General features: G+C 58.9%; 99 protein-coding genes and 1 tRNA gene (2 of these 100 cut by a window edge). 62 read left to right on the forward strand and 38 right to left on the reverse strand.

Annotated elements, in window-relative coordinates; genetic code table 11:
- The 7 genes from ASB66_RS08340 to ASB66_RS08370 form a co-directional block, all read left to right on the forward strand.
- A protein-coding gene (locus ASB66_RS08340) for an ABC transporter ATP-binding protein (protein ID WP_060719197.1) crosses the window boundary here: on the forward strand, positions 1-1,037 show its 3' portion. The gene continues 76 nt to the left of window position 1, outside the view; 1,037 of the gene's 1,113 nt are visible here — the last part of the coding sequence; its start codon lies off the left edge, out of view; the stop codon is at positions 1,035-1,037.
- A 47-nt stretch (positions 1,038-1,084) separates the two neighbouring features.
- On the forward strand, positions 1,085-2,128 hold the full coding sequence (locus ASB66_RS08345) for an ABC transporter substrate-binding protein (protein WP_056825721.1): 1,044 nt from the start codon (positions 1,085-1,087) through the stop codon (positions 2,126-2,128).
- Positions 2,129-2,138: 10 nt separating this feature from the next.
- Entirely contained in the window at positions 2,139-2,966 is an 828-nt protein-coding gene (locus tag ASB66_RS08350) for an ABC transporter permease (protein ID WP_060719196.1), read from the forward strand.
- Complete coding sequence (locus ASB66_RS08355; RefSeq protein ID WP_056824341.1) at positions 2,959-3,777, forward strand: ABC transporter permease; 819 nt, start codon at positions 2,959-2,961, stop codon at positions 3,775-3,777. Before ASB66_RS08350 ends, ASB66_RS08355 begins: the two co-directional genes overlap by 8 nt.
- A gap of 34 nt (positions 3,778-3,811) precedes the next feature.
- A complete protein-coding gene (locus ASB66_RS08360; RefSeq protein WP_056824344.1) occupies positions 3,812-5,236 on the forward strand; it encodes a M24 family metallopeptidase in 1,425 nt (474 codons plus the stop codon).
- Between the two features lies 1 nt (position 5,237).
- Positions 5,238-5,888 carry a flavin reductase family protein gene (locus ASB66_RS08365; protein ID WP_171430976.1) on the forward strand — a complete coding sequence of 217 codons (651 nt, stop codon included), beginning with the start codon at positions 5,238-5,240 and terminating at the stop codon, positions 5,886-5,888.
- A 556-nt stretch (positions 5,889-6,444) separates the two neighbouring features.
- Positions 6,445-11,547 carry a RecQ family ATP-dependent DNA helicase gene (locus tag ASB66_RS08370; RefSeq protein WP_060719279.1) on the forward strand — a complete coding sequence of 1,701 codons (5,103 nt, stop codon included), beginning with the start codon at positions 6,445-6,447 and terminating at the stop codon, positions 11,545-11,547.
- 598 nt (positions 11,548-12,145) lie between these two features.
- Here ASB66_RS08370 and ASB66_RS08375 read toward each other — a convergent pair.
- Together ASB66_RS08375 and darT are read right to left on the reverse strand one after the other, a co-directional pair.
- Positions 12,146-13,618: a macro domain-containing protein gene (locus tag ASB66_RS08375; RefSeq protein WP_060719194.1), complete on the reverse strand. Its 1,473-nt coding sequence runs from the start codon at positions 13,616-13,618 to the stop codon at positions 12,146-12,148.
- A 3-nt stretch (positions 13,619-13,621) separates the two neighbouring features.
- Complete coding sequence (darT, locus tag ASB66_RS08380) at positions 13,622-14,953, reverse strand: type II toxin-antitoxin system toxin DNA ADP-ribosyl transferase DarT (RefSeq protein ID WP_060719193.1); 1,332 nt, start codon at positions 14,951-14,953, stop codon at positions 13,622-13,624.
- 261 nt (positions 14,954-15,214) lie between these two features.
- Between darT and ASB66_RS08385 the strand changes: the two genes are divergently transcribed.
- From ASB66_RS08385 to ASB66_RS08395, 3 genes are all read left to right on the forward strand, one after another.
- A complete protein-coding gene (locus tag ASB66_RS08385) occupies positions 15,215-17,587 on the forward strand; it encodes a DEAD/DEAH box helicase (RefSeq protein WP_234612766.1) in 2,373 nt (790 codons plus the stop codon).
- A gap of 206 nt (positions 17,588-17,793) precedes the next feature.
- Positions 17,794-18,072 carry a hypothetical protein gene (locus tag ASB66_RS26435; RefSeq protein ID WP_171430974.1) on the forward strand — a complete coding sequence of 93 codons (279 nt, stop codon included), beginning with the start codon at positions 17,794-17,796 and terminating at the stop codon, positions 18,070-18,072.
- A 542-nt stretch (positions 18,073-18,614) separates the two neighbouring features.
- Positions 18,615-19,238, forward strand: coding sequence for a HEPN domain-containing protein (locus tag ASB66_RS08395; protein WP_197433265.1), 624 nt, complete (start codon positions 18,615-18,617; stop codon positions 19,236-19,238).
- Here ASB66_RS08395 and ASB66_RS08400 read toward each other — a convergent pair.
- Entirely contained in the window at positions 19,235-19,687 is a 453-nt protein-coding gene (locus tag ASB66_RS08400; RefSeq protein WP_060719190.1) for a very short patch repair endonuclease, read from the reverse strand. The two genes, ASB66_RS08395 and ASB66_RS08400, sit on opposite strands and share 4 nt — an antisense overlap.
- A 61-nt stretch (positions 19,688-19,748) precedes the next feature.
- Here ASB66_RS08400 and ASB66_RS08405 point away from each other — a divergent pair, with 61 nt between their 5' ends.
- Complete coding sequence (locus ASB66_RS08405; RefSeq protein WP_060719189.1) at positions 19,749-20,540, forward strand: HNH endonuclease; 792 nt, start codon at positions 19,749-19,751, stop codon at positions 20,538-20,540.
- Here ASB66_RS08405 and ASB66_RS08410 read toward each other — a convergent pair whose 3' ends face one another.
- The gene (locus tag ASB66_RS08410; protein WP_060719188.1) at positions 20,541-21,512 is read right to left on the reverse strand and encodes a DNA cytosine methyltransferase; all 972 of its coding nucleotides are present in this window, start codon (positions 21,510-21,512) and stop codon (positions 20,541-20,543) included.
- Positions 21,513-21,945: 433 nt separating this feature from the next.
- On the opposite strand from ASB66_RS08410, the gene ASB66_RS08420 reads away from it, so the two are divergent.
- The 7 genes from ASB66_RS08420 (at position 21,946) to ASB66_RS08445 (ending at position 26,701) form a co-directional block, all read left to right on the forward strand.
- Positions 21,946-23,571, forward strand: coding sequence for a protein rep (locus ASB66_RS08420; protein WP_234823922.1), 1,626 nt, complete (start codon positions 21,946-21,948; stop codon positions 23,569-23,571).
- A gap of 247 nt (positions 23,572-23,818) precedes the next feature.
- Positions 23,819-24,073, forward strand: coding sequence for a hypothetical protein (locus ASB66_RS26440; RefSeq protein ID WP_060719186.1), 255 nt, complete (start codon positions 23,819-23,821; stop codon positions 24,071-24,073).
- Positions 24,074-24,216: 143 nt separating this feature from the next.
- Complete coding sequence (locus ASB66_RS26445) at positions 24,217-24,495, forward strand: Ig domain-containing protein (protein ID WP_197433266.1); 279 nt, start codon at positions 24,217-24,219, stop codon at positions 24,493-24,495.
- A gap of 7 nt (positions 24,496-24,502) precedes the next feature.
- Positions 24,503-25,078: a plasmid recombination protein gene (locus ASB66_RS08430; RefSeq protein WP_060719184.1), complete on the forward strand. Its 576-nt coding sequence runs from the start codon at positions 24,503-24,505 to the stop codon at positions 25,076-25,078.
- A gap of 183 nt (positions 25,079-25,261) precedes the next feature.
- Positions 25,262-25,495 (forward strand): MerR family transcriptional regulator, encoded by a 234-nt coding sequence (locus ASB66_RS08435; protein WP_060719183.1) that lies wholly within the window; start codon positions 25,262-25,264, stop codon positions 25,493-25,495.
- Positions 25,492-25,686, forward strand: coding sequence for a hypothetical protein (locus tag ASB66_RS08440; RefSeq protein WP_060719182.1), 195 nt, complete (start codon positions 25,492-25,494; stop codon positions 25,684-25,686). Before ASB66_RS08435 ends, ASB66_RS08440 begins: the two co-directional genes overlap by 4 nt.
- The gene (locus ASB66_RS08445) at positions 25,670-26,701 is read left to right on the forward strand and encodes a site-specific integrase (protein WP_060719181.1); all 1,032 of its coding nucleotides are present in this window, start codon (positions 25,670-25,672) and stop codon (positions 26,699-26,701) included. The genes ASB66_RS08440 and ASB66_RS08445 overlap by 17 nt, the downstream gene beginning before the upstream one ends.
- 59 nt (positions 26,702-26,760) lie before the next feature.
- Here the strand turns inward: ASB66_RS08445 and ASB66_RS08450 are convergent.
- A tRNA-Gln gene (locus ASB66_RS08450) sits at positions 26,761-26,834 on the reverse strand.
- A 308-nt stretch (positions 26,835-27,142) separates the two neighbouring features.
- On the opposite strand from ASB66_RS08450, the gene ASB66_RS08455 reads away from it, so the two are divergent.
- The 3 genes from ASB66_RS08455 (at position 27,143) to ASB66_RS08465 (ending at position 30,213) form a co-directional block, all read left to right on the forward strand.
- Positions 27,143-28,945, forward strand: a complete 1,803-nt coding sequence (locus ASB66_RS08455) for a Ppx/GppA phosphatase family protein (RefSeq protein WP_060719180.1) — start codon at positions 27,143-27,145, stop codon at positions 28,943-28,945.
- A gap of 86 nt (positions 28,946-29,031) precedes the next feature.
- Positions 29,032-29,817 (forward strand): RlmE family RNA methyltransferase, encoded by a 786-nt coding sequence (locus ASB66_RS08460; RefSeq protein ID WP_015915050.1) that lies wholly within the window; start codon positions 29,032-29,034, stop codon positions 29,815-29,817.
- A gap of 12 nt (positions 29,818-29,829) precedes the next feature.
- Positions 29,830-30,213, forward strand: coding sequence for a VOC family protein (locus tag ASB66_RS08465; protein WP_060719179.1), 384 nt, complete (start codon positions 29,830-29,832; stop codon positions 30,211-30,213).
- A gap of 17 nt (positions 30,214-30,230) precedes the next feature.
- On the opposite strand, the gene ASB66_RS08470 is transcribed toward ASB66_RS08465, so the two are convergent.
- Entirely contained in the window at positions 30,231-31,598 is a 1,368-nt protein-coding gene (locus ASB66_RS08470; protein WP_060719178.1) for a putative bifunctional diguanylate cyclase/phosphodiesterase, read from the reverse strand.
- A 333-nt stretch (positions 31,599-31,931) separates the two neighbouring features.
- Positions 31,932-33,596: a response regulator gene (locus ASB66_RS08475; RefSeq protein ID WP_060719177.1), complete on the reverse strand. Its 1,665-nt coding sequence runs from the start codon at positions 33,594-33,596 to the stop codon at positions 31,932-31,934.
- A gap of 364 nt (positions 33,597-33,960) precedes the next feature.
- On the opposite strand from ASB66_RS08475, the gene mutL reads away from it, so the two are divergent.
- Both mutL and ASB66_RS08485 read left to right on the forward strand, forming a co-directional pair.
- Positions 33,961-35,814 (forward strand): DNA mismatch repair endonuclease MutL, encoded by a 1,854-nt coding sequence (mutL, locus tag ASB66_RS08480; RefSeq protein WP_060719176.1) that lies wholly within the window; start codon positions 33,961-33,963, stop codon positions 35,812-35,814.
- A 116-nt stretch (positions 35,815-35,930) separates the two neighbouring features.
- Positions 35,931-36,161 carry a DUF2093 domain-containing protein gene (locus tag ASB66_RS08485; RefSeq protein WP_015915055.1) on the forward strand — a complete coding sequence of 77 codons (231 nt, stop codon included), beginning with the start codon at positions 35,931-35,933 and terminating at the stop codon, positions 36,159-36,161.
- 36 nt (positions 36,162-36,197) lie between these two features.
- Here the strand turns inward: ASB66_RS08485 and lpxK are convergent, their stop codons facing one another.
- The 6 genes from lpxK to ASB66_RS08515 form a co-directional block, all read right to left on the reverse strand.
- Complete coding sequence (gene lpxK / locus ASB66_RS08490) at positions 36,198-37,235, reverse strand: tetraacyldisaccharide 4'-kinase (protein ID WP_060719175.1); 1,038 nt, start codon at positions 37,233-37,235, stop codon at positions 36,198-36,200.
- Between the two features lie 10 nt (positions 37,236-37,245).
- Positions 37,246-37,986, reverse strand: coding sequence for an HAD family hydrolase (locus ASB66_RS08495; RefSeq protein ID WP_060719174.1), 741 nt, complete (start codon positions 37,984-37,986; stop codon positions 37,246-37,248).
- Positions 37,983-39,302, reverse strand: coding sequence for a lipid IV(A) 3-deoxy-D-manno-octulosonic acid transferase (gene waaA / locus ASB66_RS08500; RefSeq protein WP_114386380.1), 1,320 nt, complete (start codon positions 39,300-39,302; stop codon positions 37,983-37,985). The genes ASB66_RS08495 and waaA overlap by 4 nt, the downstream gene beginning before the upstream one ends.
- Before the next feature lie 123 nt (positions 39,303-39,425).
- The gene (locus ASB66_RS08505) at positions 39,426-39,662 is read right to left on the reverse strand and encodes a DUF4170 domain-containing protein (protein ID WP_060719172.1); all 237 of its coding nucleotides are present in this window, start codon (positions 39,660-39,662) and stop codon (positions 39,426-39,428) included.
- 124 nt (positions 39,663-39,786) lie between these two features.
- On the reverse strand, positions 39,787-40,599 hold the full coding sequence (locus ASB66_RS08510; protein WP_060719171.1) for a 3'(2'),5'-bisphosphate nucleotidase CysQ: 813 nt from the start codon (positions 40,597-40,599) through the stop codon (positions 39,787-39,789).
- Positions 40,600-40,641: 42 nt separating this feature from the next.
- The gene (locus tag ASB66_RS08515; protein WP_060719170.1) at positions 40,642-41,988 is read right to left on the reverse strand and encodes a TldD/PmbA family protein; all 1,347 of its coding nucleotides are present in this window, start codon (positions 41,986-41,988) and stop codon (positions 40,642-40,644) included.
- Between the two features lie 212 nt (positions 41,989-42,200).
- Between ASB66_RS08515 and ASB66_RS08520 the strand changes: the two genes are divergently transcribed.
- Positions 42,201-44,015 (forward strand): monovalent cation:proton antiporter-2 (CPA2) family protein, encoded by a 1,815-nt coding sequence (locus ASB66_RS08520; protein WP_060719169.1) that lies wholly within the window; start codon positions 42,201-42,203, stop codon positions 44,013-44,015.
- A gap of 49 nt (positions 44,016-44,064) precedes the next feature.
- Here ASB66_RS08520 and ASB66_RS08525 read toward each other — a convergent pair whose 3' ends face one another.
- The 3 genes from ASB66_RS08525 to ASB66_RS08535 form a co-directional block, all read right to left on the reverse strand.
- Positions 44,065-44,943, reverse strand: coding sequence for a patatin-like phospholipase family protein (locus ASB66_RS08525; RefSeq protein WP_060719168.1), 879 nt, complete (start codon positions 44,941-44,943; stop codon positions 44,065-44,067).
- Between the two features lie 168 nt (positions 44,944-45,111).
- Complete coding sequence (rsmD, locus tag ASB66_RS08530) at positions 45,112-45,672, reverse strand: 16S rRNA (guanine(966)-N(2))-methyltransferase RsmD (RefSeq protein WP_060719167.1); 561 nt, start codon at positions 45,670-45,672, stop codon at positions 45,112-45,114.
- A 6-nt stretch (positions 45,673-45,678) separates the two neighbouring features.
- Entirely contained in the window at positions 45,679-47,733 is a 2,055-nt protein-coding gene (locus ASB66_RS08535) for a pseudouridine synthase (RefSeq protein WP_060719166.1), read from the reverse strand.
- Positions 47,734-47,805: 72 nt separating this feature from the next.
- Between ASB66_RS08535 and ASB66_RS08540 the strand changes: the two genes are divergently transcribed.
- On the forward strand, positions 47,806-48,255 hold the full coding sequence (locus ASB66_RS08540; protein ID WP_060719165.1) for a nucleoside deaminase: 450 nt from the start codon (positions 47,806-47,808) through the stop codon (positions 48,253-48,255).
- A gap of 43 nt (positions 48,256-48,298) precedes the next feature.
- Here the strand turns inward: ASB66_RS08540 and ASB66_RS08545 are convergent, their stop codons facing one another.
- Positions 48,299-49,285: an MBL fold metallo-hydrolase gene (locus ASB66_RS08545; protein WP_060719164.1), complete on the reverse strand. Its 987-nt coding sequence runs from the start codon at positions 49,283-49,285 to the stop codon at positions 48,299-48,301.
- A 317-nt stretch (positions 49,286-49,602) separates the two neighbouring features.
- Here ASB66_RS08545 and ASB66_RS08550 point away from each other — a divergent pair, with 317 nt between their 5' ends.
- Positions 49,603-51,024: a DHA2 family efflux MFS transporter permease subunit gene (locus ASB66_RS08550; RefSeq protein ID WP_060719163.1), complete on the forward strand. Its 1,422-nt coding sequence runs from the start codon at positions 49,603-49,605 to the stop codon at positions 51,022-51,024.
- A gap of 188 nt (positions 51,025-51,212) precedes the next feature.
- Here ASB66_RS08550 and ASB66_RS08555 read toward each other — a convergent pair whose 3' ends face one another.
- Together ASB66_RS08555 and ASB66_RS08560 are read right to left on the reverse strand one after the other, a co-directional pair.
- Positions 51,213-51,734 carry a PRC-barrel domain-containing protein gene (locus tag ASB66_RS08555; protein ID WP_060719162.1) on the reverse strand — a complete coding sequence of 174 codons (522 nt, stop codon included), beginning with the start codon at positions 51,732-51,734 and terminating at the stop codon, positions 51,213-51,215.
- Between the two features lie 250 nt (positions 51,735-51,984).
- Entirely contained in the window at positions 51,985-52,881 is an 897-nt protein-coding gene (locus tag ASB66_RS08560) for an SMP-30/gluconolactonase/LRE family protein (RefSeq protein WP_060719161.1), read from the reverse strand.
- Positions 52,882-53,832: 951 nt separating this feature from the next.
- Between ASB66_RS08560 and ASB66_RS08570 the strand changes: the two genes are divergently transcribed.
- The 10 genes from ASB66_RS08570 (at position 53,833) to ASB66_RS08620 (ending at position 63,697) form a co-directional block, all read left to right on the forward strand.
- Positions 53,833-54,573 (forward strand): LuxR family transcriptional regulator, encoded by a 741-nt coding sequence (locus ASB66_RS08570; RefSeq protein WP_411910058.1) that lies wholly within the window; start codon positions 53,833-53,835, stop codon positions 54,571-54,573.
- 94 nt (positions 54,574-54,667) lie between these two features.
- Positions 54,668-55,924 (forward strand): CmpA/NrtA family ABC transporter substrate-binding protein, encoded by a 1,257-nt coding sequence (locus ASB66_RS08575; protein ID WP_234612762.1) that lies wholly within the window; start codon positions 54,668-54,670, stop codon positions 55,922-55,924.
- A gap of 412 nt (positions 55,925-56,336) precedes the next feature.
- Complete coding sequence (gene apbC, locus ASB66_RS08580) at positions 56,337-57,503, forward strand: iron-sulfur cluster carrier protein ApbC (RefSeq protein ID WP_060719159.1); 1,167 nt, start codon at positions 56,337-56,339, stop codon at positions 57,501-57,503.
- 361 nt (positions 57,504-57,864) lie between these two features.
- Complete coding sequence (locus tag ASB66_RS08590) at positions 57,865-58,842, forward strand: magnesium transporter CorA family protein (protein WP_060719157.1); 978 nt, start codon at positions 57,865-57,867, stop codon at positions 58,840-58,842.
- Positions 58,843-58,857: 15 nt separating this feature from the next.
- A complete protein-coding gene (locus ASB66_RS08595; protein WP_060719156.1) occupies positions 58,858-60,762 on the forward strand; it encodes a potassium transporter Kup in 1,905 nt (634 codons plus the stop codon).
- A 308-nt stretch (positions 60,763-61,070) separates the two neighbouring features.
- Positions 61,071-61,418, forward strand: a complete 348-nt coding sequence (locus ASB66_RS08600; RefSeq protein ID WP_015915076.1) for an AtpZ/AtpI family protein — start codon at positions 61,071-61,073, stop codon at positions 61,416-61,418.
- Between the two features lie 77 nt (positions 61,419-61,495).
- A complete protein-coding gene (locus ASB66_RS08605) occupies positions 61,496-62,248 on the forward strand; it encodes a F0F1 ATP synthase subunit A (protein WP_015915077.1) in 753 nt (250 codons plus the stop codon).
- Between the two features lie 67 nt (positions 62,249-62,315).
- Complete coding sequence (locus tag ASB66_RS08610) at positions 62,316-62,543, forward strand: F0F1 ATP synthase subunit C (RefSeq protein ID WP_003588243.1); 228 nt, start codon at positions 62,316-62,318, stop codon at positions 62,541-62,543.
- A 79-nt stretch (positions 62,544-62,622) separates the two neighbouring features.
- Complete coding sequence (locus ASB66_RS08615; protein WP_060719155.1) at positions 62,623-63,207, forward strand: F0F1 ATP synthase subunit B; 585 nt, start codon at positions 62,623-62,625, stop codon at positions 63,205-63,207.
- A gap of 4 nt (positions 63,208-63,211) precedes the next feature.
- Complete coding sequence (locus ASB66_RS08620) at positions 63,212-63,697, forward strand: F0F1 ATP synthase subunit B (protein WP_060719275.1); 486 nt, start codon at positions 63,212-63,214, stop codon at positions 63,695-63,697.
- A 205-nt stretch (positions 63,698-63,902) separates the two neighbouring features.
- Here the strand turns inward: ASB66_RS08620 and ASB66_RS08625 are convergent, their stop codons facing one another.
- Together ASB66_RS08625 and ASB66_RS08630 are read right to left on the reverse strand one after the other, a co-directional pair.
- Positions 63,903-64,595 (reverse strand): ribonuclease HII, encoded by a 693-nt coding sequence (locus ASB66_RS08625; protein ID WP_060719154.1) that lies wholly within the window; start codon positions 64,593-64,595, stop codon positions 63,903-63,905.
- Positions 64,596-65,286: 691 nt separating this feature from the next.
- On the reverse strand, positions 65,287-66,444 hold the full coding sequence (locus tag ASB66_RS08630) for a PA0069 family radical SAM protein (protein ID WP_060719153.1): 1,158 nt from the start codon (positions 66,442-66,444) through the stop codon (positions 65,287-65,289).
- 271 nt (positions 66,445-66,715) lie between these two features.
- On the opposite strand from ASB66_RS08630, the gene ASB66_RS08635 reads away from it, so the two are divergent.
- A complete protein-coding gene (locus tag ASB66_RS08635) occupies positions 66,716-67,237 on the forward strand; it encodes a glycosyltransferase family 2 protein (RefSeq protein WP_060719152.1) in 522 nt (173 codons plus the stop codon).
- A gap of 78 nt (positions 67,238-67,315) precedes the next feature.
- Here ASB66_RS08635 and moaB read toward each other — a convergent pair whose 3' ends face one another.
- The 4 genes from moaB to ASB66_RS08655 all read right to left on the reverse strand — a co-directional run bounded on the left by moaB (position 67,316) and on the right by ASB66_RS08655 (position 72,145).
- Complete coding sequence (gene moaB, locus ASB66_RS08640) at positions 67,316-67,864, reverse strand: molybdenum cofactor biosynthesis protein B (protein WP_060719151.1); 549 nt, start codon at positions 67,862-67,864, stop codon at positions 67,316-67,318.
- 111 nt (positions 67,865-67,975) lie between these two features.
- A complete protein-coding gene (locus tag ASB66_RS08645) occupies positions 67,976-68,848 on the reverse strand; it encodes a 4-(cytidine 5'-diphospho)-2-C-methyl-D-erythritol kinase (RefSeq protein ID WP_114386386.1) in 873 nt (290 codons plus the stop codon).
- A 47-nt stretch (positions 68,849-68,895) separates the two neighbouring features.
- Positions 68,896-70,755, reverse strand: a complete 1,860-nt coding sequence (locus ASB66_RS08650; protein ID WP_060719149.1) for a tetratricopeptide repeat protein — start codon at positions 70,753-70,755, stop codon at positions 68,896-68,898.
- 373 nt (positions 70,756-71,128) lie between these two features.
- The gene (locus ASB66_RS08655; protein ID WP_060719148.1) at positions 71,129-72,145 is read right to left on the reverse strand and encodes a polyprenyl synthetase family protein; all 1,017 of its coding nucleotides are present in this window, start codon (positions 72,143-72,145) and stop codon (positions 71,129-71,131) included.
- A gap of 298 nt (positions 72,146-72,443) precedes the next feature.
- Here ASB66_RS08655 and ASB66_RS08660 point away from each other — a divergent pair, with 298 nt between their 5' ends.
- From ASB66_RS08660 to ASB66_RS08710, 11 genes are all read left to right on the forward strand, one after another.
- The gene (locus tag ASB66_RS08660) at positions 72,444-72,674 is read left to right on the forward strand and encodes a putative signal transducing protein (RefSeq protein WP_041696271.1); all 231 of its coding nucleotides are present in this window, start codon (positions 72,444-72,446) and stop codon (positions 72,672-72,674) included.
- Between the two features lie 21 nt (positions 72,675-72,695).
- Positions 72,696-73,499 (forward strand): tRNA1(Val) (adenine(37)-N6)-methyltransferase, encoded by an 804-nt coding sequence (locus tag ASB66_RS08665; protein WP_060719147.1) that lies wholly within the window; start codon positions 72,696-72,698, stop codon positions 73,497-73,499.
- 106 nt (positions 73,500-73,605) lie between these two features.
- Positions 73,606-74,487 (forward strand): S49 family peptidase, encoded by an 882-nt coding sequence (locus ASB66_RS08670; protein ID WP_060719146.1) that lies wholly within the window; start codon positions 73,606-73,608, stop codon positions 74,485-74,487.
- A gap of 127 nt (positions 74,488-74,614) precedes the next feature.
- Positions 74,615-74,803 carry a hypothetical protein gene (locus tag ASB66_RS08675; protein ID WP_147274026.1) on the forward strand — a complete coding sequence of 63 codons (189 nt, stop codon included), beginning with the start codon at positions 74,615-74,617 and terminating at the stop codon, positions 74,801-74,803.
- Positions 74,804-75,091: 288 nt separating this feature from the next.
- Positions 75,092-76,294, forward strand: a complete 1,203-nt coding sequence (locus ASB66_RS08680; RefSeq protein WP_234612743.1) for a PAS domain-containing sensor histidine kinase — start codon at positions 75,092-75,094, stop codon at positions 76,292-76,294.
- Between the two features lie 130 nt (positions 76,295-76,424).
- A complete protein-coding gene (locus tag ASB66_RS08685; RefSeq protein ID WP_060719273.1) occupies positions 76,425-77,357 on the forward strand; it encodes a glycine--tRNA ligase subunit alpha in 933 nt (310 codons plus the stop codon).
- A 33-nt stretch (positions 77,358-77,390) separates the two neighbouring features.
- Positions 77,391-78,131 carry a DUF4328 domain-containing protein gene (locus ASB66_RS08690; RefSeq protein ID WP_060719144.1) on the forward strand — a complete coding sequence of 247 codons (741 nt, stop codon included), beginning with the start codon at positions 77,391-77,393 and terminating at the stop codon, positions 78,129-78,131.
- A gap of 137 nt (positions 78,132-78,268) precedes the next feature.
- The gene (locus tag ASB66_RS08695) at positions 78,269-79,540 is read left to right on the forward strand and encodes a 3-phosphoshikimate 1-carboxyvinyltransferase (RefSeq protein WP_060719272.1); all 1,272 of its coding nucleotides are present in this window, start codon (positions 78,269-78,271) and stop codon (positions 79,538-79,540) included.
- Positions 79,541-79,648: 108 nt separating this feature from the next.
- A complete protein-coding gene (locus ASB66_RS08700) occupies positions 79,649-79,978 on the forward strand; it encodes a TM2 domain-containing protein (protein WP_060719143.1) in 330 nt (109 codons plus the stop codon).
- Positions 79,979-80,095: 117 nt separating this feature from the next.
- Entirely contained in the window at positions 80,096-82,408 is a 2,313-nt protein-coding gene (gene glyS / locus ASB66_RS08705; protein WP_060719142.1) for a glycine--tRNA ligase subunit beta, read from the forward strand.
- Positions 82,409-82,425: 17 nt separating this feature from the next.
- Positions 82,426-82,917, forward strand: a complete 492-nt coding sequence (locus ASB66_RS08710) for a 2-thiouracil desulfurase family protein (RefSeq protein ID WP_060719141.1) — start codon at positions 82,426-82,428, stop codon at positions 82,915-82,917.
- A gap of 52 nt (positions 82,918-82,969) precedes the next feature.
- On the opposite strand, the gene ASB66_RS08715 is transcribed toward ASB66_RS08710, so the two are convergent.
- From ASB66_RS08715 to ASB66_RS08730, 4 genes are all read right to left on the reverse strand, one after another.
- Positions 82,970-84,802, reverse strand: coding sequence for a methyl-accepting chemotaxis protein (locus tag ASB66_RS08715; RefSeq protein ID WP_060719140.1), 1,833 nt, complete (start codon positions 84,800-84,802; stop codon positions 82,970-82,972).
- A 215-nt stretch (positions 84,803-85,017) separates the two neighbouring features.
- Positions 85,018-85,449, reverse strand: a complete 432-nt coding sequence (locus ASB66_RS08720) for a plant virulence effector HPE1-like domain-containing protein (RefSeq protein WP_147274027.1) — start codon at positions 85,447-85,449, stop codon at positions 85,018-85,020.
- Between the two features lie 99 nt (positions 85,450-85,548).
- The gene (gene purD / locus ASB66_RS08725; RefSeq protein ID WP_060719271.1) at positions 85,549-86,829 is read right to left on the reverse strand and encodes a phosphoribosylamine--glycine ligase; all 1,281 of its coding nucleotides are present in this window, start codon (positions 86,827-86,829) and stop codon (positions 85,549-85,551) included.
- A 53-nt stretch (positions 86,830-86,882) separates the two neighbouring features.
- On the reverse strand, positions 86,883-87,947 hold the full coding sequence (locus ASB66_RS08730; RefSeq protein WP_060719138.1) for an acyltransferase family protein: 1,065 nt from the start codon (positions 87,945-87,947) through the stop codon (positions 86,883-86,885).
- A 232-nt stretch (positions 87,948-88,179) separates the two neighbouring features.
- Here ASB66_RS08730 and ASB66_RS08735 point away from each other — a divergent pair, with 232 nt between their 5' ends.
- The 5 genes from ASB66_RS08735 to dmeF all read left to right on the forward strand — a co-directional run bounded on the left by ASB66_RS08735 (position 88,180) and on the right by dmeF (position 94,374).
- A complete protein-coding gene (locus ASB66_RS08735; protein ID WP_060719137.1) occupies positions 88,180-90,492 on the forward strand; it encodes a Tex family protein in 2,313 nt (770 codons plus the stop codon).
- 234 nt (positions 90,493-90,726) lie between these two features.
- Positions 90,727-91,983 carry an SAM-dependent methyltransferase gene (locus ASB66_RS08740; RefSeq protein WP_060719136.1) on the forward strand — a complete coding sequence of 419 codons (1,257 nt, stop codon included), beginning with the start codon at positions 90,727-90,729 and terminating at the stop codon, positions 91,981-91,983.
- A gap of 71 nt (positions 91,984-92,054) precedes the next feature.
- Positions 92,055-93,008, forward strand: coding sequence for a 4-hydroxybenzoate octaprenyltransferase (gene ubiA, locus ASB66_RS08745; RefSeq protein ID WP_060719135.1), 954 nt, complete (start codon positions 92,055-92,057; stop codon positions 93,006-93,008).
- Positions 93,009-93,082: 74 nt separating this feature from the next.
- Positions 93,083-93,358 (forward strand): metal/formaldehyde-sensitive transcriptional repressor, encoded by a 276-nt coding sequence (locus tag ASB66_RS08750; protein WP_060719134.1) that lies wholly within the window; start codon positions 93,083-93,085, stop codon positions 93,356-93,358.
- Complete coding sequence (dmeF, locus tag ASB66_RS08755) at positions 93,355-94,374, forward strand: CDF family Co(II)/Ni(II) efflux transporter DmeF (protein WP_114386388.1); 1,020 nt, start codon at positions 93,355-93,357, stop codon at positions 94,372-94,374. Before ASB66_RS08750 ends, dmeF begins: the two co-directional genes overlap by 4 nt.
- A 122-nt stretch (positions 94,375-94,496) precedes the next feature.
- On the opposite strand, the gene ASB66_RS08760 is transcribed toward dmeF, so the two are convergent.
- Positions 94,497-95,063, reverse strand: a complete 567-nt coding sequence (locus tag ASB66_RS08760) for a DUF6101 family protein (RefSeq protein ID WP_060719132.1) — start codon at positions 95,061-95,063, stop codon at positions 94,497-94,499.
- Between the two features lie 593 nt (positions 95,064-95,656).
- On the opposite strand from ASB66_RS08760, the gene ASB66_RS08765 reads away from it, so the two are divergent.
- The 4 genes from ASB66_RS08765 to modC all read left to right on the forward strand — a co-directional run bounded on the left by ASB66_RS08765 (position 95,657) and on the right by modC (position 100,611).
- Entirely contained in the window at positions 95,657-97,840 is a 2,184-nt protein-coding gene (locus ASB66_RS08765) for a DUF1217 domain-containing protein (RefSeq protein WP_060719270.1), read from the forward strand.
- 149 nt (positions 97,841-97,989) lie between these two features.
- Positions 97,990-98,790, forward strand: a complete 801-nt coding sequence (gene modA / locus ASB66_RS08770) for a molybdate ABC transporter substrate-binding protein (RefSeq protein WP_060719269.1) — start codon at positions 97,990-97,992, stop codon at positions 98,788-98,790.
- Between the two features lie 31 nt (positions 98,791-98,821).
- Positions 98,822-99,517, forward strand: coding sequence for a molybdate ABC transporter permease subunit (gene modB / locus ASB66_RS08775; protein ID WP_114386390.1), 696 nt, complete (start codon positions 98,822-98,824; stop codon positions 99,515-99,517).
- Complete coding sequence (modC, locus tag ASB66_RS08780; RefSeq protein ID WP_326492038.1) at positions 99,517-100,611, forward strand: molybdenum ABC transporter ATP-binding protein; 1,095 nt, start codon at positions 99,517-99,519, stop codon at positions 100,609-100,611. The genes modB and modC overlap by 1 nt, the downstream gene beginning before the upstream one ends.
- Positions 100,612-100,642: 31 nt before the next feature.
- Here the strand turns inward: modC and ASB66_RS08785 are convergent, their stop codons facing one another.
- The 3 genes from ASB66_RS08785 to ASB66_RS08795 are packed head-to-tail and all read right to left on the reverse strand — an operon-like array spanning position 100,643 to position 103,478.
- Positions 100,643-101,041 (reverse strand): winged helix-turn-helix domain-containing protein, encoded by a 399-nt coding sequence (locus tag ASB66_RS08785; protein WP_060719130.1) that lies wholly within the window; start codon positions 101,039-101,041, stop codon positions 100,643-100,645.
- On the reverse strand, positions 101,041-102,471 hold the full coding sequence (locus ASB66_RS08790) for an FAD-binding oxidoreductase (protein ID WP_114386392.1): 1,431 nt from the start codon (positions 102,469-102,471) through the stop codon (positions 101,041-101,043). Before ASB66_RS08790 ends, ASB66_RS08785 begins: the two co-directional genes overlap by 1 nt.
- Positions 102,472-102,506: 35 nt before the next feature.
- Positions 102,507-103,478 carry an L-threonylcarbamoyladenylate synthase gene (locus tag ASB66_RS08795; protein ID WP_060719267.1) on the reverse strand — a complete coding sequence of 324 codons (972 nt, stop codon included), beginning with the start codon at positions 103,476-103,478 and terminating at the stop codon, positions 102,507-102,509.
- Between the two features lie 208 nt (positions 103,479-103,686).
- On the opposite strand from ASB66_RS08795, the gene ASB66_RS08800 reads away from it, so the two are divergent.
- Together ASB66_RS08800 and ASB66_RS08805 are read left to right on the forward strand one after the other, a co-directional pair.
- Positions 103,687-104,757: a GGDEF domain-containing protein gene (locus tag ASB66_RS08800; RefSeq protein ID WP_060719128.1), complete on the forward strand. Its 1,071-nt coding sequence runs from the start codon at positions 103,687-103,689 to the stop codon at positions 104,755-104,757.
- 876 nt (positions 104,758-105,633) lie between these two features.
- Positions 105,634-107,469 (forward strand): methyl-accepting chemotaxis protein, encoded by a 1,836-nt coding sequence (locus ASB66_RS08805; protein WP_060719127.1) that lies wholly within the window; start codon positions 105,634-105,636, stop codon positions 107,467-107,469.
- Positions 107,470-107,658: 189 nt separating this feature from the next.
- On the opposite strand, the gene ASB66_RS26450 is transcribed toward ASB66_RS08805, so the two are convergent.
- The 3 genes from ASB66_RS26450 to ASB66_RS08820 form a co-directional block, all read right to left on the reverse strand.
- Positions 107,659-107,811, reverse strand: a complete 153-nt coding sequence (locus ASB66_RS26450) for a hypothetical protein (RefSeq protein WP_188352616.1) — start codon at positions 107,809-107,811, stop codon at positions 107,659-107,661.
- A 62-nt stretch (positions 107,812-107,873) separates the two neighbouring features.
- Positions 107,874-108,965, reverse strand: a complete 1,092-nt coding sequence (locus ASB66_RS08815; RefSeq protein ID WP_060719126.1) for a DUF2975 domain-containing protein — start codon at positions 108,963-108,965, stop codon at positions 107,874-107,876.
- 15 nt (positions 108,966-108,980) lie between these two features.
- A complete protein-coding gene (locus tag ASB66_RS08820) occupies positions 108,981-109,604 on the reverse strand; it encodes a hypothetical protein (protein ID WP_060719125.1) in 624 nt (207 codons plus the stop codon).
- A 1,134-nt stretch (positions 109,605-110,738) separates the two neighbouring features.
- On the opposite strand from ASB66_RS08820, the gene ASB66_RS08830 reads away from it, so the two are divergent.
- Positions 110,739-111,995, forward strand: coding sequence for an aromatic ring-hydroxylating oxygenase subunit alpha (locus ASB66_RS08830; protein ID WP_060719124.1), 1,257 nt, complete (start codon positions 110,739-110,741; stop codon positions 111,993-111,995).
- Positions 111,996-111,997: 2 nt separating this feature from the next.
- Positions 111,998-113,077, forward strand: coding sequence for an FAD-binding oxidoreductase (locus ASB66_RS08835; protein ID WP_060719123.1), 1,080 nt, complete (start codon positions 111,998-112,000; stop codon positions 113,075-113,077).
- A gap of 168 nt (positions 113,078-113,245) precedes the next feature.
- Here the strand turns inward: ASB66_RS08835 and ASB66_RS08840 are convergent, their stop codons facing one another.
- Positions 113,246-113,851: a DUF6656 family protein gene (locus ASB66_RS08840; RefSeq protein ID WP_060719122.1), complete on the reverse strand. Its 606-nt coding sequence runs from the start codon at positions 113,849-113,851 to the stop codon at positions 113,246-113,248.
- Between the two features lie 351 nt (positions 113,852-114,202).
- Here ASB66_RS08840 and ASB66_RS08845 point away from each other — a divergent pair, with 351 nt between their 5' ends.
- Positions 114,203-114,661 (forward strand): BA14K family protein, encoded by a 459-nt coding sequence (locus tag ASB66_RS08845; protein ID WP_060719266.1) that lies wholly within the window; start codon positions 114,203-114,205, stop codon positions 114,659-114,661.
- 56 nt (positions 114,662-114,717) lie between these two features.
- On the opposite strand, the gene ASB66_RS08850 is transcribed toward ASB66_RS08845, so the two are convergent.
- Positions 114,718-115,343, reverse strand: partial view of a transporter gene (locus ASB66_RS08850; protein WP_060719121.1) — the 3' portion only. Its footprint extends 370 nt past the window's final position; 626 of the gene's 996 nt are visible here — the last part of the coding sequence; its start codon lies beyond the right edge, outside the window — the gene reads right to left on this strand; its stop codon occupies positions 114,718-114,720.

The following is a 115,343-nucleotide window of genomic DNA, read 5'->3' on the forward strand; positions in this document are numbered from 1 at the left end:
ATGCCGTCAGCGACATATCCTTCGATATAGCAGCCGGTGAGATCGTCGCGCTTCTGGGGCCGAGCGGCTGCGGTAAGTCGACGGTGCTGAGGGCGATCGCCGGCCTCATCCAGCCCAAGGCGGGCCGGATCGTGCTCGGCGACGACGACCTTGCCGATGTCTCGGCCCGCGCACGCGGCATCGGCATGGTCTTTCAAAACTATGCGCTCTTTCCGCATCTGACTGTCGCGGAAAACATCGCCTATCCGCTCGCCTGCCAGAAGGTGCCGCGCACAGAGCGGAACGCACGGGTCGAAGAGATGCTCTCACTTGTCCGGCTTGATGGCTATGGCAACCGCCTGCCGCGCGAGCTCTCGGGTGGACAACAGCAGCGTGTCGCCGTCGCCCGCGCCATCGCGGGCCGTCCGTCGCTGCTGCTTCTCGACGAACCCTTCGGCGCGCTCGACCGGGCGCTGCGCTTCGACCTGCAGGTCGAGCTCCTCCATCTGCAGAAGACGCTCGGCATCACCACGCTGATCGTCACCCACGACCAGGAGGAGGCTCAGAGCCTCGCCAGCCGTCTGGTGCTGATGAACAAGGGCAATGTCGAGCAGATCGACACGCCGATGGCAGTCTACGACCGGCCGAAGACCCTGTTCGTCAACACCTTCATCGGCCAGACCAACGTTCTCCATGGCAGGGTTGCCGAGCTTCGGGAAGGCGGCACGGTCATCGCCCTGAAGAGCGGCGAAAGCCTCGTCCTGCCGCGCCGCCTGAGCTTCACCACAGGCTCGGACGTCGCCATCACCTTCCGGCCCGAAGAGGTCCGCCTGATGACGCAGCCGGGCGTGAACGCACTTGCCGCGCGCGTCACAGTTTCCGTGCCGCTCGGCCCGACGCTGATCCACGACCTTGTGCTTGCCGACGGCACGGGCCTGCGCGCCTCCGAGGTTCGCGGTCCCGGCACCGCCATTCCCGATATCGGTGCCCAGCTTTTCGCAGAGATCGACACCCGCAGGTGTCACGCATTTCCGGCCGAACCGGAAAGCATCCAGTGAATGCCAACAACGGAATGACATCAACAACAACCAACAGAGGTGACAGCATGAACGACTTCAAAATGACCCGCCGCCATTTCGGCCTTCTCGCTGCCGGCGTCGCCACAGCCTCCGCAATGCCCTTCGCGGCTCGTGCTGCAGCGGGCGAAACCGCAATCGCCGCGACCTTTCCTGGCAACTGGGAAGACGGCTATCGCAGCGTTCTGGGCCCGCTTGTCAAGGAAGCCGGCTATGGCCTGACCATCGCCCCGTCGATGGCGCAGGATCAGCTCGCCAAGGTCATGGCGAGCCCCGGCAACCCGCCTTACGACACGCTGCTGATGTCGCCGGGCCAGATGGCAGTCGCCATCGAGAACGACATCATCCAGAAGATCGATCCAAGCCGTCTAAAGAACTGGAACATGCTGGATCCTGCCTTCCAGGGGGAATACGGCCCCACCGTGACCATCGAGGTCAACGGCATTGCCTACAATCCCGACCTCGTGCCGCGCCCGAAGGGCTATCGTGACCTGTTCGAAAACCCGGCCTATAGCGGCCTTGTCTCCTGGACCGGCTTCGGCTCGAACACAGCCGTTATGGCTTATACGGAGATGGCAAAGATCTTCGGCACCGGCCCTGATGACATGGATGCGGTCTTCAAGCTGTTCAAGGAGCATCCGGATCAACTGAAGGGCGTCGTCGACAGCACCAACCACCAGATGACCCTGTTCCAGCAGGGCGAGATCGCCGTGTTTATGTGCTCGACCGGCAACGTCGCCCGCCTGAAGTCAATGGGGCTCAAGGCTGAATATGTCGCCCCGGAAAGCGGCGCGCCGGCAGCCCCTGTCAACATCCACCTGACCAAGGGCGCGAAGAACCTCGACGCCGCTTACGCCTATATGGATGCCGCCATCTCGAAGGCTGCGCAGGACAAGCTGAAGCTGCCGCCGACCGAGATGTTCCCGACCAACAAGGACGTCGCGCTCACCCCTGAGATCGAGGCCTATGTGACGCGCGAGCAGCTTGGCAACATGGTCTATCCGGACTGGGTCGCCATCAACAAGAACCGCGCCGACTGGATCCGCCAGTTCGACGCCCTCGTCGCAGGCTGAGGAGAGCAAGATGAAGGCGGGCGGTTTTCCATACGTTATCCCGATGCTGCTGCTGTCGGTGGCGTTCTTTGCGACGCCGCTCGCCGTTCTCGTCGCTTTCAGCTTCACTGGGCCTGATGGGGCAACGCTGGCCAATTATATCAGGTTCTTCGGGGACGCGTTCAATTTCCGCGTCCTTCTCAACACGGCACGGCTCGGTCTGCTAACCGTTGCGGCCACCACGCTGCTCGGCGTCCCGATAGCGCTTCTTTACTGGCACAGTGGCAGGACGGCGCGTCAGGTCATCATCTTCCTGACGCTCATTCCGATGCTGACCAGCAATGTAGTGCGCACCTTCGCCTGGATCGTCATCCTCGGACGGCAGGGGCCGATTAGTGAATCACTGCTCGGGCTCGGACTCATCGGCCGACCTATATCATTGATGTTCACCGAACTAGGTCTCGTCATGGCCATGTGCCAGATCGATCTACCGCTAATCATCCTGCCTCTCGTCGCCATCCTGTCCCGCACGCCGGTTCAATATACCGAGGCGGCGCAGGTGTCCGGTGCCGGTCCCTGGCGCATCTTCGTCACGGTGCTCATCCCGCTGATGCTGCCGGGTCTGCTGGCAGGCTGGATCCTGGTCTTTGCCAGCACCAGCAGTTCGTTCGTCACGCAGGCCGTCATCGGCGGTGCGCGCAATGTCTATGTTCCGCAACTGATCTATCGCGAGGTCGGCACGCTGTTCGACTGGCCGCTGGCATCGGCGATCGCCGTCGTGCTGTTGCTGTCCACCGGTTGCCTGCTCGTTGCAATGACCATGATTTCCCGTCACAGGAGACTTGTCGGCCATGGCTAACAGACGCGAAAACCCCATCCCAGGCCTGCTCTACAAGTTCTTCGTCTTCGGTTTCGGGACCTTCGCCGTGATCTATCTTGTGGCGCCGATCGTCATCGCCCTGATGATGTCCTTCACCTCGGGTCAGACTTTGAAATATCCCCCCGAGGGCTTCTCGCTTCGCTGGTACGAGGCGCTGCTCGATCCCGTTCGCTCGGCGACGGAACATGCGGCTGCCTTCAACTCGCTGAAGATCGCAGGCCTTGCGGTTCTGGGATCGCTGCTCTTCGCGGTGCCGGCCACCATCGGCATGAGCCGGATGCGCAAGGGCACCGTCGGCGCCATCGAGCCTCTGCTTCTGTCGCCACTCGTCCTGCCCAGCCTCGTCTACGGTCTGGCGGCGCTGATCGTCGCCAATTTCATCGGCTTCCAGCCGTCGCTCTGGCTGACCGTTGCCGGCCATGTCGTGGTCTTCGGCCCGCTGATGTACCGCGCGGCCTCCGTCGTCGCGCAAGGACTCAATCCTTCGCTCGCGGAAGCATCGACCGTCATGGGCGCATCCTGGTTCACCACGCTTCGCCGTGTGACGCTGCCGCTGCTGATGCCGGGCATTCTCGCCGGCGCGTTTCTCGTCTTCATCCAGTCGCTGGACAATGTCTCGATCTCGCTTTTCCTTGCGGATGCCGAGACCACGGTCCTGCCGCTCCGGATGTTCGCGCTGATCGAGGAGTCACTCGACGTTCGCGTCGCCGCGATCTCGGGCATCCTCATCGGCCTCACCCTGATCGTCATGCTCGTCGCAAGGCGCGTTCTCGCGCCGCGGCAGGCCTGATCAAACTCCAATAATAATCTGGAAGGAAACACCCATGACCCCTAGCGCAACCAAGTCAGGCTCCTATCGCGTCGGTTCACTGCTCGCCGATTTCCAGCCGGACTTCGATTTCGATGCACCTCTGCCGCTGCCGGTCGAGGAGTTCGAGGATCGCCTGCGCCGCATCCGCCGTCACGCTGTGGAAGCCGGGCACGATGCGCTGATCGTCCACACTGGGGGCGTCGGCTGGTTCCATACCTCAAATCACTATCTGCGCTATATCTGCGACTGGATGCGCGAGGGTGTGCTGATTATCCCGACCGACAGCGACAAGCCGTTGACGCTTCTGTCCTTCTTCACCCAGTCGGTGCTACTGCCACCCGGCGGCGAGCCGGTTCTGGTCGAGGACATCTGGCAGATCGGCCCGATCGGCCGCGAATATGCCGACCGTCCGGGCGACAGCGTCGTTAAGACGGCGGAGAAATGTGCCGAACTCCTGGCGGGCATGGGGCTCGCCAAGGCCCAGATCGGCCGCATCGGCGATCGGACGTCGCTGACCTTCTGGGCGGCGCTCGATGAATTGATGCCGAAGACCAAATTCGTCGCCGACAACGCCATTCTCGACCGGATGCAGAAGGTCCGCTCGCCGCGCGAGATCACCATGTTCCGCGCCGCAGCCCAGCTCATCAGCATCGCCACGCAGGCGGCCTGTCATGTCGCCAAGCCCGGTGTGACCGACCATGAGATTTACGCCGCCTTCACGCAGGCGCAGCTCACTTATGGCGGCGAGACCGGCGATGGTTACCAGATTGGCATCAACGAGTTCGGCACCCATTGCGGCAAACCCTACGGCCACGTCGTACGGCCGGGCGACCTGATCAATCTATATGTCTCCAACGTGACCTATCGCGGCTACACCGCCCAGACCGCGCGCATGATCGCGGTCGGCGAGATCACCAAACGGCAGGAAGAGGTGCTTGATGCCTGCACTGAGGGCGTCAAGCGGGCCGAAAAGCTGATCCGCCCCGGTGCCCTGATGCGTGACGTCAACAACGCAGCCTTTGAGCCGATGATCGAGCGCGGCATGCTGGCTTCGCTCGAGGCGAGGACTATGCCATACAACTGGGCGCCGATGGACGACGGCAGCGCCCGCCTCATCCCGCGCCAATATGTGAAGAACATCGACTGGGAGGCGCAGGGTCGCAAACTCATGCACGTCTACCCGGCAACCCACGGGCCGCATAACCCCAATCTTGGCCATTCCGTCGGCATGGCGGGTGGTCAGAACAGCTTCAACATCTCCTCGCACAATTACGACCGGATGGAGGAGGGGATGGTCTTCGTGCTCCATACCCAATGGCTGGAACCGTTGTCGGCCGGGTGCAATGTCGGCGACATGTATGTCGTCACCAAGGATGGCTTCGAGAACCTTTCCCGCCATACCCCGCTTGAAACCCACCGCATCGCAGCCGAGGCCTGATATGTACGATCATACCCATTTCGACTTTTCCAGCCTCAACGAGCGCGAGCGCTACAAGATCCTGATCGGCACCGTGATCCCGCGGCCGATCGCGCTGGTGACGACCGTCAACAAGGACGGCCAGCCGAACGCCGGCCCCTTCAGCTTTTTCAATGTGCTCACCCACGATCCGGCCATCGTCGCCATCGGCGTCGAGAACTACGCCGACATGCGCTTCAAGGATACCGCCCGCAACATCCGGGAGACTGGCGAGTTCACAGTCCACATCTGCGATAATGCCCTCGTCGACCAGATGGAGGTCTGCGCCATCAAATTCGGCCCCGAGGTTGATGAGATGGAGGAGGCGGGCCTCGCTACCGTGCCCGGACAGATGGTCCGCAGCCCGCGAATCCTTGCGGCGCCGGCAGCCTTGGAATGCCGCCGCCACACCACTCTGCAAGTCGGCCCCGCCCGTGAGATCATCCTCGGCGAGGTCGTCGGCGTCTTCGTCCGCAGCGACGCGATTAATGCGTCAAATCTGCACATCGACCAGCAAATGATGGACGCCGTCGGCCGCATGGGTGGCCACACCTACACCCGTACGCGCGACCAGTTCGACGTCAAGACGCTGACGCCACAGGAGTGGGAAGGCCGGAAAGTGGCCGCAGAATAAGCCACGGTTAAACAAGGATGTCCCTAGATACCAAACGGGGTCCCCAGCCAATTTTCCTAGCCGCCTTCGAGCACGACGGATAGCCAACGGAACTCCGGCGGAGATCGCCCAACTCATTGAGAAGACTTCACTTTTCCGTGCGGAGATAGTAGCCAGTTTGGATCAAAAAATCAGTCAAAAAACGACTTGCCTAGGGACCCTGGATTCTCACGTGATTTCAATGACTTAATGGAAGGTCCTTGAAATCCCCTCTGTTTTCCCATCGCGAGCGACCGTGGATGCCACCTTTGTGCCCTGGCTTTGGGCATCAGTCAACGGGCTAGGTGAGCGGCAATAATTTCCGCGTGCGGGCCTGATGATTGTGGTCAGGTGGTCATAACACGCCCGGCGACTTCGGGCCTTCAACGCAGATTTTGTCAGGTCACATTACGGAACTGACTTGTACACGTGGCCATCCGGCAAAGTTCTTGTGTGCTACAACTTGAACGTTGACCTTTCGCCAAACACACGATCATGATCGCTTATCGTTTCATGACGTGAATAAAACTTGATGCATATGGCTGAGCCTTTCCAACTCCTGCTGCAGAGTTGCGTTTCGATCGACTTGGAAGTTGATCCTGCAACCGCAAGCATCTTCGCTTTTGCAGCAGTGCGAGATGATACTCGTCCCGCCATCTTGGCAAAAAAGCGCGATCTCGTGAAAGCCCTCGACCGCCTGGAGGCAGAAGCAACCGAGGGCGTGCATCTGCTCGGCCACAACATACTTCGGCATGACTTGCCTCATTTGTTTGCCGTGCGGCCTGGGCTGGCGAATGTCCTGCGATCACCGATAGACACTTTATGGCTCAATCCCCTCGCATTTCCGCGCAATCCCTATCATCACCTGGTCAAGCATTACCATGACGGGCGTCTGCAGGCGGGTCATGTCAACGATCCTGAACTGGATGCGCGACTGGTGTTTCAGGTGCTGCGCAATCAACTGGCGGCTTTGACGCAGCAGAACGCCGACGAGCCCGATGCCGTTGCAGCCTTTCATTTCCTTGCGACGAGAATGGAGAATTCAGGTGGGTTCGACGCAGTGTTTCGGGAGGTTCGCGGGGCTCCCGCGCCCGATCCTCTTGCGGCACAAGAAGCGATTTTCCGGCTTCTGGTGGGTCGCGCCTGCGAGAGAAGGCTTGAGCAGACGCTGGACCGCCTTTCTAATCCTCAGCTCGGTTGGCCGATGGCCTATGCTTTGTCCTGGATCCTGGTCGCGGGCGGGGATTCCGTTATGCCGCCCTGGGTGCGGGCGCAGTTCCGCGAGGCTTCCCTAATCGTGCGGTACTTGCGCGACGCCAATTGCAAAAGCCCGGATTGCACCTGGTGTAGCGAGAGGAACGACCCGGTGCGCGCGCTGTCGCGCTGGTTCGGGTTCTATGCTTTCCGCGCCGAACCCGTCGATGACATGGGTCGCCCCCTCCAGGAGCGGATCGTCGATGAGACGATGCGCGGGGCAAGTGTTCTCGGCATTCTGCCGACCGGCACCGGCAAATCGGTCTGCTATCAGATTCCCGCCCTCTCGAAGTTCGACAAGACCGGCGCACTGACGGTGGTGATCTCGCCGCTGGTCGCATTGATGGCCGATCAGGTTCAGGGCATGGCACGGGCAGGGATATCCTCTGCCGTGACCGTTAATGGCATGCTTTCGATGCCCGAGCGTCAGGATGCACTGGATCGTGTCCGCATGGGAGAGGCTGCGATGCTGCTGATCTCACCTGAGCAGTTGCGCAGCAACTCGGTGAGATCGGTCCTGGCACAGCGCGAGATCGGACTCTGGGTGTTGGACGAAGCGCATTGCGTGTCGAAGTGGGGCCACGATTTCCGACCTGACTACCGATATGTTAGCCGCTTCATCAAGGAATCTTCTGGCGATGAAACGCCCGCTCAGGTGCTCTGCCTGACTGCCACCGCCAAGCCAGAAGTGGTGCGGGACATACGAGATCATTTCAAGTCACGGCTTGGACGCGAACTTTTGCTGCTGGACGGTGGCGCAGTGCGCACCAATCTCAGTTTCGAGGTCCGGGCAACGCAGCGCGGCACCAAGTTGGCGGACATCCTCGATGTGATCGAGACCAAGCTACCACAGGAGGGCGCTTCCGGTGCCGTGGTCTACTGCGCCACCCGAAGTGAGACACAGCGAGTAGCCGAGTTCCTCAAGCAGCAGGGTCTGTCCGCGGAACGGTTCCATGCCGGGCTGACGTCTGAGGAAAAGCGTGACATTCAGGAGCGATTTCGCGTCGGCGAGCTGCGAATTATTGCTGCGACCAACGCTTTCGGCATGGGGATCGACAAGCCCGATATCCGATTGGTGGTCCATGGCGACATTCCCGGATCACTGGAGAACTATCTTCAGGAAGCGGGGCGAGCGGGCCGTGACCGTGCCCATGCCAATTGCGTGCTGCTCTTCACTGAGGAGGACGTCGAGCGCCAGTTTTCGCTTTCGGCACGCTCGCGTCTGGCCCGGCACGAAATCGGCGCGATCCTGAAGGCCCTGCGGCGGCTTGACGAGCGGTCCAAAAAGACCGGCACAGTCGTTGCCACGTCGGGCGAAGTCGTGCGAGCTGAACGCGATCAGGAATTCGAGCGCGACACCAACACCGACGACACCAGGGTGAAGACCGCGGTGTCATGGCTGGAGGAAGCCACGCTGCTGAGCCGCGAGGAGAACAAGGTTCAGGTCTTCCCTTCATCGCTCAGGATCCGCAATCTGGAGGAAGCCGAGGCGATTTTGGCCAGGGCCGCGATCACCGGCACCCGTCGCAAGCAGCTCCTGGATATCACGCGCCATTTGATGAATGCGCCGCCCGATCAGGGCATTTCCACCGACGAGCTGGCCGGGATCAGTGGATTCACAGGTGGTATGCTGAACAAGGCGCTGGCCGATCTTGAGGCGCTCGGGATCGCCCGCAACGACGTTGTGGTCACGATATTTGTCCATGTTGCGGTGGATGGTCATTCGCAGCAGCGTCTGGCGCAGGCCGCGCGGCTTGAAACGGCGCTGATTGCCCTGATGCGGGAGGCCGCCCCGGATGCTGAAGGCGCCGGAGACATTCCCTTGCATCTGGCTGAAACCTGCCAGGCGCTCCGCAATCAGGGGCACAGCGCAGTGCGGCCCGACATCGTGGAGAAGCTCTTGCGTAGCATGGGCCGCGACGGGCGCGATCAGGATGGTGGTAAGGGAAATCTGCGGCTGCGCAAGGCTTCGCGCAACACGTTGATGGTCACGCTGCAACGGTCTTGGCAGGCGTTGGAACAGACAGCAATCCTGCGGCAGCAGGGGGCAGAACGATTGCTAGGGCACCTTCTGGGCAAGTTGCCGAAGGGTAGCCGCGGCAAGGACCTCCAGGTCGAGACCACGATGGGTGACCTGCTCGCCACCCTGACAGGAGACGCGCTGCTGCGCGGCAGCGGCATTCAGGACATGACAAGACTGATGGAGCGCGCACTCCTGTGGCTGCACGAGCAGGAGGTTGTGACCCTCGGCAAGGGACTGACTATTTTCCGGCAGGCGATGACGGTTCATTTGAACCCTTCGGGCGGCCAGTTCACCGTAAAGGATTTCACACCCCTGGAGGATCACTACACGGAGCAGACCATCCAGACCCATGTGATGGCGGCCTATGCAGAAAAGGGCCTTGCCGCGATGGAGCAGGCGCTGCGGCTGTCCGAGGATTACTTTGTGCTAGACGGCGACGCCTTTCTGCGCCGCTGGATGCCCGGCAAGGGCGGTGAGATCCGGCGTCGAACCACCGGCACCTCCTGGAAAGCAATCGTTGAGGCGTTGAAGAACCCGGTTCAGCAGGAAATCGTCGCTGACGACCGGGACCAGACAAATGTCCTCGTCCTGGCCGGACCGGGTTCGGGCAAGACGCGCGTTCTGGTGCATCGCATCGCCTACCTGATCCGTGTTCGCCGCGAGGATCCCCGCGGCATCCTGGTGCTGACCTACAACCGCCATGCCGCCGCCGAGATACGTATCCGGCTGCGGCACCTGATCGGCGATGATGCGGCTGCCGTGACCATATCCACTTGCCACGCGCTTGCGATGCGTTTGGTCGGTGCGAGCTTTGCCGGAACTGCGAGCGAGACGTCCCACGACTTCGACGGGATCGTTTTGGAAGCCGTGCGCCAGTTGAACGGCGAAGGACTGAGCAAACCGGAGGCAGAGGCACAACGTGATACCCTGATTCAAGGCTATCGCTGGATTCTGGTGGACGAGTATCAGGACATTGGCCCGGAGGAGTATGCGCTGATTTCCGCCGTCGCGGGACGCTCGTTGGACGATAAGGAGCTTCGGCTCAGCCTGTTTGCGGTGGGCGACGACGATCAGAACATCTACGCATTCGCCGGGGCATCCATCCGCTTCATCCGCCAGTTCGAGGTCGACTATAGCGCTCGACCGATGTTCCTAGTCGAGAACTATCGCTCGACTGGACACATCGTTGCGGCGGCCAATGCAGTCATCGCGCCAGCCGCCGCCCGTATGAAGGCCGGCCACGACATCGCCATCGATCGCAAGCGCAGCAAGGCGCCGCCCGGCGGAGAGATGGAGGCGCTCGATCCGGTGGCCCGTGGGCGTGTGCAAGTGCTGGACTGCCCATCGGGTGATGTGGCACAGGCGATAACAGCGATCGATGAACTCGTGCGACTATCGAACCTTGATCCGGAGTGGAGTTGGTCGCGCGCCGCGGTCATTGCTCGCGACTGGCGGCGTTTGGCTCCGGTGCGAGCCTATGCCGAAACGCTGGGCATTCCGGTGGAGATGGCAAATGAGAGCCTGCCGAGCATCTGGCGTTTGCGCGAAATGCAGCAGTTCATCGACGTCCTGCGCCGCGATACTACACGCCTGTTGGGCGTCCGCGATCTGGTGGATGTGCTGAACGCGATACCGGCCAACCGCTGGACGGACCTGATCGCCGAAGGCATCGCCGCGCTGGCCAAAGAGCTCGCGAACAAAACCATGCCCGTACCTGACCTCGTCGAGTGGTTCGCTGAGTGGACCCATGATGCGCGCGGGGATCAGCGCGCGTTGCTGCTGCTGACGGCGCATCGATCGAAAGGCCTGGAGTTCGACGCTGTTGTCATCCTGAATGGCGGTTGGGACAGGCCCTCTAAGGGTGAGGATCCCGATGCGCCGCGCCGACTCTTTTATGTCGCCATGACCAGAGCGCGACGTAGCCTTGCCATCCTTGCCGAAGGACAGCATCCGTTCGTCCCGCACGGCGAAGAGCATGTGCTGCGCCGCGCCGCGCCAACCATCTCTGCTGCGGCCGATTTTCCGTCTGCGCTATACCAAGTGCCTAACCTCAAGACCGTAGACTTGTCGTGGGCCGGGCGTCTCAAGCCGGATCATCCCTCGCTTGTCGCAATCTCGACGGCAAAAGTAGGAGATCCGATTCAGATCGTGCGCGACGGCCCCATCTGGAAGATGCAGGACGCTCGGGGACAAATTCTCGGACGCATGGCCAAAAGTTGGTTACCTCCCGAGGGACACAATTTCCTCCGCGGCGAGGTTGGCGCCATCGTGCGCTGGCGCAAGGCAGACAGTCAGGAAGAGTTCCGGGTGCACCTTCATCGAGATGTTTGGGAAGTGGTTGTGCCTGAGCTTGTGTTCGGCTGATAGCTTGCTCGTCACAAACGTGATTATTTTGACATTGCGCGATGCGTGTCATCCCACAATTCGTGGACAATGACAAAGCATCATGCTTGACCCCGGTTGAGGCCTTCGCGTTTACAGCAAAACGTCTTCTTCCCGCGCGGTACACTGGAAATCCTCAGCCTGCTGTCGGCCCCAACACTTTAGTTGGTCGCGGCGCTTTTTGAGGGAGCTGAACAGGGTCCCCAGCCATCTTCTACAGACCTCTGGACGCTCAAGGAATCGGGAGAACGTCACGTAGTTTCTGACTCAAGATTGCGCCAAGTGGCTGCAAAGACGTCACTTTTTCTGGCGAGGAATGCCGGATATTGAGCGAACGGAATATGTCCAAAAATGGCTTGCCTGGGGACCTTGGATTCTCACATGATTTCAATGGCTTAGTGTAAAAGCATTGAAATTCCCTCTGTTTTCCAATTGCGAGCGACCGTGGATGCCACCTTTGTGCCCTGGCTTTGGGCATCAGTCAACTGGACGGTCTAACGGCAATAATCTCCGCTTTCGGGCCTCATGTTTGCGGCGAGGCGGCCAAAAGGCTCACGGCAGTTTTGCGCCTCCATTGCGGTCATTCGGGATCGAGCTCGCGATCCCTGAAACCTGCCGTTGGCTCAATCGCGTCGCTAATCTTGTATGTCGTGAAACCCAGCTCAATCAAATGTTGCCGGTCAGCATCGCTGACATTAGGAGATAATCTGACTGTCAGATCCACCTGGATAGAAGAAAGCTGTGCCAAGAGATCAAAAATCTCGAATCGTCTCGTCTCAGTGCCTTGGTGAAGCGTCAGCGTAAGGATGTCACTGGGTAACAATGCGTCATCGCTTGTGGATATCTTTGGAGTTTCGGCAAGCGCACTCGACAGCCTAACGACGGCGTCATTGCCTGACGCTGATGCCGCGCTGTCCTTTCCGATGAGGAAATCGATATTGGGTGCGCCTTCCTCGCTGCGTCTGCCGATGGGGCGTGCTCCCGCGCGTCCCAGTGCATCGCGCATAGCGGCCGGCGTCGTCTCGTAGCGGACATAGGAAATCGTCGTTTGCCCCCACTTAGCGAGCCCGTTGCTTGCAAGCCATTCAGGTTCCGGATCGGACAAAAGGAGCGCTTCAGCGTTCTGCCGCAGCATATTCATCGTCTGCGCAAAAAGCTGCCGGCTCCACTTCCCGTTGGCCGGCGCCGCGGATGCAAGGCTCAGCGACCCGGCTCCATTCCGGCCGGCCTGCTTCGCCAAAACTTTGCGAGTGAGGACGCCGAAAGGCAGCAACATCACGACGTCGACGCCTTGCCTTAGGAAAATCCTTGCTAAGTCTTCGCTGACGCGAGTACCATAAACCAGCGCGACGGTCTTGCCGGCGGCCGAACGCTTCAGTTCAGCCGCGATCGCCTCCAGGGCCTGCAATTCACGCTCACCGGGACTGCGTGAGGGCAGCATCCCGATCCAACGCCGCGACAGCGCTTCCGTACCTCCCAGAACATAAAGCGGGCCGGGCGCCTCCAAGGCTGGCAGGCTGCCGCGTTGGACAAGCTCGTAGCCGAGCTGTTCGGCACTCTTCCGTTCGTCCTCGTTCGGCTGCTCAGTCGCTGTGCGGCCAGCCTGACGCGACGCTGCAGGTTCGAAGACAAGCACATGGGCATCGACGCCATCAAGCTTGTCGCCGATCATACGCGACACGCGATCCCAGTCCAGACCGCCATGTCCGCAGCCCAATGCGGGGAGCGCGACAGTCACCGGACCGAACCCGTCCAGATAGCAGCGCAGATCGTCCAGGCCAGCGGCAATGTCTTCGTAGCGCGATGGTTCGCGCCAGTCGCGCTTGGTCGGAAAATTGATGATCCAGTCCCCCGTCAGGGACTTCCAGACGTGCATTTTCCCAGGGATAACGCGACCATCCTTGCAGTCGCGTTGATACTCCTTGAACATTTCTGGATAGCGCTGCTTGAACGCCAGAGCGACACCAGCTCCCATCACGCCAACGCAGTTGACCGTGTTGACGCGTATATCCGCGGGAGAATCGAACATGTCGCCTTTAACAAACTCAAGCATGACCTACTCTTCTATCGCCTTTACGCAGCGTCGATATAACATATCCGCCTTGTCCTCGTCCCACCAATGCGGGACTAAGGCGCTGACGTCCGCCTTAGCGATCGCGAACAGCATATCCAGTTCCGCCACGTCGTCCACGACATCAAGGATCTGCTGTTCGTCGCGTCCTTGCCCGAGGACATCGCCTACGAGGTCATGATAGCATACAAGCTTCATCAATCTTCTCGCAGACGGCAAGCTGACGCTGCCAACATGCTTGGTCAGGATCTCGGCCATCATCGGCATCGCGCCAACAGGATGGTCGGGGTCGACCTTCTGCAGTCCGCCATTGCCGTCCCAACGCGAGCGCGGCCCCTTGCCGATATCGTGCAAATAGGCCGCGATCTCGATCAGCATCTGCTTTTTCTCGTCGAGCGAATTATATTCATCGAGTGCCAGAAGCCGGGCGACCACCTCCTTCGTGTGGACATCAACCGTGCGTTTATGCACGCCGTTCTCCGAGCGCAGTTCAACCAGTTCGGCAGTATGCGGTAGACATCCGAAATCGGCCCGGAGACCTTCGCGCAGGCGCCTCAAGTTTTTGAACTCCGCAGTATCTACATGATCGCCGCCATGCTCCTCGACATAGGCGCACGCAGCCTCGAAAATGTTTGCGATCTCGCCGGGTCCCTTCACGACGCTGCTCTTTCCACCGCTCGCGAAATTCGTAAACCAGTGAGGTCGGTTCCATGGGTCTTGAAACTCGATGGGCGGAAACGGCTTGGTGCCCACAATAGCTTCGACACGCTTCTTGGTCTCTTTGCTCCACACGATGCAGCGCGCCGCGGCAGTCACGGGCAATTGGCCGTGGATGAGCAGCTCCGCCATGCGCCTGTGGCGATAGTCCTCGTCAGGATTCCCCCACTTTTTGCTGTCGATCGCGGCCCAGTCAAGTTGTGCGAGATCCGCCGGATCGTGGTAGAAATTCGGTGCGACCGTCGTATTCGCAGACGCGCCGGTGAAGATTGCATCCGCACGTTCGATTAAGGCGATGGGAAACTCAAAATAGAGAATGTCGTATTGATCGACATTCTTGGCATTCACGACGCCCAGCAGCATCGGGCTTACCGAGCCGAAATAGAAGGGCACATAGTCATGGACGCAGCCCTTTGGCCCGCATGACACCTTCATCTGCGCTCGGCGGCCCTGGATACCCTCCGCCGCGATCGAGCGATGCTTTATGGGAAACTGCGCATGATTGTTCGCCAGGAAGCCGTGCTGCAGTAATCCGGGCAAATTATCAATATGGGAAAAATGATACACGTAGCGATGCGCGTGCTCGGCAGGAATTGGCATGGATGCCCCCGTTAAAACCCCAATTCGCGTCCCGCATGCTTCTCGCCCGAAGCTTCGCGACGCTGGCGAGCGATATGGTGCTCGATCACCGAAATTACAACCTGTCTTGCGACTACAACCGAGAGTGAAGCGCGCCGGGCTTGGCAGTAGATTATTCGCCGTCTCTCGCTCTGGTTGAAACCTTGACCGCAAGCGCTTAGATTCTCTTAGTCCTACAAGATGCAGCGCACGAAATGGCTGCCGTCACACGGGGGGGGTATGATGAGCATGTTCGAGGACTGGAGGGGCAGACTCACGCTGCCGCCCTTGTCGGCGCTTCGGGTGAAGATCGGGCGCAATGCCGTCCGGCAGGTCGTGTTCCGCGGGGCCACAACACGCGCCCGCATCTTCCTCAACGACATGCCAGGTCACGACCTCGTCAAGACCGAACTAAAACCGCCCTACGACCAGCTCTATATCCGCCGCAAAGGCGCGAAGCACCGTAAGACGGATCTGCCTGTGCTCACGGCCGACCTGGCACGTGACGCAGCCATCCCCGAGACGTTGACCGTGCAGTGGGACGTGGTGGAAGCGCTTACCCAGCGTGTCGACACACCAGAAAAGCTGCTGACCACGTGGGAGAACCAGTTCTTCTTCCGGCTGGAAGGTCCAAACGACGAGCCCGGCCTGCGCCTTCCGCAGATCGGCGCGCTTCATGCCATTGCCGCCCACTTCGCCGTGGGCGACACGTTCGAGCCGGCGACGGTCGTCTTGCCGACGGGGACCGGCAAGACCGAGACCATGCTTGCCGCCCAGGTCTATCTTCGACCGGCCCGTACGCTGGTGCTGGTGTCGGGCGTGCCCCTTCGTGACCAGATAGAGGATAAGTTCGCAACCCTCGGCTATCTGCCGACGGCGCAAGCGATTCCAGTCGAGTTGTTCGGACCGCGGGTGGCGCTGATCTCCGGCGGCATCCGAAGCGTCAATGAGGCCGAAGAGCTTTTAAGGAGCGCGAACATCATCATCGCGCTGCCGAACTCACTGGCGGCGTCCGACACCGACGCCGTTGCGACACTCGCCGCTGGGTGCTCGCACCTCTTCGTCGATGAGGCGCACCACATAACCGCGCGGACTTGGCGCTCGGTCCGCGACCGCTTCAGTGGCGGGAAGGTCATTCAATTTACGGCGACGCCGTTCCGCCGGGACGACCAGCGCGTAGATGGCAAGATCATCTTTAACTACAAACTCGGGGACGCCCAGCGCGCCGACTACTACAAGAAGATCAACCTCAGGACCGTTGAGGAGTATGGCGACCAAGAAGCGCGCGACGAAGTCGTCGCCCGCGCGGCCATTGAGGCCCTGCGACGGGATGTCAATGAGCAGAAGCTTGACCACATTCTGATGGCGCGCACCGAAACGCAGGCACGGGCTGACGCTCTCGCCAAAATCTACGAACGGCTCGCCCCCGAATTTGCTCCGGTGAAGGTCTATTCCGACCGGCCGGACAGCCAGAACCGCGCGGCGTTGGCAGCGCTCCGCGACCGCAAGAACACCGGCTCGCGCATCGTAATTTGCGTCAATATGCTCGGCGAGGGCTTCGATTTCTCGCAGCTCAAGCTTGCGGCGCTGCATGACACGCACAAGTCGCTCGCTATCACGCTCCAGTTCATCGGTCGCTTCACGCGCAAAGGGCCTAAGGACGTGGGCGACGCGACCGTCGTCACGAATATCGCGGACCCCGGCGCGGAGAAGAAGCTCGCCTCGCTCTACGCGGAGGGCGCGGATTGGGACCTGTTGATCCGCCGTCTCAGTGAGGAGCGCATCGACGATGAACTCCGTCTGCAGAACGTCATCGAACAATTGAAACTGAACGGTACGCTTGCAGCGGAGCTCTCGCTCTGGAACCTCCGCCCAGCCATCTCGACTCAGTTCTACAGAACGAAGTGCAAAGATTGGACTCCGCTCGAATACGCTGGCGTCCTGCCGGCCGCTGCCGAGACCTGGTATGCCCTCGACGATAAGGATAGACTCCTCGTTGCGGTGGTCGCACAGACGGAAGAGGTCAAGTGGGGCGATTACCAGAACGTCGTGAACACCCTCTATGACCTCGTAATCGCGCGTTGGGAAAAGGACGAGGGCGTGCTGTCCATTTACGCCAGCGATTACGATCGGATGCGCACTGAGCGCATGGCGAAAGTTATTGCGGGCGATGACGTCGAGCTTTTCAGCGGCGACGCCATCTTCAACATTCTGAACGGAGTGGAGCTGCCCCTCGTAAAGAATCTCGGTTCACGCCGTGTTGGCGCGATCAGCTTCACGACATACTTCGGGACAAACGTTACCGAAGGCCTTGGGCACATCGACAAGTCCGAGGCCGAGCTCAACAACATCGCCTGTGTCGGGTACGAGGACGGCGACCGAGTCCTTTGGGGTGGAGCAAAGCGTCGTGGCAAGGTCTGGCAGCAACGGACGTCCGGTTCGGTCGCGGATTGGGTCGCCTGGACGAAGTCGACATGGGACAAGGTCACGTCGGACGACGACGACGTGAAAAACATCATCAAAGGCTTCCTCAAACCTATCAAACTGACTGCTCCGCATACGTCGCATGCCATCTCTGCAACGTCGAACAGCGCTTCTGCCCGGCCGCTGAAATAGGCCTTCATTGCCTTTTCGTGGTTGAGGGCATTTGGGCTGATATCGAACTGATGCATCAGCATTCGAATTCCATCCTGGAAGCCACGGGTGTTGGCCTCATGAAGCAGTTCGAGATAGTTCGATCTGACGGCGAAGACATGTGAGGCAGGGACACCGTTTTCGAGCAGGTATCTGTATCCGCTGCAGCCTTGCTCCAACGTCAGTTTGTGGCGGATGCCAAACATGGCGAGCAGCTTGTATGCCCAGCCATTCTCCAGATCGAGTTCCAGTTCCTCGACGTCAGCCGGGCGGCCATAGCGTCTGGCGACGATCGAGACGTCTTCGAGATGCAAGAGCATCACGTCCCGTTCATGTTCGCAAAGCTTTTGGAGCTGCGCCTTCGACATCGGTTCCTTCGATTTCATCTTCAGTTCGGCCATCAGCGTGTTGAGCTTTCTGCCGATGACTTCAGCCTTTTTATGATCGGAACAGTGAAGGCTCAGTGAAAGCCGGCTGCCCGGTTGGCACCGCGCGAAAGAAGCGGGAACACGTGCGCGCCAGTAAAAGATGTTGCCGCGGCGAATAAGGTTTTCGACGTCGTGGCGGACCGCCATGGGATAGTTGCCCTTGCCTGCCACCGGCGATGTCGCAGCGCTTGTCGCGCGTGGGCATCACCTGTGGGCTACAGTTCTGGGCATCAGGTCGCCAATGATGCCAAAACGATATCTGGCGCGACTGGAAAATCAAGGAATTAAGGGCTTTTAGGGAGAATTGGCTGGGGAACCTGGAGCCGGACGACCGTCCCTAAAACATGTTTACTTTCAATCTGTTGCTCAATGTCACGTCAACAATGTGGGGGTGGTTTGTGGGGTTGTCAACAATTAGGTGGGCGGTCCGAACGATCGTCATTCGTGACGCGGAAGGAGTTTAATAATCCAAGCCGTGTAACTTGGAATTGCGAAGGTCGCTGAAGCCGTATTGGGCAGTCGGCGGTGAGAAACAGAGAGGGAAAATGCCGTCAGCAGCGTTTCGTAAGTTCGAGGGTCCCATGATGAAAGACGTCGACCGGATCATCGCCACCCATGCGTCAATTCAGAACGGTGGACCAGGCAACATGGGACTGGGCCATCTCACCAGAGGAGGGGTATTGTTGCTGTGTGCGGCATGGGAACTGTATATCGAGGAAGTACTTATAGAGACTGTCGAACGATGCATTGAAAGAAGCCCGTCGCCTGACAATCTTCCAGCTCCCGTCCAGAGAACGATTTCGGACTATGTACGATCTTCGAAGCATAACCTGAAACCTCTGGCCATGGCGGGGGATGGCTGGAAGACTATCTACCTGGAAATTGCGCGTGAATGGGTCGTCGCTCTGAATACTCCTAAGAAGCACAACATTGATCAGGGCTTCCATTCAATTGTCGGAATTGCAGACCTGTCGAACTGTTGGACGCTTGGTCCGGCTGCAATCAACAATTTCGTCGAAGCACGGGGCGATGTTGCGCATCGTGGGTCTGACGCTGGGAACATCCATATGAATGTTCTCAGGGACACTTATAAAGTTCAGGTGACCCGCTGCGCTATCGAGACGGACAATGCTCTTACAACTTTCGTCCGGGGAGCGTTCGTTCCACACAGTTATCCTTGGAACCGAAAGGCACTGCCCGACTAAGTTGTCGGCGGGTGTTCGGAAGTTGCCGGCCCGCTAGGACCCAGGAACTCTTGAAGCCGTTCAAGCACCTCGGCCGGCCGCCGTGTCTCACAATCCCACACAACCATAACTCGCCATCCGAGTGCCTCCAGGGCCTCGGTGCTTTCAGTATCCCGTTCAACGTTCCGGGCAAGCTTGGGCACCCAGTACTCCAGCCGCGACTTCGGCATCGCGGCGTCTTTGCAGTCGGGGTCGGGGTGGCGATGCCAGAAGCAGCCATGGACCTGGACGATGGCCATTCGTGACGGAAACACAATGTCTGGCTTGCCCGGCAGATCCTTCCGGTGAACCCGGAACCTGTAGCCGGCCGCGTGCAACATGCGCCGCACTGCTATCTCCGGCTTCGTATTCGTGCTCCGGATCTTGGCCATGTTGGCACTCCGGGCGTCTCGCGAAATCTTGTCTGCCATATCGGATCTATCGCGACTCACTTCATTTCGCTAACCATGTTCCCGAACAGCGGGAGCAGGCATGGCCAAGATACCGGGCCTCACGGCCATCCACGAACAGATTCTGGGGGTCCTGAGGGAACATCCCGAAGGACTCACCATCCATGAAATACGGGATGCAATACCCAATATTGGTATCCAGCAGCATCTCGACAAGCGTGTCCGCGACCTTCGGTATTACTACGAAGTCCCGCTAGTCTCCCGAAGAGGCAAGTCGGTGTACGTCCTCGGCGCCGCGCGGGCCGATAATGCTTCTGAAACGGGACGAATCACGTCGAAGGTCCGGGCGGCCGTTCTCCATAAAGCTCATGGCCGGTGCCAGATGTGCGGACGCACGGTAGCCGATGACGGAATCAAGCTCCAGGTCGATCACCGGATTCCTCGGAACTGGGGCGGCACCGATGACATCGACAACCTCTGGGCTCTATGTGAGCTCTGCAACAGCGGCAAGCGTGACTTCTTCGCGACGTTCGACGACGACGTGATGAAGGCGATTATGGCGAAGGAGAGTGTCTACGAACGTATCGCCGAAACTCTCCGCCTTCATTTAGGATCGCCGACGCCGTCGTGGCTGCTGGAGTTCATCGCGAATGCCGACGACTGGCAAGAAGATTGGCAGAAGCGGCTCCGGGAGCTTCGGTATCCGCCGATCGGCCTGAAGATAAGAGCTTCAAGGATGCGCAACGAAGCGGGCCGATGGACGTCGGCCTACACGCTCGATGAATGGAAAGATCTGCCGGCGGACCACAAGTTCATGATCAAGGAGCACGAGAGGATGACACGGAAGCAACGTGATCAGGCTGAATCAGACTGACTACGCGGACAACGCTGACACAGAGACGGAGGTACGGCGCTCTAGGCAGACCGCGATCTGCTCCGCGACGGCCTGCGCGACTGGTGGTGGGAAGGCGTTTCCAACTTGACGGTAGGCAGCGGTCTTGCGTCCGTGAAACTGCCACGCGTCATCGAATCCTTGAATCCTGGCCGCCATACGGACCGTGAGCCGAGGCATCCCGACGTAGTCCTTATCGGGCGCCGCGTCGGCGATAGTCCGGCCATCGACGCCGAGCGATGCCCAAGCCTTCTTAGCCCTCGTCGGACCGAGATCAGGACCGCCATGCTTCTTGGAGCCGCCGACGAGAGTAGGGGCGATCTCGTCTGCATGTTCTGCCCACTTGCGTGCACCTCTCCAACCATTTGCCGCCATTAGGTCTACTAAGGTCTGTCCGACCGTCGGGGCATTGTGTGGATTGGGTGCCGGCCAATCGAACGAATCCTTGATCGCGTGACGCAAGGCAACGATGACGACCCTCGGCCGGAGCTGCGGCACCCCGTAATCAGAAGCGTTGAGAAGACGCCACTGGGCTTCGTAACCGAGCTTGTGAAGCTCGCCCTTGATGAACCCCCTGTAGTCCTCGAACACGGCGTCAAGGAAACCACGGACGTTCTCGATCATGATCGCCTGAGGACGGATCTCGTCCACGAGGCGAATTGCCGCCGGGAACAGATTCCTTTCGTCGTCCTTCCCGAGTTGCTTGCCAGCTACGGAAAATGGGGGGCATGGCAGCCCGCCGGCAAGGACGTCGACACCCTTGTAGGCGGAGCCAGAGAACACGTTGAGATCATCCTCGTGGACAGTCCATTCCGGGCGATTCAAGCGAAGGGTCTTGCAGCAGTCGGCGTCGATCTCCACGACGCCCGCGTGACCAAAGCCAGCGCGTTCCAGCCCTCTGGCCTGCCCACCTGCGCCGGCGCAGACTTCCAAGGATGTGTATCGCGATGACATTTGGAGTTCCTTATATCGAGAACATTTAGAGAACACGCTGCGGATATCAGACTGTCGCGCCGACGTCAAACCGCCTTGTGACCCTGAACTAGCGAGCGCCCAATGCCTACTGCCGCGATAGAACTTCCACAGAGAAGTTCAGAATGGGCCTTTATACTTGCCTCGGGCTGGAGCTTGACCGGATCACGCCGCCGATCAAGCATGGAAAAAGCCGCTGTCACTGGGCTGGAACCCTCGGCGGCTTTTTTGGAGACTGTTCAAGAATGTTGAACATAAGCACCGAGATTGTAAAGCCCCGTTTCACGGGCGTTTGAGCCGGGGGGTCGGATATGACCCCTTCGACGTCGAGCCGAACTTTACCCAGCCAGCCAAAAATGTTGACGAAGTCCCGCAGGGCATAGGCGAACGTGCTGCTGCCTCGCGGCGTCCCGTCGTGAAGACCCATAACCATGTCATGGAAGCGAACACGGGGTGGATGCTGCCCGCCGACTCCTGGGCACGGCGCACGATGGCGACGTCGAGGCTGATGCAGCAGAATGATCGGCTCGCCGACGCCCTCCAGCGAGCGGGTGAAGACGTGATCCGGCCTGGCGGTCTGACGCTGATTTCAGCCGTCACGAATATTGTCGAAACGCAACGCACCTTCCGCGCCGTTCGATTCCTGCCAGTCGTCGCCGCCCGCGACAGGAGGCCGACGGTGAACGGCTTGAAGCTGTTCATCCACGAGCACCCGAATTCGCGTTATTTCCGTTACGCGGTCATGACCTGCGCCGAGCCGGTCCCCGCCTTCGGAGACCTCCGGGGCGCCGTTCAAGAGCTGTCGCGGCGGATATCGAAGTGGGGACACGAGATCGGCAAGTGCTACGACATCGAAGTCCTGTACCGGGGCATTGAGTTCACTCGCTCGACGGCCCGCGAGCGCGACGCCGCCGCAGCCGAACGGGGGCAAGAGTCTGACCTGTCGGCGCGGTACGGTGCGGACACAGTGTTGTATCACGTGCATGCGAACGTGTTGTACTGGCCGAAGCGCAACATCGATAAGTTGTGGCTGGACTTTCTCCGGTACACGAAGCAGTTCATGGGCGCGCATTGGCGTGACAACGAGCGTCTCGGAAATGTCGAGGAGATCGTCAAGTATTGTAGCAAACCAGCGGACACGCTCGCGGCGTCGGACGACGAACTCGTCTGGCTGTATCGGCAGACGCAGCGGCTGAAGATCTGCCAGCCGATGGGTGAGTTCCGGCGCTGGCTCCGGGAGCTCAAGACGCAGCGGAAGAAGATCGCCCGAGTCCATTACGGACGCGGAGACGGCAAGCTCATGCGCGTCAAGAAGGGCAGGCGCGGTGGAAACCAGGAAGAGGCCGCCGACGAGGACGGCAACCTCATCGAAGACGACGAGGCGAACGAGGATGGCCATGGCGACGACGCCGAGGACGCCCATGAGGTTCCAAAAGCGCGGGAGCGGACGGGCGCCGCCGTTCCGCCGTCGAATCTCGTCATCGGCCTGAGCCTGCCTCAGTGGCGGCATTCGCCGTTGGCAGAACCGATGATCATGATCCAGAACTATGACCCGGCAGCGGCGTTCGGAGAGGACGGCGGGGATATCCAGGCGTGGCAGCGGCAGGCGCGGCAGTGGTGGGACGACGCGTTCGCTCCGCCACCGGAGGAGGCGCTGCGCGTGGCGAGGATGGCGCTTGATGCCTCCATGTCGTCGAACGAGATATGCGAGGCCGCCGAAGCGGCCTGCTATATCGTTCACACATGTAGCTCAACTGTCCGAGACGCATCGGAAGAACCGCCGCCCGACGATTCCGAAGTGCCGCTTGAAGAGCTGGACGACGAGATTCGAGAGGTCGTCCAGCTCTTCCCCGGCGCGAGGATCGTGAAATTCGGAGATGAACACGACGAAATCCCGTTCGAAGCGCCCGGCGTCGCGGCGCGGTGGGCGAAGATGCGGGCGGACCTCGCCGTGAGCGCCGTCAGGCTGCTCGAACGGCGGGCGTCGCTCGCCCATGCTTCGGGCCGGTCCTCGGAGCACGGTTGCCGCGCAGCGGCGTGACGTCGGGTAACCGTCGTCACCACGACATAACGTGATTTCACGTTATGTCTCGTCGTCCTCCCGGACGGCGACGAGGCCCTGCCAGGCGCCGCGCGAGCGCCCCTCGGGAGAGGCCCACGGCAGTGTCCCCCGGAAGGGCCGGTGCTAACGCCAGTTAGCAGTAGCCGGTTACTACCGTTGGACTTGTCCCTCTCTGCGCCGGCGCACACGATTTTTGAACTGGGACTTTCCCCGGCGGAGAATCATCATGCAAGAATACGAACGTCAGATACTCGTAACCAGCGAAGGCCCGGAGTTTCCTGCGAGGCTCAAGGTCATCCGGCTGCCGGCCTCGTGGTACGCCGTCGTATGGGAGCGGCCGGAACGGTACGCGACGTTCTCCCAAGACAGGACCGAGAAGAACGGCGGTCACGAGCATATGAGCGACGAGGCCTTCCTTGCACGTGTTCGGCTTGTAGCATCCTTCTCGTTCGGCATCGATTTCGAGTGGAGGGAGCAGTGATGCGTGGGGCTCCCCTCGTCCTTGCCGCGCTTCTCCTGTCGAGTGCGGCATCAGCGTCCGAGCCGTCCGTCGTGTGGCGGTCGTCGGCGTCGGGCTTGCTTGCTGCCCCGGCTCCGGCCAGCGAGGCACCTGCGACACCCCCCGTGACACCGTTCGCCGTCACATACGGCGGCAACCGGTTCGCCTGGAGCACGAGGGAATCCGTGCTGGTCATGCCGGACGTCGCCGGTGGCTCCGGGCGGTACGTCTATGCACTCGCGACGGCGACGCCGCTCCCGGCTGGCCTGTCCTTCAACAGCGCGACGGGCGTCTTCTCCGGCCACGTCCAAGTCGCCGGCGATTTCCAGTTCTCGATTCTCGTCTGGGACAGCGCGACGGGGGCCATGACGACGGCGGTTGCCCGGATCGTCGTGGTGAAGTGAGGGACGCATGGGCTATCAGTTCGTCCATCTCGAAAGCTTCTCCCGGAAGGGGGACGACAAGGGGCGCTCGACGTCCTTCATCTTCGCCGAGGCCCGTCGCGATCCTGCAGCCTCCGTCCACGTCGCGCATGCTGCGCCGCCGGTCGTCATTTACGGCGTCGGAGTGCCCGAGGTCGAAGCTCTGCACGATGCCGCTGCCGAGGCGGCCAGGACAGTTCCCAAGGCAGGTACGCCCCGCAAGCTCCGGCAGGACCACAAGACCCTGCACACGGTCATCGCGAGCCACCCCTACACCATGGATGAAGTCCGTGCGGACCCGGCGAAACGCGCCGAGGTCGAGGTGTGGGAAAAGCGAACGATCGCCTGGCTTCGTTCACAGTACGGAGACGATCTGAAGTCGGTCGTCCGTCACGAGGACGAGTCCCACTACCACGTTCATGCCTACGTCGTCCCGGCCGACGATCCTGAGATGCGTGCCTTGCAACATCATCCGGGCGTCGTGGCGAAGCGTAGACGCATGGCTCGACACGGACGCATTGATTACGGCGGCGGAGATCGTATCCGAGTTCGTCGTGAACAATGACCCTAACAGCGAATGCAGAAAAACGAGAAGGCTTCGAAATGAAGCTATTTTCAGTCTGCCTGTCTTGCTGCGCACGGTGCGAGACCGGTTGATTCCGGTCGAAACTCTCGTGATGAACTACGAGTTCGCCATAGGTGAGCCGGTGGAAAACTAGTCCACAATTCGTTTCGCAGAGTCGCCCCAGTGGCGACTCTTCTGTTTGATCTCATTGAACTGGATCTTTCCATGAAAAACGAAAATGACGATACCCTGGGTATCAAGGAAATCGCCGCAGAGCTGGGCTGCTCCACTCGCACCGTACGCCGTTACCACGCAAAGGGCCAGATCGCGACATTCAAAGCTGGCTCCAGCACCAGCCCGATCAAAATGAGCCGCGTCAACCTGCGCCTTCTCCAGAAAAAGAGGGGTAAAAGATGATGGCGAAACTTCAAGCAACTTGGCGCACGGTTGATATTAAGCGCGCTATCGATGGGGCAAGAGCCGGTGGCCTGAATGTGGGCCGGGTGGAGGTTGAAAACGGAAGGATCATTCTGATTTCAACGCAAGCGGTTCAAGCTGCTGAGACTGAATTGGACGTATGGGAGCGGGATCGTGCGCGTAAAGCTTAAGGGGCTGAATAAGGTCAAAAAGAAGCTGGCAGACGGAACGCCCGTTACATACTTCTACGCCTGGAAAGGTGGCCCGCCACTGCCCGGAAAGCCGGGTGATCCCGAATTTATGGCCGCATATAATGCGGCCATTTCTCGCAAGGTCGAGCCGCAAGCAGGAACGTTGCAATCGATACTGAATGCATTCCAGGTGAGTTCCGATTGGGATGATTTGGCACCGCGCACAAAGTCCGACTATGTGAAGCTGATCAAGGTGATCGAAAAAGAGTTCGGTACATTTCCAATTTCCGGCCTCAAGAACAGACGTGCAAAGTCAATCTTTCTCTCATGGCGGGATGAGCGGGCAAGGGCGTCTCGTCGTCAAGCTGATTATGGTTGGCAAGTTCTGGCGCGTATTCTCTCATGGGCGATTGGTCGCGGTCTCATCGAAGCGAACCCCTGTGAAAAGGGTGGGCGGCTCTATCAGGGTTCGCGGGCCGAATTTGTTTGGACGGGTGACGATGAAGCCAATTTCCTTGCATCTGCACCGCCGCACCTTCATTTGGCGCTAATACTTGCTCTTTGGACTGGGCAAAGGCAGGGCGACCTATTGGCCCTGACGTGGCCGCAATACGATGGTGAGCGGATTCGACTGAAGCAAGGAAAGACCGGGGCGCGGGTGGTGATACCTGTCGGCGGGCCGCTTAAGGCAATGCTTGACCCGATCCGGCAAAAGGTGGGCCATGTGCTTCTTACGCTTGATGGTACGCCATGGACTTCGGGCGGCTTTTCATCCTCATGGCGCAAAGCCTGCGCGGCGGCTGGCGTCGTCGGTGTAACGTTCAACGACCTACGAGGAACAGCCGTCACGCGCCTTGCGCTTGCCGGATGCACAGAAGCTGAAATCGCGACTATCAGCGGCCACAGCCTGCGCGACGTTCGCTCAATCCTTGATTCCAATTACCTGAACAGAGACCCAGAGCTTGGCGAAAACGCTATTCGGAAGCTCGAAGGGAGAACAAAGTTTCCCAACTGAGTTTCCAACTGACCATAAATGTTCTGAGAGAAAACGAGGGAATACGCTGTAAAAACAATTGGCTGGGGAACCTGGATTCGAACCAAGATTAACGGAGTCAGAGTCCGTCGTTCTACCGTTGAACTATTCCCCAGCAGGGGCGGCGTTGCCGTCTGATGGATGCGGCTTATAAACAAAAGCTGGTTGATTGCAACTGTCTTTTTGCAAAAAAGTGAACCTGTTCAAACAAATCGGCTTTGTAGCGGTTCCGCCCCTTGAGTGGCGTTGGTTTCGGTCTTCACTGACCGGAGAGGGAGGGGCTTAAAAAGCATTTGGAGAAGCTTGCCGGGCCTGCTACAATTTTACCAACGAAAATCTAAGGATCGCCAGCGGCATATTTGAAACGGACTTTCCTCTTGGATTTTCCCGATCAGACTTTGCGCGGCGCTATGGAAGACATCAGTGGTAGACCCTGGCAATGGCGGATTTCCGCCAGAAAACGGGGCGTCAACGTCAAACCGTACCGAGGGCAAGCCTTCGAGACGCGGTAGGGGTAAGCGGAAAGGCCGGAAATCCGGGCCGCCAGCCAGCCCCGTGACGCAAGACCGGACGGCTTTGGCCGAGCCGGATCGACGTCCCATACAACAAGATCAGCAGGCGGCCCAGCAGGCGCCGGGCCGAAAGCGTAAGCGTCGCAGGAAAGGCCGTGGCAATACCTTGCCGGGGCAGTGCCATGCAGCACCGCATCAGGGCGTGGAAACGCAAGGCGCAGCGGCCCCGGCTGAACGGCAGGCAGAGCACTCTCACCGCGATCAGGGCTCTGCAGGGCATGTGTCTCGCGAGGCAGGTTTATCCAATACTCAGGGGCATCATACCAAAGAACCTCCTATCCAGGGAAATGCCCTTGCTGGCGAAACCGGCGGTGCGGCCAAAAAATCCACCAGGAAGCGGCGTAAGAACCGGGGCCGGCAGAACGCCCAGGTGCGTCCCTTGCAGCCTGGCCGCAGTGTGGAAGCCAAGCCCGCCTCTGCCAGCTATTGCCCGCCTGCCGTGGAGAGCCAGAAGTCAGTTGCCGGCTCCGGCGAGGCTCCACATGGCCGCAGCCGCCATGGCCATGGTGGACATGGGCATGCCCATAGTGGACATGCGCATGGTGGACAGAGCCATCACCCACATCACGGACAGCATAAAGGGCATCATTCCAGCCATGGACCTTCCGACGACCATCCCGCCGATTTCTACGCGGCGCTTGATCTCGGCACCAATAATTGCCGGTTGTTGATTGCCCAGCCGACCCGGCCTGGCCAATTCCGGGTGGTGGATGCCTTTTCGCGCATCGTGCGTCTGGGCGAGGGGCTGGCTGCGACGGGGCGGCTCTCACAGGAGGCCATGGACCGCGCCATTGAGGCCTTGAAGGTCTGCGCCTCCAAACTGCATGGTGTGGAACTGCGCGGCAAGCGGTTGATCGCCACAGAGGCCTGCCGGGCCGCGGAGAACGGTGAGGCATTTCTGGAGCGGGTGCGGGCGGAGACCGGGCTTGAGCTGGAAATCATCAACCGCGAGACGGAGGCGCGGCTGGCGGTATCAGGTTGTTCCTCGCTGGTGGGACGCGAAACCCGTTCGGTCGTGCTGTTTGATATCGGCGGCGGTTCCTCGGAAATCGCGGTGATCCGCATTGGCGACAATCGCTCCAGCCGTCTCGCCAATCACATCACCCACTGGACCTCACTGCCGGTTGGCGTGGTCACGCTGTCGGAGCGCCATGGCGGGCGTGATGTTTCGCCCACGGTGTTCGAAGCGATGATTACCGAAGTGGCGGGCATGCTCGATCAATTCGATTGCCCCTCGGTCGAGGCGCTTGGTCATTCTGCGGCCGACGTCGATTTCCACCTGATCGGCACGTCCGGCACGGTGACGACACTGGCTGGCGTGCATCTCGATCTGCCGCGCTATGATCGCCGCCGGGTGGATGGGTTATGGTTGAGCGATGACGAGGTCTCAGCCATGCAGGCCAAGCTGCTGTCCTGGGATTATCAGAGCCGCGCCGCCAATCCCTGTATCGGCCCGGATCGGGCGGATCTGGTTCTGGCCGGTTGCGCCATTCTGGAAGCGATCCGCAGGCGTTGGCCCTCCAGCCGCATGCGCGTGGCGGATCGGGGCTTGAGAGAAGGGCTGTTGACCGACATGATGGCCGATGACGGTGTCTGGCGACGCAATCGCACGCGACGCCCGCCGGGCAGCCGGGATCGTGTCCCGCATTTGTGACCGGAAGTCATATTGAGACATAAAAGTGTTACAGCGGATCGAAGTGCGGATTTGCACAGGGCGCTGTCAGGAGTTGAGCAGCAAGCATGACCAAACCACCTATTGGCGGCAATCGCACCGGACGAAAACTGGGCCAGAAGGTCAAGAAGGGCAAGCTGAAAGCGTCTTCGCGGCGCTGGCTGGAGCGGCATATCAACGATCCCTATGTGCAGCGGGCCAAGCTGGAGGGTTATCGCGCCCGCGCGGCTTTCAAGCTGCTGGAAATCGATGAGAAGCACAATATTCTCAAAGGCGCCCGACGTATTATCGATCTGGGTGCTGCACCCGGCAGCTGGTCGCAGATTGCTGCCAATGTTACCGGGTCCACCGATAGTGACATCCGGGTTGCAGCCATCGACTTTCTGGAAATGACCCAATTGCCGGGCGTGAAGATCCTGCAACTCGACTTTCTCGACCCCCAGGCGCCCGCGCTGTTGATGGAAGCGGTGGGCGGCGTGCCGGATGTGGTGATTTCCGACATGGCGGCACCCACCACCGGCCACCAGAAGACCGACCACATTCGCACCATGCATCTCTGCGAAGTGGCCGCCTATTTCGCCGTGGAAGTGCTGGCCGAGGGCGGGCATTTCCTGGCGAAAACCTTTCAGGGTGGTACGGAAAAAGATCTGCTCAATATGCTCAAGCAGAATTTCAAGCAGGTCATCCACATCAAGCCCGCGTCATCACGTCAAGAATCGGTTGAAATGTTCCTGCTTGCCAAGGGTTTCAAGGGCAGGCGGTCCGGCAATGCGCTGGGTCATGAAGTGGAGGACGATGGTCCCATGCCGCATGATCCGCGTGAGGATGCAACGGCTGACGAGGATCAGGATTGAGCGGGGACGCCAATGTTGCTCTATATCACACTTGGCTCCAACGATTTGGAGCGATCCGGACGGTTTTATGATGCCTGCCTCGGCGCGCTTGGCTTCATCCGCCGGGTAACGGAAGAAGACGAAATCGGATACGGTGCATCCTCAGATGTGCGGTGCCGTCTTTGGCTCGTCAGTCCTTATGATGGCAGGGCCGCCAGCTTCGGCAATGGTTCCATGGTGGCGCTGGCAGCCGCTAGCCGGTCGGATGTAGAGGCTTTTTATGCGGCAGCATTGGCAAATGGCGGTTCAGATGAAGGAGCGCCGGGTCTGCGGCCCTTTCATGCGCATTTCTATGCCTGCTATGTCCGTGATCCCGATGGCAATAAATTATCGGCGGTCTGCGAGCAGCCGGAATAATGGGCGATTGCTTATACTCAATAGCCTGAAAACGGCCCCGTCTGCCTGCGAGCGGTGAAGTCGGAATATTGGCGCGATAGATAGCGCAGCGTGGCCATCGCATCGGCTGGCCTGCCGAAATAATAGCCTTGGCCCATGGTGCAGCCGAGGGCCAGGAGCCTGGTGGCTTCGCCAAGGGTTTCGATGCCTTCCGCCACCACTTGCAGCTTCAGGCCTTCGCACATGGTGATGATCGCCCGGACGATATGTTCGGAGGTGGTGTCAGTCGTGATCGCCGAGACGAAGGCCCGATCGATCTTGACCTTGTCGAAGGTGAATTCTCGCAGGCGGCCAAGGCTGGATTGGCCGGTGCCGAAATCGTCGAGCGAGATACGCACGCCTGCCGCGCGCAGTTCGGCGATGATCCGCCCGGCCATGTCGGCGGAACTCATCACAGCGGTCTCGGTAATTTCCAGTTCCAGCCGCGACGGGTCGAGGCCGACACTGTTGATGATCGACAGCGTGCGTGAGGCCGTGCCGGAATCGGTTAATTGCACCGAGGAAAGGTTGAAGGACAAAAACAGTTCTCGCGGCCATGTCAGTGCCGCTTCCGCAGCCTTGCGCAACAGGGTTTCCGACAGCGTGTCGATAAAGCCCCTATCCTCGGCCAGCGGCACGAAGATCGCTGGCGAAACAAAGCCGAGATCTGGGTCGATCCAGCGGGCCAGCGCTTCGAAACCCAGAACCTTGCCATCGACAAGCGAGACGATCGGCTGGAAATGCGTATCGACGGCATCGTTGATGATCGCATTGCGCAGCGCCTGCTCCAACTGGGTGGAGCGACGCATTTCCTGGGCAATTTCTCGCGAATAAACGGTTATCTGGCCGCGTCCGCGCCGTTTTGAGCGATAAAGAGCCGTCTCGGCGCTTTTCATCAGCGTTTCGACATCGTCGCCGGCAAAGGGAAAGATTGCAAAGCCCAGCGATGCCGAAAGCCGGACATTGCGGTCGCCGAGGTCATAGGGCGCCGATAGTACGTCCTTGATCAGATTGCCGATCCGCTCGGCGCTGATCTGTTCGAAAATCAGCGGCAGCACCACGGCAAACTCGTCACCATCGTGACGGGTAACAATGGCGCCATCGGGAATACAGGCCTTGAGACGATGGGCGACCTGACACAGGATCTCATCGCCCGCCAGCGACCCGAACAGGTCGTTAATTGGCTTGAAACCGTCGAGATTGACCAAAGCCACTGTAAAGGGTGCGGGATCGGCGGCGCGCTCCGCCGATAGGCTGCGGATTCGCTCCTGCAGCCTATGGTGATTGCCAAGCCCCGTCAGCGGATCGGTAAAAGCCTTGGCCTCTCCCTGATCGATGTCTGGCACTATGGTGTTGGCCGCACCCATTCATTATCCCAAAAAAAGTCATAGATCACGGAACTACCATGCGCATAAAAAATTAATAAAATTCTAGCGTTTAGCCGAGGGGGACTGTGGATTCTTACCCGTGATTTACTGCATACAACTTGAAACCGTCATGTTCACATTCAACCAGTCAGACGGTTGTTATCTTTGATGCGGTTTGACTTTCCGGCGTAACCCGCATTGGTGTCGAAGACAGCATCGGACCGAATGTTAAGAAACGGTTTTCGAAAAACTCAGACGCCCAAACAAAAAGAGAGCCCAAACAAAAAGAGAGCATTGTGCTGATTTTGAGTTTCTGCCCGATGCTTTAGGCCATCATGCCGTGGCATGACGGTGTGTTTCGAGATGACGATCCAGAAGCTGTTCGATCATGTCGGGGCTGAGCGGCTTGACGATGACATCGTCCATGCCCGCGTCGAGGCACCGTCCACGGTCATGGTCGAAGGCTGGCACCAGCACGCCGATAATGGCTGTGCGGCGCTCTCCGGCTCGTTGCCTTTGCCGCATCAGACGGCAGAGATCCATGCCATTGATATCCGGTAGCGAAATGTCCATGAGCACGATGGCGGGACGTTCGGCCTGCCAGATCGCTAAGGCATCCGCACCGTTGACCGCAAGCTTGTAGCTGCGGCCAAGTCCTTCGAGGATTTGCGAAAACACGATCTGGTTGACTTCATTGTCCTCGACAACAAGGATTTCCACCGTCTTCTTTGGTGCGCGAACGATGCCTTCCGGGTGAGACCTTGTCTGCGCAATCGTCGCGGCCCGTGGCTGAAGATGCTGGGTCAGGCGCTCTGCGACGCTGTTGCGGTCAGCGACGAGGGTTCGCGTCGTATCATCAAGTGCAAGCTGCTCCCGGCTGACAGACATGGCTCTGTCGGTAATGATCAGGTCAATGGACATGGCCATCGATCTGGCGAGTTCAATGACGGCGCGTAATTCGTAAGGGCTATGAACGATGCAGCGATCGCTTGCCTGTTGCGGCAGTACGCCCACGGCATTTGCGAGGAAAATCGGATCGCTGCTGGCAATCACCACACGTTGCCGCAGGCTGTCTTCTCGCGGAGGCTCGGTTGCCGGTTGCGGTTGTCTTTGCGGCGGAGATAGCGGCGAGGTGATGTGGGCTGCCGGGCCTGGTGCGTTTCTGCTTTCCGCCCGGATCGTCGGGCGGAGCAGATGGGCGGCGCCGTCGACGCTTGCAAAAGTCACCACGCAAAAGCTGCGGTCGGTCTTGCCGATCCGGTTGATATAAGCGGCGGGTGCGGCTTGCGAAGAGCCGGGGTCGGCAATCCGGATGAAGCGCTCGCGAACACCGACCTGCTGCTCAGCCTGCTGCAAGCTGGCGAGGAAGCGGCTTTCAAGCAGATCTGCGGCAGGGCGGCCCAGAATGGCGTCTTCACTTGTCCCCATCATGGCGACGAATGCCTTGTTGATGCCAACCACGATGTGCTGGCGATCCCAGACCATGACCGGTTGCGGCAGGCTGTCGAGAATATTTTCCGTGACTTCGACCCGTTCCAGATCGGTGCGCCATTGTTCTTCGCGCTTTTTCTGTTCGGTAATATCGGAAATCGCGCAAATGCCAAAGCCATTGGCGAGCCGTCTATTGAGCTGGCGCACTGTGCGCTTCTTGACGGTTCTGTCGAGTGTTTCGAAACGTTCGCGCCAGTGAGAGGCAACCCGCTCGGCCAGCCACTCTTCTCTTGAGGGAGGGTTGGGGGACAGGATGGCGCGGATGCAGTGATCGTAAATCGCGCCCAGGCAATCCCGTAGCCTGGTGCCCGCTTGCAGGTAGAATTCCGGAATTTCGAAGAAGTTCAGCAATTGCGGGCTTGCATAGACGATAATATCGTCGCTATCGACCACCAGAAGCGCACTGCCTTGCGCGTCGCAGACGGCATCGAGAAGACTATGCTCCAGAACCAGGGCGCTTGCCCATGTCCGGTCCGTTGTCTGCCTGTCGCCCGGTTGCTTATGCATCTTCGCCTCCAAGGCGTTGCATCTCGTTCAAGATAAGCATCGGCCGCATTATCCTACCAACCCATGTTTACTGCATGGCCAGCCGGATCGGAATCGACTCCCGGTAGAAACATGCAGCATATATAACTTATTTGCGCTTTCGTCGTGCCTCGATGATACCAAACAGTGCAGGAGTGGGTCACGCCAACCAGAGCAGCGGGTTTTTCTTCGGCGACCGCGATCAAAAACGATTAAAGTTGAATTAAGCCTATTGGTATTCGATTAATGCCCCCTTAATGACGGGGGCGAGCAGTCGGGAAAGATCGCGGTGAATTGCCCCCTTGCCGGGCTTTCTTCTTGGCCGACAATTGGCGACAATAAGCGTATGAGCATCAAACAGCTTTCGGAAACCCTGATCAACCAGATCGCCGCTGGCGAAGTGATTGAGCGTCCGGCCAGTGCCGCCAAGGAATTGATCGAAAACGCCATCGATGCCGGAGCAAGCCGCATCGAGATCGCCACGGCGGGTGGCGGCAAGGCCCTGTTGCGCATCACCGACAATGGCTGCGGCATGGATGGGCAGGATCTGGCGCTGGCGGTTCGCCGCCATTGCACCTCCAAGCTCAATGAGTCGTTGATGGATATCAAGAGCCTCGGTTTTCGCGGTGAGGCGCTGCCGTCCATCGGTTCGGTGGCGCGCCTGACCATTGCCAGCCGCAGGGCAGACAGCGCCAGTGCTTTCCAGATCGCGGTGGAAGGCGGCAAGGTTGGAGAGGTGCGCCCCGCACCCGGCAATCCCGGCACGGTGGTCGAGGTGCGTGACCTGTTTTTTGCCACGCCAGCCCGGCTGAAATTCCTGAAAACCGAGAGAGCCGAGGCTGCGGCGATTACCGAAATGGTCAAGCGCATGGCCATCGCCTTTCCGAAGATCCGCTTCGTCCTGTCTGGCTCGGATCGTTCAACGCTGGAACTACCGTCGACCGGCGACGATCATCTTGCCCGAATTGCCCAGGTGCTCGGCCCCGATTTCCGGGATAATGCCATTGCGCTCGATGCCGAGCGAGAGGACGTGCATCTGGGCGGCTTTGCCGGTGTGCCGACCTTCAACCGTGGCAATTCCGCCCATCAATATGCCTTCGTCAATGGCCGTCCGGTGCAGGACAAGCTGATCCTGTCGGCCATTCGCGGTGCCTATGCCGAAACCGTGCCGCATGGCCGCTATCCGGTAGCAGTGCTGGCGTTGACGGTTGATCCGGCTCTGGTGGATGTCAATGTCCATCCGGCCAAGTCGGATGTGCGGTTTCGAGATCCCGGCCTGGTGCGCGGCCTGATTGTCGGGGCAATCCGTCAGGCCTTGACGCGCGAAGGCGACCGGTCATCGACGGCAGGGGCCGATGCCATGCTGCGGGCCTTTCGTCCTGGTGCAAATGGCGGTTTTGCCGAAGGCGCGCAGGCGGCTGCGAACAATTCCTATGCGCCCGCCTATGGCGCACGACCGGCGCAGCCTTCAGCATGGAGCGTCGATACATCCCCCCATAGGCCGCTCGATGGTGGTCAGAACCGGTTTGACGGTCTGGCGATGCCAGCGGCCCGGGCGGATGGGCATGTTTCGCCCTCACAGATCTCCGAGCCGGTGGCGATGGCGATGGAAAGTGGCTCGTTTCGCCTCGGCGCGGCGCGGGCGCAGGTTCACGCCAATTATATCGTTGCCCAGACGCAGGATGGACTGGTGATCGTCGATCAGCATGCCGCCCACGAGCGGCTGGTGTTTGAAGATATGCGCAAGGCTCTATCGGGTCGCAGATTGCCCAGCCAGGGCCTACTCATTCCCGAAATCATCGGCCTGCCGGAAGAAGACTGTGACCGGCTGATGGAACATGCCGAAAACCTCGATAAGCTGGGCCTTGCGATCGAACGGTTCGGGCCGGGAGCGATTGCCGTGCGCGAAACGCCTGCCATGCTGGGTGAAGTGGATGTGCCGGGACTGGTGCGGCAATTGGCCGATGAAATTGCCGAATGGGAAACGGCGGGCAGCCTGTTTGCCCGGCTGGAACATGTGGCCGCTACCATGGCCTGCCACGGATCGGTGCGCTCCGGTCGGCTGCTGCGGGTCGAGGAAATGAACGCGCTGCTGCGAAAAATGGAGGAAACGCCCGGTTCCGGCCAATGCAATCACGGGCGCCCAACCTATATTGAACTGAAACTGTCGGATATAGAGCGACTGTTCGGTCGCAGTTGACGGTTGATTGCAAGGGCAGTTTGTGTGCATTTATAGACGGCATGCTACTGCCGGTTTGGCACGCAACGGCAAGCAGTACAAAACGACAAGAACAAGAAGAGAGTTAGGACCACTCCATGAATCGCTTCGAAAGCCGTGGAAATCGCGAGGCCACGGTGAAATATCTGGATGCGGATTTCCAGATTACTTTTCCCGGCTCCTACGTGGTCTGCGCCATCACCGGCCGACCGATCACCATCGATGAGCTGAAATACTGGAGCGTTGACCGTCAGGAAGCCTATGTCGATGCGGCGGCCTCGCTCGAAGCGGAAAAGCGCGCCGGTAACCTTCCAAACCAGAAGCGGTAAGCGGCCCGACCCGGTGCGCGGGCAATGCGGCTTGGGCTAACGAGACCTGCGAAACCGATCCCGCGCCCGGTCTATTATCCGTGATGGCACAGCCGGATCATCGAAGATCATCTCGATCTCGATCACGGTGGATTTAGCCAGAAGTTCCTCTGCCCGGTCTTGTCCTGCTACCCCCCGACGTGAACCCCGTAGCCGGGCCTGATCCTTGGCGGTCGTGACCAGCAGAAGATCGTTGGCCTCAGCCTCTTCGATCAGCTCGGCAATTGCCGCAGCCGACAAGGCCTGATGATCGCCAAACCCCTTGGCCACGACGATGTCTCCACCCAGTTCGCGGACGGTTCGGTAGAATTTTTCCGGATCGGCAATGCCTGCATAGGCCAGCAGCCGCTGACCCCTAAGGTTGGGGCCGGGCAGGGGATGGAGGTGCCCGGTCAATACCGGCTTGCCCATCCGGGCCGCCCGCCGCACCAGCGGAATGGCGGCGTCACCCTTGCCAACCACCAGCAGCATGTCCAGCTTTTGAAACTGGATTGCCAGCGGCGCCCGCAATGGCCCGGCGGGAAAGACCAAACCATTGCCGTTGCCTTTGTAACTGTCGGTGACCACCACGGCGCAATCGATGCGGATTTGCGCGCTTTGAAACCCGTCATCCATGATGATCAGGTCGATGCCTTGGCGTTCCAGCTCCCTCGCCCCTTCACGGCGGCGCGATGCGACCACTGTCGGCGCCACGCGCGCCAACAGCAGCGGTTCGTCGCCGACATCATTGGCGGTGTGCTGGGCTGGATCGACCACTGTCGGGCGGCGGACCGATCCGCCATAGCCACGGCTGAGAAAGCCAGGCTTCAGGCCCATGGCAAGTGCGGCCTTGGCCAGCGCCAGGGCCGTTGGCGTCTTGCCGGCGCCGCCCAGCGTGACATTGCCGATACAGATCACCGGCACAGCGGGAGCATAGGCTGAAGACCCGCGCATACGCCGGGCGGCAATTCGGCCATAGAGGAAAGACAGTGGCCACAGCGCCATGGCAAGCACACCTGTTTTCCCCCACCAAAAAGAGGGTGCATGCAGCTTCATCGGCTGCCCCTCAACCCAGAACCTGTTCAAGTTCGGTAATATCGTTCAGGCAAAAATCGCTACCCGCTTCCAGCGTCAGGCGTGATCCGGTGCCGGTCAGCACGGCGATGGAAAGCCCGGCTTTGGCATTGCGGCCCATCAACAGGTCGTGATTATTGTCGCCGACCACGGCTACATGTTCAGGGGTCAGGCCTGTTGCATGGCAAAACCCATGCACCATGCCCGGTTCCGGCTTGCAGCCGAAGCCGCTATCGTAACCGGCAATAAAATCCACATGAGACTCAAGCCCGAACCGCGCCACGATGGCACGGATCGAGCGCTCGTTGTCGGAGGAGGCGATGCCGAGCTTCAGGCCGCGTGCCTTGAGCTTGGCAAACAGCGCGCTAAGATCGGTCACCGGCACGGAAAGTGCTGCGGCATTGGCGAAAATCGCATCCAGGGCTTCGGTGAGGTAGTCGGCATCGAAGGGTGACCCCGCCTTGGCCAGTCCCTCGGCGATCTCACGGGCATTCCCCGCCGCCAGCAGGCTATCGGGGACCATATAGCCGTTTTCGGGGTCCATGCCGCAGGCGGAGAGCAATTGATCGGCCAGCGTCTGGTCGCCATCAGCTGCCATCAGCGCCAGTTGCCGGTTCACCGGCGCCCAACTGGCGTCGTAATCCAGCAACGTGCCGTCCTTGTCGAACAGGATGCCACGAATTTTCGGGTGCGTTCGTGCAAGATCATCGGTCACAATGCCGCTCCCTGTCATTCGCCCGCTGCCGTCTTCGGTTCGAGGCGGGCTTTGACGGTCAAGGGATTGATATAGGGTTCCATCGCCTTGATGGTCGCCGTCAGCGCGCCGCGCATGTCTTGCACCGCTTCCATACCGGAATCGGCCATTTTGTGCCGTGCCAGATGGTTGTTCATCAAGAAATGCACCGCTTTCGCCAGGGTTTCGGCATCGCGCACCACGCGGGCGGCGCCATGGCGCACCAAGCGCTGGTAGCTTTCGCGGAAATTTTCAACATGCGGGCCGCTTAGCACTGCGCAGCCCAGCACGGCAGGCTCCATCGGGTTGCCGCCGCCGCCATCCTTCATCATGGAGCGACCAACGAAGGCGATATCCGTCAGCCGGAGATAAAGCCCCATTTCGCCGATCGTATCGCCCAGAAACACATCGGTCTGCGGTGTGATCGTATCGTTGCGGCTGCGGCGGGCAACCGTCAGCCCCTGCTCGATCATCATCGCCTCGATGGCATCGGCCCGTTCGGGGTGGCGCGGCACGACGATGCTGAGTTGGCCCATATGGGCTTTCAAAGCCCGGTGAACCATGGCGGCGATCTTTTCCTCGCCCTCGGCGGTGGAAATCGCCGCCCAGGTCTTGCGATGGCCAATCTGTCGCTCATAGCTGGTCAGTAGGCTGCTGTCGCAGGGTGGAGCATCGGTGTCCACCTTGATATTCCCGGAGACGCTGACCGGCCAGGCGCCGAGATCGCGGAACCGCTCTGCATCGACATCCGATTGCGCCACGACCATGGCAAGCTTGGAAAACAGCGAGGCGGCCACGGCGGGGTGGCGCTGCCAGCGGGCAAAGGAGCGATCAGAAATCCGGGCATTGACCAGGATCTGCGGGATCTGCCGGTCATGCAGATCCTGAAGCATGGTCGGCCAGATCTCCGATTCCACGCCGATCATCATGTCCGGCTGCCAATAGTCCAGAAACCGTCGCACAGCGGGCAGGGCATCGATTGGCACATATTGGTGGATAATACCGTCCTGCAGACGGTCGCTGGCAATCTGGGCCGAGGTTGTCGTACCCGTGGTCAGGAGAACATTGATCTCGCAGCGACGCAGTTCCCGCATCAGCGCCGTCACTGCCATCATCTCTCCGACACTGGCGGCATGAACCCAGACCAGCGGTCCGCGCGGACGGTTTGCGGCAGCATAGCCGACCCGTTCCAGCCGACGGGTGCGGTCTTCCTTGCCTTTGGCGGCGCGAATGGACAGGAACAGTCCTGCACACGGAAAGGCGACGATCCCTGCCCAGCGATAGGCGGTCAGTGCGATGCGTGCCAATGCGCTCATCCTTCTCCAACCCTCAATACGCCAAAGGGTCATGGCTGCGAGGCCTTGATCCGTCATCAAGCGTGTTTTTTCCGCAAACCATCATGGTTCAAGGCGGCACCGAATGTCAGTCTATTCTACGCGTTATTGGTCGCCAGGGGTCAATAATCGATGCATATGCACAATAAAATACCGCATATGGGCGTTATCGACTGTCTGCTGCGCCTTGCTTTTCCAGGCTGTCAGGGCCGATGCATAGTCGGGGAAGATCCCGACGATGTCCAATTCTTTCAGATCCCGGAATTGAACTTCAGCCAGATTGCTCAGCTCTCCACCGAACACCAGATGCAGAAGCTGTTTCCTGTCGTTTTTTTCGGTCATCTCATCTTTCCCATCATCATTCTCCCGCAGATGTCATCTGCTTGATTTTTACAGCAAGGTCAACCGGTGCCGCGTGACCTCTTTATTCTCTGGATGCAATTTATGAGTGTATATATTTGAAATTTTATCGCTTCTTATCCGGCCCGGTTTCCGGTCCTGCCGAAAAGGCGGCCAGCAGTTCGGGCAGGACGGCGTTCGATCCGGCCAGCAGATGCCCATGGCGCACCTGTGGCCGGTTGTAGAGCAGCGGTTTGCCGTGGATGTCGGTCAGCGCTCCACCGGCCCGTTCCAGAATAAGATCGGCTGCGGCCAGGTCCCAGTCATGGGAGTTTTTCATCACCAGCGTCGCATCGATCCGGCCGTCCGCCACCAGTGCCAGCCGGTAGGCGAGCGAAGGAATATGGGCGACCCGTTCCAGCCGCTCGCGCACGCCGTCCCGAAAAGCCTTGATCAATTCGGCGGGTGTCGCGACCCGCAGGCTTTGATGGGGCAGGCGGTTGGCAACGGTGATCGCTTCGCCGTTTAGGCTTGCTTGCCCCTCGGCTGTTGCCAGAAAGGTTTCGCCAAGGGCAGGGGCGACCAAGGCAGCGGCCACTGGACGGCCACGATGCACGACCGCAACGGACACGCACCAGGTCTTTTCCCCGGCCAGGAAGGCGCGGGTGCCGTCGATCGGGTCGATCACGAAGACACTGTCGCGGCTCAACCGGCTTTCATCGTCGTCATTTTCCTCCGAAAGCCAGCCATAGGAGGGGCGCGCGCCGCGCAGGAGCTTTTCCAGCAGGCTGTTGGCGGCATAGTCCGCCGCGCTGACCGGTGATTGGCCCTCGTTTTTCCACCAGACATCCGGATCGGCCCCGAAATAGGTCAGCGCCACCTCGCCAGCCTGTCGCGCTGCCTCGGCAATGAGGTCGAGATCGGCTTGAAGATCTGGCATTTGACTTGTGCTGCTCACCCTTTGCGGTCCTTGTCGATGTGGTTATTTCCCTGCAATCGTCAGGCCTTCGATGGCAAGGGTCGGAGCCGCGACGCCGAATTTGCGGTCGATGTCATTGGCTGGCGTCATCGCCATGAACATGTGCTTCAGGTTGGAAGCGATGGTCACTTCCGACACCGGATAAGTCAGTTCGCCATTCTCGATCCAGAAACCGGATGCTCCCCGGCTGTAATCGCCGGTGATCATGTCAACCCCATGGCCGATCATGTCGGTAATGTAAAATCCACTGGAAATGCCTGATACCAGCGCCTCCGGCGTGATGTCGCCCGGCTCCAGCGCCAGATTGGAGGAGGAGGGCGAGACGGACGTGCCGCCACGCGCGCCGCGCCCATTGGTTTTCAAGCCCAGTTCGCGCGCCGCCGACGTCGACAGGAACCAATGGCGCAAAACGCCATCCTCGATCATTGTCAGCGGCTTGCCCATCACCCCTTCGCCATCGAATGGACGCGAGGAAGAGCCGCGCACCCGGGTCGGATCGTCGGTGATGTTGAGACCGGATTTCAGCACCTGCTGGCCCATCCGGTCACGCAGGAACGACGTCTTGCGGGCCACGGCTGCGCCATTGATGGCGCCGGCGATATGGCCGACAAAGCCGCGTGCCACGCGCGGATCGAGCACAACCGTCAGGTTCTTGGCGGTGTCGGCCTTGCGCGGATTGATCCGGCGCACCGTGCGCGCGCCTGCGCGCCTGCCAATCTCTTCAGGACTGTCCAGCTCGGCGAAATAGAGGCGGCTGTCATAATCGTGGTCACGCTCCATCGACGTGCCTTCCCCCGCGATCACCCCGGTCGAGCGGGAAAACCGCGAGGCCTGGTAGTGGCCGGAAAAGCCGTGCGAGGTGACAAGGACCAATCCGCCCATGCCTGCCGATGCGCTGGCTCCCAGCGAATTGCTGACGCCTTTGACGGCAAGAGCGGCCTCTTCCATGGCAAGGGCGGCGTCGCGCAACGCATCGCTCGACACCTCGGTTGGATCGTAAAGGTGCAGATCCGGATAGGTCCGGGCCAAATCCTCTTCATCGGCAAGGCCGGTATAGGGATCTTCCGGCGAAACTCTCGCCATGGCAACGGCGCGTTCGGCCAGCGCCGTCAGGTCAAAGCCCGGATTGGCCGAGACGGAGGCGACGCGGTTGCCGATAAACACCCGCAGCGAAAAATCGTCGCTTTCCGAAGATTCGGTCTGCTCGACCTTGCCCAGCCGCACGCTGACCGAATGGGCGCGGGAGCGCACCACGACGGCATCGGCCCGCTCGGCTCCGGCCTTGCGGGCCAGATCGACCAGTTGATGGGCGCGCGACAAAAGATGTTCGGGGGAATTTTCAGATGACATGGCTTGGCCTTTCTCGTCACCTTCATTTACTGCATAATTCCGTAAACCGGAATCGGTTTGAAGAGAAAATTATGCAGCAGGGATAAAGTGCTATAGCGACCTGATTGCACTCGATAGGGTGCGATGAGGTCGCTATAGTTTGCATTCCCTTCCGTATCAAGAGCAGTTCAGTCGAACCCTGCTCTGGAAGACTTGCACCGGAAAGGCTGAGCATGAGCACTGCACCCACCCTGTTGTTTACCGAGGCTCTCGTATTGTTGGGCGGCGCCGTGGTCGCCGCACCGATTTTCCGCAAGCTTGGCCTTGGCACGGTGCTCGGCTATCTGGCGGCAGGTGCCGTTATCGGTCCTGTCGCCCATGTGATCACCGGGGCGGAGGAAATCCTTTCGGTTGCCGAGCTTGGCATCGTCTTCCTGCTGTTCGTCATCGGGCTTGAGCTGAAGCCCTCGACCCTATGGAAAATGCGCGCCGATATTTTCGGTCTGGGCACTGCCCAGGTGGTGCTGGGCGGAGCGCTGCTGACGGGCGTGGCGCTGGCTTTCGGTCTTCTCGATTGGCGTGGCGCGGTGATTGCCGGGTTTGGCCTGTCGCTGTCCTCTACGGCGTTTGCGTTGCAGATCCTCAATGATCGCAGTGACCTCAATAGCCAATACGGCCAGCGCACCTTTTCCGTCCTGCTCTTTCAGGATCTCGCCATCGTGCCGCTGCTGGCGCTGATTTCCATTCTCGGTGCCCAGGCGGCGCCTGCGCCTGGATCGCTGTGGATTGATATCGGCGTCGCCGTCACCGCGACGCTGGCGATGATTCTCGCCGGGCGTTATTTGCTCAATCCGCTGTTTCAGGTGATGGCCCGTACCGGCGCCCGTGAGGTGATGATTGCTGCGGCTCTGTTCATCGTACTCGGATCGGCCATGCTGATGCAGGCGGTCGGCCTTTCCATGGCCATGGGGGCCTTTCTGGCCGGTGTCATGCTGGCCGAATCCTCCTATCGCCATGAATTGGAAGCCGATATCGAGCCGTTTCGCGGCATTCTCCAAGCGTTGTTTTTCATGGCGGTGGGCCTGTCCGTCCAGTTCAACGTGATTTTTGCCAATCTCTGGCTGTTGGCTGTGGCCGTGCCGGTGGTGATGTTGATCAAGGCGATGAGTATTTATGCTTTGTGCCGGTTGGCAGGATCGCGCCATGATGACGCCATTAGTATTGCCGCCATCCTGCCGCAGGGCGGTGAATTCGGTTTCGTGCTGTTTACCACCGCCGTCTCTGCGGGCGTGTTTTCCAGTGCAACGTCCTCGCTGCTGATTTCCATCGTCACGCTGACCATGGCGCTGACGCCGGTGGTCGCGGCGCTCTCCTCACGGCTGCTGTCGCGCGACCAGCACGAGGAACTGGACGAGGATTTCGATGGTGCCGGTTCGGATGTGCTGATGATCGGCTTTTCGCGTTTTGGTCAGATCGCCGCCCAGGTGCTGCTGGCCAGTGGCCGGGACGTGACGATCATCGACGATTCCGCCGACCGTATTCGCCAGGCCGCTTCCTTCGGGTTTCGCATTTATTTCGGGGATGGCACGCGGCTGGACATGTTGAGGGCCGCCGGCATCGAAAAGGCCAAAGTGGTGGCAGTCTGCACTCAAAAGCGCGAGGTTACGGATCGGATCGTCGAGCTGGTCGCCTCCGAGTTTCCCCAGGCGCGGCTGTTCGTGCGCTCCTATGACCGTGTTCACAGTCTGTGGCTGCGCGCCCGCAATGTCGAATATGAACTGCGCGAAACGGTGGAATCAGGCTTGAAATTTGGCCGCAAGACCATCGAGGCGCTGGGTGTCGATGAGGATATGGCCGAGGCCATCGAGGCCGATATCCGCCGCCGCGACGATGAGCGCCTGCGCATTCAGGCAGTGGAAGGCATCAAGGGCGGCTCGCATATGCTGTATAACCGGCCTGTCCAGCCGGAACCGTTGATCAAACCCAAGCGGGGACATGACGCGGAGAAAGATCAGGGGAAAGACAAAGAGAGGGATACGGCTGCTTAGAGTTTGCCTTAGGAAAAGTGGAACCCGGTTTTCCCGAAAAAGGCAGACTCTAGCGCTGGGCGAGAAGCGCAAATTGCGCCTCCAAGGCCCGCTTGACCTCGTCTTTGACGGGGGCTGACACCTCGAAGATCTGCTTGGCCTTCATGAAATCCATCACGCCAAACCCATTGACCGGCGGGCGAAGGAAAATTGCCGGTGGGCCAAGCTTCAGTTTCAGGGCCAGATGCGATTGCATCATCAGCTGAGAAGCGCCGAACAGGCTGTCGATGCGGTTGGGGACATCGTCCACTCCAACCGGTCCGCCGACGATGTCGATACCGATGACGATATCGGCAAGGCCCATCAGATGTTCATAGGGCACGGGATTGAAGATGCCGCCATCGATCATCAGCCGCCCGTTCAGCATGACAGGCATGAACAGGGCGGGAATAGCGGCGGAAGCCGCCAGCGCCTGATAGAGATCGCCGTCTTCGCTGACCTGTTCGCAATGGCCGTAATAATCGGTGGAGATCACTTTCAGCGGAATGCCAAGGCCGGAAAAATCATCGGGAATCCGGGATGGTAAAAAGGCGCGCAGAATACGTTCCAGATTGAACTGTCCGAGCCGGAATCCGCCGATGGCGTGGCGCATGGTCGGCGGGCGCAGGCCCCAGATCCGCTTGAACACTTCATTGCGCTTGCCGACGGTTTCCAGCGCATGATCGCGCATTTCGGCTGCAGACAAGCCTGCCGCCTTGCCAGCCCCGATAATCGCGCCAATGGAGGAACCGGCAATCGCCACGGGCTCGATCCCCATTTCCTCAAGGGCTTCCAGCACATGAATATGGGCAAGGCCCCGCGCGCCACCAGCCCCCAGCGCCACGGCAACCGTGGGCGTGCCAGGTTTTACCTCGGCAAGGGATTTATGGGCTTGGACATCCTGCGGCATGATTTCAAACGGACCTTGTGGAGCATGTCCAACAAAAGTGCCGATTGGCTTTCCGTCAGATATGCAAGAAAAACGCGAGAAAGCAGCCGAAGCGTCCTGTAAAATCGGAGGCTGCTTTTCTCTGACAAACTCTATACCGCAGCGGATTTAAGAAATCGCGCTGCCGTTTCAACCCGGTCTATAGGCAAAGAATGAAATTCTTGTATCGCCAAAGATCCGCTCTTCCAGCAGAGTGAAGGTTTCGGGCGCCTGGACCAGGACATCGGCGCGCTCTTCGAGAAGCGCTAAGGCGCCGGGCACCAGCCAGCCGCCCTTGTCAGCAGCGGCGAAGGCCTTTTCGCCCAGGCCCTTGCCATAGGGCGGATCGGCAAACAGCAGATGGAAGGGTTCCATTGTGCTGACCGAACCGAGGTCGGTGGCATCGCGGCGCAGGATCTTGGCACGGCCATGCAGGCCGAGATTGTCGATATTTTCCCACAGCAGGCCACGACCCTCGACACTGTTTTCGACAAACAGGGCCGAGCGGCACCCGCGCGACAGGGCTTCCAGCCCGATGGCGCCGGTGCCGGCGAACAGGTCGAGAACCCGCGTGCCATCAAGACATTCGGGATGGGCGTGCATCAGGATGTTGAACAGGCTTTCGCGTGTCCGGTCGATGGTCGGCCGGATGGCGTCGGTTTTGGGCGCGGCAAGGCTACGCCCCCGAAATTCTCCACCAACGATCCGCATGTCGGCTTACCTCTTGCCTTTGGGGCCAGAGGAAGGGCCACGCGATGGGCCACGCCCTGCATCTGATCTGGTCGAGCCGGGTCTGGACGAGCCGGGCTTGCCACCAGGCTTGCCACCAAAGCCAGGCTTGCCGCCGGAAGACGGCTTGCCACCGAATGAGGATTTGCCCGCCGGTTTTCCACCAAAGGAAGGCTTGCCACCAAAGGACGGCTTGTCGCCGGAAGCGGAACGGGATTTTGGCCGTCCGTCATAAGGCCTTTCGCCGGTTGGCCGTTCGGCTCTTTCGCCAGCAGGTCGGCCAGAATAGGGGCGATCACCCCGGGCCGGAGCCTCGCTGCGAGCAGGTCTTTCGCCCCGGTCCGGGCGATCTCCACGTGCGGGCCACTGGCCCCGCGACGGCCGGTCGCTGGGTGCTTGACGGTCGCCACGCGCTGGCCGATCACCATATGCTGGCCGCGCACCACGATCTGCGCCATCCCGCTTGCCGCCAAAGCCTTCGCCAGCACGTCCGCCACGTCCGGCTGGCTTGCTGTCTGGGCCTTCGGCGCGAATCCATTCGCCCTCGGCATCGCGGGCACGGCTGACCTTGACGCGCAAATCTTTATCGTCGCTGCCAGCATACTGTCCACGATCAGGGTCGTGACGCGAAAGGCTCTTGGTTGGCGCACCATCCATGGTGCGGCCATAACGCTTGGTCTGCGGCGCGCCGTCCGGGCGCGACCGCGGCCCGCTTTTGCGAGCCTCGTCACTTGCCGCCTTCTTTTCAGACACCGGACGTGCGCCCGGCGCCATCCAGACATTGGCGGTGCGGCTCTGGCCAAGCGGCATGCGCTTCGGCTTGCCATCGCGGCTGGCATCGTCGCCGTCACGACCGGCAGCAGGGTTTCCCTTGAAGCCAGGCTTGCCACCAAATCCAGGCTTGCTGCCAAAGGCAGGCTTTGCACCGTCGCGGCGGGTGTCGAGCCGGCTGAGCGCCTTTTCGCGGGCGTCCTCACGATTGTCGAAGCCGCGTGGCTTGGGTGCCCGTGTTTCCTTCTTCCAATTGCCTTCCTCGGCTTTCGCCTTGGCTTTTGGCGCAGGCGCATCGTCTTCCTCGGCGGGTGCGTTGGAATAGAGCGGTGCGTCGAAATTGGCCTTGGATTCCTCGATCAGGCGCGGACCGAGCTGGTCGCGCAACATGCGGCCACGCACTTCCTGCACCTGGGATTCCGGCAGGTCGCCCAGCTGGAACGGACCGTAGGAAATGCGAATCAGCCGGTTGACCTCAAGGCCAAGCGCGCCGAGCACATTCTTGATTTCCCGGTTCTTGCCTTCGCGCAGACCCATGGTGATCCAGACGTTGTGGCCCTGGCTGCGGTCCAGAACCGCGTCGATGGCGCCGTAGAGAACGCCGTCGACGGCGATGCCGTCCTTCAGCGTATCCAGCTTGGCCTGGTCAATTTCGCCATAGGCGCGCACGCGGTAGCGGCGCAGCCAGCCGGTGGTCGGCAGCTCCAGTACCCGTGCCAAGCCGCCGTCATTGGTTAAGAGCAGCAGGCCTTCGGTATTGATATCGAGACGGCCAATCGACATCACCCGAGGCAATTCCTCTGGCAGGTTGTCGAATACGGTCGGGCGTCCTTCCGGGTCGGAATTGGTGGTCACCAGGCCGGACGGCTTATGATAGAGCCAGAGCCGGGTCCGCTCGATGCCGCGAATGGGCTCGCCATCCACTTCGATCCGGTCGGCCAGCGTGGCGTTCAGCACCGGGCTGTCCAGCACCTTGCCATTGACGGCCACGCGGCCTTCCATGATCATGCGTTCCACGTCACGGCGCGAAGCGATACCGGCGCGGGCCAGCAGCTTGGAAATCCGCTCGGGCTTCAGCGTGTCCTCGCTGCCTGTCTTTGCAGCAGGTGTTGCGCTTTTGCGCGGAGCGGCATCGCCTCTAGGGCGCGGTGCCGGATCGGCCTTTTCGCCAAAGCTTTTTGGGCCGGATTTGCCGGGTTTTTCGGCAGATGTCTTGAAGGGGCGACCAGCGGGCTTGCTGCCCGGTCGCTTGAACTTTTCTTTATCGGTCATTTTTTGCTTGCCTGTCGTTTGCTGTGTCCTATCAGTTCGCGAAGGCTTGGTTAAGTGGAAAGTTCACCCATCATGATGCCGACAATCCGTTTCATGGATGTTGCCCTGGAAGAGGCGCGGCTGGCTGGCGCGCGCGGCGAGGTGCCAATTGGCGCCGTGCTGGTCAAGGACGGGGTCATTGTGGCCCGGGCTGGCAATGAAACCCGTGCCTTGCAGGACGTCACGGCCCATGCGGAAATCCTGGCGATCCGCCGCGCCTGCGCCAGTCTGGATGACGAGCGGCTGGCGGGCGCCGATCTCTATGTGACGCTGGAACCCTGTACGATGTGCGCGGCGGCAATATCCTTTGCCCGCATCCGCCGACTTTATTATGGCGCGCGCGACGAGAAGGGCGGGGGCGTCGACCATGGGGCGCGCTTTTACAGCCAGCCCACCTGCCATCACGCGCCGGATGTCTATGCCGGGATCGGCGAGACTGAGGCCGCCGCTCTGCTAAAGGATTTTTTCACCGCCAAACGGTGAGGGAGTATTGCCGCGCCCCCAATGGGCGGCGCGGCTCAAGCGATCAGAGATCGAACTGGTAGCTCTTTGGCACGAATCGGTAGCCGGTATCGAGCGTTTCGACATAGCCAACCGAAGGGAAGGGCATGTGATAGCCCAGGAAGGCAAGCTTGTCGGTTGCTGCCATGTCGAACACCCTTTTTCGGGTGGCGGCGGCCTGAGCCTTGTCCATGTCGAATTTCACTTCCCAATCGGGACGTTGCAGCGACAGCACGAAATGGTTGGCAGTGTCTGCGGTCAGCAGCAGGCGTTTGCCCTTGGATTCGACATGGAAAATCATATGGCCGGGAGAGTGGCCGAAAGCGGCCTCGCCGCGAATGCCGGAGACCACATCGCCGCCTTGATCGCCGAGGAAGGTGATTTTCTCGGCCAATGGCTTCACATTGGCCAGAACCGCTTTCTGTCCGCCTTCGGCTGGTGTTCCAGCCCGGGCGGAATTGGTCCAGAAATCATATTCGCGCTGACCAGCGATATAGCGCGCCTTGGCAAAGGCTGGCTTGCCCTTTTCCATCAGCCCGCCAATGTGGTCACCATGCATATGGGTAAGGACGACGATGGTCACATCTTCAGGCGAGTAGCCCGCAGCGATCATGCCTTCGTTCAGCCGTCCCATGCCGTTGGCGCGACCCTGTTCGCCCATGCCGGTATCGAACAGGATGACATCAGAGCCGGTATTGATCAGCACCGGCGAAAAGCCGTTGACGAATTTGTCAGTCGGTAGGAAATTCTTTTCCAGCAGTGCCGAAACCGTTTCCGGGCTCTGGTTGGTGCCAAAGGTCTCGCCCGGCTTGTCGGAAACCCGTGTGCCGTCCTTGATGACCACGACTTCAAACCCGCCGAGTTGGAACCTGTGGGTTTCCGGGGGCATGGCATGATTGATATCCATCGATGTCTCCGCTTGCGCAAAGGCTGCCCGCGTTATCAGCGCCGGGGCCGACAAGGCGCCCAAAGCAGCTCCCGCGATCATTGTTCGTCTATTGATTGAAACCATTACAACCTCCTCGTCCCCATTTTCATCGCTTACAGCTTCCACAGGTAGCGGCGGGTCTGTAGCGTTTCAATGGCGGTGGGCATGATTTCTCCGGCCATCCGGATTTTCGATGAGAAAATATCCAGTAAACAGAATAGGTTGAGGCTAAATTGATCGCCTGAAACGGATGATCGGGAATGCGTAACGTGTACGTGATCGGCAGGCTTATCGGGACGATAACGATTGTCAGGTATGGGATGAGGGGACTAGAAGGACGCGCCAGCCGTCGTTTTTCGTCGGGCCTTGATTTTCGCCCTGATTTTCAAAGAGTGCTGCTCATGAATCGCATCGTTCCGCTCATCCTGGCCGTGGCCCTGTTCATGGAAAACATGGATTCCACGGTGATTGCGACCGCGCTGCCCGCCATTGCCAACGATCTCGGCGTCGGGCCGATCACGCTGAAACTGGCACTGACCTCTTATATGGTGGCGCTCGCCATTTTCATTCCGGTCAGCGGCTGGATGGCGGATAAATTCGGGGCCAAGCAGATCTTTCGGGCGGCGATGGGGGTTTTCATTGTCGGCTCCGTCTGCTGCGCCATGTCCGGTTCGCTGGTAGAATTCGTCGCTGCCCGGTTTTTGCAGGGCATGGGCGGGGCGATGATGACGCCGGTCGGACGTCTGGTTTTATTGCGCACCACCAAGCGCGAGGAACTGGTCTCGGCCATGGCGCTACTGACCATTCCCGGCCTTGTCGGCCCACTGGCCGGGCCGCCGGTTGGTGGTTTCATCACCACCTATTTCACCTGGCACTGGATTTTCCTGATCAATGTGCCGATCAGCGTGCTTGGCGTGATCCTGTCAACGATCTTCCTGCCGGACATCGAGCGGCTGAAGACTGCGCCGATCGATTGGACCGGCTTTGCCCTGACCTCACTGTCGGCGGCGGGCATCGTCTTCGGCCTGTCGGTCATGAGCCTGCCAGCCTTGCCGCCTATTGTCGGTATTGCGGCGACGATTATCGGCCTGTTCTGCGGCGTTCTTTATGTCATGCATGCCAGACGCCATCCAGCACCGCTTCTGGATCTCACCCTGTTTCGCAAACCGGCCTTTCGCGCCGCCCAGATCGGTGGAACACTGTTTCGGATTTCGGCGGGTGCCATTCCCTTTCTGATGCCGCTGATGCTGCAACTCGGCTTCGGCATGACACCGTTCGAATCCGGATTGACGACTTTTGTCGGCGCCATTGGGGCGATCAGCACCAAATTCCTGGCGCGTCGGGTGTTTGCCGCCGCCGGTTTTCGCAGTGTGTTGATTGTGGCTGGCGTCTGCGGCGCCGCAACCACCTTTCTCAATGCATTTTTCACGCCGCAGACCCCGCATGCGCTGCTGATGTTCTTCCTGCTGCTGGCCGGGTTCTGCCGCTCGTTCTTTTTCACCGGGACCAATGCGCTGGGCTATGCCAATATCGACAATAAAGAAGCCAGTCAGGCAACCTCGATTGCTTCGGTGTTGCAACAGGTCAGTCTGGCGCTCGGCGTTGCTTGCGCAGCCTTCGTTCTGGAAATCAGCACCATGCTGACCGGCGGGCATCTGGATCTTGCCGATTTTCATGTGGCCTTCGCCGTCGTGGCGTTTTTGTCGCTGGCCGCCGTCATTCCCTATATCTTCATGGACAAGAACGCCGGTGCCGACGTGTCCGGCCACCGACAACCCTTGTCAGGCGGGTCCGCCGCTGCGGAAAATCTTCCGGCCAAATAAAATCTACAGCGCCGTGCGCCCTATATGGTGCACAAAGGTTCGCTGTAGCGCTTTATATCTGCTGCATAATTTTCTCTTTAAACCGATTCCGGTTTAAAGAATTATGCAGGAAGCAATAAAAAAGGCGGGAGCCTTGCGGTCCCGCCTTCTATCGATTGACGCTGGCCTACAAGGCCGCTGTCAGATGCTTACTTGGTAACAGTTGCCGACGTGGAAGCAGTGGTGCCTGCATCGGCCTTCTGCTCTTCCAGCGTCTTGAATTCCGGAGCGGCCTTCAAGGTTTCAGCTGTTTCCGTCGTGGTCAGACGCAGCTTGTCTGCATTCTGCGCATCACGGGTTACAGTGATCTTGCTAACGGGAACGGCAACATTCTTTTCGCCGATGCCTACGAAGCCACCAACGCCGATCACAGCTGCGACAAGGCCGCCGTTCTGCTGCATGATCAGATCCTTGATCTCACCGATGCTCTTGTCACCGGCATAGACGTTCTGGCCGATATAGTTGGATGCGGCCAACTGGTCGCTGCCCTGCTGGGTCAGATAGGTGTCCATGGCAGCCGCTGCGCCAGGCATGGCAGGGGTGGTGCTTGGAGCGGTCGTGGTGGTGCCGGGCGTTGCTGGTGTCGTTGCACTCTGCGCAAAGGCCATTGGCGCGACAACGGTAGAACCCATGAGTACGGTTGCTGCTACAAAATTAAGGGTCTTGTTCATCTTAAACCTGCCTTTCGGTCTTTGTTTCGTGTCGGACTGAGGGAGAGCAAGTCGCCTCATGAAAGAGTGTTTTCATGAGAGTTAGATGACTTGCTCTCTGCTCGGCTCGGTAGTGAAATGCCCGAAAGAGGCAGGAGTTCCGATAATTGTCTGCATTTTATTTTTGCAAATTGACGGAACTTTAGGCATAAAAATGAGTTGGGGCGCGCCTCGTTCAAAGACCAGGGGTTGAGGAATGTAAGGCTAGGCTTTACAAGCGAAAGCTTGGCTCGTGCCTGCCCTTGACGGTGATATCGAGGACGAAGGTCTTACCACCATGTGGATCGGCGGCCAGGCCATCCGCGTCAAGCCCTTCGGTGGCTGACGTGACCAGCAGGCGGTCCGCGTTCGGGCCGATAAAGGCCGGGCAGGTGGTCTGGGCGGCGGGAAGCCGGTAGCGCGCCAGATGCTGTCCGGTGCTATCGTAATGATCGACGGCACCAACGCCCCAACGGGCATTCCACAAGCCGCCCTCGGCATCGCAGACCGCACCGTCGATGCCGCCATCCTTGCCACGTCCGTCGATATGGACGGCTGGCGCCCCGGTCGGAAGACCGGTTGCCGGATCAAGGCTGACCTTCATCAGCGTATTGACCCGGGTGTCGACATAATAACCGATGCTACCGTCCGGCGAAAAACAGATGGCGTTGGGAATGCTGATACTATCATAAAGACGGGTCACCTTGTCGCCCGCCACATGATAGATCGCGCCAGCCCCATCCGCTGCCGTCTTGCCCATCGTGCCAATCCATAGCGCGCCGCAAGGATGGACCCGCCCGTCGTTGGAGCGATTGCCGGGCCGTTCCGGTTCGAGCGTGGTCAGCAAGCTCAACTCGCCGCTGACAACGGTACGGATGAAAATACCCTGCTCCGTCGCCAGCATCTGGCGTTCAGCATCGATTGTCGCCAAAGCGCTGGCCATCATTGGCAGATCGTGGCGGATCGTCTCACCCGTGGCAAACCGATGCTCGATCAGCCCCTTGCCGAGAATGTCGAACCACCAGGCGGTGTCACGCGCGACGTCATAGGTCGGGCCTTCACCCAGATGCAGGCGGGTATCGACCAGGACGGTGCCGGAATACGCTGTTTGCAAGATGGTCTCCTTCATCCAATCGCTGTGGCACTCTTGTCTACTGCATAATTCCTGAAATCGGAATCGATTTAAGGAGAAATTATGCAGCAGATATAAAGCACTACAGTGAAGCTTTGCGCGCCATATAGGGCGCACGGCGCTGTAGAGCATGTCCAGGAAAAATGGACACCGGTTTGCCAATCGGAAATGCATAAAAACAAACATCGAGAGCGGTGCTGCGATTCCATGAACAGCAAGGCCGCTCTCAGTGAGTATGCGCTCAGCATGACAATCGCGTTTCATCTAGACCGAAGAGAACGCGATTCGAGCCACTCGGATGGTTCCACAACAGCCGATTTGGCACGAATGACAGCGCCACACAAAATAAATTGCGCGCGACGACGGCGGTTTCACATCCAGGCCGACATGGCCGTCGTATTGGTCAACGTCGCGCAAGCAAAACAGGGAATACTTGATTTGCTAACCTGTTTTGTGGCGTGGGCCTATTTCGCGGCTTAGACGATAGAATTTTCTAAAAACACGGGTTCAGTCCTTGGTATTGGCAGGATGGTCGATCTATAGGATGGGGAATTGTGTTCGGTTGTGTATCGTTATCGCCGACCGGAAAAAGCAGCGGCGTTTTCCGGTTGCGGCGGGACTTACGGAATGGCCGGAATCGAGTGATGGATAGAGGGCTTCGTTAAATTATTCAGGACTGGCTTTTTTAGTTATCAATGTTTTTGGCTGTAATTACCGGAATACAGGCGGCATAAAGTTTTCGCAGTGTCCGGCGCTACGGCGCCGTGGGTTTTATAAAACACACAAAAGACGCTGTAACACTTTAAATCTGCTGCATAATTTTCTCCTTAAATCGAGTCTGATTTAAGGAATTATGCAGTAGCAGGTCTGCAGCGGGTTGCGACGCGGTCGCGATAGAGAAGAGAACAAGGCTTTTTATCGATGGGTGACGATCTGGTCCATATGGCAATGGTTGCCGAAGATACGGCCTCGAAATTTGCGACGGCAGAACGCTATGTGCGCGAATTAAGCGGCTATAAGACCCAGTTTGACGTTTTCAGGCTGATGAAGCGGGTTACCGACTTTTTCGGCGCCAAGGGCTTCATGGTCATGAATGTGCCTTCGGCCGGTGCAAAAACTTTGACCGGCAACTCGGTCATCACCAACTGGCCTGCTGATTTTCTCAGCGAATACGACATGGCGTCCCTGCTGTCGTCCAGCCCGATGTTCAACCGGTTGCGCAACACCTCGATACCCGTTGTGTTCGATATCAATGTGGTCGCCCGCGAACGCGATCCCAAGACTGTCGGACTGGCGACGGACCTGTTTTTGCGGTTCGGCATGCCGCGCGGCGCCTGTTTTCCGGTTCATGATGCCCATGGCAACCGGGGCGCTGTCAATATTTGCGGTGAAATGCCAGCCTTTTCCTTCGTCGACATGGTGCTGCTGCACTATCTGGCGGGGCATGTGTTCAACCGGCTTGCCGAAATTCGCGAACTGGATGCCCGGGTGACCGAAACGCTGACGGAGCGCGAGATTGAATGTCTGACCTGGACGGCGGCGGGCAAGACCTCGGTTGAAATCGCTGAGATCATGGGCCTGTCGGAGCATACGATCAATCATTATCTCAACCGCGCCACCCGCAAGCTGGATACCGTGAACCGCACGCAGGCAGTCGCGAAGGCGCTACGGTTGAGTCTGATCAAGTAAGGATGCGTAAGACATCTTCGATGTCTTGATATAGTGCATCCGAAGGACGGCCTTCTCTTGCAGGTTCAACTTGCCTGAGGCAGCGGTTTGCGGCATGTATGCTGCAATGGGTCAGCAGATTTCTTTGCATGTCACTCTTGGCTACATGCCATGTCTCGATAGCGCCCCACTGGTTGTGGCGGTGGAAAAAGGCTTTGCCTCCGACGAGGGGCTGACCCTGCGCCTGGTGCGCGAAACGTCCTGGGCTCAGATCCGCGACCGCCTGACGGTCGGCCATTTCGATGGTGCGCATCTGCCGGCCCCCTTTGCGCTGGCCGCCAGTCTCGGTTTTTCGCCGCTTGCTCCCGCTCTCTTCGTTCCCATGGCCCTTAATTTGGGCGGCGGCGCGCTCACTGTGTCGAATGCCCTTGCAACAGCCATGCAACAGGCAGGCTGGGAAAGCTACACCCTGGAGCCGATGGCTGCAGGAACTGCCCTGAAAAAGGTGGCGGCGGATCGCCGCGTGAAGTCCCTGCCGCCCCTGCGGATTGCCATTAGCGATGCTCATTCCAGCCAGGCCTATTATCTGCGTTACTGGCTTGCTGCCTGCAATCTGGACCGTGGCAGTGAAATCGAAATCGTCTTATTGCCATCGCCGCTGATGGCGGATGGACTTGGTGCAGGCGTACTCGACGGATTTTGCGCAGCGGAACCCTGGAACAGTGTATCGGTGGACAAGCAGGTCGGACGCATTGTGACTGCGACCACTGCGATCTGGCGCGGTGGTCCGGACAAGGTTCTCGGCATTGGCAGGCAATGGGGCGAGGACAATCCCACCGCGCTTGATGCGCTGATCCGTGCGCTTTACCGCGCCGCGCAATGGTGCGGCAATCCCGGTAATACCGAGGAACTGGCCGGTATCATGGCAGCACCCCGCTATCTCGGTGTCGAGGGCCGGCTCTTGTTGCCCGGCCTGACCGGCGATCTCGTAACTATGCCGGGAGAGGTCCAACCGATTGCGGATTTTCTGGTGCTGGAGCGCAAGGCTGCCAATTTCCCCTGGGCCAGCCATGCCCTGTGGTTTTATAGCCAGATGGTGCTTGGCGGTCACATTGTCCATTCCCGCGAGCGGATTGCCACGGTGCTCGAAACCTATCGCCCGGATCTTTATCGCCGCGCCCTCAGGCCGGTCTTCGCCGCCATGCCAGGCGCCAATATCAAGGTGGAGGGCGCAATGGCAGCAGCCGATTATGTCGGTGCCAGCAATGGCCGTTTGCTGCTTGGGCCGGACGGATTTTTCGATGGACGGGTCTTCGACCCTGACCGGCTTGACGATTATATTGCCGCTTCGCCACCTGTTCCGAGGAATTGAGATTGCAGCACAGAAAACCTATGAGGTGAGCGCCCCAAGCGGTGGCGCGGCTGTTTTTTTAAGCAATTACCGGAATGGCACGGCTGGATTGTGACGATTTCTTCAGCCGATTGGTAGCGGCTCCGGTCATTTGACAGCATTTACTGGCTAAAAACTCCGATTTTTCGAGTTGGCACGGTTTGTGCTTCCAATCTAGCAACAGGGTCCAGAGGGGACTTGGAGAAGGGCGGTCTTGAAATCGCCCTCACAAAACGCCGCCTTAACCGTGCCTGAGGGCAATGGTTTTGGCGGCGTTTGTTTTTGGCTCTTCCGTTGCGGGTGATAAAACCCTATTTGAGCGTCACTCACACGTTTCGTCGGGCGCGGGCAATTTCCAGTCGAGTGTCCCGGCCTTCACCAAGGAAGCGGATCCATGACGCTCGATAAAAACACTGTTCTTGAAGCCTTGAAGACCGTGCGCGGCCCCGATCTCGAGGGCAATATTGTCGATCTGGGCATGGTATCGGACGTGTTCATTTCCGATGCCAAGGTCTATCTCTCCATTAATGTTCCGGCTGAGCGCGCTCGGGAGCTGGAGCCTTTGCGCCAGGCCGCGGAGCGCAGCGTCAAGGCGCTTGCCGGCGTCAAGGGAGCGCTTGTCAGCCTCACCGCCGAGCGCAAGGCCGGATCGCCGTCAACACCGCCTGCGCCCTCGGCACCCAATCCTTCCCACTCGCATTCTCATTCACACGGGCATTCTCATGCACCGGCCCCAAGCCAGCCGGCCCGCCCGGCCAAGGCCGGTATTCCCGGTATCGGCGCCATCATCGCGGTGGCTTCCGGCAAGGGCGGCGTCGGCAAATCCACCACGGCGGTCAATCTGGCACTGGCCATGCTGGCCAATGGCCTGAAGGTCGGCATTCTCGATGCCGACGTCTATGGTCCGTCCATGCCGCGCCTACTTGGCATTTCCGGGCGGCCGCAGCAGATCGACGGGCGCATTATCGTGCCTATGGAAAATTATGGTCTGAAGGCGATGTCCATCGGCTTTCTGGTGGATGAGGGTACCGCGATGATCTGGCGCGGCCCGATGGTGCAATCGGCGCTGATGCAGATGTTGCGCGAAGTGGCCTGGGGCGAGCTGGACGTGCTGGTGGTCGATATGCCGCCGGGCACCGGCGATGCGCAATTGACCATGGCCCAGCAGGTGCCATTGAGTGGTGCGGTCATCGTCTCGACCCCACAGGACCTGGCGCTGATCGATGCCCGCAAGGGTATCAACATGTTCAAGAAGGTCGAAGTGCCGGTGCTCGGCGTCATCGAGAACATGAGCTATTTCATCGCTCCCGATACCGGTGCCCGTTACGATATTTTCGGTCATGGCGGTGCGAAGGCCGAAGCCGAAGCCATTGGTGCGCCATTCCTGGGGGAAGTGCCGTTGACCATTTCCATCCGCGAACATTCCGATGCAGGCACCCCTGTCGTGGTTTCCGAGCCGCAGAGCCCCCAGGCGCTGGTGTATCGTGAGATCGCCACCCGCGTCTGGCGCGAGGTCGAACGGCATTCAACACGGCAGGCGCCGACGATTACTTTTGAATGAGATCAGCTCAGGATAGAGCCGCCGTTGCAGATTGATACTGCAACGGCGGACCGCACGGTTGTAGGGTTCCGGCGGAAATGCAACAGGATCTCGCTACCCTGGCGGATGCTTTGTAGGGGAAATTTCTTCAGGTTGCATTGATCAGGATCAAATGCCTGCGCGCAATTGCCCTTGCCATCCTGACGGCAGGTGCTATTGCTTGCCCGCTGAGCATGGATCATGGGCAGGAACACGTCTTCCCGCTATGGGAAATGATAGTCATGCGTATGGGCAAGGATAAATCATCGCAGGTTTTCATGGATGTCCATGGAAATGCTGCGGCTGGCGGCGATGTCCGTCATCGGGCAAAGGTGTCGAACGTTTGATCAAAGCTTACAGGTGTGACGGGACGGCAGATATGATCCTGCCCAGCGATGCGCCAGCGGTGCTGGACAAAGATGTTCTATGGCTCGATCTTCTCAATCCTGACAGGACAGAGGAGGCTTTGGCCGAGCGCTTGCTGGGCCTGCCGCTTCCCACCCGTGACGACCTCAAGGATATCGAGCCGTCCAGCCGATTGTATATGGACGATCATGGCGTTTACATGACCGCATCGCTGCTCTGTAAGGCCGAATCGGACCTGCCGCATCTGGCCGATGTCGCCTTCATTCTGGGTGGGGGCCGGCTGGTCACCGTGCGCTACGCCGAGCCCCGCGCCTTTGGCCTGTTTACCGCAGCCCTCAGCCGCAATCATGCCCATTGTACCTCCAACGCCGTCATGCTGGCGCGACTTTTGGAAACGGTGGTCGATCGCACCGCCGAAATCCTGGAAATTGCCGGCATGCGGGTCGATGCGCTGTCCGGCGATGTATTCGTTGACCGCAGCCGGACCAAGCGCCGCGCGGCGCGGTTCCTGGAAGATCGTCTGTTCGATATCGCCAGCCATCACCGGTTGGTCAGCAAGACGCGCGACAGCCTGGCATCCCTGTCGCGGCTGTCGTCCTTTTTGCTGTCGGTGGAACCGTTCAAGACGAGTGGTGAGCCGCGTGATCTGTGCAAGGTCATTTCTCACGATATCCAATCCCTGTCCGAACATGCCGGTTTCATCGCCAGCAATATCAGTTTCATGCTTGATGCCTCGCTTGGCCTGATCAATGTCGAACAGAATTCGATCATCAAGATTTTCTCGATTGCATCGGTGGTGTTTTTGCCGCCGACGCTGGTCGCTTCCATCTATGGAATGAACTTTCAGGTCATGCCGGAGTTGACGTGGCTGCTTGGCTACCCATTTGCTCTGATCGTCATGGTTCTGTCCGCGATCATTCCCTTCCTGTTCTTCCGCTCGAAAGGCTGGCTCTGAGAGCCTGTAAGATTGATGTCCCAGGAAAACACCCACGCAGCACCGGCCGAAAAGAAAGACGTGCGCAGCCTGATGCTGCTGGCGCTCGGTTCGGTCGGCGTCGTCTACGGCGATATCGGCACAAGCCCGCTCTATGCGTTTCGCGAGGCGCTGAAGCCGATTGCCCATGACGGCATTACCCGTTTCGAGGTGATCGGCCTGACTTCGCTGATCGTCTGGACGCTGACGATCATCGTCACGCTGAAATATGTGCTGTTTCTGCTGCGCGCCGACAATGACGGCGAAGGCGGCACCCTGTCGCTGCTGGCCTTGCTCAGCAAATCGGCGGGGCGTCATACCGTCGTGCTGATGGTGTTGGGCCTGGTCGGGGCGGCGCTGTTTCTGGGTGATGCCATGATCACGCCTGCGCTGTCGGTTCTGTCGGCGGTGGAAGGGTTGAAACTGGTGGCGCCGCAATCCTCCGGCTTTATCGTGCCGATCTCGGTGGTGATCCTGATCGTGCTGTTTGCCGTGCAGTCGCGCGGCACGGGCGCGGTCGCCAATTTCTTCGGGCCGATCACCGTGGTCTGGTTCCTGGTGATGGCGGCAGGCGGTATCGGTCATATTTTCGATGACCCGGCAATTTTTCGGGCCTTCAACCCGATCCACGCCGTGACCTTCCTGTTTCAGGAGAAATTTCTCGGTTTCGTCGTGTTGGGCGCGGTTTTCCTGACCGTCACCGGTGCCGAAGCACTCTATGCCGACCTTGGCCACTTTGGCCGTCGCCCGATCCAGTGGGCGTGGTTCGTGCTGGTGTTTCCGGCCTTGGTGCTGAACTATCTCGGCCAGGGCGCGCTGGTGCTGAAGGACTCGGCCATGGCATCGGACCCTTTCTATTTGATGTTTCCAAGCTGGGCCATCCTGCCGGTCATCATCCTGGCGACGGCGGCCACCGTCATTGCCAGCCAGGCGGTGATAACAGGGGCGTTTTCCATGGTGCGTCAGGCCATCCATCTCGGCTTCCTGCCGCGCATGGAGATCCTGTTCACCTCGGAAACCAATACCGGACAGATCTATCTTCCTGCCGTCAACACGCTGCTGCTGCTTGGCGTTCTCAGCCTGGTGCTATTGTTTGAAAGCTCGGATGCGCTGGCCACCGCCTATGGTATTTCCGTGACTGGCGCCATGGTCGTCACGACCATCATGGCGTTCGAATTCGTGCGTAAGAAGTGGAAATGGTCGGTTTTCGTGGCGCTGCTGGTGATCGTGCCGCTTCTGGCACTGGAAACGGTATTCCTCGGCGCCAACCTGCTGAAGATCCACGATGGCGGCTATATTCCGGTGCTGTTTGCGGCTGGCTTTACCATCGTCATGTGGACGTGGCGGCGCGGCACGGCCATCCTGTTTGCCAAGACCCGCCATGCCGATATTCCGCTGTCCTCGTTCATTTCCTCGGTGGAGCGCAAGAGCGAGCATGCGCCGGTCTGCGTGCCGGGCACGGCCATCTTTTTGACCAGCGACCCGGAAACGGCGCCTGCGGCCCTGCTGCATAATCTCAAGCACAACCACGTTCTGCATGAGAAGAACATCATCCTGACCATCAAGACCGTCAACCGGCCCCGCGCCAGCGAAGCGGAACGCTTCGTGGCCGAAAGCCTGTCGGAGCGGTTCAGCCGGGTGGAGATCCGTTTCGGCTATATGGAACAGCAGAATGTGTCGCAGGCTCTGGCCAAGCTGCGCAAGGGTGGGCTGAAATTCGACATCATGTCCACCTCCTTCTATCTCGGCCGCCGCAAGCTTGTGCCGGACGCCAAGGCAGGCATGCCAAACTGGCAGGACAGGCTGTTCATCGCGCTTGCCAATTCGGCAACCGACCCTTCGGATTACTTCCGGCTTCCGGCCAATCGCGTCGTTGAACTTGGCTCGCATGTGATCATCTGAGGGTTATGTGTGGCGGTGTTTCACGCGACGGGCATCGCCACAAAGCCGCACCGATTCCGGGAATTCACCGCCTGGAACGCGGCTTTTTCATGCCACTTTCTGTGGGGAATTCGAAAATTTCGACTAAGGAGCTGATTTTATTCGGTTAATTTGTCGTGAAGCAACCCTCGGCAATGCCTTGACTATCAAAGCTCGCAAAATTATGGTGCGGCCAAATTCAGAACCGGTCGGACAATGTGTAAATCCGAGCTGTTTGCATACTCGGACAAGGCTTTAGCAGCCGGACCGGGTTCGGACGGGGAGGGCGCATGGACGATCAGGAAAGAGAATTGGAACGGCGTCGCAGCCATCTCGGAGCCAAGCTGGCTGCGAAAGATCTGCGGACGGGGGAAGAGGCCGCACAGGACGAGCGGGCGCAGGCAAGCCGAAAAGGCTATGCTCAGGCCATGAAGCTCTCCAGCGAATTCCTTTCCGCCATCATCGTCGGTATCATTCTGGGCTTCCTGATCGATCATTTTGCCGGAACTTCGCCTTGGGGGCTTATCGTCCTCCTGTTGCTGGGGTTTTGCGCCGGTGTGCTGAACGTGCTGCGTGCGGCAGGAAAGGTGGCGTCGCCCCATCCTGCGGATCGAAGCTCGGACGGCAAAGGGAAATAACACGGCGGATGCCTGGCATCCGGCGGACGAGGTAAGGAACGCTGCCTGAGGGTGGCAAAAGCGAGAGAGATCACCAGGTGTCAAACGATCCGACCCATCAGTTCCAGATCCACAAGATTGTTCCGATCGAGATTGGTGGCATTGATTTTTCGTTCACCAATGCCTCGCTGTTCATGGTGGCGACGGTGGCCTGCGCAGCTGGCTTCCTCTATTTCGCCACATCCAATCGCGGCCTGATTCCCGGTCGGGCGCAGTCGGTCGCGGAAATGTCCTATGAATTCGTGGCGTCGATGCTGCGGGAAGGGGCGGGCAGCCACGGGATGAAATTCTTCCCAATGGTGTTCTCGCTGTTCATGTTCGTGTTGACCGCGAACCTTCTCGGCATGATGCCCTATTTCTTCACCATCACCAGCCAGATCGTCGTCACCTTTGCGTTGGCGATTTTTGTAATCGGCACGGTGTTGGTCTATGGTTTCTATAAGCACGGCCTTGGCTTCCTCAATTTGTTCGTGCCCTCTGGCGTCCCTGGCGCTCTCTTGTTACTCGTGGTGCCGATCGAGGTGATCTCGTTCTTGTCGCGCCCGATTTCTCTGTCGATCCGGTTGTTTGCCAATATGCTGGCAGGCCACATCACATTGAAGGTGTTTGCGGGCTTCGTTGCCTCGCTTGGCAGCCTTGGCGCCCTTGGCGTCGGTGGCGCGCTCCTTCCTCTCGCTATGACCGTCGCACTGACCGGTCTGGAGTTCCTGGTTGCCTTCCTTCAGGCTTACGTCTTCGCGGTACTGACTTGCATGTACCTGAACGACGCAATCCATCCCGGTGGGCACTAAGGATATCGACATTGGCGTAACAAGCGTCAGTCATTCGCCGCAATAACCATTTCAAAGGAGTACTCTCATGGAAGCGGAAGCAGCAAAGTTCATCGGCGCAGGTCTGGCTTGCTTTGGCATGGCCGGCACGGCTCTCGGCCTTGGCAACATTTTCGGCAGCTACCTGTCGGGCGCACTGCGCAATCCGTCTGCCGCTGACAGCCAGTTTGGCCGTCTGGTATTCGGCTTCGCCGTTACGGAAGCTCTGGGCATCTTCTCGCTGCTCGTAGCCCTCCTGCTCCTGTTCGCTGTCTGATTTCAGCGGAATTCAGGATCACGGCCGGCCTTCGACGTCGGCCGTGATCTTTTGTATTAGCAGGATACTGGAGGCGAGTATGTTCGTTACCCCCGCCTATGCCGAGGAAGTCCCGGCAGCGGCTGAGACCCACACGGAAACCGGCGTTCCCGCGGAAGCCGGACATGGACGAGGCGTATTTCCGCCCTTCGACCATTCTACGTTCCCATCGCAGCTGTTGTGGCTGGTCATCACCTTTGGCCTGTTCTACATTCTGATGCAGCGGGTCATCGTGCCACGCGTCGGCGGTATCCTCGAAAATCGTCACGACCGTATCGCCAAGGATATCGATGAGGCCAGCCGCCTGAAGGCGGAAGCAGATGCCGAAGTCGAGACCTATGAAAAAGAATTGACCGCCGCCAAGGCGAAGGGCAACCAGATCGCCTCTGCCGCGCGGGAAGCCGCCAAGGCCAAGGCTGCTGCCGACCGCGCTGCTGTCGAGGCTGAGCTGTCCAGCAAGGTTGCTGCGGCGGAAGCCAGCATTGCAGCAATCAAGACCAAGGCTTTTGCCGAGGTCGATACGATTGCGACGGAAACCGTTGCCGCCATCGTTGAGCAACTGACCGGTGCAAATGTCACCGCAGCAGATGCGCAATCGGCTGTTGCCGCTGGCAAGAGGGGCTGAACCGATGCAATATGATGCAACTTTCTTCGCCTTTGTCGGCCTGGTGCTGTTTCTGGCACTGATTGCCTATCTCAAAGTCCCGGGCATGATGGCGAAGTCGCTGGATGCGCGGGCAGACAATATCCGTGAGGAATTGGCGGAAGCCAAGCGCTTGCGGGAAGAAGCCCAGCAATTGCTGGCTGAGTATCGTGCCAAGCGCAAGCAGGCTGAAGCGGAAGCCCAGGCCATCGTTGCCGCCGCCGAGCGTGAAGCTGCGGCCCTGACGGAAGAAGCCCGCCAGAAGACCGAGGAATTCGTTCAGCGCCGCAATGCGCTGTCGGAACAGAAGATCAAGCAGGCCGAAACCGACGCCATCAATGCGGTTCGCTCAGCGGCTGTCGATCTTGCTATCTCGGCTGCCGAGACCTTGTTGAAGCAGAAAGTCGATGCGCAATTGCAGTCAGGCCTATTTAATTCGTCTGTAAGCGAAGTGAAAAACCGTCTGAACTGAGATTGTTTATCAGTGATAAATTGAAAGCCGGGCTCAGCCCGGCTTTTTTATGTTCGGCTGTTGGCATGGCACGGTGAGACTTTATATCGGCTGCGTAATGTCCCACTTAAACTCACTGGGATTTAAGGAATTATGCGGAAGAAAAATGGAAGCCGAATTTTCCAAAGATACATAGGAAAACGAGAGAAATGACAGTCCGTGTGGTTCACTCTGAACCTGACACACTCTCATTTCGTGTCCGTTCATCCGATATGCGCAGAGGACTGAAACTCATCCGGTGAAGGGGGCAGGGACCATGGTCGGCGATAGCCTGCTGGTGGGCCTTGGTGCCGTAGCCCGCATGCGCATCAAAGCCGTATTGAGGAAAGACCAGGGCGGCGCGCGTCATCATCCGGTCTCGCATGACCTTGGCGACAATCGATGCGGCGGCAATGGAGAGCGATCTTGCATCGCCTTTGATCACGGCTGTCCCGCCACAGATCAGCCCAGGAGGAACGTCCTTGCCATCGCAAAGCAGATGGGCGGGGGCGAGTGAAAGCCCAGCTGCTGCCCGGCGCATGGCGTCGAGGCTGGCTTTGCGAATATCCCGCCGGTCGATATGGTCGGAGCCTGAAGAGGCGATGGAGACCGTTGCCGTTGCCAGAATCTGAATGAAAAGCGCCTCGCGTCTGGCCGCCGTAAGCTTTTTCGAGTCGTTGAGACCGTCAGGAATGGCCTCTGGGTCGAGAATGACGGCTGCGGCCACCACCGGCCCGGCCAAGGGTCCGCGCCCGGCCTCATCCGTGCCAGCCACCGGCCAGCACCCTTTGGCCCGAAAACTCTCTTCCAGCGAAAAATCCGGCCCGGTCAGGGGCAGGGTGAAAAGATCGGGCATGTCGGATGGAGAACGTTTTGGCATGTGGCAGACGTCGCACATCATCCGCGTGGCTTGCAAGCCCGTTGCATACCTCTTTAAACCGGAATCGGTTTGAGGGGAGAATTATGCGGGGAGTTAGAGTGTTACAACGTCCTTTGTGCGTTTTATTAGAGTACACGACGCACCTTGATGAATTGGCTTCGCCCCCCTCATCCCCCTGCCGGGGACTTCTCCCCGCTGGGGAGAAGAGGTCAACACGACAACACCGAGCCTCATCCTGAGGCTGCTAGCAAAGGCGTTTATCGGCTTTTGCTTGCGCGTAGAAGGCACAAGAAGCCGCCGCCACCTACTCCCCATCCGGGAGAAGGCAGAGGCAAAGGCAAGAGGGGGCGGCAAAGCCGAGAGACGTTTGCGTCGTGTACTTTGGCGTTTTGTCAAACGCACGACGCTGTCATGCTGTTGGTAAAAGGCTTCGGCGTCGCTTTGATGCAGAAGGATCAAAAGGGGTCGATCCCTCTACCCAAGACCGCGACGCCGCGCCGGACAAGCGGTCAAGGAAACCGCTTCCGGCATTTCCGAGGGCCGCCCTTGCGGTAGGCGGTGTGGCCTCGGAAAGAGAAGGTTGAAATTTATCTGCATGCTGCCGGGTTGGATGGATAGTCCGAGGCCCGGGGCGGAGGTACCAGAGTGATCACTCTCTTCCACCCGGGCTGCCAGGTCGAACAATGGTTTGCTACAGCAGGGACAGTTGCACACCATTGCCCATCGGCGGGATGAACAGATTGTCGCGCAATTGCATGCTCCGACGGCCCATTTGGAGCCGCTTGGTGGCAATCTCGAAACGGCGGCTGATCTGCCAGGCATAGGGGCCAGTGCCTTTCATCCGCTTGCCGAATTCCGCATCGTAATCCTTGCCATCGCGCATTGAGCGCACCAGCGACATGACATGGCGGTAGCGGTCAGGATAATGTTGCAGAAGCCAGTCACGAAACAGCGGGCTGACCTCCAGTGGCAGGCGCAACAGGACATAGCTTGCCTCCGAGGCCCCGGCTGCCTTGGCAGCATCGAGGATACGCTCAATTTCATGATCATTCAGGGCGGGAATGATCGGCGACACCAAGACACTTGTCGAGATGCCAGCCTCGCTCAGGGCCTTGATCGCCTCCAGCCGACGGCTTGGGGTTGAAGCGCGAGGTTCCATCGTCCGGGCCAGCTTGCGATCCAGCGTGGTGACTGAAATACCAACCTTGGCCAGGCCCTTTTCGGCCATGTCGGCCAGAAGATCGATGTCGCGCAGCACCATTGCCGACTTGGTGACGATGGCAACCGGATGATTGGCCTCCTTCAAGACCTCAAGCAATTGCCGCATGATCCGCCATTCCCGCTCGATGGGCTGGTAAGGATCGGTATTGGTGCCGATGGCGATGGTGCGAGGCTTGTAGCCTGGCTTGGACAGTTCGCGCTCCAATAGTTTTGGCGCATCCGGCTTGGCAAACAGCCGGGCTTCGAAATCAAGCCCTGGAGACAGGCCCATATAACTGTGGCTGGGCCGGGCAAAACAATAGATGCAACCATGCTCACAGCCACGATACGGATTGACCGAACGATCGAAGGGAATGTCCGGCGAATCATTGCGGGTAATCACCGTCTTTGGCCGCTCCACCTGGACTTCGGTGCGGAACGGCGGCATGTCTTCGAGACTTGCCCAGCCATCGTCTTCCAGCTGCCGCTCCAGCGTTTCAAAACGCCCGGAGGGATTGAGCCCCGCGCCGCGTCCGCGCCTGCGTGCGCCATCCACCCGAAGCCCTGAGGCGACCAGCAGCGCGTCGGCAATATCCGCCGTATTGGCAGGCTGAAAAGCAGCCTGCCTGACATCAGACAGTACGGTCATTTGGAACTCCTGACGGGCCAACCGGCCCTTTCATGAGCACAGATCTAACGCTAAAAAGAGAACAATGCAAGAACAAAATGCCGATCGTGAAAACCCAATCATGGATTGCGCAAAATCAAAAAACACACCAAAAAATATATTCAATGGTCGCAATGAGAAGTAAAAAACAGCATGTCCTGCTCTATCCACTTGCCAATCTGTCCTCGATCAAATTCCAGTCAAGCACGGTTCACCCGTGGTAAAGCATGATGCATTGCGGTATGAGTAACGGATGTTGACTGTTATTATCGAATGCCGCGATCAGGAAAGCGAATTGGCACAAACCTTGACCACCCTTGTCGCCGGGGCGGTGCAGGGTATTATTTGTGACGTGGTTGTTCTGGATCATGGGTCCAGCGATGGGACGTCGCGGTTGGCCGACGCAGCGGGCTGCCGATTTCACATGATTTGGGATTTGCGAGATGTGGTCGCGGCCGCCAGGGGCGAATGGTTGCTCCTGGTTGAGCCAGGCGCCCGGCCATCGTCAGGATGGATCGAGGAAGTCGCTGAATATGTGGCGCTGAACAGCGCGCCAGCCCGGTTTTCACCCTCAAGACATCATAAGCGTCCGTTTTTCCGACGCTTCACCCGACGCGGTCCGCCGTTGGAACATGGATTTCTGTTGCGAAAGAGTCAGGCCCAATCCCTGGTCAAGACGGGCATGAAGCTAGCCGATCTGGTCGTTGGCCTGAGGGGCCGGGCGCTGTCGAGTGAAATGGTGCCAGCCTGGGCGGTCCGTCAGGCACGGGCTTAACATTGCCGGTTAAGGCCCTCAGGCTTCAATTCTTGGTGCTGGGCTTGCCCCCATATCGGCCCAGCCAGTGTTTTTGTTTTACGCCTTGTCCCGCTTCAGATGCTCGGCCAGCCGTGGCATGATTTCCACGAAATTGCAGGGCCGGTAGCGATAGTCCAGCTGTTGTGCGAGAATGCCGTCCCACCCATCCTTGCAGGCGCCGGGTGAGCCGGGCAGGACGAAAACGAAGGTGCCATTGGCGAGCCCGGCTGTGGCGCGCGACTGGATGGTCGAGGTGCCGATCTTGTCATAGGAAATCCGGTGAAACACGGCGGAAAATCCGTCCATCCGCTTATCAAACAGCGGCTCCACCGCTTCCGGCGTCACATCCCGACCGGTAAAGCCGGTGCCACCGGTGGTGATGATCACATCGACATCCTGCGATTGGCTCCAGGCGCGCACCTGGTTGGCGATCCGGTCGGCATCGTCGGTGACGATGGCGCGGTCGATGAGCCGGTGACCAGCTGATTCGATCCGTTCGGCCAACACGTCGCCGGAGCGGTCGTCGGCCAAAATACGGCTGTCGGAAACGGTCAGAACGGCAATACCGAGCGGAATAAAGGCGCGTGTTTCGTCTAATCCAGGCATGTCATGTCTCCGATACAGCATGTTTCCCGAACGTGTGCAGCCGTTTTGGGAAAATACATGCGAAAACACAAGTCTATAGCATGTCCGGTCAATCCCGAACCACGCGATAGTTTATAGAGTCCGGCTCGCTTGAAAATACCAATCAGGCCTCTCCGTGAGAAGCAGTTTTTCAGCGGCGACAGCGGCTTCATAGGTGGGATAAAGGCCGAAACACGTGGCGCCGGAGCCGGACATCCGGGTTACAAGTGCGCCGGTTGCCGCAATCATCCGGCAAAGCTCGGCTATATGCGGACACAAGATTTCGGCTGCGGGTTGCAGATCATTGCGCAATTGGCAGAGCGTTTCTGTCCACGGGTCTTGCTCCGCTAGGGTTGGCAGTGGGCCAATCGGCGGGTTGTCGCGCCGTGTCATCGCCTTGAAGATTGCCGGTGTCGACACCGCCTGCAACGGATTGCCGAGCAGAATGCCGAAGCTCGGCAAGGTCGGCAGGCGTGTCAATTCCTCGCCAATGCCTGTGGCGCGCAATGATGTGCTTGCAAGACACATCGGCACATCCGCCCCCAGCTTTAGGGCCAGATCTTCCAGGGCAGCTGGCTCAAGATGGCTGTCCCATAGGCGCTGCAAAGCGCGCAGCGTGGCTGCGGCATCGGCTGACCCACCACCGATGCCGGATGCGATCGGCAGATTTTTCTGAAGGGCGATGGCAACGGGCGGGGCGGGCAGGCCCTTGGCCAGAGTGGTTGTCCGCAACAGATCCCGCGCCCGAATAATCAGGTTTCCAGCCGGATCTTCCGACTGAAGGGGGCCTGCGAAGCGGCCCGACAGGGTAAATTCATCCTGTCGGGCCGTTTCAACGGTGATCACGTCGCCATGTTCGGCAAATGTCACGAGCGTATCGAGAAGGTGGTAGCCATCATCCCGTCTGCCCGTGACATGCAGGGCAAGATTAATCTTTGCCGCTGCAATTTCACGAAATACGGTCATTCGGGTTCCTGCCTCGCCCTGTTTGAAAACCAAGGCATCGACGATGCCTAGGATTTCTTTTCAGGTTGATCCGGTGTCTGCGGCGTGGGTGCGGGCGCCGGGGCGACCGGCGGCGTGGCTTCGGCTGCCCCCGGCCCGGCGGGCAGGTCAGGCAATCCTTTTTCCAGCTTTTCCTGCACCGTAGCGATCAGTTCCGGTTCCGGCTTGAAGGCCAGAACCTGACGCCACTGGAAGGTGGCTTCCAGCTTGCGGCCAACCCGCCAATAGGCGTCGCCCAGATGGTCGTTGATGGTCGCGTCACCGGCCTTCAACTGCACGGCGCGCTCCAATTCCTCGACCGCCTCGTCATATCGGCCCAGCCGATAATAAGCCCAGCCGAGCGAATCGACGATATAGCCATCATCCGGCTTCAGCTCGACAGCTTTCTTGATCATCTCCAGACCTTCCTGGAGATTGCGGTTCATATCCACCCAGGAATAACCGAGATAGTTGAGAACCTGCGGCTGCTGGGGGTTGAGCTCCAGCGCCTTGCGGAAGTTTGGTTCGGCCTGGTCCCATTTTTTCAAACGTTCATAGGCAATGCCGCGTTGGAAAAACACCGGCCACTGGTTCTTTCCGGGGGCAGAACCGAGAATCTCCGCCGCCTTGTCGTAATTGGCAGCCATCTCGGTGTAGTCCTTGGCATCCGACAACACGCTGCCATAGGCCAGATAGGAGCGAATATCCTGCGGATCAGACGCGATCAGTGATTTGAGATGCGCCTTGGATTCCTCGACCTTACCGGTTTCGGCCAGTGCCAGACCCAGTTGCATTTCGGAAATCCGCCGCATCGGCGATTCGGCGGGAACCTGCTTGTATAAGGAAATGGCGAGATCAGTCTGCTTGTTGCCCTCGGCAATGCCACCCAGCATGATCAGCGTATCGGCACTGTCGGGATCGAGCGCCCGTGACAATTGCAGATAGAGCGCAACCGTGTCCTGAGTTCCCTGACGGTTCAGGGCGCCGCCGATCGAAAACAGCACCGAGGCTGCTCCTTCATCGGCGGTGGCCACCTGCGGCTTGGGAACCTCGCCCTTTTCGATCCGCTCGCGCATCGCCTTGAAGGGCGGATAATTGTTCAACACTTCATCGCCAGCCGCCAGCGCATCGAGTGCCTTCTGCTTGTTGCCAGTCTTGGCTTCCAGCGTTGCCAGGGCCATGACGGCACGCAGGAACGTGTCGGGCGCGGTCGCGCCGCCTTCGCGGTCGGTGATAACGCCGCTCAAATAGCTGCGGGCTTTGGTCTCGTCGCCAATCGCGGCAGCCATCACGCCAGCATTGTAGTTCTTGAAAATGCCGTACCAGTCCGGGCCTTTCATCTTGTCGAGATCGGCAAGGGCTTCCTTGCCACGCCCGGCGCCCATTTTCGCCCAGGCGGTCAGAAGCGCATTGGTCAGCCGGTCGAGGTCGTTCGGCCCTTTATAGGCAAGGACTTTTTCCGCTGTGCGGTATTTCTTGCCTTTGATAGCCTCCAGACCGCGAACAATGGCGGTAATGCGTTCAACGGCCTGATCCTTGCGCAGCTCGTTGGCATATTTTGCGCCTTCCTCGAAGCGACCGGCCATCAGCAGTGACAGCATTAGGCTTTCGCGGATTTCCAGGTCCTGCGGTTCGAAACGCAGGGCCTTCTCGTAGAGGGCGACGGCGGTGGTGAAATCGCGGTCGGTGTTGGCCGTGCGGGCCGCCAGATAGGCGCCGGAGAGAGTATCAACCTCATCGAGATCGAAGCCATCGACTGGCTGTTTCGCCGTTTCTGCCGCCATCGCTACCGGCGGAGCCAGGAAGGACGGGAGGACGCCCCCGCTGAAGGACACCAGAAGCAGGAGCGCTGTGCCCGAGAGGAAGCGTTTGGCAAAGATCTGCCGCATGAAGAAGCCTTTCAACCAAGATCACCGGTCATTCGACCGGATCGGGCAACCAGGGTCACCGGCCATGTTGGCCGGATCGGAAAATTCAACATCAGGCCAGCGAATCAGAAGGCCGCGAGGCTCGCTGCCAGCCAGTTCGCTGAGACCGGAACATGATATGTAAGAGCCTTGCCCCCACGTGACCAGTCAATGTGATGGCAACAGAATGGCTTTTTTGCGTAAGTGACATAAAAACCTCCCGGAACGTGTTAGCGGCAATGGCTCCAGGTTTTCCGCCGGAACGTCGGAGCATTTCAGCGTTTCAAGAAAACCGGGTGTCTTTGGTGGATGTATTTCCAGATACCAAACCGCAACATGTTCTGGCTGGAATGTTTTAACTGACCCGTTCGATGCAGAAATCGATCACGTCCATCAAAGCATCTTTCCAGACGCCGTCAGGCACCGGCGCCAGGGCATCGCGCGCGACGTCGCCATAGTGAATGGCCCGCGCCACCGTATCGGAAAGACCGTTGTATTTGGTAATCAGCCCCATGGCCTTTTCCAGATTGGCATCGTCATGCCTGCCGCCTTCGAGCGCTTCGCGCCAAAAGCCCCGCTCGGTTTCGTTGCCGCGCCGGTAGGCAAGAATGACTGGCAGGGTGATCTTGCCCTCGCGGAAATCGTCTCCGGTATTTTTGCCGAGATCGGCGACCTTGCCGCCATAATCCAGGGCATCATCGACCAGTTGGAAGGCCAGGCCCAAATTCATGCCATAGGATTTCAGCGCATTGCGCGCTGCCTTGTCCGTTCCGGCCACAATGGGACCAACTTCGGCGGCGGCGGCAAACAGCGCCGCTGTCTTGGCGCGAATGACCGCCTGATAATCGTCCTCGGTGGTTTCCATGTTCTTGGCCACCGAAAGCTGAAGCACTTCGCCCTCGGCAATCACCGAGGCTGCGGTTGACAGCACGTCCAGCGCTTCCAGCGAGCCGACCTCGACCATCATGCGAAATGCCTGGCCAAGCAGGAAATCGCCGACCAACACGCTGGCCTGGTTGCCCCAGATCATCCGGGCTGTGGATTTGCCGCGCCTCAGGTCGCTCTCATCGACCACGTCGTCATGTAGCAGCGTGGCAGTGTGCATGAATTCGACGCTGGTGGCGAGCTTGATATGGCCTTCGCCCTCATAGCCAAACATCGCGGCGGAGGCCAGCGTCAGCATCGGTCGCAGACGCTTGCCGCCGGAGGAAATCAGGTGATTGGCGACTTCCGGAATCATCTGGACATCGGAGCCTGCCTTGGACAGGATCAACTGATTGACCCGCTCCATGCCGCTGCGGGTCAGGTCCACCAGAGGTTGCACCGAGGCCTGTTTGTTTTTCTTGTCACCAAGCGGTATCACTGCGCCCAACTGTCCGGACTCCTGTTTATTCCTGTATCAGGACTGCGATAGCGTGTGGATTATCACACCACAAGACCGAGTTGGTCCCTTATATCCAAGGCTCAATGCTATCTCAATCCCAACTTGATCTGGCAATTATATCGCAGTTGCGACCCAACTTACGGTGTTTTTGCCTGACTGTCGCGCAATCAAGCGGTGTTTGCGCAAAAAATCGAGACAGAATGTTGAAACGAACATAAAAAGCCGTTGGCGGCCCGGCAAGAGCGGAATTTCGCTATCCCGCAGATTTGATAGGACTCATCATCGCATGCATGAACTCATTCGCACCAATGACGCCGTTTTACTGTCCTTTGCCCAGAGCCTGATGAAGGATGCCGGTATCGAGAGCCTGATCGCCGACCAGTCGATGAGCATTCTGGAAGGATCGCTTGGCCTTTTGCCGCGCCGTTTTCTGGTCGAGCCGGGCCGGGCAGAGGAAGCGCGGCGCATCCTGATCGATGCTGGCCTTGGCGCAGAATTGCGCGACGGCGCGGCATAAGCGAGATCGGGATAGAAGGCCATGGCTTTTGAGGGGACTGCCTCCGATATCATCAACGAAACCGTCGATGCCTTTCATCGCGGCGGCTTTTTCCTCGTGCAGCCAAAAGGCCGTGGTCATCGCGCTGGCATGGATGCCATGCTCTTGGCGGCGCTGGTGGGGGAGGGTGGGGCTGTCGCGGATCTGGGCGCTGGCGCCGGTGGCGCGGGTCTGGCTGTCGCCTCGCGTCTTCCGACGGCCACGGTGACGCTGGTTGAGCGTTCCCCTGAGATGTTGTCCTATGCGCAAAAGACCCTCGACCTGACTGAGAATGCCCATCTGGCCAACCGGGTAAACCTGGTAGCGGCGGATGTGACGCTGACGGGGCGGGCGCGCCGGGCGGCGGGATTGCCGGACGATGCTTTCGATCATGTGATCATGAACCCGCCCTTCAATGACGGCCGCGACCGCGCGACGCCTGACAGCCTGAAGGCCGAGGCGCATGCCATGGACGGGGATCTGTTTGAACGCTGGCTGCGCACCGCTGGTGCCATCATGAAACCCGGCGGGCAATTGTCGCTGATTGCCCGACCGCAATCGGTAGCCGAGATCATCGCCGCCTGCGGCAAAAGGTTCGGCGGCATCGAGATCACCCTCATCCATCCAAGGGAGGGCGAAAATGCTATCCGCCTGTTGCTGACGGCGATTAAAGGCTCGCGCGCCCGGCTCGCCTTTCGCAGCCCGCTGATCATGCATGGGCCTGAAGGCCATGCCTTCCTGCCGCAGGTCGATGCGCTCAACAATGGTCGAGGGGCCTATCCGCGGCTGGACATCAAGGCGATGTGATCGGTTGCTGCGGCTAGGTCATCCGGCAAAAATCAGCCCTGCCATTGCGTTTACGCCTTCAGGACTTACATGACTGTTCGGTTTGAAGCAGCAAAGGATATGACGCATGGCGGGTCTATGGAAGCGGTGGGTGCCCAAGCGGTTTCGCAAGCAGGAAATCGTCATTCCGGTCGTGCGGCTGCATGGCGCGATCATGAGTGGTGGCAGCCGGTTTCGCCCGGCGCTGAACCTCGCCGCTGTCGCACCACTTCTGGAAAAAGCCTTCAAGTTGAAGGACAGCCCGGCTGTGGTTCTGTCGATCAATTCGCCGGGCGGTTCGCCGGTGCAATCGCGGATGATCTACCAACGCATTCGCACCCTGGCCGATGAACACAGCAAGACCGTGCTGGTGTTCGTGGAAGATGTGGCAGCCTCCGGTGGATATATGATCGCCTTGGCCGGTGATGAAATCATTGCCGACCCGACCTCGATTGTCGGCTCGATCGGCGTGGTCTCCGGCGGGTTCGGCTTTCCCGACCTGCTGAAGAAGATCGGCATCGAGCGGCGCGTCTATACGGCGGGCGAAAACAAAGTGATGCTCGATCCGTTCCAGCCGGAAAAGCAAAGCGATATCGAGTATCTGAAGACCCTTCAGCTGGATATTCACGACGTGTTCATCGATATGGTCAAGACGCGGCGCGGCATCCGGCTTAACGACAATCCGGAGCTGTTTTCCGGCCTGTTCTGGACCGGGCGCAAGGGTTTCGAGCTTGGTCTGGTGGATGGCCTTGGCAGCATGCGCGAAGACATCAAGGCGCGGTATGGCAAGACAGCCCGGCTGGAATTGATCTCCGGCGCGCGGGGCCTGTTCGGCCGACGTCTGTCAGGCGTTGATACGGCGCTATCGGCTTCGGGCATCTCGGCGTCCGGGGATATCGGCAGTGCCGCCGCCGCCGGTCTTGTCGAGACGCTGGAAGACCGGGCGCTGTGGGCGCGCTACGGGCTTTAAGATATGCTTGATGTCATCTGGGTTTTGGCAAGAGCGGGGCTTTCGGAGATGCGGGCGACCTGATAAAAGAGGGTGATGTCCTGTCGGTTTTCCAGCGGGCATGTCGATCCGTTGGCGAGCAGGCAGCATGACACGCATTCTCTTTTTTATCATCCTGATCGGCCTTGCCGTCTGGTATTACCGGCGCTGGACCGCATCGGTAGCGCAGCGTAAGACTGTGAATGCCCGTGGCCGCAGCGGGCGCGAGAGCGATGCGGTCACCACTCTGGTCAAGGACCCGAAGACTGGCGAATACCGGGTGAAGCAGGACGACTGATAGACAGTGGCGTCTTCGGCCAAAGAATAGCCTGCCAAAACAAAGTGCTAAAAACAGCCCGGTTGTATCGCTTTGCTTGCATCCCGTGAAAATTATGATCTTATGAACGGGAACAAGCCGCAGTGAAACCTGTTTCACTGAAACGACGGCAATGCTGCCTGGGCGCCTATGGTTCAGGGCAGAGATTATGCAAAGCGTATAAACTGTTGAAGCGAGCCTGAATGCGCCCGAAGGGCGCTCAGTGCTGCGACATTTGAAGTGATATTGTGAACCTGGGGGATCTTGGCATTGTCTTTTCCGGAGGCCAAACAGGCCTGGCCATCCTCTCATGTCTCTATCAGCACCGATGATTTCCTGGCAGGCGGCGGCCGGATTGGTGAGATGATCCGCCATTTCGACTGGGCAGCGACATCGCTGGGTCCAATCAAGAGCTGGCCACTGTCGCTGAAAATCACCATGCGGATGGTGTTGGCCTCGCGCCAGCCGATGTGCTTCTGGTGGGGGCCGGACCTGCTGAAATTCTATAACGAGGCCTATGAGCCGATACTGGGCCTGCGCAAGGACAAGGCCCTGGGCAGGCCCTTTGCCGAGATCTGGGCGGATGTCTGGGACGGGGTTCTGCCCTATGTGCGCAGCGCCCTGGCCGGCACGGCAACATGGGAAGAAAATATGCCGCTGGTGATGACCCGCAATGGTTTTGCGGAGCAGACCTACTGGACCTTTTCCTATAGTCCGCTTTACGGCGACGATGGCGCGGTGCATGGGCTGCTGAACATCGTCACGGAGACGACGCAGGCCGTGCTTGACCGCCAGGTGCTGGAGACGCGCCATGAGGAAACCCGCCAGCATCTTCGCCAAAAAGAAGCCTATGAGCAGGAATTGCGCCTGCTGAACGGTGAACTCGCGCATCGGGTAAAAAACATGCTGGCCATGGTGCAATCCATTGTCGGCCAGACCATGCGCAGCGCTCAATCGCTGCCGCAGGCGGCTAGCCAGGTTTCGGCCCGCATTCAGGCCTTGTCCAAGGCGCAGGATTTGTTGACCGGCAAGAGCGTGGCCTCCGCGGATATCGCCGAAGTGGTCGAAAACGCCATCGACCCGCATCGTGACAGTCCAGAACGCTTCCTGATCATTGGCCCCACATCCATGCAGGCCTCGTCGCGCCAGGCGCTTGGCCTGTCGCTTGCCTTGCATGAGCTTGCCACCAATGCCACGAAATATGGATCGCTGTCGGTAACGGCCGGTCAGGTGGAGGTGGAATGGGGCAATGAGGAGGATGGCCGTTTTTTCCTGCGCTGGAGCGAGCGCGGTGGGCCGCCCGTGTCTGAACCGCAGCGTCGCGGCTTCGGCTCCAAGCTGACCGAGCGCGTCGTGGCGGATCTGTTTCGCGGCGAGGCGAAGATTGATTTTGCCCCCGATGGCGTGGTGTTTGTGCTGCGCGGGCAATTGGACCAGGTTGCTGTCACTGAGAGACCAAGGACTGCCGAGTAGCTCTCTCGCAAGCGACGCCACTCTTGACCGCAAAGGCCGCGCATGGCAGGTCAGACTGACCTTTTGACTTCGATGATAAATGCAGGTTCCCATGACGCTTCCTCTCGCTCCTTCGGCCTCCGCCCCGCATATGGACCCGAAGCGCTCCTTTCAGGCGCTGATCCTGACGCTGCACACTTACTGGGCCGACAAGGGCTGCGCCGTGTTGCAACCCTATGACATGGAGGTCGGCGCCGGTACGTTTCACCCGGCAACAACGCTACGCGCGCTTGGCCCCAAGCCCTGGAAAGCCGCTTACGTTCAGCCCTCGCGCCGTCCTTCCGATGGCCGCTATGGTGAAAATCCCAATCGCTTGCAGCATTACTACCAGTATCAGGTGATCCTGAAGCCCAACCCGTCCAACCTGCAGGAGCTTTATCTCGGCTCATTGAAGGCCATCGGTCTCGATCCGCTGTTGCATGACGTGCGCTTTGTGGAAGACGATTGGGAAAGCCCGACGCTGGGCGCCTGGGGTCTCGGCTGGGAATGCTGGTGCGACGGGATGGAAGTCTCGCAATTCACCTATTTCCAGCAGGTCTGCGGCATCGAATGCTCGCCGGTGGCGGGTGAGTTGACCTATGGTCTGGAGCGTTTGGCCATGTATGTGCAGGGCGTCGATAATGTCTATGACCTGAACTTCAATGGCCGCGACGGCGAGGAAAAGATCTCCTACGGCGATGTTTTCCTTCAAGCCGAGCAGGAATATTCCCGCCATAATTTCGAATATGCCAATACCGAAATGCTGCTGCGGCATTTTACCGATGCCGAGAAGGAATGTCAGGCGCTGCTGGATGCCGGTGCGCCGGGCGAAAGCGCCAATCAGGTGCTGCATAAATGCGTTTTTCCGGCCTACGATCAATGCATCAAGGCAAGCCACGTCTTCAACCTGCTGGATGCGCGCGGGGTGATTTCCGTCACCGAGCGCCAGAGCTATATCCTGCGGGTGCGCACGCTGGCCAAGGCCTGCGGCGAGGCCTTTTTGCAGACCGATGCCGGTGGCGCGAATTTCGGCAAGGCCGCCTAAGAGCTTGGAAACGGCTGGGGAGAGGGCAAGGGCATGACGCTGGACACCCTTCTCCGGCGAATGACATGGATGCGGCGCGGCTGGCTGATTCTCGCGGCTCTCTGCGGGGTGTTTTATTTCATTCTGGTGCCGTTTTTTCTCTACACCGCCTGGGTTCAATATGTGGTGGCGGCCACCGGCTTTGCCACCTATACCGGCGTCACCAGCTGGCTGGCGCAGGGTGTTGGTCGCTGGGCGGCTTTCATTGAGATTGGCGCTGTCGTGTTTCGGGTTGCCAGCGCCTGTTTCTGGTTGGCCTGGCTGTGGTTTGCCGTTCACTTCGCCGCCCGTCTTTCACCTGATGCGCCGCCACGACTTGGCCCCTGGGTCTCGGTGATCTGCTGGTTCGTGCCGATCATCAAATATATATTTCCCCAGGTGGTGATGATGGAAATTGCCCGCATCACCATGCGCGATGACCACGCTCCGCCGGAAGGACAAGCGCCGGATCATGATTTGCCCGCCCTGAATGTTCGAGACTTGTACTGGCTCGTCCCATCCATTCTGGTCTGCAATCTGGTGAGCCTGACGGTGATGAATGTCGTATCGCAGGCAGTGGCCGACCAGTTGCAGTTCTCGGCCCATAGTCAACACATCCTGCATCTTGCTGCCGCTGGGGGTGTTGCGAGCCTGCTTTCGCTTTTGGCCATGGATGCCTATGCCCGTACGATGGCGAAAGCCCAGGAAACCAGGCTGGCACGGTTGTTCCTTGATCGCGATCTGCCTGAAGCTTGAAGCCTGAACCTTGAAGGGGTGGCACATTGAAGATTGCAATGGAAACGGCGGCGCGCTACTTGCATAAGCCCTTAAGCCGGAAACGATTTAAGGAATTATGCAGCAGGCAAAAGCCCGGTTAACCCACGGACATGCTCATGACCCTTACCGCCCAGACCGCCGACGCCCTCACCATCCTGCCGCCCGGAAAGCCGCTAACCGGCCATGTCAGCCCGCCCGGTTCGAAGTCGATCACCAACCGGGTATTATTGCTGGCGGGTCTGGCCAATGGCACCAGCCGGTTGACCGGCGCGCTGAAAAGCGATGACACCCGCTATATGGCGGATGCGCTGAGAGCCATGGGCGTCACCGTCGAGGAGCCGGATGAGACCACCTTCGTCGTCACCGGCACGGGCCTGTGGCGCGCACCGGATGAAGCGTTGTTTCTGGGCAACGCCGGTACCGCTACCCGCTTCCTGACGGCGGCGGTGGCGCTGGCCAATGGCCGTTTCACCATCGATGGCGACGAGCATATGCGCAAACGGCCGATCCAGCCGCTGGTCAATGCCCTGCAATCGCTGGGCGTGGCGATTGCCGCCCCAAGCGGCTGCCCGCCGGTTGCCATCGATGCCAAGGGTGCATTTGCCAAAAACCGGGTGGTGATCGATGCCGGTCTCTCCAGCCAATATGTCTCGGCCCTGCTGATGGCCGCCCCGATGGCGGGTGAAGCATTCGAGGTGGAACTGGCCGGTAGCGAGATCGGCGCACGCGGCTATATCGATCTAACGCTTGCGGCCATGCGCGCCTTCGGCGCCCGTATTGAGCAACCGTCCGAGACGATCTGGCGGGTTGACCCGACCGGCTACAAGGCAAGCGATTTCCACATTGAGCCGGATGCCTCCGCCGCCACCTATCTCTGGGCTGCGGAAGTATTGACCGGTGGGAAGGTCGATATCGGCACGCCAGCCGGTCAGTTTACCCAGCCCGATGCCAAGGCCCATGCGGTGATTTCCGCTTTCCCGCAGATGCCCGAGGTGATCGACGGCAGCCAGATGCAGGACGCCATCCCGACCATCGCCGTGCTGGCGGCCTTCAACGAAACGCCGGTGCGTTTCGTCGGCATCGCCAATCTGCGCGTCAAGGAATGCGACCGCATCCGGGCGCTCTCGACCGGCCTCAACGCCATCCGCCTTGGCCTTGCCATGGAAGAGGGCGACGACCTGATCATCGCCTCCGATCCGACGCTGGTGGGACAGACCCTGCCAGCCAGCATCGACACCTTCGCCGACCACCGCATTGCCATGAGCTTTGCACTGGCGGGCCTGAAAGTGGGGGGCATCACCATTCTCGATCCCGGCTGCGTGGCGAAAACCTATCCCGGCTATTGGGACGCGCTGGCGACGCTTGGTGTGGAGTATCAGCGCGACTGAAATTACCCAATCTCTTCATCTTGATGGGGAGTATTTTGGCAATATACAGTCTTGGGTTGCGTAAATCGGAAGCCTTCAATAAATTCCCTCGGTAACCTGGGGGCATTTATGGCTATATCAACTGAACAACAAATTCTAATAGAACAACGTGTAACCAACGAAGCGAAGTCGATGGGCGCAAGCTATGCGCTTTGGTTCTTTGTCGGTTATCTCGGTGGACATCGCTTCTATCTTGGTCGAAAAGGTTCTGCGATTGCGATTCTGCTCATGACTATTGCTGGTTGGCTGCTTGCGGTTGTTGGCGTGGGATTGATTTTGCTTGCAATCGTTGGGCTATGGTTGCTGATCGATGCATTCCTTATTCCGGGCATGGTTGCGGAGCATAAAAACAAGGTGCGCAGCGATCTGCTTCAACAAGCATTGTTGTCGGCTCACTAGGGGGAAAGCGCAAAATGCCATCGGTCAGATGGCATTTTGCCGCCATTGCATGGATGACTTTTCGCTTCGGGCTTGCTAAGTCCGCTTCACGATAAAGCCAACCGTAAAGTCAGTCCCATGCCCGATCTTCTGCTTGAACTTCGCTCCGAGGAAATCCCCGCACGCATGCAGCGCAAGGCGGCGGGCGATCTGAAAAAGCTGGTCACCGATGCACTTGTCGATGCGGGCCTGACCTATGAAGGTGCGCGGGAATACTGGACGCCGCGCCGGTTGGTGCTGGACATTCGCGGCCTGACGGCCCGCTCCGCCGATGTGAAGGAAGAGCGCAAGGGGCCGAGCGTCTCGGCGCCGGAAAAGGCCATTGAGGGCTTTTTGCGCGGCGCCGGGCTTGCCTCCATCGATCAGGCCGTGGTCAAGACCGATCCCAAGAAGGGCGATTTCTACGTCGCGATGATCGACAAGCCGGGCCGCTCGGCGGAAGAGATCATCACCGAGGTGATGCCGGGCATTATCCGCAGTTTTCCCTGGCCGAAGAGCATGCGCTCCGGTGCGGCTTCCATGCCAAGGGGCTCAAGCTATGGCGGCATCGAGGGCAAGGGGTCGGAAAGCCTGCGCTGGGTGCGGCCGCTGCAATCCATTCTCTGTACTTTCGGCTCCGAGCATGACGAAGTGGCGATCATTCCCTTCGACATCGACGGGATCACCGCCTCCAACATCACCTATGGCCATCGGTTCCACGCGCCGGATGCCATCACCGTGCGGCGCTTCGACGATTATGTGTCGAGCCTCGAAAAGGCCAAGGTGATCCTTGATGCCGAGCGGCGCAAGGACATCATCCTGCACGACGCCCGCGACATCGCCTTTGCCAACGGGCTGGATCTGGTGGAAGACGAGGGCCTGCTGGAAGAGGTCTCGGGCTTGGTGGAATATCCGCAGGTCCTGCTGGGTACGTTTGAGGCCGATTACCTGTCAATCCCGGCGGAAATTATCCGGCTGACCATCAAGACCAACCAGAAATGCTTCGTCACCCGGCCAATTGGCGAGAGTGACGCGCTCTCCAACCATTTCATCCTGATCTCCAACATCGCCGCCCATGATGGCGGTGCGGAAATCATCCATGGTAATGGCAAGGTGGTCCGCGCCCGTCTGTCCGATGCCCTGCATTTCTGGAAACGCGACCAGGGCAACCTGCCGGATCTGGAAACGCTTGAAGCCTCTGCCGCGAAATTCGACCTCGACCTTAAAAAACCGCTCGACCAGCGGATGGCCAAGCTGGATGCGCTGAACGTCACGTTCCACGCCAAGCTCGGCATGCAAGGCGAGCGGGTCGCCCGCATCCGTGCCTTGGCCAAGGTTCTGGCTCCTGTCGTCGGTGCTGATGAAGCACTGGTGGACCGCGCCGTGGTGCTGGCCAAAGCCGATCTGCGCACCGAAGCGGTCGGCGAATTCCCGGAACTGCAAGGCCTGATGGGCCGCAAATATGCGACGCTTCAGGGTGAGCCTGAAAGCGTCGCTGCGGCCATCGAGGATCATTACAAGCCGCAAGGCCCATCGGATCGCCTGCCGGAAGACAAGGTGGCGATTACGGTGGCACTGGCCGATAAGCTGGATACGCTGGTTGGATTCTGGGCCATTGACGAGAAGCCGACAGGATCGAAGGACCCGTTTGCACTGCGGCGGGCGGCGTTGGGCGTGGTGCGGATTTTGCTGGAGAAGGGGATTCGGCTACGCTTAAGATACGTTGTTGGCATAGCCGCCTCCACTTTTGAAAATATTAGCCATTCATTTGGTTCGATTGCTGAGGACATTACAGCTGATAACGTTGCTGAATATGCACAAGTACTAACTGGTCTCAATGAGAGACTGTCGGCTATAATGGGGGTTGAAAATATTCGGCGTACCTTTGTAGCATTCACTGTCTTAGAATTTTTCCACGACCGCCTGAAAGTCTACCTCCGCGACCAGGGCGCTCGCCACGACATTATCGATGCGGTCCTGACTCCCGATGCCGACGATCTGTTGATGGTCGCCCGCCGCGCCGAAGCACTCACCGCTTTCATCACCTCCGAAGACGGCAAGAACCTGTTGGCGGGCACCAAGCGCGCCACGCAGCTGCTGGCGGCGGAGGAAAAGAAGGGGACGGTGGTGGCCGATGGCGTGTCCGAGGCGCTGCTGACACTCGACGCCGAAAAGGCGCTTTATGCCGCCATCATCCAGGCCACCCAATCCGCAGCCGAGGCCGTGGCTAAGGAAGATTTCCGATCCGCCATGCAGGCACTGTCCACCCTGCGCGCCCCGGTCGATCGGTTCTTCGAGGATGTGTTGGTCAATGACGAAGACGCCGCCATCCGCGCCAATCGCCTGGCACTGCTGAAGGCGATCCGCGAAGCAACCGGCACGGTGGCGGATTTCTCCAAGATCGCCGGGTAAGGAAAGCAGGCGCAGACATGGATAAAATCCTGATCAGCGCCTGCCTCATGGGCCGTCCGGTGCGCTATGATGGCAAGGGCAAGCCCCTGTATCATCCCGCTATTGCCCGCTGGCAAGACGAGGGGCGGCTGATGGTGTTTTGCCCGGAACAGGCCGGAGGCCTGCCGACGCCGCGTCCGCCAGCGGAAATCGAGCAGGGCGGCAATGGCGAGGATGTGCTGCAAGGCCGCGCCCGCGTTCTGGAAGTGACCGGCGGCGATGTCACCGCAGAATTTATCGCCGGTGGCCGCAACGCGGTGGATGTGGCCCTGGAACAGGGCTGTCGCTATGCTCTGTTGATTGACGGCAGCCCGTCCTGCGGCTCCGGCTTTATCTATGACGGCTCGTTTTCAGGCGCCCGCCATCCGGGCTTCGGCGTGACAGCGGCCCTGTTGAAACAGGCGGGTGTTGCAGTGTTTTCAGATAGGACCATCGAAGCGCTTGAGGCAGCGGTTTCAAGTGGCTCTTAACAGAAAAGCCGCCGGATTGCGCCGGCGGCTTTCGTCTTGGGAGACGGATGGTTTAGCCAGCCCGGCGCATCTGCTGGGCCATGCCACTGAGCGCCGCGCCATCACCCTGCTGGTTGACGCGGAAACCCTGGATCAGGTTGAGAAGGTCGCCGGTGTCGTTGGCGAGAACCTCGGCTGAGGCGGTGGTTTCCTCGGCCATGGCGGCATTCTGCTGGGTGGTGGTGTCGAGCACGTTGAGCGCGGACGAGATCGAGCGGAGCGTGGTATCCTGTTCCTGGGCGCTGGCGGCAATGCGCGCCACCACGTCGTTGGCCTCGGTGATCTGGGTGGAGATCCGCTTCAGGGCTTCGCCGGTGCGGCCCACCAGCTGCACGCCTTCCGTGACCTGAGCCGAGGAGCGCGCGATCTGCGCCTTGATTTCCTTGGCGGCTGCCGCCGAGCGTTGTGCCAGTTCGCGCACTTCCTGAGCGACGACCGCAAACCCCTTGCCGCTTTCACCGGCACGCGCCGCTTCCACACCGGCATTCAGCGCCAGAAGGTTGGTCTGGAAGGCAATCTCGTCGATCACCCCGATGATCTTGGTGATTTCCTCGGAGGATTTTTCGATGCCGCTCATCGCCTCAATGGCGTGGCCGACAATGCCGTCGCTCTGCTGGGCTTCCTGGCTGACCGATTTCACCCGGCTTGCCGCCTCGCGAGCGCCATCGGCGGTCTGGCGAATTGCCACGGTCAACTCGTCCAAGGCTGCCGAAGTTTCTTCCAGATTGGCGGCCTGGCGTTCGGTGCGGGTCGCAAGCTCGCCGGAGGCGCGGCGAATTTCTTCCTTGCTGATGCTGATATCGTTGCCCTTCAGGTTGACGCGGGCCATGGCCTGCTCCAGCCGGGTCAGGGCATCGTTGAAATTATCGCGCAGATTCTCATACTTTGCACCGAGATCGGCACAGCGCACGGTCAGATCGCCGGTTGCCAGCTTCTCCAGCGAGGCGCCGATGGTCGCCACCACATGCGCCTGGGCGCGGGCCTCTTCAGCCTGCCGGTCGGCATTCTGCTGACGCTCGCTGTCCAACTCGCGCTGCTGTTCCTCCTGGCGGGCCACCATGGCATGGCGTTCGCGCACCTTTTCCTGCAAGGATTTGGTGGCCTTGGCCATCATGCCGACTTCATTGCTCATATTCGTGTGGGGAATGGTCAGCGTAACATTTTCATCGGCCACGGCCCGCAGCGCATCGTGAATGGCCGTCAGCGGTCGCGAAATGCCACGGATCACCACATAAGCAGCGGCAAGACCGATGACGAAGACGATCAGGCCCATGGAAATGGCTTTGAAGATTGCCGCATTCACCTCGGCATCGAGATCGTCCATGTAGAGGCCGGTCACGACCACGACGCCCCATGGCTCGAAGGCCTTGGCGTAGGAACTCTTGCGGAAATCATTGCCTTCCTGGCCTGGCTTTGGACCGTAGAAGTCGGTGCGCCCGCCGCCTTCGCGGCCAAGCTTGACCAATTCGTCACGATAGGCAAAGCCCTTGCTATCGGCCTTGCCCTTGAAATTCTGCCCGACGCGCTTCGGATCGGGATGAAACAGCATGTTCACATCATAGTCGTAGCCGAAGAAATAGCCGTCGGGATCGAATTTCAGCGCGTTGATCGTCTCATAGGCCTGCTTTTGTGCATCTGCCCGAGACAGGGTGCCCGCCACTTCCTTGGCATTGTAAAGCTTCATCACCGAAATGGCGGTTTCCACCTCGGTGCGCAGCATTTCATAGCGTTGGGTATAGATGGTTTGCTCTGAGGAGCGGATCTGGAAGAATGTCGCGATTGCGAAAGCCGCCATCAATCCGCCGACCAGAAGGAACAGTTGCAGCGAAATCCTGAGATTTTTCATAGGTGTCTTCCAGCCCCGATCAATTTTCAAGGAGTATAGTGGCATTTGCTAAAAAAAGCCTAAAGACAGTCCCTTGGCAGTTTTCGGTTGTATTTTATCAATAATTGACGAATGGGTTGTGAATCTGCGTTATGTCGCAAATGGCAAATGGCAAATGCATTGGCACAGTCTCAGATTGTCGCCTCATCAACACCATGGGGCCGATAGTGGAGGGATTATTTCAGGCGCAGTTGCATTCTATCTGCATCGAGAGGGTGATAATCATCGCCGACGGCTGCGGTGGTCGTTGCCGTGTCCAGCCCGTCTCCGGCCAGCCCCACCAATTGATTGTCATGGTCCAGCCAACCATCCGCCTTCTGAACGTAAGTGACGGGCGAACCGCCCAGCCAGGCTTCGGTGCGCAGCAGCTGTTTATGGCCGTTGGTATCGCGAAGCTCGATCCGCTGGGTGCCTTCCGCCAGGATTTCCTGGGCCTGTTCCGGTGCTTTTATCGGGGCGCTGGGCGGGCAGGTTGTGCAGGACATAGCCGAAATGCTGGGCGTCGCCACGTCGCCGCCACCGATTATTTCGATGGACGAGGCCTGCGCCGTCTGCACCAGCAACAGGGTGGCAAGAGTGGCGATCACGACACGCATTGACTGGCTCATCAAAGGCTAACTCCTCAAATTCATAGGGAGAGATTAGCCAAAGGATGTTGTCGCGCCGTAATCTGGAATGTTCAAATTTTATCGATTGCTCGTTTTGGATCAGGATTCCAACGACTTTTCGCGGGCAATCGCCTGCCAGCCGATATCGCTGCGGCTGAAACCATTGTCCCACTCGACTTGCCGGGCCAGCGCATAGGCCTTTGCCTGGGCTTCAGCCACCGTCTTGCCGCGGGCCGTTGCGTTCAGCACGCGCCCCCCGGTGGCAATCAACTGGCCATCCTTCAGGGCGGTGCCAGCATGGAAAACCTTTGCCTCATCGCTGGCGGCAGGGACGGCGGCGATGGGGGTGTTCTTTGTGAAGGTGCCGGGATAACCCTTGGAGGCCAGCACCACAGTCAGCGCTGGGTCATCGTGCCACTCGGCTGAAACCTTATCTAGCGTGCCGGTGGCGCAGGCATGCAGCAGCGGCAGAAGATCGCTTTTCAGCCGCATCATCAGCACCTGGCATTCTGGGTCGCCAAAGCGGACATTGTATTCGATCAGTTCGGGGCCTTTTTCGGTGATCATCAGCCCCGCAAAGAACACCCCGGAAAACGGCATGCCCAGTTCCGCCATGCCGCGCATGGTCGGCTCGATGATCTCGCGCAAGGTGCGCTCCACCATGTCAGGCGTCATCACGGGGGCAGGGGAATAGGCACCCATGCCGCCGGTATTGGGGCCGGTATCGCCATCGCCGACCCGCTTATGGTCCTGGGCGGTGGCCAGCGGCAGCAGCGTCTTGCCGTCACACAGGCAGAAGAAGCTGGCTTCCTCACCATCCAGAAACGCTTCCACCACCACTTCGGCACCGGCGGCCCCGAAAGCGCCTTCGAAACAATCATCGATAGCCGATAGCGCCTCGTCCAGCGTCATCGCCACGGTCACGCCCTTGCCAGCCGCCAGACCATCGGCCTTGATAACGATTGGCGCGCCCTGCTGGCGCACATAGGCCTTGGCTTTCGGCGCATTGTTGAAGCGCTGATAGGCACCTGTCGGGATATTGAAGCGAGCGCAGACATCCTTGGTAAAGCCCTTGGAGCCTTCCAGCTGCGCGGCTGCCGCCGATGGACCGAAAACAGTCAGGCCTGCATCGCGCAGTGCATCGGCAAGCCCGGCCACCAGCGGCGCTTCCGGCCCGACCACCACGAAATCCACGGCCTTGTCCTTGCAGAAGGCGATGACGGCGGCGTGGTCGTCGATGTTGATGTCGACCAGTTCGGCATGTTCGGCAATGCCGGGATTGCCTGGGGCGGCGTAGAAGGCGCCGATCAGCGGCGATTGGGCAAGCTTCCAGACCAGCGCATGTTCACGTCCACCCGAACCGATCAGCAGAATATTCATGGCAAAGCCCTCTGGAAAACCTGCCCGGCGGTTAAGGCGGGCAGCCGAAAAGGTCAAGAGGAAAGGTGCGTCGTCGCTGGAATGGCTGGTTTGCCTTCGGATGCCGAGGCTGGAAAACGGGCTTTCCACAGGCCGAGAAAGAAGCGGCGCGAGGGTTTTTCAATCACGCTATAGCTGAGCGTTGCCGCTGCAAGGCTGGCGACAATCATGATAAGGGCGGCAAGCCAGCCGGGAAGGGCGGTGTCAAATGCATTGCGTAGCGCCGTGAGTGTCAGGAAGCTGACCGGCATGTGGAAGAGATAGAGCGAAAAGCTGATCCGTCCTGCAAAGCGCAGCGGAGCCGAGGCCAGCACCGCCTTGGATATTGGCGCTTCGCAGGCGGCGAGATAGACGATGATGGTGGCGATCAGCGCCGTTGACGTTCCCCAGAAGACATTGGCAGCGGCATAAAAGCTTTGGCCGAGAAAGAACAGGGCGATCAGCCCAAGGACCACGAGACCGGACAGCGCCGTTGTGGGTCGGCAATAGCCAGCGGAAAACACCCGGCCTGACAGAGCGCCGAATAGAAAATAGGGAATTTTCGACAGCAGCACGATGCCAGGACCGGGGAAGCCGAGATACATGGCGATGGCAAACCCGCCAGCGATGGCCGCGCAAAGGCCGGGGCGCTTGGCCGGATTTTCAAAACACAGCCAGAGCAGCAGGAAAAACAGATAGAACTGGATTTCCGGTGGCACTGACCAGAACACGCCGCTGGAGCCGAGCATGGCGATATGGCGGACGATCTCCACCAGACCGACGACCGGCTGGATATAGTGCAAGGCCGTAATGGCCGACAATAGGACGACCAGCAGCACCGCGACCAGATAGACCGGATAGATCCGCACGAAGCGATGCACGAGATAATCGGCGACGCTGGCGCGGGTGAAGGGCTTTGTGCCGTACAGATGGGCCATCAGGAAACCGCTGAGCGAAAAAAACAGCGCCACCGAGGGATCGCCGACCAGCAGGGCCGAAAGGCTGATACCGAGCAGCAAGGGCATATGCGAGAGCACCACGGCAAAGGCCGCAAGGCCGCGTAATCCGTCAAGACTCTGGATATATTGGCTTTTATTCATCTCTGGCCCAGTTCTGGCAGGGTATGCCTGTTCCATTTCGAACTATAGGGATAGCGGAGAAAAAGTGAATGGTCATAAATGGTTAACCTTGTTCGGTAGGCGGTTTCCTTGCAGGATGGTTAACCCGCAGGTTGATATTCTGGCGGGTTTCCTGTGGAGTCGCGCTGCTTGGCTGTTGTGTTGCCCGATTGGCTGGCTACAGTGCGCGCCGCACGATCAAGAAGGAAGTTTCATGGCCGACGATATCAAATCCATTGCCGCACTGATTGCGAGCGAGATCAATGCCCGAGCCGATCAGGTGATCTCTGCGGTGGATTTGTTGGATGGCGGCGCCACGGTTCCCTTCATCGCCCGCTACCGCAAGGAAGTGACCGGCGGGCTGGATGATACGCAATTGCGCAATCTGGCCGAGCGCCTGACCTATCTGCGGGAGCTTGGCGCGCGCCGCAAGGCAATTGTCGATAGCATCACGTCACAAGACAAGATGACCGATGAACTGGCCATCAAGATTGCCCGCACCGCCACCAAGGCGGAGCTGGAAGACATCTATCTGCCCTACAAGCCCAAGCGTCGAACCCGCGCCGAAATTGCCCGTGAAAAGGGGCTGGAGCCGCTGGCCAATGCGATTTGGGAAGACCGCAGCAGCGATCCGGCCAAGCTGGCAGAGGCCTATGTGAAGGGTGAAGTGGCGGACGTCAAAGCGGCTCTGGAAGGTGCGCGCGATATTGTTGCCGAAGCCATGGCGGAAAATGCCGACCTGTTGAAGAGCCTGCGTAATTACCTGAAAGACAAGGCAATCCTCTATTCCAAAGTACAGGATGGCAAACAGGCGTCTGGCGAGAAATTTGCCGATTATTTCGACCATTTCGAGCGCTGGGCAACGGTGCCGGGCCACCGGGCGCTCGCCATGCTGCGCGGCTGGAATGAAGAGATTTTGACGCTGACCATCGAGGCCGACAAGGACGATACCTCGCTGATCAAGCCAACTCATCGGATGATCGCGTCCGCCTATCAGATCGGCCAGAAAGGTCCTGCCGATCAATGGCTGATGGAGGTGGCGGGCTGGACCTGGCGGGTGAAGCTCTCCATGTCACTATCGCTGGATTTGATGCGCGACCTGCGGGAGCGGGCCGAGGAAGAGGCCATCCACGTTTTTGCCCGCAATCTCAAGGATTTGCTGTTGGCAGCGCCTGCCGGTTCGCGTCCCACCATGGGTCTTGATCCGGGCATCCGCACCGGCGTGAAAGTGGCCGTGGTCGATGGCACCGGCAAGGTGCTGGAGACGACAACGGTCTATCCTTTCCCGCCGAAAAACGACATTCGCGGCACGCAGGCCGAGCTGGCGGGCCTGATCCGCAAGCACGGCGTCGATCTGATCTCTATCGGCAATGGCACTGGCAGCCGCGAGACGGAAAAGCTGGTGGCCGATATGCTGGCGCAATTGCCCGCGACCGGCAAGAAACCTACCAAGGTCATCGTTTCGGAAGCAGGCGCCTCGGTCTATTCGGCGTCGGAACTGGCGGCCAAGGAATTCCCCAATCTCGATGTGTCCTTGCGCGGGGCCGTGTCCATTGCCCGCCGCTTGCAGGATCCATTGGCGGAACTGGTGAAAATCGACCCAAAATCCATCGGCGTTGGCCAGTATCAGCATGATGTCGATCAGGGCCGTCTAGGCCGTTCGCTGGATGCCGTGGTGGAAGATGCGGTGAATGCGGTGGGTGTCGATCTCAACACGGCATCGGCTCCGCTTCTGGCGCGGGTGTCGGGTTTGGGCGGATCGATTGCCGAAGCAATCGTTGCGCATCGTGACCAGACCGGTCCGTTTTCCAGTCGCAAGGATCTGTTGAAAGTGGCGCGGCTTGGTGCACGCACCTTCGAGCAATGCGCCGGATTTCTGCGCATTCCCGATGGCAAGGAGCCGCTGGATGCTTCGTCTGTTCACCCGGAAGCCTATGGCGTTGCCAAGAAAATCGTCGCTGCCTGCGGGCGCGATCTGCGCACCCTGATGGGCGACAGCAGCCTGTTGAAAGGGCTGGACCCGCGCCAGTTCGTCGATGAGCAGTTTGGTCTGCCCACGGTGAAGGACATTCTGGCCGAGCTGGAAAAGCCGGGCCGTGACCCGCGCCCGAGTTTTAAGACTGCCACCTTTGCTGATGGTGTGGAAGAAATCACCGACCTGAAGCCCGGCATGTTGCTGGAAGGCACAGTCACCAATGTCGCGGCCTTCGGAGCCTTTGTCGATATCGGCGTGCATCAGGATGGGTTGGTGCATGTCTCGCAATTGGCCGACAAATTCGTCAAAGACCCGCATGAGGTGGTGAAAGCCGGTGATGTGGTGAAAGTCCGGGTGGTTGAGGTGGATGTGAAGCGCAAGCGCATTGCGCTCACCATGCGCAAGGATGGTGGAGAGGCGCCGCCGCCATCCGCCCGCGACAATCGCGGCCCGGCGGTGATGCGCAATGCCAACCCGAAACCGGCCCGTGATGAAAAGCCGGCGATGGGTGGCCTGGGGGCGGCACTGGCCGAGGCGATGCGTAAGAAATAACGCCTCACCAGCATCAGCCCGCAAACCGGTGTCCGTTTTTCGATCCGATGCACTGCAAATCATTGCGAGAACACAAAACACGCGCACACCCTGAGGTGAGCGCGTGTTTTGTTTTTCGGAAAAGTTCCCTGGGTTTTTGAAGGTTATGTGACAAAAGCATACTTGTCAGCGTCATTGGAGAGGATAGGGTTGCGGTCAGCGGACAGGCAATCTCTTTCCTTTCAGGAGGTGTCAATGGCATCGTCTCTTCGTGGCATGTTGATGAGGATCATCCGAAAAGGCACGCTGGATGTCATCGGGGCCGATGGCCAGATGCAGCGTTTCGGAGATGGTTCAGGGCCGCCGATTGCGATCCATTTCTTCGATGACCAGGCGGAAGACGAGATCTATCGCGATGCACAGCTAAAGCTGGGTGAGATCTACATGCAGGGCCGGATGGCCTTCGAAAAAGGCGATATCTACGACCTGCTGGCACTGGTGAAAACCAATACGCTGGTGTCCGACCTGACCTTTCCGATGCTCTGGCGCGGGCTGTTGCGGGTGGTGTCGGCAAAAGCGCGGGGGGCTTTGCCTGTTAACCGCAATCGTCGCAATGTCGCCCATCACTACGATCTCAGCGCCAAGCTGTTCGACCTGTTTCTGGACGAGGACTGGCAATATTCCTGCGCCTATTTCAATCCGCCGGGCATTTCGCTGGAGGAGGCGCAATTGGCGAAGAAGCGCCATATTGCCGCAAAGCTGATGGCGGAGCCAGGCCAGCGGGTGCTGGAAATCGGCTCGGGCTGGGGTGGTATGGCGATCTATCTGGCGGAAACCTGCGGGGTCGATGTCAGCGGTATCACGCTCAGCGAAGAACAGCTGAAGGTGTCGCGCGAACGGGCGGGCAAGCGCGGTCTCGGCGACAAATTGCGTTTCGATTTGCAGGATTACCGGACCCTGAAGTCCCAGCCTTTTGATCGGCTGGTGTCGGTCGGCATGTTCGAGCATGTCGGCCCAACCCATTACCGGCATTATTTCCGCAAGGTGCATGAGCTGATGCAGGATGATGGGGTGATGATCCTGCATTCCATCGGCCAGCCTTATCCGGCGCTCTACAACAATCCGTTTTTCGAGAAATATATCTTCCCCGGCGGCTATATTCCTTCGCTCGCCGAAGTCCTGCCGGCCATCGAAAAATCCGGCCTGCTGGTGGCCGATTGCGAAATCCTGCCGATGCATTACGCCCATACCCTGCGCCATTGGCGAAACCGGTTTATGGCACGCCGCGATGAGGCGGCGCGGCTCTATGACGAACGCTTCGTGCGGATGTGGGAGTTTTATCTCGCAGGCTCAGAAATGGCCTTCACCCACGAGGATTTCTTCATTTTCCAACTGCAAATCACCAAGAAGCGGATGAGTGTGCCTGACAATCGCGATTATATCGCCGGGCGTGAAGAGGCGCTGAAGGTGGCGGAAGCGTTGCGCGCACCCTTGGAAAAGGTGTTGTTCTGAATGAGCCGGTGCCTGTTGGCCAAGGCTTAAGGACAGTTTTCTTAGGCGCGGATTTGGGCTATCACGTCAGCATGAGCACCGCCAGCGACACCACCGCCCGCGTCCAGGACGCGCTTTCCGATAATTGGGTCTACCGCCTGTTGCCACGGGCGGTCTGGCCCTATGCGCAATTGGCCCGTTGGGACCGGCCAATTGGCTGGGAATTGCTGATGTGGCCGTGCTTCTGGTCCTCGGCGCTAGCGGCTAATTTTCTGGCATCCAGCGGAGCCTTGCCGGTCCTTACCTTCATCGCCCATCTTCTTCTGTTTTTCGTCGGCTCCGTCGCCATGCGCGGTGCCGGTTGCACCTATAATGATCTGGTCGATGAGAAGATCGATATGGAAGTGGCCCGCACTCGCTCGCGCCCCTTGCCTTCGGGGCGGGTAACTCGCCGCCAAGCCAAACTATTCATCATCGCCCAGGCGGTGGTTGGTGCGGCGGTGCTGTTCTGCTTCAACGGCTTTTCCATCCTGCTTGGCTTGGCGTCGCTGGCCATCGTGGTGATCTATCCCTTCGCCAAGCGGTTTACCGATTGGCCGCAGTTTTTCCTTGGTCTGGCCTTTTCCTGGGGCGGGTTGATGGGCTGGGCCGGGCTGACGGGGGCGCTGTCTTTGGCGGCCGTGCTGCTCTATGTCGCCGCCGTGGTTTGGACCATCGGTTATGACACGATCTATGCCCATCAGGACAAGGAGGATGACGCCCTGATCGGCGTACGTTCCACCGCAAGGTTGTTTGCCGAGGACACCAAGATCTGGCTCACCGGATTTTACGGAGCGATGGGCCTGTTGCTGGCCCTGTCCTTCGTGCTAGCCGGTGCCGGTTTCCCCGCCTATCTCGGCCTGCTGGTGGCGCTGGTTCTGCTCGGCTACCAGATTAAGGTGCTGGATATCCATAATCCCTTGCAATGCCATGCGCTGTTCAAGCTGAATGGCAAGGTTGGGCTGATCCTGTTTATCGGTCTTGTTGTCGCCATTCCCTTCGCCTGATCGCTCGGCCCGACGGCTAGAGAATATAAGAGACTTCTTGTATTTACTTTCAAAATAGGGTACCCCCCTATACTATGAGCCATACAATCAAACACCAGGCCAAGCTTCTCGCCCGCATCCGCCGGATGAAGGGACAGATGGAGGCCATCGAAACCGCGCTACTGGCTGAAAAGCCTTGCGGCGATATCATGAACCTGACGGCCTCGGTGCGGGGAGCCCTGACCGGGCTGATGACCGAATTGGTCGAAGAGCATATCCGCGAGCATATCGTTGCCGAAGATCTCGGCGCATCCGAGCGTCATCAAGGCGCCGACGAACTCATCGACGTGATCAGGAGCTACCTGAAATGACCCACGACCCGACGTCTCACGGCCACGATTCTCATGGGCATGGCGATCATCCGCATCCGCTGGGCAATCGCCACAGCCATGTCTTTCTTGGCAGAGACCATCAGCGCAATGAGCGTCGCACCTGGGCGGTGATCGGCGTCACCACGGTGATGATGGTGGTGGAAATCGTCGCGGGCAATCTGTTTGGGTCCATGGCGTTGACGGCGGATGGCTGGCATATGGCCACCCATGCCGGGGCGATTTTTGTTTCGGCGCTGGCTTATAGCTTGGCGCGGCGCCATGCTGATAACAGTGGTTTTACCTTCGGAACCGGCAAATTTGGTGATCTGGCCGCCTTTTCCAGCGCGATCTTTCTCGGCCTTGTGGCTGTTATCATTGCCTGGGAAAGCCTTTGGCGGGTGTTTCAGCCGGTCGCCATCAACTTTAGCGAGGCCATCGTCATCGCAATTATCGGTCTGGCCGTTAATCTCGTTTGCGCCCTGCTGCTTCAGGAAGATCATCATCACGGCCACAAACATGCCCATGACCATGGGCATCACGAACACGGCCATCACGCCCATTCAGAAGCGTCCGGCAGCCATGGCGGGCGCGACCGTAATTTGCGCGCCGCCTATATCCATGTGCTGGCGGATGCACTGACATCTGTCATGGCGATTGCGGCCCTGCTGCTTGGCAGTTTTTTCGGCTGGCTCTGGCTCGATCCGCTGATCGGCGTGGTCGGCGCGCTGGTCATCGGCAGCTGGGCCTTCGGCCTGATGCGCGATAGCGGCATGGTTCTGCTTGATCATGTCTCGGAGGGTGAAGACCTCTCCGGCACTATTCGCCGGGTGATCGAAGCGGAGGGCGCTGATATTGCCGATCTCCACGTTTGGCAATTGGGGCCCGGTCATCACGGTGCCATCGTTTCGCTGGTGGCACATGAGCCGCAATCTCCAGCCTGGTACCGCGAAAAATTGTCCCAGATTGCCGCTCTGTCCCATGTGACTGTCGAGGTTGAGCGCGCCGAAGCGGCATAATTGTCGCCAACGATCAGACGTGATCGAGCACATTTTCCGGGATACGACGCATCGAAACGACACATGGCCCGCCTTTTCCTGCGAGCCATGTTAAAAATATTCGCGTATCGACAACCGCTCTGTTAACGGCGGGCGATGATTTCCTTGCCGGAAATTTTCATCGCAACGCCCAGCGAACCGGTGGTGCGGCGGACCAGAAAGCGCGGGCGACGCTCTGCGAAATAGGAATGGCGACGGCGGCTGCGCGGCGGCTCGGCGCGCAATTCGCCCAGATGCTCTTCCAACGGCCGGGCAACACCATCAGCCTCGACCATCAGCATCGGAATGCGGAAGGTTTCAGCCCAGCTGCGCCAGTCGGCGGCGATATCGCAGAGATCATGGGCAACCAGCAGCGGAATGCACAGGTCCGGATCGGCGTGATGCAGTTCCAGCGTCACGGTCACTTCGCCATTGCCATGGTCGATGGCACGGGCGGCAATGCCTTTGAAAGCCCGGGCTGGAAGGGCAAAGGACATCGGCAAGCCGCTGGCCGGAAGGATCTTGCGCAGCACGGCACCGCGCTCGTCGAGTGTAACGGAGACATTACCGGAAGCATCGCGCAGCGTGTAAGTTACATGTTGCGGGAACCGTGATGGTTCCAATCGAAACGTTGCTCCGGCCCAGACGGGCTTCATAACCGTGTTCGTCATCTTACTACCCTTGTTTTACCTGAGAGCCGTTATTGCTTCTGCTCTTTTCACTGGGACTTTTCGTCCTCTGAGGCCAAAGATAGCCTTGCCGGGTTCCGGACCGCTTAAAAATCGCGGTTAAGAAAACTTTGCCGTTCCAGATGGTTATCGAATTGCCAGCGCTAACGGTTTCGATTTGGTGAACGGCTTTTGTAAAATTGCGAAGGATTAGTTAAGAGTATTCTACTATGTTTGGATGATAATGCTACGACAACCTGCGTCAGTCACCAACCTTTATTGGTATGATCGGTGAATGTTACAATACGTGTAGAACTTCCGGAAAATTGCTTTTTGGTTGTGTTTGGCAGGTTGTCGTGTGAATGCCGCGAATGGAACGCGGCGGGCGACAGGCTTGTGAGTATCTCTCGCTTGACGCCATTCTGCCTTGCGGCAAAAGCCAGGAGCAAGGCAGGTAGGCCATGATGGGTTACCCGACATCCGCATGACGCAACCGGCCAGGGGTGGTTAGGGGCAGGGTTATGCGGTGATTGAGGGCGTTGCAGCCAGGGACGTGGCGGGCGACGCTTTTGGAGCTTATCGAGGAACGCAGTGCCATGGTGTCTACTTATATCGGTTATGATCTTGTCAATCGCGATATGAAAGCGAGCCTGAAACGCGTGTCTCAGGAGCCTGAGGTGGCCCGCGAGCAGAAATATTACCAGGAGAATATCGGCAAGGTCAAAACCGTCGACGACTTCATGAACGACGACCGGCTCTACCAATATACGATGAAGGCCAACGGCCTGGAAGACATGACCTACGCCAAGGCCTTCATGAAAAAGGTGCTGGAAAGCGATCTGTCCGACGAAAACAGCTATGCCAACAAACTGTCCGACGACCGTTACCGCGATTTTGCCCGGTCTTTCAATTTTTCCGCCGAGACCGCTGATATCCAGACCGACAAGCAGGAAGAGGATGTGATTGGCCTTTACAAGCAATCGCTTGTCACCGAAGGCGACGATGCCAAGGAAGAGGTGCAATATTACGATTCCGCCATCGACAAGGTCACCAATGTCGATGACCTCTTGAAAAACAGTCGCCTGACCAAATTCGTGCTCGAATCCTATGGGCTCGACACCAAATATTATTCCACCGACCATTTGAAAAAGATTCTGACCAGCGATGTCAACGACAGCACCAGTTACGTCAATACGCTGACCACCAACAAGTCGGATTACCTGAATATCGCCAAAGCATTTTCCTTCAATACCGACGGTTCGCTTAAAAATGCCACGGCCCAGACCTCCGAGCAGAAAACGGAGATGGAAGATCTCTATCTGGAGGAAGTCCCCAGCACCGAGACCGCCTACCAGGCCGAGCGCGAAGCCGCCTACTACAAGGAAAAGATCGCCACTGTCACCAAGGCCTCTGATATCACTGGGGATTCGCGGCTGTTCAGCTATGTGAAGACGGCGCTGGGCATGGACAAGAACACGCTGAAATCGACCTTTGAGAACATCGTCACCAGCGATCTCAACGACGCCAACAGCTATGCCAATACCCAGGGCAAGGTGAAGGGAGAATATGCGAAGATCGCCGCTATGTTCAACTTCGACACCAGCGGTAATGCCACGGCTGGAAACGCCCAGAGCGAGACCCAACTGGCTCAGACCGCCAGCGGCTATATGACCAATTACGATGATCAGGACCAAGCCGATCTCGATTCGCTGACCACCTATTATTCCACTCAGATGAAATCCATTGCCAAGGTTGATGACCTGCTCGGCAATGAGAAAATCTACGATATGGTGATGAAGGCCTATGGCATCGAGACCGACGAGTTTTCCAAGGCGGACCTGAAAAAGGTTCTGACCAGCGATATGAATGATCCCAAGAGCTATGCCAACAAGACCAGGGACGAGCGGCTGATCAGCCTGGCTTCCGCCTTCAATTTCAAGGAGGATGGAACCGCTGACGTGCCGCTTCTGGCCCAATCGGAGCGCACCATCACCGAGGTGGCCAAGGACTATATCGTTCAGAAAACCCGGTTTCTGGAGGGCACGGAACAGACTGAGGCCAAGACGAAGGCGGAGGAGGACTCCAAATATTACCAGGAGAATATCGTCAAGGTTACATCTGTCACGGATCTGCTCAAGGATCGCAAGCTGGTGGATTTCGGCCTGACGGCGCACGGGCTCGACCCGGAAGATGTCAGCGACGATATGCTCAAGCAGTTGTTTTCGTCCGATCTCACCGATCCGAAAAGTTTCGCCAATACCCAATCAGACGAGGACTATGCGAAATTCGTCGCCTCCTATAATTTTGACAGTAGCGGCAAGATTTCCCAGGAAAATGCCGATGGTGTGCAGAACCGCAGTGAGACCTTTAACACCGAAAATCTCTATCTGCACCAGACCCTGGAAAACGAACAGGGCGAAAGCGACCAGGGTGTGCGTCTTGCCCTTTACTGGGATCGCATGTCGTCGACCATTACCTCGGCCTATGACATTCTCGGCGATACGGCGCTGCTAGAAGTGTTCCGCACCGCCTATAGCCTGCCCAGCGACATGAGCAATATGGATATCGAGCAGCAGAAAAAGGTCATCGAGAAGAAGATGGACCTGAAGGATCTGAGTGATCCTGAAAAGCAGAAGAAATTCCTGCAACGCTTTACGGCCATGTACGATCTGGAGAACAATACAGGCTCCTCTGCCAATGCCGCGCTGACCATTCTCGGCGGCAGCTCTTCGACCAGCGGTATCAGCGCCAGCCTGCTGGAATCTGTCAACAGCCTGTAAAGACTACGCTATCTGTTATGTAAATCCCCTAGATCCTTCCGGTTTAGGGGATTTATACAGTCGTTCCCGCTTGCTCTCGTCTGTGGCAGTCGATATATCCCATCAGATATATCGATCAAAGGGAGCATGAGATGAAAGCGGGTTGGGAAATGATAGCCAAAGCCAGAACAACTATCGTGGATCGGCTGCCAGCAATCCTGACGGCTTTGATGCTCTTCGGCGCCCCCCAGGCGGTTGCCGCCGACCAGAGCCTGACGGTGTTTGCTGCCGCCAGCCTGAAAGAGACCATCAGTAAGATTGCCGATGATTGGAAGGCTGAGACCGGTCGGGAGGTTAAGCTGTCCTTCGCCGCCTCCTCGGCGCTGGCAAAACAGATTGATGAAGGCGCCCCCGCCGACCTGTTCATCTCCGCTGACCTCAACTGGATGGACCATCTCGACAAGGGTGGTGAACTTGTGCCGGGCAGCCGTGTCAACCTGCTGGGCAACCGGATCGTGCTGGTGGCGGCGTCTTCATCCACGGTGACGACAAAAATTGCCCCCAGCTTCGATCTGGCTGGGCTTTTGGGGGATGAGCGGCTGGCTATGGCCAATGTTTCCTCGGTGCCCGCCGGTGTCTATGGCAAGGCGGCGCTGGAAAATCTCGGCGTATGGGCGAGCGTCAAGGACAAGGTCGCGCAGGCGGACAATGTCCGCGCCGCATTGCTGCTGGTGTCGCGTCAGGAAGCGCCGCTCGGCATCGTCTATGAAACCGATGCCAGGGTTGATCCAGGCGTGAAAATCCTTGACCGGTTCCCGGAAAATTCCCATCCGGCTATTGTCTATCCGGCAGCGGTGCTGAAGGCTTCCAACAATCCCGATGCCCAGGCGTTTCTCGCCTATCTGCAATCGGTGACAGCTTCGAATGTGTTCCGCGCCGCCGGGTTTACAGTGTTGACGAAGATCAATTGACAAACGCTGTCGACCTATGGCCCGTTGAGCCATGATTGACGCGCTCTCCGCTGACGAAATCACCGCGATCCTGCTCAGCCTGAAAGTGGCGCTGACGGCTGTTGCCGTCTCGCTGCCGCTTGGCATCGGCATGGCCTGGCTGCTGTCGCGCACCTCCTTCTTAGGGCGCAGCCTGCTGGACGGGCTGGTGCATCTGCCGTTGATTCTGCCGCCTGTTGTCACCGGATATCTGCTGTTGATCACCTTCGGTCGGCGCGGCGTGGTTGGCGGTTTTCTGGATCAATGGTTCGGCCTGGTGTTTTCCTTCCGCTGGACGGGGGCGGCGCTTGCCTCCGGCATTATGGGCTTTCCCTTGATGGTGCGCGCCATCCGCCTGTCGCTGGACGGGGTGGACCGCAAGCTGGAAACCGCAGCGGCCACGCTCGGCGCATCGCCGATCATGGTGTTCTTCACGGTTACCCTACCGCTGATCCTGCCCGGCATCGCGGCCGGTGCCGTGCTGGCCTTTGCCAAGGCGATGGGCGAGTTTGGCGCGACCATTACCTTCGTGTCGAATATTCCCGGTGAAACCCAGACCCTGTCCGCCGCCATCTACACCTATACCCAGGTGCCGGGCGGCGATGCCGGTGCGCTGCGGCTGACACTGGTTTCTGTTGTCCTATCGCTGCTGGCGTTGCTTGCCTCCGAGCTGCTGACCCGGCGCCTGACCGTGCGAATGGCGGGCTGATGCTGGAAATCGATATTCTTCACCGCCAAGGCAGTTTCGATCTTGAAGCCGATCTTCAACTGGGGCCAGGGTTGACGGCACTGTTTGGCCCATCCGGATCGGGCAAGACCACGATGATCAATGCCGTGGCCGGGTTGATCCGCCCCGACCAGGGAAGGATCACCTTCGAGGGTCGGGTCTGGAGCGATGCGCAGAACGGCACTTTCCTGCCGCCGCATCGCCGCCGGATCGGCTATGTGTTCCAGGAGGCGCGGCTTTTTCCACATTTGAGCGTGCGGGCCAATCTCACCTATGGCCGGTATTTTACCCCGAAAGCCGAACGGCGCGAAGACCTGTCCCGAATCTGCGATCTGCTCGGGATCACCGATTTGCTGGACCGCGCCCCCAATGGATTGTCGGGTGGAGAAAAGCAGCGGGTTGCCATTGCCCGTGCCCTGATGGCCAGCCCGAAACTTCTGCTGATGGACGAACCACTGTCGGCGCTGGACGGCGCCCTCAAAGCGCAGATCTTGCCCTATATCGAGCGGATTCGGGATGAAGCGGGAGTGCCGATCCTCTATGTCAGCCATGCTGTCGAGGAAGTCACCCGGTTGGCCAGCCGGGTGGTCACGATGAGCAAAGGCCACGCCTTAAGGGTGGACGCGGGCGAGGGGGCTTTGCTTCATCTGCCAAGGCTCGGCGACAGCCGCCCCGGCAGCTTCCTGCATGCCCATGTCACCGGCCATGCCCGTGAGGAAGGTTTGACGCTGGCGACAAGCCCTGCGGGTCCGCTCTACCTGAAATATGCCGATCTACCCATTGGCACCCCGATCCGCCTGTTCGTCGCCGCCAGCGATCTGGTGCTGGCGACAGGCGAGACGGGTCAGCTTTCCACCCTCAATCGCCTGTCAGGCAAGGTGACGGCTATTTTCGAGACAGGCCCCGGCATCGTCGTCAGGGTTGATTGCTCCGGTCAGGTCATCGACGCCGAAATCACCCGCCGCTCGCTGAGCGCCTTGGATCTGGCGCCCGGCAAGCCGGTTTCGGTGCTGTTCAAGGCGGTCTCGGTGGCCGAGGCAGGTGTTTATCGGCTGCGGACTGAGCCTTTGCGGTGAACCACGGGCCTTGGTATGATGGCCTGCTGTATCACTCAGGTGGCATGATCCGGTCGGCCGCCATTGCCTCCAGCCAGGTGAGATCCTCGGCCAGCGTTGAGCGGATCTTTACGTCCATCATTTGCGCCCGTATCAGCAGGGCCTCGCCGAAGGGTGTCAGGACAGCGCCACCGCCGCTTTTGCCGCCATGGCGGGTGGTGATCGATGGTTCCCTGAACATCCGGTTGATTTCATCGGCCAGAAGCCAGGCGCGGCGATAGGACATGCCCAGGGCAGCGCCCGCCGCCCGGATCGAGCCATGCTGGCCGATCAGCTGTAGCAATTGCACCTTGCCCGGTCCAAGCCGCGCCCCATTCTCCAGATCGATCCGGAACAGCACCTTGTCCGGTGCGGGATGCGAATTGTCGTGGGAAGGCACTGTGTCTGCCATCAGCCGGGCACCACCTTGCCGGGGTTCATGATGCCGGCGGGGTCGAAGGCCTGTTTGATGCGGGTCATCAGCACGGTTTCAATGTCCGGCCTTGTCTCGGCCAGTTCCTGGCGCTTCAATTGGCCGACCCCATGTTCGGCGGAAATCGAGCCGCCATGGGCGCGGACGATATCATGCACGACCTTGTTGATTTCGCGCCAGCGGCCAATGAACTGCGCCTTGTCGGCACCGATGGGCTGGCTGATGTTGTAATGGATATTGCCATCGCCCAGATGGCCGAACGCGCAGACCCGCGCACCCGGCATGGCGGCGAGCACCGCCTCTTCCGCTTGCCGCATGAAGGCCGGGACCTGGGCAATTGGCACCGAAACATCGTGCTTGATTGAACCGCCTTCCGGCTTTTGCGCATCCGACATGCTTTCACGCATGTGCCAGAGCGCCTTTTGCTGCGCCACCGAACCGGCGACCACGGCATCCTCGATCAGCCCGGCCTCTACGCCCTGTTCCAGCACGTCATGCATCATGGTTCTTGCCGTTTCAACGGCATCGGATGTGGCAATATCGACCAGCACATACCAGTCGTGAACGGAGGCCAGCGGATCACGGACATTGGGAATATGGCGGCTGGTGAAATCGACGCCGATGCGTGGCATCAGCTCGAAACCGGTCAGCGCCGGACCGCAGAGCGCACCGGCCTTTTCAAACAGCGCCAAAGCTTCCACCGGCGATTTAAGCCCGACGAAGGCGACTTCATGGCCAAGCGGCTGCGGATAAAGCTTCAGCACGGCTCCGGTTATGACCCCAAGCGTGCCTTCCGCGCCGATGAACAGGTCGCGTAGGTCATAGCCGCTATTGTCCTTTTTCAACCGCCGCAAGCCATTCCAGATCTCGCCGGTCGGCAGCACCACTTCAAGGCCGAGGCACAGTTGGCGCATATTGCCATAGACCAGCACGGCGGTGCCACCGGCATTGGTGGCGAGATTGCCGCCGATCCGGCAGGAGCCTTCCGAACCGAGCGACAGCGGAAACAGCCGGTTGACATCATTCGCCGCCTTCTGGATGTCGGCCAGAATGCAGCCCGCGTCGGCGACGATCACATTGCCGACTGGATCGACCTCGCGCACCGTGTTCATCCGCTCCAGCGATAGCAGGATATCGCTGGAATTGTCGCGTGGCACCTGGCCGCCGACCAGGCCGGTACCGCCGCTGACCGGCACGATCGGGCTTTTCGTTTCGCTGGCCAGCGCGAGGATTCTGGAAACCTCTTCGGTCGAGCCGGGCTTCAGCACCAACGGCGAAGCGCCGTGGTAAAGGCCGCGGTTTTCGGTGAGATAGGGTGTGATATCAGCCTGATCGGTCAAGGCATTTGCGGGGCCGACAATGGCGATGAACCGCTCGAGCAGGGCGGCGGAAAGGGGCATGTCAGTCATGGCGTTTCGTCCTTGTATTCTATCGCCGCACACCATCACCGTGGCGCAGCGGCCCGCTCCAGCCGGTCGTTGATTGCATCTCCCAGCCCATGGGTGGGAATGGCGGTGAAGGCGATGCGGGCAGCACCGCTGGCATCGGCCCGCTTCATGAAGCTGAACAGATTGGCGGCGGCCTCGGCGAGGTCGCCATCCGCACTCAAATTGAGCACGAGGGCAGCCTTTTCAAGCCCTTGAGGGACGGCAGAGCCAAAAGTGATCACGGCCTCATCGGCAAAAACCGAGGTCGCATTCAGCCGCACCGCCGCCTCCGGGGCATAATGGGAGGCCAACATGCCCGGCGCCTCGATGATTGCACCCGATTTTTGCGGGCGGATCACCCGCAAACCGGTCGCGTCTTCCACCGCCTCCACCGAAAGCCCGCCGGGGCGCAGCAGCCGGACCTGGCCGTCTTCCACCTTCAGGATGGTGGATTCAACCCCGACGCCTGCCGCCTCGGCATCGAGGATCAGCGGGATTTTCGCCCCGAGATCCTCTTCGACATGGGCAGCGGTTGTCGGACTGATCTTACCCGAGGTATTGGCGCTTGGGGCGGCCAGCGGCTTGCCGAAGGCGGCGATCAGCGTGGCGGCAAAGCCTAGAGGCATGCGCAGGCCAACCGTGTCCAGCCCGGCCGTTGCCAAGGGGTGAATGGCGCAGCCTGGGGCGAGCGGCACAATCAGTGTCAACGGCCCCGGCCAGAACCGCTCCGCCAGTTGCCGCGACAGGGGATCGAAGACGCCGTAGCGCTCGGCCATGGCAAGATCGGCGACATGGCAGATCAGCGGATTGAATTGCGGGCGGCCTTTGGTCTCGTAAATCCGGGTAATGGCCTGCGGATTGGTGGCATCCGCCGCCAGCCCATAGACGGTCTCGGTCGGCATGGCGATCACCTCGCCAGCCTCAAGCAAAGGCAGCGCGGCGCGGATGGCCGGTTCCGGGGATGTGATGACTGAGAGGAGCTGTGCCATGCCTGCCTGATTGCCGCTGTTTCCCTGGTGAAATAGCCTGACGTCGCCCGTGGCGCAAACGACTTTTACCAATGCACCACCGTCTTCATCCATGGCTTTTCACAGTCTCTTCACCAATCCATAAAATTTTAAATACAGCCGTAACCGAAAGAAAGAAGTGTCGCGCTACTGTGCCACCAATCAATGATTCGATGTGGGGAAGCATCCGATGCAGCCTATGAAAAATCCGGCCTCCAGCATTGCGCTGCGTGTAGCGACAGCCATGCATCAGATGGGGATCGAGGGTCTGCCACGCAATTACGAACTGGTCTATGAAGCCTATTCCGGCAGCAACCCGGATCTGGTGCGCGAGTTCATCGCGCTCGGCAAGGTCAAGACCCAGGACGCGCTGGATGCACTTGGTCGCAAATACCTGCCCCATCACCATGAAGACGGTCTTTTGGCCCGCCACAACAACAAGGTGCGCGCCGAAATGAGCAGCTTCATCAGCTTGCTCAACCAGGAAAAACTGTCGCTGACCGATTATGGCCGTCTGATCGGCGATGCCACCAAGGGCATCCTGACCGACACCGACCTTGGCAACCCGGAACTGAGCCGCTCCATCCAGGCGCTGAAGGCCGCCACCGACCAGCGCGTCGCCGAAAACAGCAATGTCGTGAAAACCGTGGTGGAAAAGACCGAGCAGCTCGCCGATGTGCAGCGCGAGGCCGATCAGGTGGAACAGGCGAAATTCGTCGATCCGCTGACCGGCATGGGCAGCCGCCGCGCCTTCAACAAGGCCTTGGCAAAAGTCTATGCCAATCCGGCCCTGCCAACGCTCTGCGGTCTGGCGGTCGGTGAAATCGACGATTTCGCCAAGCTCGCCGATCATCTTGGCCCGACGGTAACCGAACGCTTCATCAAGCAGATCGCCAAGGTGGTGAAGGCCGTGGCAGGCAAGGACGATCTCGCCTGCCGCTTCGACGGCAGCCGCTTCGGCCTGTTGTTCTACACGTCAGACCAGGACGAAATCAGCCGCATCGTCAACGCTGTGCGCGTCAAGCTGAAGGCCACCGCAGTGGTCAATGCCGGCTCCAACGGCTCACTTGCCGCACTCACCATGTCCTTTGGCATCTGCCTTTCCGAACAGGCCCCCAATGCCTTCGACCTGATGACCTATTCTGAACGCGCCCTCACAGCCTCAAAATCTTCCGGTGGCGATACAGTGACGCTCTATGGCGTGACAGAAAACAGCTATGTGCCGAAGGATTGGCTGATCTACAAGCCGCATGTGGTGTGATGTAACAGTCTATCCAATAATCGCCGCTGGCCGTCTGCAAATGGCAATTTCTGCGCTTGCCTGATGCATTCGCATTTTCGAACGAAAAACCGCTTCGCACTTTTTCTGAAATGCTTGTACTCACGTACATTAAGTACGCTCCGTTCCGGTTCTCGAAATCACCATTTTCGCCAGGCCAACAGCAATTCTTGAACAGACTGTAAAACCCCCGCTTAAACGACGGGTGACAGAGCAATTGCCTATAGCATCAGGCTGAAAAGTCGATGTGCCAACCTAAAGTCTGTCAGGTTCAGATTGAACCAGACAGACTTTAGGTTTCTTTGTTTTCGGTTGTCTTTTCGAGAAGACCGGTTGCCAATTTTTCCTGGCGAAACTCTATTGGCCCGCATATTCGCGGCATGTTTCTTCTGTATAGCGATCCGTCCCTTTCAGGGGGTATTCAGTTTGCTGCGCACCGCTCCCGCAGCAAATAACGCTATAAGTGCAAAATAATTTAGCATCTCCTGTTTTGGGTGCATTAAATTAAGGGATGCTTAAGTTAATGTTTCCAATATTGGGTTGTTGCAGATGCATCTGCACGTTTTGAGCGTTTCATGAAATTGAGTGGTCTGCTTTATGACAATGCAGGCACCCTGTTGTCCGGATGGAATGATAGCCAGCCCGCAACAACAAATCGGCAACGAGGCTCTATCGGCCTTGAACCATCATGTGCGTTTGATGATCCGTTTGGCTGGGGGCCAGCGGATATCTCTATGCTGTGATTTTTCTGATTTTGCGGGTCTTTCACACATCGCACCGCTCGTCTGTGGTCGCAGCCGCGGGGGGTAGCTTTTGTCATCATGGGTGGGGGCGTAAAGCCCTATACGGGGAGAGACAATGTCGTTTTTATCAAATATCACCATCGCAAAGAAGATCTACATTGCCTCGGGGCTTGGGGTGGCCATGGTAGTGGGCATGGTTGCCAATCAGCAATGGACGAACAGCACGATCAAGGCAGCGCAGGACATTGTCGCCCGTGAGCAAACGGTTCTCGATGGTATCTCGGCCAGCGAAAAAGCGTTTGTGGAGATGAAGAGCGGCGTACGCAATATCATGCTCGCACCCACCGTCAAGGAGGTTGATGCCGAGCTGGCGGCGGTGAATAAATCAGCCCTCAATGGTCAGAACAGTCTGAAAGAGGCGATGCGCGTTGCAGTGAACGCGGATGCGTTGCAGGCCATTTCGACAGGTCTCGGCGATTACGCAACCGCTTCCATCAAGATCAAGGATTTCGTCAAAGAGCAGCGGGCCCAACAAAGTCAGGACCTCGTCGCGCTGACTGCACGACGTGATCAATATACCAGACCGATCACTTCGAAACTCAACGAGTCCATTCAAAGCGCGGTTGCGGCGTCCCGCAAGGTCACGACAGATGCCCGCAACTCTCTTCAAGCGACGGAAGCGCGCTCCGCGACGATCAATGGTACGATCCAGATTTTGATTGTGCTGGTATTGATCGCAACGGCTTTTGTATTGCGAAGCACCGTGGTGATACCGATCAAGTTGCTGGTTGAAGCCATGAACAGGCTCTCCTCTGGCGATACCAGCCGTAGGGCGGACTTTGGCCCACGGGGCGATGAAATTGGCTTGATGTGCGATGCCGTTGAGGTTTTCCGGGAAGATGCCGTTGCCAAGCGCCAACTGGAGTCAGAGGCGGAAACGAACCGCCGCCTTGCTGAACAGGAGCGTATCCAGACGCAGCTGAAGGCCGAGGAAGATGCCCGAGAACGCTTGATGATTGCGACCTCCGGTCTGGCCGCAGGGCTGCGGCGTTTGGCCAGTGGCGATCTGACGGTTGAGCTGCGCGAAGCTTTTTCGGAAGAGTTTGAAAGCCTGCGGCAGGACTTTAATCAATCGGTGCGCACGCTTGGTGAAACCATGGGCGCTATCCTCGACTCTGTCAGCAACATCAATAACGGTTCCACTGAGATTGCGTCTGGCGCAGGTGATCTTTCTAAACGCACCGAACAGCAGGCGGCAGCACTTGAAGAAACCTCCGCCGCGCTGGATGAAATTACCGTCAACGTGTCCAACTCGGCCAAGCGCACCCAGGAGGCGCGTGCCGTGGTGATTGAGGCCAACAAAGCCGCGCGCCAATCTGGCCAAGTGGTGGCCAACGCCGTCGATGCCATGCAGCGCATCGAGGCATCTTCCAGTCAGATCTCCAACATTATCGGGGTGATCGACGAAATTGCCTTCCAGACCAACCTTCTGGCCCTGAATGCAGGCGTTGAAGCCGCCCGTGCAGGCGAAGCGGGCAAGGGCTTTGCCGTGGTTGCCCAGGAAGTGCGTGAACTGGCCCAACGCTCGGCGCAAGCCGCCAAGGAAATCAAGGAACTGATCCGCAATTCCTCCGATGAAGTGGGCAATGGCGTCAACCTCGTGCGCGATACGGGCAGCGTGCTCAAAACCATTGAGGATTACGTCTCGACTGCCAACGGCCATATGGACGCAATTGCCACCTCGGCACAGGAGCAATCCGTAGGCCTCACTCAGGTCAACAGCGCCGTCAACCACATGGACCAGATGACCCAGCAAAACGCCGCCATGGTCGAAGAAACCACCGCCGCCAGCGCATCATTGGCCGGTGAGGTCAACAAGCTTCGCCAATTGCTGGGACAGTTCCAGATTGGCCGGGGTGCGGGGAATTCGGGGATGTCCTATGCGGCGTGAGGGTGGAGGCGCTAATGTAACCTCGGAGAAGCGCTTTATTCGGCTGATGGTTCTCTGATTTTAATGGCTTAAGGAATGTCCGCTTTGCGTCAAAAGCGGACATTGAACTCGCTATATTGACTGCTCATCCGCCCATTTTGTTTTTCCGGGCGGCAGAACCAGTGATATGCACGATTAAAGTGGACCTCTTCACAGAGCCGACGTTCCGAGCGGATGCCCATTGGATACGATCTCGGCGTACTTGTCGATCATCGACACCAAGTCTTTTACCAAGGCATTTAGTTTCCGGATGACGCGCACATTGGTGATACCGAGTGCAATCGCATTGTCACGAACCAGCACCGACACCTTAGGTGTTGCGTATTGATTGATTAGTTCGCACCGCGTCCGCGTTCCCGCCATGCTCACGACAGGCCAAACAGCGCGAGCAGCGGAAGCAGCTTCACGTAGAGGTTTGATCCCGCATCGGCTGCCGAAAGCGTCTTATCTGCGCGGTCAAGCCACTTTTCGATGAACCCAGAGTCCGGTTCCGACGACTGCTCCAGCTCCTCGCGCGCGTTCTCGATATAGCGGACCACCTCTGCTTTGGTCGTTTCCGGCACGTCGCTGGCCTGCGCGTCGATCACGAAGTCTTTGAGCGCTTTGATCCGTTCGGCCCGCTCATTGTGATTGTTGCCAATCTGGATCGTGCTGTTGGTAGTTGTTGCCGACGCACCCATACCCTGCGCGATATTCTGGGAATTGGTCGCCTTGTAGCTGTCGCCCATGTTCTTTCCTCCGTCGTTCTGCACGGTGACTTGCAGGTATTGTGACTGGGGCGGGGTGTAACTGATAGCGCCAAGTCCGCTGTTCTTCACACCCATCAAAAGCCCTTCAAGTAAATCCGCTTTGATTTTGTGCATTTCAAGCTGTGTCTTCACATAGCTGAACCGCGCCCGCAGCGCCGAGACAATGATCATGTGTTCGGCAGCGTTCTCAGGCATGGGAAAGTCGCTGAAGTCGTCGTCGTCCTTCAGCTTCTGCATGTATTCGTTTACGTCCTTCCGGACGGTCGCCGTGCTGACAGTTACACCGATATCCGCAATGGTAATCTTCATCCCGACCTTGCCGGGCTGGCTGGTCTCCATGGATAGCTCGACGCTATAGCCTTTCAGCTTTGCGTAGTCACAGAAACCATTCATTGCATCTGCAAACATTGGTTTGAATTCGTCCGGCACCTGAACGAAGTCGTACCCGCCGCCTGCTGTGGGGTCTCCGGCTATAGTGATGCTGGTTTGCGAATTGGCCTTGCCGCCCTGATATGATCGCGCAAGCGCCATTTCTTCACGAAGCATTGCTTGCTCTTCGCGAGCGAAAGCTTGGTTGCGTTCATAATTCCGGAGAAAACGCCACGCGAACACTACGGCGATCATTATTGCGAAGATGGTGAGTGCCGGCGATATGATGGAGTTGAGTACATCCATGTACTGGGCGTAAAACCGCGTCTGTTCGTTCAAAAGTTCTCCCCCCCATCAACGGCGCGGTGCGCCCATCATGCCAGTCACTATGCCTATGTAGAAGCCAAGGACGGTCTGAATCATCGTCCCAGCAAATTTCACCTTCTCCTTGTCTTTGCTGACGAAATACAGGACGAAGCAGAAAATCCAGAACACGAATATCGCGCCGATGATGCCCGTGACCAACATCGTGCGCTGGTCGGTGCTGTAAATCTGCTCGGCGTCCTCAGTAGCGGCAAAGGCTTCCGTTACGAGAGAAGGGAGAGAGAAGCCAAGCTCGGGGTCTTGGCCACGCAACGAACCCCGTACTGCGGCGATTGATTCTTCAAGCTCAACTGATGACTGCTCCAGCAAAGGCCGTAGCTTGTCTGCCGGTATATCCTCCGCCGCGTAGGATTTGACTTTCGCCTGCTCGGCATCGAGACGAGCAAGCGCTTCCTCGAATGGCACCCGGTTCACGGTCAGCGTGTTCGGTTTCGGTGGCGGAAAGGCCATCTGGAAGGTGAAGACGATTGCAGCAATCGACATGGCCATCAGGAGCCTCATGCTGCTTTGAGTAAACAGGGCCTGAAATCTTACCCAAAAGCTGGCCGTTTCCAGATGCTCGGTGACGTCCTCGTCCTCGGAATTTTTGGCCATACTTTCCCCCTGCGGCTGGTTATTTGTACATACTAGAAATAGTTGCAAAGATTCGAGGGGTACGTCATCGTTATCCCGTGAAAAAAAGCAGCGGCGATGCAACGGCCAAGCGTCATGATAGGATGCCTGTAAGCATACCGCTTCCAGCAAATAAGCGGATCAATAATGCGCGCGGGACGTATGTTTAGTCTTGGTATTTACTTAGCGCCGTGAAATTGATGTGATTTTTAAAATAAAAAGAACGGACGTGGAAAAATAGTTGTTGACTTATTTACAGGTTTTGTATATTGTATAGTTAACTTAGAGATAAGTCGTGAGTCACCGGTTCAAGTCCGGTACGGTCCGCCATTTATGGGCTGTTAGTTTAGTGGGAAAACGCCGACCTTTTTGAAAGCCGCTCACCGAAAGGTTGGGCGGCTTTCCCGTTTCAATTTCCGTTTATACGCACAAATCTACCTGGTCTGTTGCCTCGGTTGGAGCACAGAAAAGCATTCCCTGTAGAGGTGCTAAACATAAGCAGACTGCCGATGCGTCGTTGAATAACGCCCCTAACAATACGCGCGAACGTAGGGAATGTCATATTTGCAGGTCTGAATAACCTTAAAGTCGTCTTATGGGGAATTCGCTCGGCAGGTATGCCCTGTCTCTCAAAGTAGCTAACCGCTCGCGCGATGTTGTCTCCGTTAACGCGGTTCGTCTCTACAATATACTCGAACTGCTGGATGGGGCGTCTAACAGGCGTTAACATATGCGATCCTCCCGATGCGCCTTCCGGCTCCATAAAAAGTATTAACTTAATTTGGCTCTGCTCAAGCTGTCGTTCAAGATAGACCGCAACCGTTATTTGATTGAGCTAATCGTGTCCGGAATGGGCCGAATGCTGAAATCATTCCATGTCGCAATCCATATCTGCGATGTCGTAGGCCAAGGCGGCGTGGGTGGTGCGCTTGTGGCTAGATGGGAAAAAGCTCAAATCCTCTGAAAAACAATGGTTCTGATCCGAGTGATGGGTTAGAATCGAGGTTTGGAGGTATGGGCGGGTTATGAGGCATAGGTCGCGCTGTGCTGTCGCAGGTAGGCGGATGTGTCCCCTTTCTTTCGATGCTCCCGCGCCGGTTGGAAAACGAGGGTATCATGGATATCAACAGCACCGTTCTGCGCCAGCTGAAAAATCGCCGCGAAGGCTATAGTCTGGAACAGCCCTTCTATATCGACAGGGATTACTTCAAGCTCGATATGGAATTGATCTGGTATCGTGACTGGCTGTTCATGGGCCATGATTGCGAAATTCCGCGCGCCGGCAATTATTTTACCGTGCAGATCGGCGATTATCCTGTCGTCGTCGTTCGTGGGCGCGATGGTGTGATCCGTGCGTTCCACAATACCTGTCGCCATCGTGGCCACCGGGTTTGCACGCAGGAGCGCGGGGCGTCGGCCAAGCTGGTCTGTCCCTATCACCAGTGGACCTATGATCTGGATGGCTCGCTGGTGTTTGCCCGCCAGATGGGCGAGGATTTTGACAAGAGCCAGCATGGCATGAAGCCGGTCGCTTGCGAAAGCTTTGGCGGCTATATCTTCATCTGTCTGGCAGAGGTGCCGGAGGATTTCGCCAGCTTCCGCGCCACAGCCTTGCCCTATCTTCAGCCGCATAGGCTCACCGAAGCCAAGATTGCCCATCGCAACACCATTGTCGAAAAGGGCAATTGGAAGCTGGTCTGGGAAAACAACCGCGAATGCTACCATTGCGCTGGCAATCACCCGGAACTGTGCCGCACCTATCCGGAAGCGCCAAGTGCCACCGGCGTGCAGGGCGCGGGTGACGATCCAGTGATTACCGAGCATTGGCAACGCTGCGAGGCGGCAAATCTGCCCAGCGCCTTCACCATGCATCAGAGCGGCCAGTTCCGCGTCGCCCGCATGCCGCTGATTCAGGATGCCGAAAGCTATACGATGGATGGCAAACGGGCCGTCAAGCGCCCGCTGTCGGATGATGTGACCATCTCCCATATCGGCACGATGCTGATGTTCCACTATCCCACCACTTGGAACCATCTGCTTGGCGACCACGCCATCACCTTTCGCGTGCTGCCACTGAGCGCCGAGGAAACCGCCGTCACCACCACTTGGCTGGTGCATAAGGATGCGGTGGAGGGCGTGGATTACAATCTCCACGACCTCACCCATGTCTGGAACATGACCAACGATCAGGACCGCTCGATTGTCGAGGAAAATGCCTTCGGCATCCGCTCTCCCGCTTATGAGCCCGGCCCTTATTCGCCCGATCATGAAGGCGGCGTGATGCAGTTCGTCGAATGGTATGCGAATTTCATGGTCGACCGTCTGGACGGCGAAGCTGCCTCGAGCAAATCCCCCTTGTCGGTCGTCGCGTGACCATGGTGGACAAGATCTATCGGCATGTCGATGAAATGCGGCCTTGGTCGGACCGGGAGCATCTGCTGGAATGCGTCGCCTGGACGCCTGAAGCCCCCGATGTCATGACCTTCACGTTCAAGTCGGACAGGCCGGGCCATTGGTTCCGCTATCTGCCCGGCCAGTTCGTGACGCTGGAACTGCCTGTCGGGCCAGAACCTGTGATGCGCACCTATACGCTATCCTCCAGCCCGTCGCGGCCCTATACGGTGGCGGTGACGGTCAAGGCGCAGAAGGACAGTATCGGCACCCGCTGGATGTTTGACAATCTCAAGCCGGGCATGAAGATCAAGGCGTTCGGGCCGCTCGGCGATTTTTCCTATGTGAAGCATCCGGGCGAGAAATACTTGTTCATCTCGGCGGGCTCCGGCATTACCCCGATGATGTCGATGACCCGCGACATGGCCGACCGCCAGCCCGATAGCGACATCGCCTTCATCCACTGCGCCCGCTCGCCTGACGACATCATTTTCCGCTGGGAACTGGAATATAAGGCCCGTTATCTGCCCTTCTTCCAGCTTGGCTTCATTGTTGAGCAATTGCAGCGCTCCCAGCTTTGGTCGGGTCTGCGTGGCTTTATCGACAAGGCGAAAATCGGCCTGTTGGCACCGGATTTTCTGGATCGTACGGTGTTTTGCTGCGGGCCGGAGCCGTTCATGGCCACAGTGCGGGAATCGCTGGCCGGTGCCGGTTTTGACATGAGCCGCTACCACGAGGAAACCTTCCAGCCGGTGGCGCCCGAGCCGATGGTGGTGGTGGCTGATCCTACGGGCGAGGTGAAGCCGCATAAGGTTGCCTTTACGCTGGCGGGCAAGGAAGCGCTGTGCGAGCCGGGCTTTACCGTGCTGCAAGCCGCCCGCTCCATTGGTGTGCGCATCGGCGCTGCCTGTGAATCCGGTCTCTGCGGCACCTGCCGTGTGATGAAGCTGTCGGGCGAGGTGGAGATGAACCACAATGGCGGCATTCTCGATGACGAAATCGAGGAAGGCTATATCCTCGCCTGCTGCTCCCGTCCGACAGGCGATGTCGAAATCGAGGTCTAATCTTTTGGATCAGACCTGGCTTGTCTTACAGTCTGTTCAAGAATTGCTGCTGGCCTGGCGAAAATGGTGATTTCGAGAACCGGAACGGAGCGTACTTAATGTACGTGAGTACCGGAAGCGCAGAAATTGCCATTTGCAGATGGCCAGCGGCGATTATTGGATAGACTGTCACATGCTGGCAATGATTTTTCGCAGTGCGGAGGTGCGCGCGCCCAAGAGCAGCACGTTTTTCAGCGCCACTTTCGGATCGCTGGTGCGAAACAGCAGGCCGTCTTCACGGATCGAGCGATCGACGGTCATTTCGCGTTTGGCCTTGTCGGGTTTCAGCGCCACGGCAAAATACATCCGGCCATATTGCGGGGTGATCTTTTGGAAGAAACTGTCCTCGCCGCCGACCTCGGCATTGAAATTGGCGAAGTAGAAAGCCCATTTCACATCGGCATATTGGGCGAAATTCGACCGTGAGGCCGTGACATGACAGTAACCCAGGTGCGGAATATCCTGAAGTGTCTGATGGAACAGCAGTTTGGGAAAGCGGATAGACTTGTGAAAGCCGTTGATGCGCTGATGGGTGGTCTCTGCCGCTGCTTCCAGCCGCTTGGCCGTGCGCACTGCCACTTCCTCGTGGGTCAGATAGCGCTTTTCGTCGGCCAGCCAGTCATCCTCGTCGCGGATGATCTTGCCGGTCCGCAGGAATTCGCTGTGGGCGGCCTTGGGCCGCTTGTTTTCGAGAGCCGGAGTTTTTGGGGCCGCATAATATCGCAGTTTGGACATCGAACGCACTCTCCACACAAAGGATGACGAGCTGCCGCATTGGCTGTCGTCCAAGTGAATGACCGGGTACACGTAAATTACCGGATGCTTGTTAAAAGAAACTTTCCCAAGCTTTAGGCCGGCTGCGTTTCGCGAGGCTTGTCTGGCATCGACATTCTGTCGGCCAATCTCGCGAGGGCAGGTGCTGGTATAAATGTATTAATCGCCGGTTCATCCGTACCTGGCTAGGGTGAGGGCAATAAGGGCAAGTATTGCCGTTCCGTATCATGCGTCTAACAACTGTGATGAGGCGTGATCTGGACAGGCGAGCCTACCCTCCCTATCTCTATTGATCATATGGAGACGACGATCATGACCCTTACCAAGCGCATTGCAGTGGCCGGCACGGCATTAGCTGTTCTGGCAACATCTTTTATATCCGCAGATGCCATGCCTCTGAACATTTTGCAGCCAGCGGCGCAATCTGCGGTGCCTGTGGAACAGGTTCAGTGGCGCGGCTATGACGATGGCTACCGCCCAGGCCCCGGCTACTACCGTGGCTACCGGGGTTATGATGGCCCGCGCCCTGGATATCGCCGTCATCATGATGGGCATTGGTATCCGCTGGCAGCCTTTGCCGCCGGTGCTCTGATTGGTGGCGCCATCGCCTCGCAGCCACGCCCGGCGCCCGCAGCGCCCGCCTATAGCAATGGCATCAATCCGCGCCATTACGAATGGTGCTCCGGCCGCTACCGCAGCTATGATTCCTACAGCAATACGTTCGTGACCTATAGCGGTGCGCGTCAGCAGTGCTATTCGCCTTACTATTAAGCGCAATTGTTCATTGCTAAAACGCCCGGTGTTGATTGCACCGGGCGTTTTGCGTTTCAGAGAATTCTGGCGCGTTTCAGAATAAACCAGGCGAGAAAAATCGACCCGAGGATAAAGGCAATCGCATAGGCCGATCCTTCCGGCCCGCTGGTAAAGGGCAGATGCGAGGTGTTCATTCCGAAAAAGCCTGTGACCAGCGAGGGCGGCAGCAAAAAGGCCGTCATCAGCGACAAGATGTAAAGGTGGCGGTTGGTCTCGGAGGAGAGCTTGCTGTCGATTTCTTCATGCAGCAGCCGGGCGCGCTCATGCAGGGCGTAGACATCGTGGTCGGCGGCTTCCAGCCGGTTGGTCAGGCGGCTCGCCACATCTTCGAAACCGGCGGGCATTTCATCCTCGTCCACGGCATTGGCGCGCCGCATCATACTCAGCATGCCCCGCAAATGCCGATGCAGCCGCACGATCACCCGGCGTAGCGGCGCAAGCTGGGTGCGCTCGTCGCGCATGTCCTCGTCATAGACGACATCCTCAATGCGGTTGATCTCTTCCATCAGCTCCAGCACCAGCGCCATGATGCCGCGCTGAAACTCCGCCACCAGTACTTCATAGACCTGCATGGGGGAGGCGAATTTCGCCGGGTTTTTCTCAATCGCACCGCGCAAAATATCCACCGAGCGGATCGGTT

The sequence above is a fragment of the Gillisella vitis genome, from assembly GCF_001541345.2.
Lineage (GTDB): Bacteria > Pseudomonadota > Alphaproteobacteria > Rhizobiales > Rhizobiaceae > Allorhizobium > Allorhizobium vitis.

What these genes read in the sequence shown, in the direction of transcription:
- ASB66_RS08650 (WP_060719149.1), bottom strand. Translation starts at nt 70,755, where the DNA reads ATGCGGCAGATCTTTGCCAAACGCTTCCTCTCGGGCACAGCGCTCCTG.
- ASB66_RS08715 (WP_060719140.1), bottom strand. Translation starts at nt 84,802, where the DNA reads ATGAAAAATCTCAGGATTTCGCTGCAACTGTTCCTTCTGGTCGGCGGA.
- ASB66_RS08760 (WP_060719132.1), bottom strand. Translation starts at nt 95,063, where the DNA reads ATGACGAACACGGTTATGAAGCCCGTCTGGGCCGGAGCAACGTTTCGA.
- ASB66_RS08465 (WP_060719179.1), top strand. Translation starts at nt 29,830, where the DNA reads ATGTTGCTCTATATCACACTTGGCTCCAACGATTTGGAGCGATCCGGA.
- ASB66_RS08555 (WP_060719162.1), bottom strand. Translation starts at nt 51,734, where the DNA reads ATGAACAAGACCCTTAATTTTGTAGCAGCAACCGTACTCATGGGTTCT.
- ASB66_RS08630 (WP_060719153.1), bottom strand. Translation starts at nt 66,444, where the DNA reads ATGACCGTACTGTCTGATGTCAGGCAGGCTGCTTTTCAGCCTGCCAAT.
- ASB66_RS08360 (WP_056824344.1), top strand. Translation starts at nt 3,812, where the DNA reads ATGACCCCTAGCGCAACCAAGTCAGGCTCCTATCGCGTCGGTTCACTG.
- moaB (WP_060719151.1), bottom strand. Translation starts at nt 67,864, where the DNA reads ATGCCTGGATTAGACGAAACACGCGCCTTTATTCCGCTCGGTATTGCC.
- ASB66_RS08840 (WP_060719122.1), bottom strand. Translation starts at nt 113,851, where the DNA reads ATGTCCAAACTGCGATATTATGCGGCCCCAAAAACTCCGGCTCTCGAA.
- ASB66_RS08410 (WP_060719188.1), bottom strand. Translation starts at nt 21,512, where the DNA reads ATGTCATCGCGATACACATCCTTGGAAGTCTGCGCCGGCGCAGGTGGG.
- ASB66_RS08635 (WP_060719152.1), top strand. Translation starts at nt 66,716, where the DNA reads ATGTTGACTGTTATTATCGAATGCCGCGATCAGGAAAGCGAATTGGCA.
- ASB66_RS08845 (WP_060719266.1), top strand. Translation starts at nt 114,203, where the DNA reads ATGACCCTTACCAAGCGCATTGCAGTGGCCGGCACGGCATTAGCTGTT.
- ASB66_RS08675 (WP_147274026.1), top strand. Translation starts at nt 74,615, where the DNA reads ATGACACGCATTCTCTTTTTTATCATCCTGATCGGCCTTGCCGTCTGG.
- ASB66_RS08495 (WP_060719174.1), bottom strand. Translation starts at nt 37,986, where the DNA reads ATGACAGGGAGCGGCATTGTGACCGATGATCTTGCACGAACGCACCCG.
- ASB66_RS08750 (WP_060719134.1), top strand. Translation starts at nt 93,083, where the DNA reads ATGAGCCATACAATCAAACACCAGGCCAAGCTTCTCGCCCGCATCCGC.
- ASB66_RS08475 (WP_060719177.1), bottom strand. Translation starts at nt 33,596, where the DNA reads ATGCATAAGCAACCGGGCGACAGGCAGACAACGGACCGGACATGGGCA.
- ASB66_RS08695 (WP_060719272.1), top strand. Translation starts at nt 78,269, where the DNA reads ATGACCCTTACCGCCCAGACCGCCGACGCCCTCACCATCCTGCCGCCC.
- ASB66_RS08790 (WP_114386392.1), bottom strand. Translation starts at nt 102,471, where the DNA reads ATGACTGACATGCCCCTTTCCGCCGCCCTGCTCGAGCGGTTCATCGCC.
- ASB66_RS08345 (WP_056825721.1), top strand. Translation starts at nt 1,085, where the DNA reads ATGAACGACTTCAAAATGACCCGCCGCCATTTCGGCCTTCTCGCTGCC.
- ASB66_RS08690 (WP_060719144.1), top strand. Translation starts at nt 77,391, where the DNA reads ATGACGCTGGACACCCTTCTCCGGCGAATGACATGGATGCGGCGCGGC.
- ASB66_RS08370 (WP_060719279.1), top strand. Translation starts at nt 6,445, where the DNA reads ATGGCTGAGCCTTTCCAACTCCTGCTGCAGAGTTGCGTTTCGATCGAC.
- ASB66_RS08625 (WP_060719154.1), bottom strand. Translation starts at nt 64,595, where the DNA reads ATGCCAAAACGTTCTCCATCCGACATGCCCGATCTTTTCACCCTGCCC.
- ASB66_RS08740 (WP_060719136.1), top strand. Translation starts at nt 90,727, where the DNA reads ATGGCATCGTCTCTTCGTGGCATGTTGATGAGGATCATCCGAAAAGGC.
- ASB66_RS08505 (WP_060719172.1), bottom strand. Translation starts at nt 39,662, where the DNA reads ATGACCGAAAAAAACGACAGGAAACAGCTTCTGCATCTGGTGTTCGGT.
- ASB66_RS08685 (WP_060719273.1), top strand. Translation starts at nt 76,425, where the DNA reads ATGGACCCGAAGCGCTCCTTTCAGGCGCTGATCCTGACGCTGCACACT.
- ASB66_RS08835 (WP_060719123.1), top strand. Translation starts at nt 111,998, where the DNA reads ATGGTGGACAAGATCTATCGGCATGTCGATGAAATGCGGCCTTGGTCG.
- ASB66_RS08560 (WP_060719161.1), bottom strand. Translation starts at nt 52,881, where the DNA reads ATGAAGGAGACCATCTTGCAAACAGCGTATTCCGGCACCGTCCTGGTC.
- ASB66_RS08405 (WP_060719189.1), top strand. Translation starts at nt 19,749, where the DNA reads ATGGCCAAGATACCGGGCCTCACGGCCATCCACGAACAGATTCTGGGG.
- ASB66_RS26440 (WP_060719186.1), top strand. Translation starts at nt 23,819, where the DNA reads ATGCAAGAATACGAACGTCAGATACTCGTAACCAGCGAAGGCCCGGAG.
- ASB66_RS08515 (WP_060719170.1), bottom strand. Translation starts at nt 41,988, where the DNA reads ATGTCATCTGAAAATTCCCCCGAACATCTTTTGTCGCGCGCCCATCAA.
- ASB66_RS08430 (WP_060719184.1), top strand. Translation starts at nt 24,503, where the DNA reads ATGGGCTATCAGTTCGTCCATCTCGAAAGCTTCTCCCGGAAGGGGGAC.
- ASB66_RS08610 (WP_003588243.1), top strand. Translation starts at nt 62,316, where the DNA reads ATGGAAGCGGAAGCAGCAAAGTTCATCGGCGCAGGTCTGGCTTGCTTT.
- ASB66_RS08595 (WP_060719156.1), top strand. Translation starts at nt 58,858, where the DNA reads ATGTCCCAGGAAAACACCCACGCAGCACCGGCCGAAAAGAAAGACGTG.
- ASB66_RS08365 (WP_171430976.1), top strand. Translation starts at nt 5,238, where the DNA reads ATGTACGATCATACCCATTTCGACTTTTCCAGCCTCAACGAGCGCGAG.
- ASB66_RS08460 (WP_015915050.1), top strand. Translation starts at nt 29,032, where the DNA reads ATGACCAAACCACCTATTGGCGGCAATCGCACCGGACGAAAACTGGGC.
- waaA (WP_114386380.1), bottom strand. Translation starts at nt 39,302, where the DNA reads ATGAGCGCATTGGCACGCATCGCACTGACCGCCTATCGCTGGGCAGGG.
- glyS (WP_060719142.1), top strand. Translation starts at nt 80,096, where the DNA reads ATGCCCGATCTTCTGCTTGAACTTCGCTCCGAGGAAATCCCCGCACGC.
- ASB66_RS08795 (WP_060719267.1), bottom strand. Translation starts at nt 103,478, where the DNA reads ATGGCACAGCTCCTCTCAGTCATCACATCCCCGGAACCGGCCATCCGC.
- ASB66_RS08520 (WP_060719169.1), top strand. Translation starts at nt 42,201, where the DNA reads ATGAGCACTGCACCCACCCTGTTGTTTACCGAGGCTCTCGTATTGTTG.
- ASB66_RS08800 (WP_060719128.1), top strand. Translation starts at nt 103,687, where the DNA reads ATGCAGCCTATGAAAAATCCGGCCTCCAGCATTGCGCTGCGTGTAGCG.
- ASB66_RS08385 (WP_234612766.1), top strand. Translation starts at nt 15,215, where the DNA reads ATGAGCATGTTCGAGGACTGGAGGGGCAGACTCACGCTGCCGCCCTTG.
- ubiA (WP_060719135.1), top strand. Translation starts at nt 92,055, where the DNA reads ATGAGCACCGCCAGCGACACCACCGCCCGCGTCCAGGACGCGCTTTCC.
- ASB66_RS08395 (WP_197433265.1), top strand. Translation starts at nt 18,615, where the DNA reads ATGATGAAAGACGTCGACCGGATCATCGCCACCCATGCGTCAATTCAG.
- darT (WP_060719193.1), bottom strand. Translation starts at nt 14,953, where the DNA reads ATGCCAATTCCTGCCGAGCACGCGCATCGCTACGTGTATCATTTTTCC.
- ASB66_RS08570 (WP_411910058.1), top strand. Translation starts at nt 53,833, where the DNA reads ATGGTTGCCGAAGATACGGCCTCGAAATTTGCGACGGCAGAACGCTAT.
- ASB66_RS08545 (WP_060719164.1), bottom strand. Translation starts at nt 49,285, where the DNA reads ATGGTTTCAATCAATAGACGAACAATGATCGCGGGAGCTGCTTTGGGC.
- ASB66_RS08660 (WP_041696271.1), top strand. Translation starts at nt 72,444, where the DNA reads ATGCATGAACTCATTCGCACCAATGACGCCGTTTTACTGTCCTTTGCC.
- ASB66_RS08765 (WP_060719270.1), top strand. Translation starts at nt 95,657, where the DNA reads ATGGTGTCTACTTATATCGGTTATGATCTTGTCAATCGCGATATGAAA.
- ASB66_RS08710 (WP_060719141.1), top strand. Translation starts at nt 82,426, where the DNA reads ATGGATAAAATCCTGATCAGCGCCTGCCTCATGGGCCGTCCGGTGCGC.
- ASB66_RS08645 (WP_114386386.1), bottom strand. Translation starts at nt 68,848, where the DNA reads ATGACCGTATTTCGTGAAATTGCAGCGGCAAAGATTAATCTTGCCCTG.
- ASB66_RS08600 (WP_015915076.1), top strand. Translation starts at nt 61,071, where the DNA reads ATGGACGATCAGGAAAGAGAATTGGAACGGCGTCGCAGCCATCTCGGA.
- dmeF (WP_114386388.1), top strand. Translation starts at nt 93,355, where the DNA reads ATGACCCACGACCCGACGTCTCACGGCCACGATTCTCATGGGCATGGC.
- ASB66_RS08670 (WP_060719146.1), top strand. Translation starts at nt 73,606, where the DNA reads ATGGCGGGTCTATGGAAGCGGTGGGTGCCCAAGCGGTTTCGCAAGCAG.
- rsmD (WP_060719167.1), bottom strand. Translation starts at nt 45,672, where the DNA reads ATGCGGATCGTTGGTGGAGAATTTCGGGGGCGTAGCCTTGCCGCGCCC.
- modA (WP_060719269.1), top strand. Translation starts at nt 97,990, where the DNA reads ATGATAGCCAAAGCCAGAACAACTATCGTGGATCGGCTGCCAGCAATC.
- ASB66_RS08535 (WP_060719166.1), bottom strand. Translation starts at nt 47,733, where the DNA reads ATGACCGATAAAGAAAAGTTCAAGCGACCGGGCAGCAAGCCCGCTGGT.
- lpxK (WP_060719175.1), bottom strand. Translation starts at nt 37,235, where the DNA reads ATGAAGCTGCATGCACCCTCTTTTTGGTGGGGGAAAACAGGTGTGCTT.
- ASB66_RS08735 (WP_060719137.1), top strand. Translation starts at nt 88,180, where the DNA reads ATGGCCGACGATATCAAATCCATTGCCGCACTGATTGCGAGCGAGATC.
- apbC (WP_060719159.1), top strand. Translation starts at nt 56,337, where the DNA reads ATGACGCTCGATAAAAACACTGTTCTTGAAGCCTTGAAGACCGTGCGC.
- ASB66_RS08830 (WP_060719124.1), top strand. Translation starts at nt 110,739, where the DNA reads ATGGATATCAACAGCACCGTTCTGCGCCAGCTGAAAAATCGCCGCGAA.
- ASB66_RS08665 (WP_060719147.1), top strand. Translation starts at nt 72,696, where the DNA reads ATGGCTTTTGAGGGGACTGCCTCCGATATCATCAACGAAACCGTCGAT.
- purD (WP_060719271.1), bottom strand. Translation starts at nt 86,829, where the DNA reads ATGAATATTCTGCTGATCGGTTCGGGTGGACGTGAACATGCGCTGGTC.
- ASB66_RS08700 (WP_060719143.1), top strand. Translation starts at nt 79,649, where the DNA reads ATGGCTATATCAACTGAACAACAAATTCTAATAGAACAACGTGTAACC.
- ASB66_RS08400 (WP_060719190.1), bottom strand. Translation starts at nt 19,687, where the DNA reads ATGGCAGACAAGATTTCGCGAGACGCCCGGAGTGCCAACATGGCCAAG.
- ASB66_RS08720 (WP_147274027.1), bottom strand. Translation starts at nt 85,449, where the DNA reads ATGAGCCAGTCAATGCGTGTCGTGATCGCCACTCTTGCCACCCTGTTG.
- ASB66_RS08575 (WP_234612762.1), top strand. Translation starts at nt 54,668, where the DNA reads ATGTATGCTGCAATGGGTCAGCAGATTTCTTTGCATGTCACTCTTGGC.
- ASB66_RS08615 (WP_060719155.1), top strand. Translation starts at nt 62,623, where the DNA reads ATGTTCGTTACCCCCGCCTATGCCGAGGAAGTCCCGGCAGCGGCTGAG.
- ASB66_RS08550 (WP_060719163.1), top strand. Translation starts at nt 49,603, where the DNA reads ATGAATCGCATCGTTCCGCTCATCCTGGCCGTGGCCCTGTTCATGGAA.
- ASB66_RS08470 (WP_060719178.1), bottom strand. Translation starts at nt 31,598, where the DNA reads ATGGGTGCGGCCAACACCATAGTGCCAGACATCGATCAGGGAGAGGCC.
- modB (WP_114386390.1), top strand. Translation starts at nt 98,822, where the DNA reads ATGATTGACGCGCTCTCCGCTGACGAAATCACCGCGATCCTGCTCAGC.
- ASB66_RS08785 (WP_060719130.1), bottom strand. Translation starts at nt 101,041, where the DNA reads ATGGCAGACACAGTGCCTTCCCACGACAATTCGCATCCCGCACCGGAC.
- ASB66_RS08510 (WP_060719171.1), bottom strand. Translation starts at nt 40,599, where the DNA reads ATGCCAGATCTTCAAGCCGATCTCGACCTCATTGCCGAGGCAGCGCGA.
- ASB66_RS08540 (WP_060719165.1), top strand. Translation starts at nt 47,806, where the DNA reads ATGATGCCGACAATCCGTTTCATGGATGTTGCCCTGGAAGAGGCGCGG.
- ASB66_RS08620 (WP_060719275.1), top strand. Translation starts at nt 63,212, where the DNA reads ATGCAATATGATGCAACTTTCTTCGCCTTTGTCGGCCTGGTGCTGTTT.
- ASB66_RS08820 (WP_060719125.1), bottom strand. Translation starts at nt 109,604, where the DNA reads ATGGCCAAAAATTCCGAGGACGAGGACGTCACCGAGCATCTGGAAACG.
- modC (WP_326492038.1), top strand. Translation starts at nt 99,517, where the DNA reads ATGCTGGAAATCGATATTCTTCACCGCCAAGGCAGTTTCGATCTTGAA.
- ASB66_RS08375 (WP_060719194.1), bottom strand. Translation starts at nt 13,618, where the DNA reads ATGCTTGAGTTTGTTAAAGGCGACATGTTCGATTCTCCCGCGGATATA.
- ASB66_RS08485 (WP_015915055.1), top strand. Translation starts at nt 35,931, where the DNA reads ATGAATCGCTTCGAAAGCCGTGGAAATCGCGAGGCCACGGTGAAATAT.
- mutL (WP_060719176.1), top strand. Translation starts at nt 33,961, where the DNA reads ATGAGCATCAAACAGCTTTCGGAAACCCTGATCAACCAGATCGCCGCT.
- ASB66_RS08440 (WP_060719182.1), top strand. Translation starts at nt 25,492, where the DNA reads ATGATGGCGAAACTTCAAGCAACTTGGCGCACGGTTGATATTAAGCGC.
- ASB66_RS08805 (WP_060719127.1), top strand. Translation starts at nt 105,634, where the DNA reads ATGTCGTTTTTATCAAATATCACCATCGCAAAGAAGATCTACATTGCC.
- ASB66_RS08355 (WP_056824341.1), top strand. Translation starts at nt 2,959, where the DNA reads ATGGCTAACAGACGCGAAAACCCCATCCCAGGCCTGCTCTACAAGTTC.
- ASB66_RS08350 (WP_060719196.1), top strand. Translation starts at nt 2,139, where the DNA reads ATGAAGGCGGGCGGTTTTCCATACGTTATCCCGATGCTGCTGCTGTCG.
- ASB66_RS08525 (WP_060719168.1), bottom strand. Translation starts at nt 44,943, where the DNA reads ATGCCGCAGGATGTCCAAGCCCATAAATCCCTTGCCGAGGTAAAACCT.
- ASB66_RS08730 (WP_060719138.1), bottom strand. Translation starts at nt 87,947, where the DNA reads ATGAATAAAAGCCAATATATCCAGAGTCTTGACGGATTACGCGGCCTT.